Raw genomic sequence first — 115,343 nt, forward strand, 5'->3', positions numbered from 1 at the left:
GATTCGGTAATGGATCAATTCCTCTATTCTCACTGTTGTACCACTTAAAGAATGTTGTTGTTAACACAGCTCCATAAATTATTTCCTGTAAAACCTTCATTATAATCCCACCTGCTTGTTGATCATGCAGGACGCTAACTTTGGTGATTAACTCTGGTCCACCCAGTGACAAGCCTCCAAGAACATCTGCAGGCACGCATAAGCTTAATGCTGTGCTCCATGCTTGAACATCTGAATAGGTATCATAAATAGGAAAGCTTGAGAATATAATTAACGCACAAGCTGGCGTGATAAGTATTCCATTCCCAAAGATATATAAAACTTTATAAAGTGGTTTCATAATCTGTTGATCCTTGATTGGTGTCATCAGAGGCCACCACATGCAAAATGCACAGAATAACAGGATTAATGAAATACTAGAGTGAGCTAGTTGATGTGATTTGGAAAAGTCCAGAATCGCTGGAATATGATAAATCGAAAACAAGAAGTTAAATAAAAAGATAGCAATTAATGGCTTTGTTAATGTATTTAATACATGCTTGATACCACTAGTTTTAAATATTTTTTTCCAAATCCAAGTTGGAATTCCCTTAATAAATAAAATGGGGAATGCTAAATAATAGAAAGCCATTTGAATCATGTGTGCCATCAATGATATATGTGAAAGTAAATCCACAGGGGAGCCTTTCACTATATACAACAGTAATAGCGAACTAGAAAACATAACTTTTTGCTGAACAGAAGCTTCCTCTTCATTTTTGCCGCCAAACTTATGTTTTAGAGGGCCTGTTACTAAGTAATAAGCAATACCAATGGCAATGATAAACAAAAGAAAGTATGGGCTCCATAACGCTCGAAACCCGAAAATTTGTAATTTAGACCACATTTATTGTCACTCCGTTTTATTAAAATCTTCTTCCTATACTACATTATAACTGATTTGTGTTTCCGAATAGAAATAAATGGCCCTATCGTCAAACAAATGTCACAAATTCCAAGGATGTTCTAATTTAATTTAAAAAAGACCGAGGCTCATGCCTCGATCTTTTTTATTAAATCCAAGTGATGGTTGTCAAAGCTAATATTGTTAATACAGCCGCGAATATACCTGAGTATATCATGATAGCTGGCATCTCATGCCCTTTTTGATTCATGTGCATGAAATAATAAAGTTGAAAAAGTACTTGAACTCCAGCTAATACTAGGATGACAGGCACTACAAATAGTTTACTGAAAGGGCCTGCAACTAGACCAAATGCTATGATTGTAAAAGCAATCATCATAGCAAATGTAATCACTTGGTATTTCATTTCTTCTTTATGTTTTTGCTTATAGAATTGATCTTGATATTGATTGGAATTGGTGTCCTTTGCCATTTATTACCCCACCTTTCCCATTAGGTAAACAACTGTGAAAATAAATACCCAGACAACATCAATGAAGTGCCAATATAAACTTGCTATATAAAACTTAGGTGCATTATATAGATTCAAGCCTCTCTTAGCATTTCTAAACATAAGAGCTAAAATCCAACAGAGACCAAAGGCAACGTGGGCACCGTGGAATCCAACAAGCGCATAGAATGCTGAACCAAATGCATGAGAAGTAAATGTATGACCATACTCATGTACGTAATGATTAAACTCATATACTTCAAGACCAAGGAATGATGCACCAAGAATAACGGTAATGGCTAACCAAACCATCATTTTCTTAAAATCATGATTCTTCATATGGTACATAGCATAGACACTTGTCAATGAACTCGTTAAAAGAATTACTGTCATAATGAACACCAATTCTAAGCCAAATAACTCTTGAGTTGGTGTGCCTTCCGCATTACCAAAAGAATTTCGTAATGCTAAATAGGTTCCAAATAAACTTGCGAATAGTACCGTTTCACCACCGAGGAAGAACCAAAAACCTAAAAACTTATTTTTGCCTTCAAGGGTCGCTTTTTCGGGTTCGTGTGGCAAATTTTCTGAGCTTAATACATCTTCGTGTGTACTCATTCTACCCCAGCCCCCTCTTTTTCAAGATCTTCTTTATGAATGTGATGACCTGTGTCATCCTTTAGAGAACGAATTAACATGCTACCAAATGTAATGATAAGACCGATAGCAATTAATACATAGCCAAAGCTTGTATCTGGTCTGTAAATAAAACCAAAACCTGCAATGAACAATCCTAAAGAAATCATAAATGGTAAAAAGGAATTGTTCGGCATGTGAATATCATTCACAGGTTCGGCTGGGATAACTTTACCATTACCTTGTGTTTTCTCAATCCATACAGGGTCAAGTCCGCGAACCAATGGTAATTGTTTAAAGTTATAATGTGGCGTTGGGTTTGGAATACTCCACTCCAAAGTTCTACCATCCCAAGGGTCTTGTGAACACATTTCCCCTTTAACGGTAGTTTTAATAACATTGTATAGTAAAATAATAGTTCCAACGGCCATTAATAATGCTCCAATTGTACTGATAAAGTTACCTGTTTCAAGGTCTTGGCCAGGTAGAAACTTCCAGTAACGACGTGGCATACCAATTAATCCTAAGAAATGCTGGATAAAGAAAGTTAAATGGAAACCGATAAAGAATGTCCAAAATGTCCACTTACCTAGTTTTTCATCTAAAACTTTTCCAAACATAATTGGCCACCAGTAATGGGTAGCGGCAATTAAACCGAATACTACCCCACCAACAATAACATAGTGGAAATGGGCCACGACAAAGTAAGTATCATGGTATTGGAAGTCAGCTGCAGCTACAGCAACCATAACACCAGTCATACCACCGATTGTAAATGTAGGAATAAACCCAGCTGCCCATAGCATAGGAGTAGTCATCCTTATATTTCCGCCCCACATCGTTAATAACCAGTTAAAGATCTTAATACCAGTAGGGACAGCGATAGCCATGGTTGCAATGGCGAAAATGGAGTTTGCAATTGGTCCCATACCAACTGTAAACATATGGTGAGCCCAAACCATAAATCCTAAGAATGCAATTAGCACGGTCGCAAATACCATGGATGAATATCCAAATAGTCTTTTCTTAGAAAAGGTTGAGATAATTTCACTAAAGATACCAAACGCTGGTAATACCAGAATGTATACTTCCGGGTGTCCAAATATCCAGAATATGTGCTCCCAAATAATTTCATTTCCACCCATATCTGGAACAAAGAAATTGGCTCCAAATAAACGGTCAAATGTCATTAAGAATAAACCAATAGTTAATGCTGGGAATGCAAATAAAATTAAAATACTAGCCACAAATGCAGTCCATGTAAAAAGAGGCATACGCATATATGTCATTCCCGGAGCACGCATATTAACGATGGTTACGATAAAGTTAATACCACCCATTAACGTACCAAAACCTGATATCTGCAAACCTACAGCATAAAAGTCAACGCCATGAGTAGGCGACCAAATTGATAAAGGTGCATAACCAGTCCATCCAGCGTCAGGTGCACCACCTAAAAACCATGAACAGTTAAGTAAAACACCACCAAATAAAAACAACCAAAAACCCAATGAGTTTAAAAATGGAAACGCAACATCACGTGCACCAATTTGCAGCGGAACTACCGCATTCATAAACGCAAATATCAAAGGCATTGCAGCCAAGAAAATCATAGTTGTTCCGTGCATGGTCATAACTTCATTATAAAATTGTGCTCCAATAAGTTCATTATCAGGCACCATAAGTTGTAAACGAATAAGCATTGCTTCGAGACCGCCAAGAAGGAAAAAGAACGCCCCCCCAAGTAAATATAGGATCGCAATCTTCTTGTGGTCCACAGTGGTTAAATAATCCCAAAGGGTTGCACCGAAGCCACGCTTTTCTAATGTAGCTGTACTCACGCTTTAAACCTCCTTTGAAACTTACTCTTCATCTTTACTCTCTTCTTCGGCAGTTTCATCTTCTTTGTTTTCTGTTTCTTCATTATTAGATTCTTCTTTTTTCTTAGGTTGTAAATAATCGTCATCCTGAGCATCATCTGGCCCAATCTCACTTGGACTTAATGTCATTAAGTACTCAGCAATCTTATTTGCATCTTCTCTACTTGGTACTGTATAGTTACCTGACATTAAGTTGCCTGGCTTATGCTTATCAGGATTTAGAATCCAGCTAACAAGATTTTCTTTGTTGTAATCAAGGATACCGGCAATTTTTGAACGGTCACCGAAGTTTGTAACATTCGGCCCCATCATTGCTGGTGAAGAACCGATAGCGTGACAGTTAAGACAACTGTTTTCTGCAAATAATTCTTTACCTTCTTGAGCTACGTCAGATTCTGGTTGAGCATCAGGGTCTACGTTTTGCATTTCTTCTACCCACTGGTCAAATTCTCCAGGACTTACAGCTACAACTCTAAAGTCCATTAATGAGTGAGAAGGTCCACAGAACTCTGCACAATGCCCCCAGAAAACGCCTTCTTCAGTAGCGTTTAAGAACATTTCATTCTCATTTTTCCCAGGATTTACGTCCATCTTACCTGATACAGCCGGAACCCAGAATGAGTGAATGACATCTCCTGATGATAATGTAAGATAAACTCTACGATCTGTTGGAATATATAAATCTTGACTAGTTTGAATATCCATACCTCTGTAGTCAAAATTCCACCAGAATTGTTTACCTGTTACATCAATCCAAATGGCTTCTTCTGCATTTTCCCCATCTTCACCCTCCGTTGTTTCTGGAGTTGTATCAGATAGCGCAAATGTGTATTGCACTGTTGGAACTGCAAGAATTAAAAGTAAAATAATTGGAATAACAGTCCACAAGGTCTCCAACATATGGTTTCCCTCTACCTGTTTTGGAACATAGTCCTCATTACCTTTTTTCTGTCGAAAACGGACTAATACATAAGTATAAATAGCCATTACAATTAGGAACACAAAAATCATGATAACGATACTCAAAATCATGAGATCGAGAATCATGTCTGCCCCTTCACCCTTAGGTTGTAAGGCACTTAAGTATGGATTTCCACAGCCTGAAAGTATAAGTGCTATTCCACTTACTAAAAACAGAGCTTTAAACTTATCCATCCATCCTTTCATGAATTAATACCCCTCTTTCTCTTGTATGTGTATTTAATATTAATATAAAGCTAGATGAAGAAACTTTATTCACCTAACTGTATTAAAAAAATGACGGTAAAGTGGCAATCACCATTGCAAGTGATAAAACAGTTAAGTAATTTAATGAATAAATAAACATCCACCTTGCCCATTTCAAGTCATCTTTTACAAAGAATCCACTAATAGATAGTATTAACCAACCTACGTTTAATATAGTAGCTAATCCTATAAAGATAATGCCTAGTGAGCCCAAATAAAATGGCAAAGGCAAGAGACATGCTACATAAACGGCAATTTGTCGCTTTGTAATTGAAAATCCATGAACAACAGGTAACATTGGAATACCTGCTTCCTTATAATCAGTCGTTTTCATCATTGCCAAAGCTAAGAAATGTGGCATTTGCCAAATAAACAAGATTAAAAATAGCACAAAGGCAACAGGATGAAAACTTGGGTCAACAGCAAACCAACCAATGAGTGGTGGTGCTGCTCCTGAGAAGCTTCCAATCACTGTATTTAGCGTGTAACGACGCTTAGACCACATTGTATATAAAACGACATATGTAAACCAACCAAATAAGCCAGCTAACGCAGCCCATGCCGTACTAAAATATAATAAAATAAAACCTATCGCTGAAAATCCAACTCCCAACCATAATACCTGCGAATTCGTTATGGTCCCTGTTACAGTTGGTCTTTTTTTCGTCCTAGACATTTTCGTATCAATGTCTCTGTCATAATAATTGTTTAATATACAACCACCGGCAATGACAAACGCTGTTCCAAACATAACGAACAAAAAGCTCTGCCATAGTGAAAAAAAGGATGATTGTGTATAAAATAATGCCAGCCAAAATCCGGCGAATGTTGTCATCAAATTGGAATTAATAATTCCTATTTTTATTAAGGATAGAAAATCGCTCCAAAGGGATGTTGCTGTGTTGGATTGATCTTTCTCTGATTCCATCATCTGAGTTGTAGTAGTCCCAATAGACCTAGGGTTATTCATCTTACCCTTCCTCTCTGCCTGCTTATATATGAAGTGGTATAAGTTCAATAATATACTTTTTGTCGATTTGTAAAAAACATAAAATCATTATTATATTTTAACATGCATCCTATTAACATCTATTTAATCACACCTTCAGTGAGAATGTGTGACAAATTTATGACTTTTATTAAAATTTCTTCAATTATAACCCTAGAAAACAATTATGTATTCTTTTCTTCTTAAAAAGGCGTTCTTTGTTTAAACGACCCTATTTATTTCTAGCAAAGAAATAGTAATTATGCAAGCTTTTTAGTATTTTTAATTTATTAATAGTGAAAACTTCCTTAAATCATGATAGCATATCTTTTGTAATAATTTTGTTAGAAATACATTTTTGTTAAGCAATTTTTTATATTAAGATGGAAGTAATGGACTTTAATTGAGAATGGTAGGTAATGAATATGATAAAATTTTTAAAATGGCTTTCCGTTTTATCTACGATCGGAATGCTATTTGTTTTGGTGGGAGGCGCTTTAGTCACCAAAACGGAGTCAGGCTTAGGTTGTGGACGAAGCTGGCCTTTATGTAATGGTGAGTTGATCCCGAGTGATTTTAACATAGAGTTAATTATCGAATTAAGTCACCGACTTGTTTCAGGAACTGTTGGAATTCTCGTATTAGCTTTATCTACACTAGCGTGGAAATACTTTGGAAGCGTTAGGGAAACAAAATTTCTATCCTTTATCTCGATTTTCTTTTTGGTTCTTCAGGGATTAATAGGGGCAGCTGCTGTTGTATGGGGACAATCAGATTTCGTTCTAGCACTGCACTTCGGAATCTCTTTAATATCATTTGCAGCTGTGTTCCTACTAACCCTTATCATTTTTGAAATTGATAAGAAATTTGATGCGGAGTCTTTAATTATTGACAAGTCATTAAGACGACAAATTTATGGATTATTTTGGTACACCTTGGCTGTTGTTTATACTGGTGCCCTTGTGCGTCACGCCGAAGCAAGCTTAGTTTGTAAAGATTGGCCTCTATGTGAGAAAGGTGCAGATATAGGAACCTTTAGCATGGACCAGTGGATACAAATGGGTCATAGGTTCGCTGCGGGAATTCTATTTCTATGGGTGATCTATCTTTTTGTTCGTGTTTCTAAGCAATATTATCAACAAAAGGTTATGTATTATGGTTGGCTAGCTGCACTAATTCTTATAATTCTACAAGTGACATTTGGTGCGTTTATTATTTTCACCATTTTAAATCTATATATTGCTTTAGCACACGCCTTGTTTATTTCTTGTTTCTTCGGCCTATTATGTTATTTTGTTTTACTTTCTAGCAGAAGTGCAAATTTTGACAAGAGGTAGTTACTTCCCATTCTTCCCAAAAGCTTATTCCGTAGCCTAAAAAAAGCGCTCTGTTTCAGTGGAACAGAGCGCTTTTCTATCTAGAAGGTTATTCTAATTCAATTAATAGATCACCAGTTGAGATTGCATTATTGTTATCTACATAAATATCCTTGACTTTACCATCAAACGGAGCCTGTACGGTTGTCTCCATCTTCATGGCTTCAGTGATTATCATGTGATCTCCTTTTTTGACCTTCTCACCTTTCTCTACAAGGACCTTTATAACGGTTCCAGGCATAGATGCACCAATATGTTTTTCATTGGTCTTATCTGCCTTTGGTCGCTCTTGAATGGAACTCTTAATGCTATCATCCCTTACAATTACTTCTCTGGACTGTCCGTTTAATTCAAAGTAAATAACTCTTGTTCCATCCAGTTGAGGCTCACCTATAGAAACAAGTTTTACAATCAAGGTTTTTCCTTGTTCGATTTCCACCTCAATTTCTTCACCTAACCTCATTCCATAAAAGAATGTAGGTGTATCGAGTACGGACATATCACCATATTGGTCATAGAAATGGTTATAGTCTAAAAATACCTTTGGATACAAGGCATGTGAAATCATATCAAAGCTGGTCACTTGCCTGTTCAATTTATGATACAGGGTTTCCTGTAGTTCTTTAAAATCGACATTATCTAATAGCTCACCAGGACGAACTTGGATTGGCTCCTTGCCTTTCAGGATAATTCGTTGAAGCTCTTGTGGAAAACCTTGATATGGCTGTCCTAGGTATCCTTGGAAAAACTCCACTACACTATCAGGAAAATCTAAGGACTCTCCCCGCTCATAGATGTCATCTTCTGTTAACTCATTTTGGACCATGTATAGCGCCATATCTCCAACAACTTTAGACGAAGGCGTTACTTTGACAATATCGCCAAATAAATCATTTACTCGACGATACATTTTTTTGACCTCATCCCAACGCTCTTCCAGACCTACTGCTTTGGCTTGTTGCTGTAGATTACTATATTGCCCACCAGGCATTTCGTGCTCATAAATTTCCGCATGCGGTGCCATCATTCCACTTTCAAAATCATGATAATACTTCCTTACATCCTCCCAGTAATTCGCTAATTGATCATAAGCTTTTATATCAATTTGAGGCTTACGCTCATGCTGGTCTAAGGCATAATAAAGACTATTGGCACTTGGTTGAGAGGTTAATCCTGCCATTGAGCTTGCCGCAACATCTACAACATCAACGCCTGCATCTATCGCTTTTGCGTACGTAAAGATACCATTACCACTTGTATCGTGAGTATGAAGGTGGATTGGAATATCCACTGCCTCTTTTAAGGTTGAGACTAATTGATAGGCCGCTTCTGGTTTTAGCAATCCTGCCATATCCTTTATACCTAATATATGTGCTCCAGCATTCTCCAACTCTTTTGCCATGGAACGATAATATGCTAAATCATACTTTGGACGTGATGAATCTAAAATATCTCCAGTGTAACAAATAGCTGCTTCCGCTACCTTTTCGTTCTGACGAACAGAATCGATAGCCAAGGTCATACCTTTAACCCAATTTAAGCTATCAAAAATACGGAATACATCAATTCCCGCATTGGCACTCTTCTCAACAAATTCGCGAATGACATTGTCTGGATAGTTCTTATACCCTACAGCATTGCTGGCACGTAAAAGCATTTGGAAGAGAACATTTGGCATCCTTTCTCTTAACTTCAATAATCGATCCCAAGGGTCTTCCTTTAAGAAACGATAGGATACGTCAAATGTTGCACCCCCCCACATCTCTACCGAAAATAATTCAGGTAGTAACCGAGCTGTCGGTTCCGCAATTTGTAAAAGGTCTTTAGTTCGGAAGCGAGTAGCGTGAAGGGATTGATGAGCATCCCTAAATGTCGTGTCTGTATATAACACTTCCTTTTGTTCTTTAAGCCAGGTCGCCAATCCTTCAGGGCCTTTTTCATCAAGAATTTGTTTGGTTCCTGATGGGTGTGGTTCCGAGCGTTTTACATTTGGTATACGCGGGTCTAAAAAGTTTGGTTTCTTTTTTTGCGTTAGACCTTCAAAGCCATTAATGGTTGTATGACCAATATATGAGAGCATTTTAGTCCCTCTATCTTTTCTTTTCGGGAACACGAAAAGCTCTGGTGATTGGTCAATAAACGTCGTATCATATTCTCCATTTAAAAACTTTTCGTGCTGAATAACATTTTCAAGGAAAGGAATATTTGTTTTTATTCCCCTTATTCTAAATTCCTTTAAATTTCTGACCATTTTGCTTGCAGCTTTTTCAAAAGTGAGGGCCCAGGTGGAAACTTTCACGAGTAAAGAATCATAATAAGGTGAAATTACCGCACCTTGAAATCCGTTTCCGGCATCTAATCTTACTCCAAATCCCCCTCCAGTTCGATAGGCCATAATTTTACCTGTGTCTGGCATAAAATTATTTAGGGGATCTTCTGTGGTAACTCTTGATTGAATAGCATATCCATTCGTTGTAATGGCTTCTTGTTGAGGTAAATCAATTAACTTTCCAAATAAATTATGTCCTTCAGCTATTAAAAGCTGGGTATGAACAATATCTACTCCTGTTACCATTTCGGTAATTGTATGTTCTACTTGGACTCTCGGATTCACTTCGATAAAATAAAACTCATCTTCTGTAACCAAAAACTCAACCGTTCCTGCGTTTACATATTTCACTTCATTCATCAGCTGAACAGCTGCATCACAAATGTCCTCACGCATTTTATCAGGTAATGAAACACTTGGTGCAATTTCTACAACTTTTTGGTGCCGTCGTTGCACAGAACAATCACGTTCATATAAATGAACTATATTACCTGCTTTGTCACCTAAAATTTGCACTTCAATATGCTTCGGGTTTTCAATTAGTCTCTCCACATATACTTCATCACTGCCAAATGCTGCCTTTGCTTCCGATTTAGCTCGCTCAAATGCTTCTGTTAGCGACTCAGGACTACGTACAATCCGCATTCCTCTTCCGCCTCCACCTAAAGCAGCCTTAACAATGATCGGAAAACCATGTTGTTTACCAAATTGCTTGACTTCCTCGATATCTGAAACAGGACCATCACTACCAGGAATAACGGGTATATTGGCTTTTACAGCTTGATGTCTCGCTTTTACCTTGTCCCCAAAAATGTCCAAGTGATGACTAGTAGGACCTACAAAAATAATCCCTTCCTCTTCACATCGCCTTGCAAAATGAATATTTTCTGACAGAAAGCCATAACCAGGGTGAATGGCATCTACCCCCACTCTCTTGGCAATCTCAATAATGCCTTCTATATCTAAGTAAACATCAATTGGTTTTTTGCCTTGTCCGACAAGATAGGCCTCATCTGCTTTGTAGCGATGATATGAGCCCGTATCCTCTTGTGAATATATAGCCACAGTACGAATATTTAGCTCTGTACAAGCTCTAAATACCCGTATGGCAATTTCCCCCCTATTGGCAACTAAAACTTTCTTTATTTGTTTTACTTCGCCCATGTATTTCCTCTCCTCTCCTTCATTGACACGATCGATGGTTTTTGTTCGTATGTTTGTTTTGGAACTTCCGACCGCGTTTTCGTGAATGTTTGTTTAGATTTTACTTGCATCGCTATATTATTTAAAATTCCCATGGAGACCAATGAGATCAACAGAGAACTTCCCCCATAACTTACAAATGGCAATGTTACACCGGTAATAGGTAGCGCCCCACTCATAGCACCGATATTAATGATTGCCTGTATCCCAATCATGCATGATATACCTATAGCTAACAGTGAACCAAAGGCATCCTCACACTTGTTGGCAATGTATAAACCTCGTATTACAATAGTTGCCAATAATCCTATGGTTATGGCAACCCCTACCAAGCCAAGCTCCTCAGCAATTACAGCAAGAATAAAGTCAGTGTGTGGCTCTGATAGGTAGCCTAATTTTTGTACGGAGTCGCCTAATCCTACACCGGTAAGCCCTCCTGAACCAATTGCTAAATATGATTGAATTAAATGAAACCCTGTATCTGTAGGGTCAGAAAATGGCTCATAAGCACCGGTAAATCTAGATACCCTTTCCTCCGTCTCTAAAGCTGGTATGGCTAAGGCAACAAATAATACGCCGATTGTCGCTAAAAACATTAAATGTCGCATACGGATACCTGAACTAACAATAACACTTAATGCGATAAGTAAAATAATTGAGGCAGTACCAATATCAGGTTGAAATACAATTAAGGCCACCGTTATTGCAGTTAAAATTAATGGCGGAATAACCGCTTTACCGAAATCATGTATGTAAGATTGTTTTTTCGAATATACCGAAGCTAAATACAAAATTAATCCAAGCTTTGCGAGCTCCGCAGGCTGGAATCTAAACACTTTAAAGTCATACCAGGATTTAGCATTATTTACTGCATCTCCCCCAAAAGGGAACACGAAAATGAGTAAAAGCAACATCCCTATAACGATTAGTTTTATAATTCTTTGGTATTTTTGATAGGGTACGAATGCGAAAAAGAATAATACAAACGCGCCTAAGCTTATCCATTGTATTTGCTTAATTAAATAATAATTACTATCTAGTCCTTGATATACAGCTAATACCATACTTGCACTATAAATCATGACTAAACCGAACAAGGAAAGTGCTAGTGGTGTGAACATTAATGTGAAATCTAATTTTTTAAATCTTGTTTTCATATCTCAGCCATCCTCATGGTTTGTTTTTATTTTCGTTTTGTCGGATTAAAGTAAAAAGACATTAATCAACATAAAACATGCTTTATTATAATTAATTCGTAAAACCGTATTATATTTATGTACGACATATTCACCCAATTTTCCTGCATATCAGTAAAATCTGTTCTAAAGTTCTAATTAACAAAAAACTCAAATTACAACAATTTTGTTGTAATTTGAGTTTTTATTTCGGGGATTTTTGAGCCTGTGCTGCCTCGTGGAGTGCACTTAGTTGTTTTTCGAGATTTTCCAAAATTTCTTTTCCTGTATGTTCACTGATTAAATTCAGCTTCACAGCGAAAGCAATTTCCCTAGAAAGTCCAAACATTTGTGTATCTAAAACCTCTTCATATAGAGGGCATTGAGGCATCGTTAAATTGTCCATTTGTACTTTTATTAATTGAAGGATTTTATCAGCATCTTCTTTCAATACAGCCAATGCCTGATCACGATCCATCGCTACTTCTGACGACACGGGTATCCCCCCTCATTTAAAGAAAACTTGACCAATAAAATAATATAACTTGAAGACATTCATCATCCATAATAATAAAATAAATAGTATCTACTTCAATATATTAACGTCTTCATAGTAAAAATGCAAGATTTTCAGATATCTTAAGAGAAAAGGATACCGACGATAATTTTATTTAAAAAATAGACCACCCATAATAATCAGACATCATTTCCAACAGTTTCAACCCTACTACACTATTTCCTTTTTCATCTAGTGCAGGACCAAAAACCGCGACTCCACCTATGTCTCTCACAACACCTAAAATAACACCAGAAACCCCACTTTTTGCCGGAATTCCTACATTAATAGCAAAGGAACCTGATTCATTATACATCCCACAAGTAACCATAAATGTTTTACAAATTCTAGCATGATGCCTCGGAATTAATTGCTCGCCCGACTCTATGTCTACCCCATCATTAGCAAAAATAGCCCCTATTTTAGCTAACTGTTTCACATTCATACGAATGGCACATTGCTTTGTATACGTATCCAGTAGCTCTTCTACGCTACCTGTTATAATTCCGTTTTGTTTCATAAAGTAACATAAAGACCGGTTTAAGAATGCCGTTTCATATTCAGATTTCGCCACCTCAGGATCATAATCGATCGTTGAATCGCCCGTTAATTTATGAACAAAATGAAGGATTTGCTTAAACATTTCCTCAGAATTCTCTCCGTATAGCATATTGGTTACAGCCAATGCACCCGCATTAATCATTGGATTGATGGGCTTGGATGGTCTTTCCAATTCAATCTTTGAGATAGTATAAAAAGGCTCACTTGTTGGCTCCTTTCCAACTCGAGAAAATACCGCTGATTCACCATGCTTCATAAGGGCAACTGCAAGAGCTAAAACCTTCGAAACACTTTGAAGGGTAAAAGTATATTGTGTCTGACCAGCCCCAACGCATTCACCATTTGTACTATAAAAAGCTGCTGCATTTATTTCTGGATTTTGGCGTTTTAAAGCAGGAATATAATCTGCTACCTTGCCGTTATTTGCATAAATTCTCACATGTTCGACCCATTTCTCAAGTTTTTCCTCCGAAACAATTTCCATAAATTATATCCTCCTTAATGCATCATGCGAAAAAATTCGTTATACTAGATAAGTAAATGCAGAATGGATGAGGTGAAAAAATGATTGTACAGTTAACCGGCAATGTTAAATTCCCAATCACACTAGATCCTAGTGTTTGGATATTTGATGACCGTAAAGTTGAATTTGACCAAGCATTTCAGAGTTCCGATGTCGAACAAGATGTTGAAGATGAGAATGAAAAGGCATCCAAAAGATGGAATCGGGAAGTCTATCAGCAAAAAATTAATCCACCCGTGAATAAAAGCATCTCAAGATTTGAACGTAAAAAAATATTACAAAGTACATATGTAATGTCCTTAAAACCTTTTCTAGAGAATGCTGAGGTTTCAGATTCAGCAAGTTCCGCTATTCTTGTTACCAACAACGGAAATCAGGAAATTAGTTTAGATACTTTAAAAGAAGGTTTCGCCCTATTTGCTGTGGAAGGAAAACCACTTAAAGAAGATGGTCCCCTTCATTTTTATTTTGGCGATGAATCCAATAAAGATACACCAATTAAAGGGGTTTCTGAAATTAAAATTAAATAAAGTTAATATGCAATATCATGAAAGGGACTGACTCGCTTATGAGTCAGTCCCTTTTTCAAATACTCTTCCCCTAATCATTCTCTATAATAAATCAGCAGATAATTGGGCTAACGATGAACGCTCCCCTTTGTGTAATTTAACATGGCCACTTAATTTTGAGTTTTTAAATTTCTCCACTACATGAACAAGTCCATTATTATACTCATCTAAATAAGGATGGTCAATCTGATATGGATCACCCAATAAAATGACCTTACTTCCTTCTCCAACACGAGTTAAAATTGTCTTCACTTCATGTTTCGTTAAATTTTGTGCTTCATCAATTAAAATTAACTGCTCTGGAATGCTCCTACCTCTTATGTATGTTAATGCCTCTACTTGAATGGATCCAAGTCCCGAAAGAATTCGATCCAAATCCTCAGCTTTTTTAACATCAAACAAATATTCTAAGTTGTCATAAATCGGTTGCATCCAGGGCTTTAATTTTTCTTCCTTTTCTCCAGGTAAATAACCAATATCATTTCCTAATGGTACCACGGGCCTTGCCACAAGCATTTTCTTATATAATCCCATATCTTCTACCTGCATAAGTCCAGATGCTAGTGCAAGCAGTGTTTTGCCTGTTCCTGCCTTTCCAATCATCGTAACCAGCTGGATATCTCTACGGAATAAAAGCTCAATTGCCATGGTTTGTTGGGCATTTCTCGGGGTCACTCCCCAAGCATTATCAGCCTGAAAACGACACTTTTCAATGACATTTCGATTTGTGTTTAAAATTCCAATAGCTGACTGAGATGGGTTCCATTTATTTTTCATCACGATAAATTCATTCGAATAAAGACGATTTAATGTTTCATCTGGTATGCTTAATTTGCCTTCTTGATAAAATTTATTTAAATCTTCTGCAGAAACATCCCACTCTTGAAATCCTTCATAAATGCTGTCTTCCTTTACAGCTCTTTCATTCAAAAAATCCTCAGCAGCTAATCCTAAAGCATCTGCCTTCACCCGCATTAAAATATCCTTTGAGACAAGTACAACCTCTTGGTTACGATTCAATTTTTTGACCTCTAAATGTAAATTTAGGGCTACAGCAAGAATTCGATTATCATTTGTCCTTTCTAAAAAGATTTCTTCAAGCTTTGAAAAAGACCGGTGATTTAGCTCAATTCTAAATGTTCCTCCATTGGGTAATGATACTCCTTTATAGAGCTCACCTATTTGCCTGAATCGGTCAATGATACGTGATGTTTCTCTTGCATTATGACCGACTTCATCCATGTTTCGCTTTTTAGAATCCACCTCTTCTAGAACGACTGCTGGTATGACGACCTCATGCTCATCAAATGAGAAAATGGCTCGGGGATCCTGTAGCAAAACATTGGTATCCAAAACATATATCCTTTTCAAAATGCCGCCTCCTATTTATCATTTGTGTAAGATTTGGCAAGGCTTCCGTAATTTAAATATATGTGGGAAAACATAAAGTTAGACGAAAGAGAAACAATATATTTGTAAAAGGAGGTTTGAATTATGCGCAAACCATTTATTCCCTTTCTCTATCTGATCATAGCTGTATTTAGTCTTAGCGCCTGTAACAATAATAATGACGAACAAGCCCGTAATAATGACGTAGACCAGTACTTACAGGTTAAGGATTCAGATGTAAGACATGAAGAAAAGGAATATTCCAATACAGAAATGGCCCAACATCTTGCAAAGATTGCCTCAAAAGTTCCAGGTGTGAATGAGGCAACAGCAGTTGTATTAGGACCCTATTCTATAGTGGGCATTGATGTAGATGAAGAACTTGACCGGACTCGTGTTGGTACAATTAAATATTCGGTTTCAGAAGCCCTAAAACAAGATATACATGGAAATAATACCATGGTTTCAGCTGACGGTGATGTGAATGAACGTTTACGTAGATTGGCTTATAAAATTCGCCAGGGACACCCAGAAGATGCAATCATGGATGAATTAGCGGCATTGGTTGGTCGCTATATACCTGAAATCCCACAACAGGAAAATCAGCCTGTAGAACCAGATTCAAATAGTGAGATGTTAAAGGATAAAAACAAAGAAGAACAATTAGAGAAGCTACAGGATGACCAATCGAACAAGCGTATGAATAGGGACTAAATATATAGAAACAAAAAAGTCGTCTAACGAGTTGTATAACGTTAGATGACTTTTTTGTTGGGTTATTTTTGAAGTGTGGCTAGTGCACCTATTACATGTTATACTTATTTTATGCTGAAACTAGAGGTGAAATAATGAAAGCAAAATGCATCTTATGTGATCAAGTAAACGACATAAAAGGAACTAGCCTACTTGCCAAGCAGCTAAGAAAAAGACGTGTATTATCCTACATGTGTGACGAATGTCGTGACCGAATTGATAAAAAAACTGCAGAACGACTTGCTACAGGTAATTTTAAAGAGTATCGTCAAAAGAAAAATGACCCGTACATTTAATATATCGTAATCCAAAAACCACGAGTAAGGACTCGTGGTTTTTTCCTTCCCTAATTGGGATAAACTGAATACTTTTCAGGCTCATTTTCGATTTGATCAACTATGCACTCAATAAGCTCAATGGGAAAGCGGAATGTGCGTGTTTCCTCAGGCTTTGTAACAGTTACTAAATACATATCTTCTCTCTTGTCTACATGAATATCTTCTACGTTGTGGTCGTTCGTTAACATTTCTCTAAAAAATTGAGTTGTTTCTACTGCTGATAAATCCTCTGGCCTAACATCAGCTACAAGCTTAATCGACAACCAATTATACACAACATCCTGTAAGGAATTCACGTATTACTTTCAACTCCTTCTCTATTTCTTCGTTTACGTTCTTGGGCTAATCGATATCGATATATGCCTAAAACAAGGGCTGAGACAACCAATACCTCAAGCATCGGTAACCCTTCCGAAAAAAAGGTTAAAATGAAACATCCAAGAGCAAGGAATATATAAACAACAATAGACTTTAACAACGGAAGCTTCCGAGCAAAGCCTAATTTATATGTAATTGCGGCAAAAATAACAATAGTTAAATATAAATACCAAAAACCTTCAACTCCCCCAATATGCTCAATGAAAATATCTGTTAGAGGCCGGAATCCTTGATCTGGGATGGACTGTTCACTTGGCATAGATAATCCTCCTTAACGTTCTTATCTACACCATCATACTAAAACTTGCCCCATTACGCTACTAAAAAATGGACAAGAAAGAATCCTTTAACACCTAGGAATATGCTTTTTATAAATTACAATGAAATACTTGTTCACATCTTCCTTCTTCATGTAAACTGATTATATAAAGAGGTGGGGAATATGAAATATGAGACTAAAATGTTTTTACTAGCTGTCCTTGTCATTCTATGCTTTGCATCCATCGGAATTACCATTGGATTTCGACAATACCTACTCTCCTTTGGCTTATTCCTCCTAGGATTCATCCTTATGGGATTTGGATTAAAAATGAAACGTAAACAAGGGTTATAGAAATATTAAAGAAAAAAGACGAATAAAGGAAAAACCTCTGTTCGTCTTTTTTATTTTTTGCGAATATAATTATTCACAATTTCTTCCTGTATAGCTGAATTACAAGTAATAACCGAATTTTCCTTTAGCATATTTAAGGGAGAACCATCGACTCTGGATGTAACTCCTCCTACTTCATTTACTAAAATAATTCCGGCTGCTATATCCCATGGGGCCAAACGCATTGTCATATAGCCATCAATAATTCCTTCAGCCACAAAGGCAAATTCCAAAGCTGCTGAGCCAAAGGTCCTCGTACCTCTAACCTTACGAACCAATTCATGAATTCCTTTTTCGTCAAAGCGTCGATTAGGAATGGACCAATAGTGATTTAAAGCAAGAAGCGAATCCTCTAATTTTCTACTTTGGTCTAGCTTTGGTAAAAGAACCCCGTTTTTGTGGGCCCCTTCTCCTCTTTTCGCAACGTATAAATCATCAGTCATAACATTATAAATGAGACCGAATATGCCCTCACCATCTTTATAAAGGCCAACCGAAATGGCAAAATGCCTTTGCTGATGGACAAAATTCATCGTTCCATCTATAGGATCAATTATCCAAACAATCCCATCTAGTGAGGTTACATTGTCACCTAAGCCTTCCTCCCCTAAAACTTGATGATTTGGGTATGTACTTCGTATCCTTTCAGCAAAAAACCTTTCTGTATCTTCGTCTACCTCTGTCACAAGGTCTTTCCGATCTTTTTTCGTATTTACTTTAAATGGCTTATCTAATTGGGCTTTTATCCGTTCGCCTGCTTCCAACGTCCATTCCTTAGCGTGATCAAAAATCTGTTGTTTTTCTACCGAATCCATATTTTTATCTCCTTTGATAATCATTTAACAAGTATGTTATCAAAAAATACCATATAACGCATATTGAAACCTTCGACTAGTGCAAATTAATTTCATAACAATTTTAGCTATGCTAAAATAAATTGACAAATTCCGATAAATTATAACAAGGAATATTAAACGAAAGGAGTAATACATTTTGACTTCTTTTACTGGATTTACACAAAAAGATTTTGATGTGTTTACTATACCGGGTTTAGATGAACGCATGGAGCAGTTACGTGGACATGTATCACCTAAGCTAGAAGCTCTTGCTGAGGAATTATCACAAGGCCTTACTGCTTTAACAGGTGATGAAATGTTTGTACATGTGGCTAAGCATGCACGTAGAACGAAAAACCCTCCAAATGATACTTGGGCTGCCCTTGCCAACAGCAAAAGAGGGTACAAAAAGCTTCCACATTTCCAAATTGGTCTATGGGAGACTCACCTATTTATTTGGTTTGCCATCATTTACGAAAACCCAATCAAACAAGAATATGCAAAGGTTGTAAAGGCAAACCTTAACCAGGTAAAAAAACAGGTTCCATCTGACTTTGTTTGGTCAATTGATCATACGAAACCAGAAGCCATATCCCATCAAGAAGCGAACTTGGAGCAAATGTTAGACCGATTAGAAACAGTCAAAAAAGCTGAGATTCTGTGTGGAGTAAATGTAGACAGAAACGACCCTATCCTCACCAACCCAGAACAATTTATTCAAAAATGTGAAGATACCTTTCAACAGCTTGAGTATCTTTATCGTCTAACAAAAGAACTGTAATATCAAGGTGCCGGACTCTCCATGGGTAAGAGCCGGCCCCTTTTTAATTCATTTTAATTTTTTCACCTTCTTCAGCTTGTTTCGCTTTTTGTACGGTGCGGTACGTTGAATAACCAGAATCCTTCTCAAATTGTTTATCGATCTGTTTTTCCTCACTTTTCGATGGAACAATTTGCTTAAATCGAGTATAGGTCATTAGTACGTCCTCTCGTTTCACACCCTGTTCATATGCCCTTTCAACCATTTGAAAAAAATTGATGGCATCAATGACCTCATCTTTGTCCCAGCTCTCGTCTATTGGGTATGGATATTCCATATGTATGACTCCTTTCGCTTAGGATAACTGATCCCATCTTGAACTAATACTCTTAGCCTCTTCAATCATGCGATCAAATAGCTCTTGGACAGATGGAACATCCTGAATTCTAGCGGCAACCTGTCCTGCCCAGCCAAACCCTTCGTCTGTTTCACCATCATATATATATCTTTTGTTAGCTGTGCCACTGATATACGACTTGAGTTTTTCATAGCCTGGTTGGTCTTTTTCCAGCTCTAATATCTCGTCTGTCCAACTATTTTTTAATGCTCGTGCTGGAGCGCCTAAGGTTCTTTTGATAACTACAGTTGATTTTTCGTCTGCTTCAACTAATGCCTTTTTATATGTTTCATGAGCGTGAATACATTCCTTTGTTGCAATAAAACGTGTACCCATTTCAATTCCTTCTGCACCTAAGGCTAATGCAGCCATAAGTCCACGACCATCTGAGATACCACCAGACGCAACAACTGGTATAGATACAGCATCCACTACTTGTGGTGTCAATACAAAGGTACCAATATCATCTCTACCTAAATGCCCTCCACCTTCGTGACCAACGACCATAACTGCATCTGCTCCAAGCTCTTCTGCTTTTTCAGCTTGACGTTTAGCCGCCACAAGAACTAATTTTTTAATACCTGTCCCCTCTACCATGTCTAATACAGGTTTTGGGTTACCACCTGTAACTGTAATCGCAGGCACCTTTTCTTCTCGTGCGACTGCCACCATGTTTTCAAACGGTCTTCTTTGTTGACCAATCGCAAAGTTTACACCAAAAGGTTTGTCGGTCATTTGCCGAACCTTTTTAATTTCATCTCTAAGTTGGTCCTCATTTTCCAAACTCATAGCTGTGATTTGTCCGAGTCCCCCTGCGTTTGAAACGGCTGCAGCTAAATCTGCATAGGCAAGATGTGCTAACCCTCCCTGTATTACCGGATAATCAATGTTTAATAATTCAGTAATTCGCGTATTAAACCCCATTCATCTGCCTCCTATATAAAACAATTTACTACATTCATGTTATCACGAAAGAAAAATAATGTTGAGAAAAAATAGCACTTATGGAAAAATGTATTTGCTTTTAATTTTTTTATTTCTTAGACAGAACCGAACCTATTTTAATTTTTAACTTGATGAAGGATACTATATTAGGAGTAAAACCTTGTACGATTGAAAGGTGTGTAATGGAACATGAATCAAAATAAAACCCCTTTATTTACCGGCTTACAAAATCACTTAAAACAAAATCCCATCCAATTCCACATTCCTGGTCACAAAAAAGGCTCAGGAATGGATACAGAATTTCGGGACTTTATAGGAAGAAATGCTTTATCCTTGGATTTAATAAATATTGAACCTCTCGATGACCTGCATCATCCACAAGGAATAATTAAGGAAGCACAGGAGCTTGCCGCAGATGCTTTTGGTGCGGATAATACGCTTTTCTCTGTTCAGGGAACAAGTGGAGCGATTATGACAATGATCATGGCTGTCTGTCATCCTGGGGATAAAATTATTATTCCAAGAAACGTTCACAAGTCCGTTACATCGGCCATTATTTTTTCAGGAGCTACTCCCGTTTTTATTCATCCTGTATTAGATGCCGAGCTCGGTATTTCACACGGAATTACTCCTAATTCTGTTGAAAGAGCATTAAAGGCACACCCTGATGCGAAAGCCGTACTCGTAATCAATCCTACTTATTTTGGTATTGCAGCTGATTTAAAAAAGATTGTCGACATTGCACATGACTATAATGTACCTGTATTAGTCGATGAAGCTCATGGTGTCCATATCCATTTTCATAAGCGACTTCCTCTTTCTGCTATGCAAGCAGGTGCTGATATGGCTGCAACGAGTGTTCATAAGCTAGGAGGTTCCATGACTCAGAGCTCCGTCTTAAATATTAGAGGCAGTCTTGTTTCCTATGAGCGGGTTCAAGCGATTTTTTCCATGCTTACAACTACCTCCACCTCCTACCTGCTACTCTCCTCCTTAGATGTAGCTCGTAAAAATTTGGTTATGAATGGAGAGAAATTAAACGAACACGCCTTACGATTAGCTGACTATGCGCGGGACAAAATCAATGAAATAGAATTATTATATTGTGTTGGCGAGGAAATCCTTGGTTCTGAAGCGACTTACGATTATGATCCAAGTAAATTGATTATATCCGTTAAACGATTGGGTATTACGGGGCATGATGTGGAGATTTGGCTTCGGAAAAACTATAATATTGAGGTTGAATTATCTGATTTATATAATATCCTTTGTATTGTTACACACGGTGATACGAATCATGAAATTAATGTTCTAATAGAGGCTTTACAGGAGCTTTCCAAAACCTTTAGTCCTTCTGCCAAGAAAAAAGCAAAGGTTGAAGTTGAGGTGCCAGATATTCCACTTTTGGCATTATCCCCTAGAGAAGCCTTTTATTCACCGACAGAAGTCGTTCCCCTACAAGATTCGGCAGGTCGTATTAGTGCAGAATTTGTGATGATCTACCCACCTGGGATTCCTATATTTATGCCAGGAGAAATCATATCAAAGGAAAATATAGAATACATCCACCAGAACATGAAAGCAGGACTTCCAGTACAGGGGCCACACGATGAAACATTAGAGAACATAAGGGTTATTCGTGAATATGTGGCCATAAAATAATAAGGCTGTTTTCGTAAACTTAACTTTGTTGCTTTTTTATACTTCTCAGTAGATTGAAAATGAGACGTAGTGCGACTTTTTAGTATTGCTTGATTCGTTCTGAATAATATTGAGTGCATGCAAACCGTTCCGGCAGAATACTTCGCTTTCCATGGGCGCGGCCTCAGCCTCCTCGGAAGCCCAGACCGCTTCCTGCGGGGTCTTCACCACGCTTCCTCCCATAGGAGTTTCCGTATTCTGCCTCCACTGTTAAAGTGCTCTGATGTATGCATAGTTAAAAAGCTTTTGATTAACAATAGTTCACTACAAAATAAACGAATGAGCCATTGTTTATAGCGGAGGAAATACACGGAGACTCCTGGTCGGTTAAAAACGGCCACGTCCAGTGGCAGAGCACCGACACTTGAACGTCCTGTTCTTCGTGGGATCAAAGAGACAGGTGAGACCCCGCAAGCGCAGCGAGGAGGCTCACCGCTCGCCGGCGGCAAAGAAGACACTATGAAAACGACCAAAGGGAGTTTGAAAAGATGTCGCATTTGTGCCCTTGGAGTGAAAGCGAAGTGTATTTCCGTAGCGACGGTTTTGCACTCATCAATTTGATATTTGGAAACAAGTCATGCTAAAAGTTACGTCGCAGTTTTTATCTTTTTAGTCAAAACATCAAACTCTAAGAAAATAGCAAATAATAAAAATGCTGCCCCAAATGAGGCAGCATTTTTATTATTTTTTGTTTTGTTCACAGTCGCAGCCTTTTCCGTACAATGTGGTCACCTTTTCATCCTCAAAATGTTCAATTACACGTTGACAATCTTGACAAACAATTGTGCCCATCACAAGACCAGCTCCTTATTTTATTAAAACGTTTTCATTTCGTATCTACATTTTATTATGTCATAATTAATTTTTCAACCCTAAATAGTATAACACTTTTATTTTTTATCCGGTAATTTTTACCTACTAATCATTTTGCTGTAAAAAGTTTTTGTACTTACCTAAACTTTCTGTAATCTTTTAGTCTTTCATGATATGATATAGGAAAAGATGGCAAGGAGTGGTAACTTGAGTAGTAGTACTTATATTTATGTTAATCCAAAACAAACCATTACACTTGCGGATGTAAAAGAGTATTTACTTTACTACCAAGACATTACGGCCAAAACAGGAGATCAGCTGAATTGGGATTACTCGAGTCATGCATTTCCCTACACTATTCAGGAAAAAGAAACAGATGAAGGGAATTATTTATTGTTATACGGTCAGCTCGACCGTTATAATGCCCTTTTAATCGGAGTTCATGAAGAGGACGGTTACATACAAATTACTTTGCCAGATACCGCAAAACACGGGGATAAAAGTAAAGCTAACGAACTAGCCAAATTTCTAGCAAAAAAAACTAAGGGGAAAATAAAATTATTTAATGGGCGAATGATGTAAGTAATGGCCATCTAAGATATCTTAGATGGCCTTCCTTTATGGTGTTTGAATTAAATTTGGATCTACCATTTCGTATCCCTTATCACGTAGACCTGTTACAATGTCAGCTAAGGCAGCAGCTGTCCATTCTCTATCGTGCATTAGCAGATTGGCCCCGTCCGATAGTAATTCCGTATTAATCATAATATCTCTGATAGAATCCTCTGTCATATAATCAGCCTTAAAATCATACCCATATGACCAATTCATTAAAGTCATACCTTCTTCTTTTACTAAAGTTTTCACATAGTCCGTATTGACTCCATGTGGAGCGCGGAAAAATTTCGGCCTTTCCCCGATAACTTTTTCAATTAAATCGTTTAGTTCTACAACTTCTTTTCGTTGTTCTTCTTCTGATACCTCATCTAGTTTTGTGTGATTATAAGTATGATTTCCAATTGCAAACCCCATATCTGCGATTTCCTTCAATCGCGCTTGTTCTTCTTCCGTATCAATAAAATGACCATTTACAAAGAAAATAGCTGGGGCATTTAACTCCTTTAAGGTTTTTGCCATATCAACAGCATATTCCTCCGGAGCATCATCAATGGTTAACAATACAACTTTCTCATTTGCCTTTTCATCAATAGGCTTAATACTCCAAACGTCTGAAACCTCATACATAGGCTTTACGTTTTTATCCTCTGGTTCTTGCTCTTCTGGCTTAGCTTCCTCTTCAGTGGATTCTGATGGGGTCTCTTCATTACCCTCTTCTTGTTGCTCTTTACCTGACTCCTGATTTTCAGTTTCTTGTTGTTCTTCCTCTTCAACCTCGTTAGTTTCAGGATTTTCATTACCATCCTGCATACCCTCTTCCTCATTTTTTCCACATGCAGCGGTAAAGAATAGTAATAGTAGCATCATAAATATCAACGCTTTTTTCAATTTTGCTCCCCCCATTAGGTGTATTTTATCTTTATTATACTAGATATTATGAAAGCTGAACGATTTTTTATAAGAAGTATAAAGTTAAAATTGTTAACGAGTATGGTATATTGGTTAATATGTTGATGTACAGAAACAAAAGGACGTGTCATTGTGTTATCTAAAGTTAAAACGTATTTACCCTTAGGTGGCAGAACCTTTAAAACAGGAATTTCTGTTTTTATTACAACCTTAATATGTCAATATTTTCATTTCCCGGCTATATTTGCAGTCATGACAGCAATTGTGACTGTAGAACATACAGCTGCAGACTCTATTAAAAAGGCAATGGTCCGTTTTCCTGCATCCGCCATTGGAGCTTTCCTATCGGTTTCGTTTTATTCTGTGTTTGGAAAAAGCGCAATCACATATGCGCTAGCAGCCATGCTTACAATTGCCTTATGCCACAAGCTAAAGCTAGATGAGGGCATTGTAGTTGCTACACTAACAGCTATTGCTATGATACCTGACTTTCATGGTAATTCATTCGATTCTTTCATTGTGAGGTTAGCCACTACTACTATTGGAATTGTAGTATCGACTTTAGTCAATTTCTTTTTACTCCCTCCGAATTATACGAAATATATAGATAGCAATATGGAAAATTTATTTGAACGATCAGCGAAATTATGTACATATGTTAACGATTATCTAATAGAAGCCAAGTTCAATCAGCAACAAAAATTCAAGCTTTTGTATAGGGAAATCTTACGTGAAATCAATCAGACCTCCAATTTTATTCAATTTCAGCGTGAAGAGTGGAAGTATCATAAGTTCTCCAAAGAAAATCTTCGTAGGCTGCATTACTGTGAAAAAAAATTAACGTATTTGAAACAGGTCATAGACCATATGGGGAATTTGCAATTTATCCGCTTAAAGCGCAATGCGTTTTCCGAGGCTGAGAAACAATTGATAAGAAGTATTTTTTTGTCATTTGCGGGCATATTAAAAACGCCACATCATGAGATTCCAATAGAACATTATCAGTGGATTGAAAAGCTAGATGATGAGTTTTGGCATTGGAAAGAGGAACATGTTATGAATAAAGAACAACACTTACCACCACAAACCATTGTCTTGTATGAACTGCTATTTTTACACAGAGTTATTGAAGAGCTACACCACATTACACATATTGAGTTGTCAAATGAAGATACTATAACCAAACAGCTTTAGAAGGAGTTATTCATCATGCGTAAACAGGTATCAAAGGTTTTTTACATTAGCTTGGTTGTATCCATTTTATTTGTCATCTGGGGGGTTTTACCCGATGATGTGGCTCAAAACTGGAATTTAGAGAATGTTACATCTAAAATCCAAGGCTTTTTGGTACAAAAATTTGGCTGGTTCTATTTACTATCTGCTACAGCCTTTCTGATCTTTGCGATTTTCTTAGTTGCGTCAAAATACGGAAATATTGTGTTAGGTAAAGATACTGATAAGCCTGAATACTCGTATATGTCATGGTTTGCGATGTTATTTAGTGCAGGTATGGGAATTGGTTTAGTGTTTTGGGGAGCTGCGGAACCAATTTCTCATTTTCATAACCCACCGGAACCTGGACTACAAGATGGTGCAGCCGCAAGAATTGCTTTACGTTATAGTTTTTTCCATTGGGGCTTGCATCCATGGGCCGTTTATTCAGTACTGGCTCTTGCACTTGCTTACTTTCAATTTAGAAAGGACTCCCCTGGACTTGTAAGTAGCATACTAGAGCCTATATTCGGTGACAAAATGAATGGTGGATGGGGTACACTAGTTAACTTTATCGCCGTATTTGCCACTATTTTCGGTGTGGCAACTTCTCTCGGATTAGGTGCACAGCAAATTAGTGGAGGTATAGGGTTTTTATTTGAGGACATTACAAAAGGATTTTCACTGCAATTAATTATCATTATTGTCGTGACAGTACTCTTTTTAATATCCGCTATGTCAGGATTAGATCGAGGAATAAAGATGTTAAGTAACACTAACATTGTTCTTGCGATTTTGCTCATGTTTTTTGTCTTATTTGCAGGCCCATCTAATTTCATTATGGATTTGTTTACAACAACGCTCGGAAGTTATTTGCAAAACCTTCCTTCCATGAGCTTTCGAATGACACCATTTGATGAAAATAGTACCTGGGTGCAAGATTGGACTATTTTTTACTGGGCATGGTGGATTGCATGGGCTCCATTCGTTGGAACATTTATTGCACGTGTATCAAGAGGTAGAACAGTACGTGAATTTGTTTTAGGTGTTTTATTAGTCCCTACCATTTTTGGTGCACTTTGGTTTTCCGTTTTTGGTGGTTCCGCAATTTCTTTAGAGTTTCACCAAGGACTCGATATAATGTCTATCATTTCTGATCAAGGAAATGAGGTCGCTTTGTTTACAGTATTAAGCGAATATCCAATTAGCATAATTACATCTACATTGGCGATTTTGCTTATAAGTACCTTTTTTATTACATCAGCAGACTCAGCAACCTTTGTATTAGGAATGCAAACAACTAACGGTAATCTAGATCCTTCGAAAAAGGTGAAATTTACTTGGGGAATCGTCCAATCAGCTGCAGCTGCCGTCTTATTATGGCAGGGTGGACTAGGGGCTTTACAAACAGCTTCCATCATCGCAGCTTTCCCATTCACGTTTATACTATTGTTGATTATTTACTCACTCATCAAAGAGTTTAAAGAAGAGGCCAAAATTTATCCGTTACAAAGAAGGAAACGCGGCCCCCAACCACAGCAAACAAAATAATCTAAACCCCATGCGACATGATTTCGCATGGGGTTTATTTATGTCTTAAAAAATAATGTATTAAATAAATGTTGTCCCCCATATAACACAATAAAAGTAATACTAATAATCAAAATTCGGTTCATGTACTTTAGACTAAAAAACTTACCAATATAAAATGCTATGACAAAGAACCATAGAAAAAATATAATATTTACAATCGAATGGTCCTTTGATAAATGTGTGGTTAGTATGTAAAGGCTCCAAAGAACCACAATAATTTGTATATATGTCCAACCCTTCATATCTATCAGTCCCAATTTGGATCTTTTTATCATATATATGATAAAAACTTGAAATTATTGATAACTCAAAGCAAAAAAGGTGATCACAAAATGTGATCACCTTTAGTAATTAAACTTATTTTGCAACATGGATTGGCATACCAAGTGCAACCTCAGCAGCCTCCATTGAAATCTCACCTAATGTTGGGTGAGCGTGAATGGTTAATGCTAAGTCTTCAGCAGTCATTCCTGCTTCAATAGCAAGACCTAATTCTGCAATAACATCACTTGCATTAGCCCCTGCTACCTGAGCACCGATCACTAATCCGTCCTCCTTACGTGTAACAAGCTTAACAAATCCATCTGTGTCATTTAGAGATAAAGCACGTCCATTTGCTGCATAAGGGAATTTCGCCGCTTTCACGTCATAGCCAGCATCTTTAGCTGCTTTTTCATCATACCCAACACTTGCAAGTTCTGGATCTGTGAATGCAACAGCTGGAATTCCGATATAATCAACCTCAGCCTTTTCACCACTGATTGCTTCTGCAGCAACCTTTCCTTCATAGGAAGCTTTATGAGCAAGTGGTGGTCCCTCCACAATGTCCCCGATTGCATAAATGTTGGATACACTGGTACGGCATTGCTTATCAATGTTAATTAAGCCTTTATCAGAAACTTCAATTCCGACCTGTTCTAAGCCTAGCTCATCTGTGTTTGGACGGCGTCCTACTGTAACTAATACGTAGTCTGCTTCAACCTTTTCTTCTTTTCCTTTTACTTCATAAGTAACCGTTACTCCGTCTTTTGTCTCTTCAACACCTTGTGCCATTGCGTTCGTTACGACATTAACACCTTTTTTCTTAAGACGACGTTTTACGATTGATGTCATGGATTTTTCGAATCCACCAATAATGTCACCAGTACCTTCAAGAATAGTTACTTCAGTACCGAAGTTAGCATAAGCTGTTCCAAGTTCTGATCCAATGTAACCTCCGCCGATGACGACTAGTTTTTTCGGAATCTCAGGTAAATTTAGAGCACCTGTAGAATCTAATACCCGATCAGAATAAGGGAAAGGCTTTAGCTCAATTGGACGAGAACCAGTTGCAATAATTGCATTATTGAACTTATAAGTTTGAGAGTTCTTTTCATCCATAATTTTGACAGTGTTTTGATCTACAAAATATGCTTCACCTTTTACGATGTCAACTTTATTCGCCTTAAGTAAACCTTCTACACCGCCTGTAAGTTTGTTTACAACTCCTTCTTTCCACTTCTGAACTTTTGAGAAATCAACCTTTACATTCTCAGCTGTGATTCCCATATCATCAGAATGTTGAGCGTGATCATAGCGGTGAGCTGCAGATATTAATGCTTTAGATGGAATACAACCAACGTTCAAACAAACTCCGCCAAGATTACCTTTGTCTACAATCGTTACCTTTTGGCCCATTTGTGCTGCGCGAATCGCTGCCACATAACCCCCAGGGCCAGCTCCAACTACGAGTGTGTCTACTTCTACTGGAAAATCTCCTACTACCATAAATTACGCCTCCATCATGATTAATTGTGGATCATTCAACAAGCGTTTAATATGATTTAACGCTAGTTGAGCAGTTGCACCGTCAATCATACGGTGGTCAAAGCTTAGTGAAAGTGCAAGTACAGGTGCAACAACAACCTCACCATCACGAACAACTGGCTTTTCAGCTATACGACCAATACCTAAAATGGCTACCTCAGGGTGGTTAATTACAGGAGTAAACCACTGACCACCAGCAGAACCAATATTGGTAATGGTACAAGATGCACCTTTCATTTCATCTGCAGATAATTTACCATCACGAGCTTTAACCGCCAATTCATTAATTTCCTTGGAAGTTTCAAAGATGGATTTACGATCAGCATCTTTGACAACTGGTACAAGAAGTCCCTTATCTGTATCAGCTGCAATTCCAATGTTGTAATAATGCTTATGGATAATTTCCTCTGTTTCATCATCAAAAGATGTATTTAGAACAGGGAATTTCTTAAGTGCAGAAACTAGTGCTCTCACTACATATGGAAGATATGTTAGCTTAATATCTTGATCTAATGCAGCTTGCTTGAATTTCTTACGATGTGCAACTAGTTCTGTTACGTCAATCTCATCCATAAGTGTAACATGTGGTGCAGTCTGTTTCGATTTTACCATAGCTTTTGCAATTGCACGACGAATTCCACTTATTTTTTCTCTTGTTTCAGGATATTGTCCCTCAACTGCAACTTGTTGAGCAGCAGCTGGTGCTTCTGTAGTATCCGCTTCTTTAGTTGGTGCAGCTTCTGCTTGGTCACCTGATAGGTAACGGTCAACATCTTCTTTTAATACGCGATTATTTTTTCCTGACCCGCTTACTGCTTTAATGTTGACACCTTTATCACGAGCATATTTACGAACAGATGGCATCGCAATAACGCGTTTACCGTCATCTTCAACCTGTTCTGGCTCTTCTTGTGTTTTAGGAGATTCTTCCTTCGCCTCTTCTTTAGGCTCTTCTGCTTTTGTTTCTTCTTCTGTAGTTTCAGACTCATAACCTTCTGCATCAAAAGTAATCAATGTGTCTCCAACTGTAGCAACAGTTCCCTCACCTACCTTCACATCAATAACTGTACCTTCAACAGGGGATGGAATTTCAACTACAGATTTATCGTTTTGTACCTCACATAGTACATCATCTTCTTTAACTTCATCGCCAGCTTTGACGAACCACTTTACTATTTCACCTTCATGTATGCCTTCACCGATGTCTGGTAATTTAAATTCAAAGGCCACGAATGTTCCCTCCTATTCATTTTAGGAAAATTTAAATTCTCGTATAAACGAGAGCCTTCGTTGTAAACATATATTTCTATTAGAAGTTGATAACCTGCTTCGCTTTTTCTACAATATCTTCATGGTTTGGTAACCATACTTCTTCAGCTGCAGTAAACGGATAAACTGTATCAGGAGCTGTAACTCTTAAAACAGGAGCTTCAAGATGTAAAATACCACGCTCTTGAATTTCTGATACTACGTTTGCAGCAACTCCCGCTTGACGTTGGGCCTCTTGTACTACTACAACACGATTTGTTTTCTTAACAGATTCCATAATCGTATCATAATCAATAGGGCTAACTGTTCTTAAATCAATAACCTCAGCACTCACGCCTTCTTTTTCTAGCTCATCAGCAGCTTTTAATGCTGAGTGAACCATGGCGCCATAACTTACTAATGTAATATCAGAGCCTTCACGCTTCACATCGGCTGTGCCAAGATCAATCGTATATTCTTCCTCAGGCACCTCACCACGGAAAGAACGATAAAGTTTCATATGTTCTAAGTAAATAACTGGATCGTTATCACGAATTGCAGATATCAATAGTCCTTTCGCATCGTAAGGAGTTGATGGGATTACAACCTTTAAACCAGGTTGCTGTGCCACTAACCCTTCTAGGCTGTCCGCATGTAATTCTGGTGTATGAACACCGCCACCAAATGGAGAGCGAATTGTGATTGGCGCATTTTTCGTACCTCCACTACGATAACGCATACGAGCAGCTTGACCACTAATGGCATCCATTGCCTCATATACAAAGCCAAAGAATTGGATTTCAGGCACAGGACGGAAACCTTGAGTGGACAAACCAACAGCTAGACCAATAATACCAGATTCTGCTAGCGGAGTATCAAATACACGGTCTTCGCCATATTCTTTTTGTAAGCCTTCAGTTGCACGGAACACACCGCCGTTTTGGCCAACGTCTTCACCGAATACTAATACGTTCTCATCATTTTTCAGTTCTATACGCATAGCATCAGTTATCGCTTGAATCATCGTCATTTGTGCCATGATTTACTTCGACTCCTTCTCTTTATATTCTTCCATTTGTTCCTGTAAGTTAGATGGAAGTTCTTCGTACATGAGAGACATTAGGTCAGTAACCTTTTGCTTTTCAACGCCATCCGCTTTCTTGATAGCCGCCTTTACTTCCTCTTTTGCCTCATCAATGGTCTTGTTTTCTTCTTCCTCTGACCATAGACCTTTGTTCTCTAAGTATTTACGGAAACGAATCAATGGATCTTTCTTTTCCCATTCGTCATCTAACTCTTCTGTACGATAACGAGTTGGATCGTCCCCTGCCATTGTATGTGGACCATAACGGTACGTAACAGTTTCAATTAGGGAAGGACCTTCACCGTTAATCGCACGTTCTCTCGCCTCACGAACTGCTTTATAAACAGCTAAAACGTCCATTCCATCAACACGAACACCAGGAATTCCTGCTGCTACAGCCTTTTGAGCAACAGTGCTTGCTGCAGATTGCTTTTCTACCGGTACAGAAATCGCAAAATGGTTGTTTTGAACAACAAATACGGCGTTAGCTTTGTATGCACCGGCAAAGTTGATTCCTTCATAAAAGTCACCCTGTGATGCACCACCATCACCTGTATACGTTAAAGCAATTGCTTTCTCGCCACGCTTTTTGAAGCCTAGTGCTACACCAGCTGCTTGGACGTATTGTGCACCAATAATAATTTGTGGACTTAGTGCATTAACACCCTCAGGCATTTGATTTCCGTGATAATGTCCACGAGAGAATAAGAACGCTTGATATAGTGGAAGACCATGCCAGATAAGCTGAGGTACATCACGATATGCTGGTAATAGGAAATCTTCTTTTTCCATCGCAAAATGACTACCAAGCTGTGATGCCTCTTGACCAGCTGTAGGTGCATAGAAACCTAGACGTCCTTGGCGATTCAATGCAATTGAACGCTGATCTAAAACTCGCGTATAAACCATACGACGCATAAGCTCTTTCAAGTCGTCATCAGATAGTTCAGGCATTTCTTTTTCGTTAACAATTTCGCCTTCTTCATTTAAAATCTGAATCATTTCAAATTGATTCTCGATGTTCTCAAGTGTATTTTTCAACTTGATTCACCTATCCTTTCCTAATAAAATCATCTCCACCAATATGTTTCCCAAAAACAGCCAAGAAGTACACTGAATTTCGTTTTTTACTCCTTTTCTAATGAGAATTCATAACCGTGAATCTGTTACATTAAATTATGCTAATTTGATTAGTACAATTTATTTTACGTTTTGTAGTTTAGCCTAAAAAACCTACATCGTCAAACATTTAACATTTTCTATCCAAAACAATAATGTAAGCGCTTTTCCTGTTTTATAACACCGCAAAATTCGACAAAGCCTGTACTACCATAAATAGAGTTCTGTACTAGTTATCTATCCTTCCTGTTACATTTGAAAGGATTTAAAAAACCTTATCCCTAAATTTTGGGATAAGGTTTAAAATTATTCTTCTTCAAATTTAACATCCATCTCTGCTAATTCATAAAAATCTTGCTTCAATTGATTATACTTTTCTGTAGCCTGATTGAATTTTTCGTTTACACTAAATATTTCTTCATAGCTTTTATTAATCTTATCAATTTGTTTTTCTAAAGATTCCTTTTCAAGCTCTTCATCTTTTAGCATATTATATAACTCTTCGTCTAAATCCAGAGCTTTAGAATATGCACTATGTAATTGACCATAGGCTTCGTAGCGTTGATTCATCGCCTCTTCCATTTCTTCAGCTTTTGTTTTGAGTTCTTCTGTTTCTAGCTCTTCCTTTAGAGGGGCAATTTTATCAAACTCTTCTTTCGCCGAATCAATACTTTCTTTCTCGGCTTTTAAGATACTTCTTCTCTCATTTAAAAGTTCAATTGCCTGATCAGATAGTTCCTTAATTTTTTCCATTTCACTTTTGCCTAAATCAATGATTTGGTCATAAAGCTCTTTTTCTTGATTTTCTAAAGAAGTCATTGGCTCTTGCTGTTTCTCAAAATTTTGCTCTAGCTCGACTGCTTTCTCTAAATGATTGTACATTTTTTCAGAAGCAGAAGGATTTTCTTGACACGCGGTCATTAAGAACATTACGAAAATCAATGCTGTGATCCCGTATATCTTTCGCAATTTTCCTTCCTCCTTATCGCTTACTAACGTAATATAAAGTATAACACATTTATCTTTCTATCATATATGTTTTATATAAAGCAAAAATGATGGTTAATTCTGAATTCCTTCTTTCAGTTTATCCTTAAAATACCATCCGACTCGACTTATAAATACTGATGGTATAAAATAAATTTTATGAAATTTGATGTATAGAGGAGTGCTTAAGATGATTACAATGGATGATATCGTGCGCGAAGGCCATCCAGCTTTAAGAGAAGTTGCTGAAGAAGTTCCACTTCCTCCAACTGCTGAGGATAAAGAAACACTACAAGAGATGCTGCAATTTCTTAAAAATAGTCAAAATGAAGAAGTAGCAAATAAATATAAATTACGAGCTGGTGTAGGTTTGGCTGCACCCCAATTAGGACTAAATAAACGAATGATAGCCATTCACTTTTATGATTTTAATGAACGGTTATATAGTTATGGATTATTCAATCCTAAAATCGTCAGTCACTCAGTTGAAGGAACGTACCTATCAACTGGTGAGGGGTGCTTAAGTGTTGATCGTGAAGTCCCAGGTATTGTACCACGTCATGCTCGAATTACATTGAAGGCCGTAGATTTAGATGGGAATGAAATCAAATTACGCCTTAAAGGTTATGCAGCCATTGTGTTTCAGCATGAAATTGATCACTTAAACGGAATTATGTTTTACGACCATATTAATCAAGACGACCCATTCAAAGCTCCAGATAATGCAACACCAGCAGATCAAGCTTAATGAAAACGAAATTTTTTGGACCAGATGATTAGCTCTGGTCCTTTATTCTATATAAAAACAAATCCAAGTTTTTCTAATAAATTATCTTTGTAAATATTGGTTATGATAAGGATATGACTACTCGAAAAATAAAATTTATGAATAACTTTAAGGGTTATCTATTTCATTATTATGAAAACCATATTATACTAAAAGTACTTGGGAAGGGTCGGCGAACAAAATATATTACGTTTTTTCTTAGCTTTTTCAATATGAAGAAAGGAGATATGCCATAATGCTTAAGCGTTTACGGGAAAAGCTAAAAAAGCGTTGGAAAAATCTTTTGGGTCGTAAAAATTTAGCATAGTATTTCCTCCGTCAGAAATTAACCAGGACTATGTCGATACAAACATCAGGATATATTACCAATGGAACAAAGGATATGAATTTAATCTAGTAAGGAGAGATCTACATGATTTACAAAGTACTTTATCAAGAGAATCCGGAGGAAGTTCCTATAAGAGAACGGACCCAAGCTTTGTATGTTGAAGCTGAAAGCGAACAAATGATTCGCAGAAAATTATCCGATCGTAATATTAATATTGAGCATATCGTACTGCTTAACGAAAACCATCTAGAATACGAAAAACGCCAAGAAAATTTTGAAGTGGAGAAACTATAACGATGAAGTTTGTAAAAAATGATCAAGCAGCTGTTTTTGCACTAGGTGGTCTAGGGGAGATTGGAAAGAATACGTACGGCATTCAATTCCAAGACGAAATTGTCCTTATAGATGCTGGAATTAAGTTTCCAGAGGACGAACTTTTAGGAATTGATTACGTAATTCCAGACTACTCTTACCTAGTTCAAAACGTAGATAAAATCAAAGGATTATTCATCACTCATGGTCACGAAGACCATATTGGTGGAATCCCCTATTTATTACGAGAAATTAACATCCCTATTTATGGTGGAAAATTAGCGATCGGTTTAATCAAGAGTAAGTTAGAAGAACATGGGTTATTGCGTAATGCAGAACTCCATACCATTCAAGAAGACGATATTATTAAATTCCGAAAGACGGCAGTATCCTTTTTCCGAACAACTCACAGTATTCCTGATTCCTATGGTATCGTAGTAAAAACACCTCCTGGTAATATCGTTCACACAGGTGATTACAAGTTTGATTTTACACCTGTAGGAGAACCAGCCAATATAACTAAAATGGCTGAGATAGGTAGAGACGGAGTATTATGCTTGTTGTCTGATAGTACGAACAGTGAGGTTCCTGGTTTCACTTTATCTGAACGTGTTGTTGGCCAAAGTATCCACGACATCTTTAATAATGTAGATGGAAGAATTATTTTCGCTACTTTCGCTTCGAATATCCATCGTCTACAGCAGGCTGTAGAGGCAGCAGTTAAAAACAATCGTAAAATCGCTGTTTTTGGCCGTAGTATGGAGAAAAATATTGAAGTAGGTAAAAAACTCGGATACATTCAGGCACCAGAAGATACTTTTATTGAGGCGTCTCAAATCAACCGTCTCCCAAGCAATGAAGTGGCAATACTATGCACAGGATCACAAGGAGAACCAATGGCAGCCCTTTCCCGTATCGCCAATGGTTCACATCGTCAAATTCAAATTCAACCTGGAGATACGGTTGTATTTTCTTCATCACCTATTCCAGGTAACACCATTAGTGTAAGTCGAATTATTAACATGCTGTACCGTGCAGGTGCAGATGTCATTCACGGCTCTCTAAATGACATTCATACATCTGGTCACGGTAGCCAAGAAGAGCAAAAGCTCATGCTTAGGTTAATGCAGCCTAAATATTTCATGCCCATTCATGGTGAATATCGCATGTTAGTAGAGCATACAAAACTAGCTAGTGATTGTGGCATTGACTATAAGGATAGCTTTGTCTTAGATAACGGAGATGTTCTTGCGTTAGGAAAAGACACTGCCTCCTTTGCAGGAAAAATTCCTTCAGGGTCTATCTATGTTGATGGTAGCGGTATAGGAGACATCGGAAATATTGTTCTTCGAGACCGACGAATCCTATCTGAGGAAGGACTTGTCATAGTTGTTGTGAGTATCAACATGAAGGAATTCAAAATTTCAGCAGGTCCAGATATTATTTCTCGCGGTTTTGTCTATATGCGTGAGTCAGAGGATTTAATCAAAGAGGCACAAAAACTTGTTTCTAAGCATTTAGAAAAAGTAATGGAAAGACGCACAAGTCAATGGTCAGAAATAAAAAATGAAATTACCGATACCATTGCTCCATTCCTTTATGATAAGACAAAACGTAAGCCAATGATTCTTCCGATTATCATGGAAGTATAATGAAAAAGAGATGTTCACCCTTTAAAAAGGTGAACATCTCTTTTTTTCCTCTTAATCATCATCCACAACCAAATTTTTCTCAAATCTAGAAATATCTTTATCGGCTCCTATCACAATTAGAACATCATCATGGTGGATTTCTTCAGTTGCCATGGGAGAGACTATGACTTCCCTTCCTCTTTTAATCGCCACAATGTTACACCCATATCTTGCACGTATATCTAGGTCAATAAGGGTTTTGCCCCCCATTTTTACGCCTGCCTTCACTTCCACTACACTATGCTCATCTGAAAGCTCGAGGTAATCAAGTACATTACTAGAGATGATGTGATGGGCTATACGTTTCCCCATATCCCGTTCAGGGTGGACAACATAATCAGCCCCAATTTTTATTAACACTTTCTCATGGTAATCATTTTGTGCCTTAACTGTGATTTTCTTTATGCCTAGCTCTTTTAGAATGATTGTTGTCAGGATACTGGATTGAATGTTATCCCCAATTGCAACAATAACATGATCAATATTCCGAATACCTAATTCTTTTAATACTTTCTCGTCGGTCGTATCTGCAATAACAGCATGCGAGGCTATATCTTTAAAGTCATCAACCCTGTCCGGATCCATATCTATTGCGAGTACTTGCATTCCTTCCTTACTCAATTCCTGACAGATACTGCCTCCGAAACGCCCAAGTCCTATTACTGCATATTCTTTCTTTTTCATAACAAGCTCTCCTATCTAAACTCACTTGTACTGCTATCAGTCTAACATATGCACTTTATAGGAGAAAGGTATATTTTTGTTATTGTGATGCTTGAATGTTTTTGCTCACTCCTTTAAAATTAATTCACTGTTGCCCGTAAAAAACCTGATAAGTATAAATTCAAACCAATTAACAAACGATACAAAAAGGAAACGGGGGAAGGTATATGATTATTTCATATCCTATTTTTTCAGCATTAATGGCCACAATTTTAGCACAGGTCATAAAAATACCTTTAAATTACATAAAAACGAACAAATGGAACTTTAAATTAGTATTCAGCACTGGGGGGATGCCAAGCTCTCATACCGCTACTGTCGTCGCCCTCACAACTGCGATTGGCATATTGGAAGGTATCCACTCCAATGACTTTGCCATTAGCTTTATCCTGACTGTAGTGGTGATGCATGATGCTACTGGTGTGAGACGACAGGCCGGTGAGCATGCGGAGCTTTTAAATCAATTGGTTCAGGATTTTAATGGTCTTCTCGAAATTCTTAAGCACCCGAATACAAAAAACTATGAAACGAAAGAAAAACTAAAGGAGTTACTTGGACATAAGCCTTTGGAAGTGTTTTTTGGAGCATTATTTGGCATTATGGTTGCGGTGTTTTTATTCAGTTTATATCCATTTCCTGAGGATTTTTAAAAGCAAAACCTCTCCACTAGATAGTGGAGAGGTTTTTTTACGTTATTAGGAAGCACCAAGCATCTGAAATTGTGCTTTAACTAAATCATAGTACTCACCTTGATGCTTCATTAATACATCATGGCTACCTTGTTCAATTATGCGACCATTCTCTAATACAATGATGTGATCAGCCTCACGAATGGTTGATAAGCGGTGAGCGATAATGATCGAAGTTCGTCCTTTCAGAAGCCTGTTTAGGGCGCTTTGTATTTTTTGCTCTGTTTCCGTATCAATACTTGCCGTTGCTTCATCTAAAATAATAATTCTTGGGTTTGCCAATAAGGCACGCGCAAAGGATAGTAGCTGACGTTCTCCAACTGATAAAATGTTACCTCGCTCTTCTACCTCGGTTTCATAGCCATCAGCTAAGCGTAAAATAAAATCATGGGCTCCAACTACTTTAGACGCTTCAATGACTTCCTCATCTGTGGCGTCGGGACGACCAAAACGGATATTTTCCATTATGGTTCCGGAGAAAATAAACGTATCCTGAAGCACGACACTTATATTTTGACGTAGACTATCCAGTGTGACATCACGTAAATTGTGACCGTCTACCTTCACAGCCCCCTCTGTTGGGTCATAAAAGCGACTGATTAAGTTTGCGATGGTTGATTTACCTGAGCCAGTATGACCCACAAGCGCTACGGTTTGACCAGCCTTCATTTCAAGCGAAATTTGATGCAATGCAATACGGTCTTCATCATATGAAAACTTCACCTGATCAAACTCAATATGTCCTTTAATATCCTTTAGCTCTGTTGCATCCTCACGTTCTTTTACATTTGGTTGTTCATCTAAAAATTCAAAGATTCTCTCAGAGGAAGACATCGCCATCAACAGTTGGTTATAGGCCTGACCAAGTCTAGAAATTGGATCCCAAAACATACCTAAGTAGAAGGCAAAGGATACAAAAATACCAGTTGTCATGTTTGGATCAGTTAAGATTAAATGAGAACCGTACCAGATTAAGATAGCTGTTCCAATAGCATTACTCATTTCAACGAACGGGCGGAACATCGCACTTTTCTTTGTAGCAATTCGCCATCTTTCAAAGTTATCCCGATTAACACCACCGAAAAACTCTGTGTTTTCTTTTTCCTGTGAAAAGGATTGTGTAACCCTGATTCCTTGAATACTTTCATTTAAATGTGAATTCAAGCGAGACTGCTGAATTCTAACCTGTTGCCAAGAACGACGAATATTTTTTCTAAGCTTCGTCGATATGAAAAACATAATTGGCAATATAATCATAACAGCCAAGGCAAGCTTAGGACTTAGAATAAACATTATGACCAATATACCTGTTAAGGTGACAATGTCCATTAATAGGTTAATGATCCCGTTTGTGAATAGTTCCTGTAGTGAATTGACATCATTTAATATCCGAACCAATATGGAGCCTGCTGACTTGGAATCAAAAAAGCGATGGGATAATCGCTGTACATGAGAAAATAAACTGTCTCTCAAATCATAAATGACATTTTGGCCTAATTGATTCACCCAACGAATTCGCAGCATGTTAGCTATATAATTAAACAAATACAATAATCCAATAAAGATGACTAGCTGAACCAATAAACCAGTGTCTCGATTGGCTAAAGCGTGGTCTATGGTTAGCCGACCAATAATGATTGGAACAACAAGACGCACAGCCGTTGAAATCAGCATAGCGATCATAGCAGCTGGCAATAATGTTTTCGCATAAGGCTTCATAAACTTCATCAAACGGACCATCTGTTGCCAGTTAAACGGCTTATCAACAGCTGTATCTATTGTGTAATGAAATCTTTTTAAATGTTTACTTTCTGTTTGTTTATTCTTCTTACCCATTATATCCCCCCTATCCATGTTGATGCTCTAAAATCACATCTTTATCCTGATATTGAATATCATAAATTCGTTGATACGTTCCTTCATTCTTCAATAGGTCTTCATGAACGCCTCGTTCCACAACCTCCCCATCCTCAAGCACCAATATTTCATCTGCATGCTTTAAGGAGGAAATACGGTGTGCAATAATAAACGTAGTGCGGCCCTTCATGACTTCTTTTAATGCCTTTTGAATTTTAAATTCTGTTTCCATATCTACTGCTGATGTGGCATCATCAAGAATTAATATACTAGGATTTATTAGAATCGCCCGAGCTATGGCAATACGCTGTTTTTGTCCACCTGAGAGACCCATTCCTCGTTCCCCAAGCATGGTATCATATCCATTAGGCATCTCCATAATAAAGTCATGGGCTTGAGCGCGTTTGGCTGCATCAATGACCTCATCCATAGACGCATCTGGGTTTCCATATCGGATGTTTTCCTTAATCGTTGTGGAGAATAAAAAAGCCTCCTGTAGTACAAACCCGATATTTTTACGAATACTCTTTAAAGAATAATCTTGAACAGGCTTCCCATCAATTAACACTTCCCCTTGTTCTGGCTCATAGAATCGGGTAATCAGCTGTGTAATACTTGTTTTACCAGACCCCGTTGAACCGATTAACCCCAACACTTTTCCAGGAGGTGCATCGAAGGAAATATTTTTTAAGGCTTCATCATCGTCTTCAACATAGGTTAACGTAACGTCTTTAAATGTTACATGACCATTTATGCGTAGTTTTTCTTCCGCATTAGGTTGCTCCTTAATATCCTCTTCCTGTTCCAAAATCTCCAATAAACGCTCTCCAGAGGCTTTTGCCTGTGAGAATTGGTTAATGACAAACCCAAAATCGGTTAAAGGCCAGACGATATACCAAACCAAGCTAAAAAAGGCTACTAATTCACCTGGCTGCAGTTCCCCACCGATTACTAAATAACCACCAAAGGAAAGTAGTAGAACAACACTTACATTTCCAATGAATTCCATTAAAGGGAAAAACTTTGACCATACGTTTGCCGTATGTAAGTAATGCTCTCGGTAATTCCCATTCGAATCAGAAAAACGACCAATTTCAAAATCTTCACGAGATAAAGACTTTACCGTATGAATACCACTTACATTTTCCTGTACTCTTGTATTTAAGCGCCCTAATGATTTCCGAATCCCTCTAAATGCAGGGTGTACCTTTTTATCAAAACGATATGTGACAACAGCTAAGAATGGCATGGAGGCCATCGTAACGAGCGCTAAAGGTACAGAATAATAGAACATAACCACTAAGCTAATCAATATTAGTAAAGTTATGCGAATGACGGCAGCAAACCCGAACGAAAGAAAGAAACGAAACCCTTCGACATCGGAAGTCAAACGGGACATTAAGTCTCCTGTCTTCGCATTATCGTAATATTTAAAGGATAGCTTCTGCAATTTTTTATACAATGCATGTCGCAAAACGTATACAGATTGAATACCAAATAATTCCCCTAAGTATTGATGAAAATAAGTTGAAATCCCTTTCACAGCCATAATGGCTATAAAACCAAAGGCTAAAATGGGAATGAGATTGTATCTCCCCCCTAACACCACTTCATCAATTGTTATTTGAAGGACCATTGGATAAACAACAGTTATCCCTGTTACAAACAATAAAAAAAACAAGGATATAAATAAGAATTTCTTGTAAGGCCAATAAAACTGTTTAAGCTTTCGAAAAGTATCCAAAGCTCCCCCTCCTTTTTTCATAAATTTGTCACGTATATATTAATATAACGATTTTCGAAATAAATTTCTAGCCTTTTTATTTAATTTTCTTAAAAATTTTTAATCACAAAATTTTATTACATTTATTAATCTCTGTCATTTTATTCTAAGCCAAAAAGAAAATGCCCCCATTTATGGAGGCATCTTCTTTTTGGTAATTTTATTGCATTTGTGTTCCTTGTACTGGGGCAAAGCCATTTAAAATTTGTTGCATATCCTGTTGCTGTAACTGTGGTACCTGGTAATAACCATTTTTGTTTTGATATAAGAAAATCTCATAAGCCATTTCAATAAAGTTTGGTATGCTATCCGCTAATACTCTGCGCACAACTGGGTTTGTTGCTTCAAGAGATGCAGTGGTTAAGGCTGTTGAATTTGCTTTTAACAGCCCCATCATAAAGCTTGAATAGCATTGATCATTAATTTCATTAACGGATTGTTTCGGTTTTTTCGGCTGAGATGGAGTTAACCCATAAGTGACATTGTTATCTTGATTCATTTGATACGTGGAAGTTGGCTTTGATGGTTTTTGACCAGTCGAAAAAGCTTCAACCATCACGTTGTATTGATCACTTATGAACTGCTTTTGATGGTCAAGTATATTGAGTAACTCCTGATCTTGGATATTTTGGCGGTAAATCATATATTGCTCTTGCAGTCCAATGATTCCACCTAATACCTCATGAAGATCCATAACTTCATGTCCACCGTGGTTAAAACCTTGTCCCATTGCAGCAGGATTTTGATTCATGTTGTTTGGATTCATTTGTTGATTATCCATTCCCTTCACCCCTTTTTAAGGATTCAAACATAGTATATGGTTGAAAATCCTTTTCACACATTGAAATAAATACTAAAAGAGTTAACTAAAAAACCATAAATAAAAGCCAAGCATCCCACAAATGGCAGATGCTTGGCTTCTTCTTTAATCATTATTTTTTCTGGCCTAATACACGGTTCACTCGTTTTTCGAGCATCTTCATTCCGCCTCCACCAGCTTGGAAATGGCGAAGTTGGCCTGTTTCATCAAATACATAATAAGCTGGCACATATTGATTATCAAATGCGTCAGTAAGTTCATGCTGATTATCCACAAAAATTGGCTGTGTAATGCCGTGTTCATCAGCAACCTCTTTAATTTGATCAAGATCTAGGTCTTTTTCAGAGCGTGGCATATGAACAGCCATTACATTCAACTCATCCTGATATTGATCGCGAAAAGCATTAACCTTTGGCATTGCCTCTTTACATAAATGACAGCTTACTGACCAAAAATGAATTAATGTTGGTTTGTTGCCGATTAAATCATCTCTAGTGAACTTGCCATTAAACCACTCTGTTGCGCCATTAAGTTCTGGCATTTGCTCTCTTAATTTCATGTTTTTGTCCTCCCTCTAAACGTAAAATGAAAAGGTCTAACACTGATATGTTAGACCCCCTAAAAAATGAACCAATTAAACCTTTAAAGTATCTTGGCCTGGTTTCCAGTTAGCTGGGCATAAGCCACCAGTTTGTAGGGCTTGCAATACGCGAAGAGTTTCATCAACATCACGGCCAATATTGTTATGGAACACTGTTTGATATTGAAGCTCTCCTTCAGGATTAATGATGTATAATCCACGTAGTGCTACACCTTCTTCTTCAATTAATACACCATATTCACGAGAAACTTTATGGTTATGGTCTGCAGCTAATGGATATGTTAAGTCACCAAGACCATTGTCATCACGAGAAGTGTTAATCCAAGCTAAGTGAGTGTGAACTGTATCTGTAGACACTCCAATTACTTCAGCATCTAAGTCTTCAAACTCATCGTAGCGATCAGACATAGCTGTAATTTCAGTAGGACATACAAAAGTAAAGTCCATTGGATAGAAGAAAAGAACTGTCCACTTATCATTCTTCATGTTTTCCTCTAAAGATACTTTGCCAAATTCCTTGTTTGGTAATACAGCCTCCATTTCAAAACGAGGTGCTTGTTTACCTACCATGCGTTCTGTCATATGTAATCCCTCCAAATAAAATGTAGATAGTTATATTGATGTCATTCGACGAACATGACATATTATAACGGATTTCAATTTTAATGGTCAAATAACTAGTCCTATTATCGCCACGAAAGATCAAAAGTAAACAATTAGAATCAAAATCTTCTGTTATTTTGTTAATAATTGATTAAATATGACTTTTTGTGGTATGAAATAGTAAAGGCAATACAAATCAGAAGGGAGAATTTTTATGGATTTTTTGGATATGACTTATACCCTATATTGAAGGATGCCATGTATGTAGGGTTACGTATACTATTAGTCGTTATTGCTTATATGATTATTTCACCAATTGGAAAAAAACTTATCACATCAACGGTTATGAAAATGACCGAAAAGCAAAGGTTAAGTGAAAATAGAGCTAAGACATTAGAAAAACTGTTAATTAACGTTTATTCCTACGCTATCCTATTTGTTTTAATTATCACTCTTCTTAGTATTTTTCACATACCAATCGCCCCTTTATTAGCCGGTGCGGGAGTTGTTGGACTAGCCATTGGTTTTGGTGCTCAAGGACTTGTGAGTGATGTCGTGACGGGATTTTTTATTTTATTAGAACGACAAATTGAAGTTGAAGATTATGTAACAGCAGCCGGTTTATCAGGAATTGTTGAAGAACTAGGGCTACGAACGACCAAAATTAGAGATTTTGATGGCACCTTACATTTCATTCCTAATCGAAATATTTCAAATGTCAGCAACCATTCGAGAGGAAATATGAGAGCGTTAGTGGATATAAGTATTGCCTATGAAGAAAATGTGGCCGAAGCCATTCAATTACTTCAAAAAGTTTGTGATGATTTTGCAGCTAAAGATGACAGAATAAAAGAGGGCCCCGATGTTGTAGGTGTGCAAGGTTTTGGCTCATCCGATGTTGTGTTGCGTATTATTGCTCAAACCGAAAACCTGGAACAATGGGATGTGGAAAGACAATTACGTAAAGAATTAAAGGCCGCACTTGATCAAGCAGGTATTGAGATTCCTTACCCACATCAAGTTAATGTAACAAAAAAACATTAAATGAAATATGTGTGCATATATACACAAGAATTAAGACATTTTGTGTATAATGTTTATAGAGAATTTAAATGTCAGGAGAGAGACACCCTATGATCAGTAGAAAAAGCAAACGTGAAATTATGTTAATGCATGAAGCTGGAAAATTACTGGCGGAATGCCATAGACAAATTGCTAAGATGATTAAACCAGGGATTACTACCATGGAAATTGATCAATTTGTAGAAAAGTTCTTAGCCAAGCATGGAGCAACTCCCGAACAAAAAGGCTATCAAGGCTATGAATACGCTACTTGTGCTTCCATAAATGATGAGATTTGTCATGGTTTCCCTCGAACAACACCTCTGGAGGAAGGGGATATTGTTACCGTCGATATGGTAGTGAATTTAAACGGTGGGTTAGCTGATTCTGCTTGGACGTATCATGTTGGTGATAACATTGATGAAGAAAAACAGCGATTACTAGATGTAACGAAAACGTCTCTTTATAAAGGGATTGAGCAAGCGGTTGTTGGAAATCGTGTGGGTGACATTGGTCATGCAATTCAATCCTATGTAGAGGGTGAAAATTTCTCTGTTGTACGCGAATTCACAGGACATGGCATAGGAGATACTTTACATGAGGAACCAACCATTCTACATTATGGCTCTCCTGGAAAGGGTCTACGCTTAAAAGAAGGTATGGTCATTACAATTGAGCCTATGGTCAATGTCGGAGCATGGCAATCTAAAATGGATGACAATGGCTGGACAGCGAGAACAATAGACGGAAAGCTTTCCGCCCAATATGAGCATACACTTGCCATTACTAAAGATGGCCCATTAATTTTAACGGAGCAATAAAACGGTAACTAGAACACATACTTTATCATCACCATTAAGAAAATTAAGAAAGGATGTCCCAGTAATCTTGGGACATCCTTTTGATTTAACACCTTTTTTCAAAATAAGTAGTTTTCCATAAAGCCACAAAATATTAAGATGTATGGTTTAGGCGTTCTTCAACCTCATGTAGTACGTCATTAGCACTCATACCTTTAGCCTGTATTACAGAGCCTCCTGGTACGTCTGCAGTCATTCCCATCACATTTTGATCGACTCCAGTCACAACACAACAATCACAATTTGCAGCATCATCCATCGTGTGTAAATCTACTACATCATACCCCTTTTCCTGTAATGCACTTTTTACATCCCCTAAAGATTCTTCTACACCGACGCGTTTCATGCTTCATACCTCCTACGTATTTCAAATCGAAAATTTTAATTGGTAAAGTGAATCAGAACTATGTATTTAGTAAAACACAAATTCCGACCACTCATGTAACAAGTCTTTAGTAGTTTGTCCGAGAGATGTAATATTATGCAATGATTTACTTAAGGTTATGAAGAATGTGCAGGTTAGCTTTTACCGCGACTTCCATTGCCTCTTCTCTAGGATTCAATTTAGCATGATGTAAACCATAAGGGGAATCGACACCAAGCCAGTACATAAACCCGGGGATTTCCTTCAACATATAACCAAAGTCTTCCCCTGTCATTGCCTGATTTGCACGTTTGAAGGTTATCCCTGCCTCCTTCATTCCCACTTCGAACTGATGAACATACGCAGCATGGTTCCACACCTGATAATAGTTAGCCCCGTAATCAATCATCCCTTTACAGTCATAACGAATTTCAATAGCCCTAACTAATTTTTCTATTCTTGTTTTAACCTCATCCATCGTATCAGCTTTTAAGGTGCGAATTGTACCTTCCAATCTGGAATGCTCGGCTATGATATTTTGTACGGTACCACCTGTAATCTTACCTACTGTAACCACAGCTGAATCAATTGGGTCTACCATTCGAGCGACAATTTGTTGGAGCTCTGTGACAAATGCACTAGCGGCAACAACCATATCCTTTGTATGATGCGGATAAGCAGCATGACCCCCTTTCCCCTTAAAATCAATAAATAGCTCACTTGTATTAGCAAACAGTAAGCCATCCTTTGAGGAAACTGTTCCCACAGGTAATTCTGGCGCAATGTGTAATGCAAATATTACGTCAGGACGCCATTTTTTCATTTGCTCTGCCTGGAGCATAGGGAATGCCCCACCCGGCCCCTCCTCAGCTGGCTGAAAAATCATTAGTACGTTATGACTTGGTCTTTCCTTTGTAAGTTCTTTTAGCATACTTAAGGCGATGGTCATATGGAAGTCATGACCACAAGCATGCATTTGTCCTTCGTGCTGTGATTGAAAAGAAAAATCGGTTTCTTCTGTAATCGGCAGTCCATCAATGTCAGTCCGGTAGCCGATGGTTTTAGCCCCTTGTTTTCCTTGAACTCGAACAAAAATACCTGTCTTCCACGTTTCAATTTCAAGATAGTCCTGGGGTAAGGATTTTATGTAACGGAGTAAATATTGTTGAGTTTTAAACTCCTGAAAACCAAGCTCAGGAATTTGGTGCAGTTCTCTTCTGATTTGCTGCATCTCTTGTAGATTCATAGTTATCACACCTTTCTTTGAAAAACGCTCTTTTATATGTGTCTAAAAAGATATAAACTGCGATATACCACCGGGCGCGGCGGTTCATTAATACACGCGTAGAGATATCCATGACGTACAAGGTAAAAAGAGTGAAATACGGTTATAGGGTACTAATGACAAGCGAAATATCAGCGGAAACAGAAATACGGTCGTCATGAACCCCTCATGACACCCGTTTTTGACTCCTTGCTGTTTTTTCTGAAACGGTAAGCATGCACTCGTCATCTGAACGACTTGGGGAGTCTTACAGCTATTTAATTACGTCGCGATTTATATCTATAAAAACCAAATACCGCCTACGAAAATAGCCTAAAAAAAAGAAAAGCAGGAGTTCAAAACTCCTGCTCCATTCAAGGAACAAGTCGAGTTCTTGTTCCAAACTTAGTTATCGAGCTTACGAAGCTCAACTTTAATTTCTGTTTTGGATTTTGTTTGATCATCGATTTCCTTGATCACCTTGGCTGGAGTACCAGCTACTACAGTGTTTGGAGGTACGTCCTCAGTTACAATCGCACCTGCTGCTACAACTGAGCCTTTTCCTACCGTTACTCCTTCAAGTACAACGGCATTGGCACCAATGACAACCTCATCTTCAATCACGACTGGCTTTGCAGAAGGTGGCTCGATGACACCTGCAAGCACTGTTCCCGCACCAATGTGGCAGTTTTTACCAACTGTTGCACGGCCACCAAGTACAACATTCATATCAATCATGGTACCTTCACCTACAACAGAACCAATATTAATACTAGCTCCCATCATAATTACTGCACCATCACCAATTTCAACTTGATCACGAATAATAGCACCTGGCTCGATTCGGGCATTAATACCTTTTAGGTCTAGTAATGGAATAGCAGAATTGCGACGGTCATTTTCGACTACATAATCAGCAATTTCGTCACTATGTACATTTAAAAACTCTTGAATGACTTTCCATTCACCAAATAATACTCCTGAAGTATCTTCAACAAAGGCTTGAATTTCATCACCAAAGTCTAATTGGTTTAATCCCCCACCTTTTACATAAACCTTTACAGGTGTTGATTTTGTACTGTTTGAGATAAAATTAATAATTTCATTTGCATCCATCATTTTCACGACGTTTACACCTCTTCTGTATTGTTTTTCTTAACTTTATCAAAACCCGCTTTCCTTTGACAAGCTATATTCATTAGAAAATCTAGTTTTAATATAAAGAAAACTTGACCACGTTAAAGGAAATCTTTGAAAGCGTATTGTGCTTCCTTAGAATTCCTTATACACTAGAAAAAATTGTTGGCGGTAGCCAACAATTATTCCGTGTCCTTCTTATTATTTTCATGTAAGTAACGGTTCATCTGTTTTAAAATAACTCTTCTTGTTAAAATACCGTCAAAATAACCGCTTTCGTCGACTACACAAACAAAAGGGCGATTGATGACTAATTTTAATCCCTTCATAAACGTATCGTCTTTTCTTATCGTTGGAACATCCTTCTCCATAACAAACGAAACTGTTATTTTTGATAGTTTTTCCACTTCAATACGCTCAATACCAAGTATACTCTCAATAATCATGGTCTTACTAACAATTCCTTCAAAATGAAAGTTAGCGTCTAACACTGGTACAGCTGAATAACCGGTTTTTACAAGGACCAATAGAGCATGCTCAAGTGGATTTTGGTTTTGAACATGGGCTACTTTTTCTGAAGGTATCATTAAATCGCTAATTTTTGTTTCCAGTATTTCTGTGCTTTCTGTACTTAACATGTGGTCGTTCACTCCTTTTTGCACAGGAGATTTCGTTTTTGAATGGTTTGGTGATTCATCCAAAAAACCTTATAATCTAACACCTCTATATTTTAACATAGTTAAAGGGTTTAATCATCTTGCTTCTGTTCTTGTTGATATTGAACATTAATTTCGATTGGCTGAATGGTCATACTACCACATACAGGACAGAAATGTTCATCCTCTGTCATCACACAGCATTCTAAACAGTAGAAAAACATCAATATCACCTACTTTATTTCTGTTTAATATATATTATGTGGTAGATATAGGGAAAGTTCGAAAAACAAATTCCGATACAACCTTATACATTCACACACACTTTTTGGGCTCATACATAGAATAACGAAAGCAAAAGAGTAAAAAAATGATTATGTTACAAAATAGGAAACAGAAATAACAAGTGAGAAAAGACAAAAGGTGATGAATGTGTATACTTACTCAAGAAAGGAAGAAATCGCAAATGCTCTTACACATGGTGTAGGTGCACTCTTAAGTATTGTTGCTCTAGCTACCTTAATTACCTACGCCTCTGGGGGAAGTGTTTGGCAGATTATATCGGTGATCATTTACGGAATTACCATGTTTATGATGTATATCTCCTCTACTATTGTTCATGTACTTAATGAGGGAAAGCTCAAGGATTTCTTTCTCATATTGGATCACAGTTCCATCTTTTTGTTTATTGCAGGCACGTACACCCCTATTACATTGCTTTTACTTAAAGGCACACTTGGATGGACGCTATTTCTGACCGTTTGGAGTGTAGCTCTTTTTGGTGTTCTTTTTAAAATTATTTTTGTTCGTAAATTTATGTTTATGACAACGCTCCTATATATGTTACTTGGTTGGTTCATCGTAATTGCGTGGGAGCCATTAAGCTCTAAATTGGCTTTTAACGGTATCCTATTACTTGTATTGGGGGGATTATGCTACTCAGTTGGGACTATTTTTTATCTATGGCGGGGATTCCCTTATCACCATGCAATTTGGCATATCCTTGTCGTATTTGGCAGTGCTTTTCACTTTTTTACGATTCTGAAATATGTTCTCGCATAGGAAGCGAAGTTAGATCCTATGCGAGATTTTTTGTGCCACTAAACCTTCCCCAGCTGCAACCTGTTCATTTTGTCGCTGCTAGTAATATTGCTCCCAAAAAATCCCTATTAGAATATAAAGAAAATAATCCATTTACCACTATTAAATAGTCTATTGAAATGCTAAAATTACTATTGATTTGATAAACTCCAAGGATGATAAGTGATGAAAAAACAAATGACACGGCGCTCTTTCTTAAAGCGTTTTACATATGGTATTTTAGGTACGTTAGGATTAAGTGGGGGGACGTATTATTATTCTAAACATCTTGAGCCTACGATGTTATCCATAAAGGAAGATTCCATTTTCTCTCCGAAATTGCCACCTGCCTTTGAAAATTTTAAAATTCTTCAGTTTGGTGATACCCATTTAGGATTTCACTATGATTTAGGACAGTTTGAGGAATTAATCCAACTCATTAATGAACAAAAACCAGATCTTGTCCTTTTTAATGGTGATTTAGTAGACGAACCGAATATGTTTCCACAGATTGAATTTGAGGCCTGCATCCAAGTTCTATCGAAAATCAAGGCCCCATTCGGTAAATACTGGGTATATGGAAATCATGATCATGGTGGATATGGAACAGAAACGTTAAACCATGTGATGGAATTAAGTGGGTTTAAATTGTTAAAAAATGAATCCCTCCCAATTCAAAAGGATCAGTCGACCATTCAGTTGGCAGGTCTCGATGATGTGATGCTTGGTAGACCTGATCTAGAGGAGACGTTTAAAGAGGCAAACCCAGAACAGTTTACGATATTAATGTGCCACGAACCTGATTTTGCTGATCATACCGTCCATTACCCAGTTGATATTCAGTTTTCTGGCCACAGCCATGGGGGACAAATACAAATACCCTTTTTAGGTTATCTCGTTACTCCTCCTTTTGCTGAAAAATACGTAGAAGGAAAATATCAAATTGGCAGCCGACCTTTACAATTATTTGTAACAAGGGGTATAGGCACAACAAGACTCCCATTTCGTTTCCTATGTAAGCCAGAAATTAATATCTATAGTTTACAACAAAATAGAAGCGAAGAGTTATAATATTGTCACAATATTATTAACAGCTATTCCCTCCATTACATGTTACAATATAAGTGATTACTGGATTCAGGAGGACAGAACCTATGAAAATGATCAAACCTATTGGAGCTATACTTTTAGCTTTACTCGTCCTAAATGCATGTGGCGGCAATGAAGAAAACAATGAGAGCAACACAGCTGCTGATCAAAATCAAAACGCTCAGCCTAGTGCTTCCCAAGATATCAATTTTGAAATAGAGGATTTCACCTACACCAACCAAGACAAAGAAAAGGTTTCACTTGAGGATCTAAAGGGTACATATTGGGTAGCAGACTTTATTTTTACTAGCTGTGAGACGGCATGTTTAACAATGTCACCAAATATGGCTCGAATGCAGCAACAATTAAAAGATGAAGAAATGGAAGATGTACATCTCATCTCTTTTAGTGCAGACCCAAATGTTGATACACCTGAAGTCTTAAAGGAGTATGGAAAGAAATATGGGGCAGATTTCTCTAAATGGGATTTCCTCACTGGATATTCCCAAAAAGAAATCGAAAAATTTGCAGCCGATTCTTTTAAAACACTCGTTTCTAAAGTAGAGGGAGAGGACCAGGTTGCGCATGGTACATCTTTTTATTTGATCAATCCTGAAGGACAAGCTATTAAGAAATACCCAGGATTAAAAGCTTCCTCCTCTCAAAGCATTATAGAAGATATCAAGAAGTTAGAGAATCAGTGAGAAGGAGTTCCCTTCTTGCTGATTTACTTATACATTTACATTCAGTCAATATAAAAAGGAGATATTAAAATGAAAAAGGATGATTATCAACAATATTCAACAAAACAAATTGCAGAGGCGATTTCAGTAGTAAATCGACATGCCAAGGCTGCACCAGACCCACGCCACTTGTATTCCATTAAACAAAAAGCAATACAAAGGCTTTTCTCAGAAAAGAAAGCGAAAAAGATTGGACTCCACTATTCTAATCACCCCAAATTTAGTCAACAGCATTCTACTCTTTTAATAAAGGTTGACGACTATTATTTTCATCTCCCGCCGAAGCGAGAAGACTTCAAACAATTAAAACATCTGGGATCTCTTGATGATTCATATCGAAATCCAAAGCCTCAGTTAAATCTAAAAAATGCTAAGACTATTTTGTATAACTATATCGGCTGGAAACCAAAAGAAAATAAAAAATCTCGCTCCTATTCTTACAACCGTCCCATCTCCTCTTGGGTAGCCGGAGGTAAACGAAAAACATGGAGCTATTTTGATCGCTAAATTAAAAAAAGCATTCCTGCCAGTTTGGCCGGAATGCTTTTTCACCTACTTAAGGCGAACAGCAGTACCTGATGCCACTATCATGATCATTCCATCACGAAGTGTTTCATAATCTAAGTCCACTCCAATTATGGCGTGAGCTCCCATATTGGCTGCTTTTTCTTTCATTTCTCGAACTGCAATTTCACGCCCCTCTGAGAGCTTACTCTCATATGTTCCGCTTCTTCCCCCAACGATATCAGAAATACCAGCGAGAAAGTCTCTCACGACATTGGCGCCCATGATGGTTTCCCCAAAAACTACTCCTAAGTATTCCTCAACTTCCTTATTTTGTAATGTACTAGTTGTTGTCACAATCACAAAAAATCATCCTCTCAACAAAATATTTATTCAATGTCTACTAGTCATTTCGAATAACCAAATAGACAATTAAACCGACAATTGGAAAGAACAATGTACCTATTAAAACGACAATAGCATATTCTTTACTATTTCCGTTACGTATAGAATCACGATAAGCCCAAATACTTGTTACAATATTAAGAATGAAAAGGGCTAATATAAAAAATAAAATAATTGGAAAGATAATCATTGCCTCCATGATTCCACCCCCTGTATTACTTTCTACGATTCTAAAAGTACACAGGTTTCACTAAATAATGTCCTTTTTGTATATCCTGTTACTTTCCATCAAATATTATGATGGACGTATACATAAAAGGAGGTAGTATAAAAGTGGACCCAAAAAGAGCTCAGGAAATTGCATCTTCCACAAGCATGGTAAATGTCATGTATAATGGACAGGATGTTTATATTGAGCACGTGGATCAAGGGAATGGTCTTGCAACCATCCACCCTATTGATAATCCCAATCAAAAGCAAAGCGTGTCTGTCCAAAGCTTGGATGAGGCATAACGAAAACCCAGAAAGCCTAAACTTTAGGTTTTCTGGGTTTTCATTTGTCTCTGCTGTGTATTCTTTTTATTTTTTACCTTTATATGTTGAACGAGAGAAGAAATTGAATGAATTATAAATAGGAAAAATCCGAATACAACTATTCCGGATAGTGCATTCGCTAAGTCTGTAAAACTCATATTACCTGTCTCATAGACTCCTTGATACAATTCCACTAAGGCAAACACACATAGCAAAAACAAACTACCCACAACATAGGTGATGACCTTATTCCATTCTAGATACATAAGCCAACGAATCATAGGTCGTAAACAGTAATAGAAAATAATAATAGCCAAAAAACTGACAGCTAACTGAATATGACTTTCTGTTACCCCTAGAGGATACAGCTTACCCATGTCAATGATCATCATTGGAATATCACGCATCTTGATGCCTCCTTCCATCTATTAGCAGTTTTACTATAATTATGTTGGTTTATACATAAAGTAGAGTGAATATTTTGTATTCCTAGGACAGTCGGATTAAAGTATAATCAGGATATATATAAATGAAGGGGGCTTCATATGAAACGAGCACTTATTTTAATTTTTACGGGCGCTGCATTATGGGGAACCATTGGATGGTATGTAAATCACTTATATACATATGGGTTTACGCCTTTAGAGGTCGTAGCCTTAAGGGTAACGAGTACTGCCATATTGTTAGTTATTTATTTCCTGATCACAGAGAAAAAAGTATTTTTATTACAAAGTCCTGTCGATCTTAAATATTTTATAGGCACAGGGATATTTAGTATTATGTTTTTTAACTTTTGCTTGTTTACGGCAATGGACTATTCGACGTTGCCAATTGCCACAGCTCTATTATATACAGCACCTATTATTGTAACCATCTTGTCACGCATCCTATTTCAAGAAGCCTTTACCAAAACAAAGGGGATGGCGTTATTTGTATCAATGTTAGGAATTATTTTTATCGTCGAACTCATTCCATTCGATATCCAAACCTTTAATCTGATGGCTCTGCTATTTGGCTTGGGCTCAGGATTAGGCTATGCATTATATAGTGTGTTCAGTAAGTATGCGCTTGTAAAGTATCATAGTAAGACGATTACCCTGTATACTTTTATCGTTGCTATGATTGGTTCTCTTCCCTTTTTTCCTTATGAAAAAATAGCCATACTTACAGAACCCTTTGCCCTATATTATGCGATTGGATTAGGATTTTTCCCAACAGCTATTGCTTACATTGTATACACCATTGGACTAAAGGAGGTTGAAGCCTCTAAAGCTGCCATTTTCTCTACTATTGAACCGGTTGTTGCAACAGTGATTGGAATTACCTTATTTCAAGAAGCATTTTCCTTTATTCAAGCGCTTGGCATGCTTTGTATTATTGGCTCTGTAATTATGCTTCAAAGAGTTCCAAAGCAAAAGAAAACCAATATCACAGCCGGCTTGTGAGTTAACTCACAGAGCTGCCTCCAATGGAAGGCTCGTGGCCATCAACAGCCTGACTGGGATGCAGCTTCCTATTCCACTTTAATCGACTATATTGTTCAGGTTCACCATAATTTTTTACGTCAAGAATTACCAGCATTAAGTCCACTTATAACAAAAGTATTTAGAGTTCATGGAGGAAAACACCCTCATTTGAAAGATGTTTATCGATAATTCCATGCTACAAATGGAGCTAGAGGAACATAAAATCAAGGAGGAACAGGATGTCTTCCCTCTAATTCTTCAATACGAGGAAAGTAAGGATGAAAATGTCTTAGCAAGAGTACAAGAGCTTGAAGACGAACATGATCATGCAGGAAATCTTCTCAAGCAGCTTCGTGAAGTAACGAATGATTTTACCTTGCCTGAAGGAGCGTGCAATACGTATCGTATAACTTATAATCGTCTAAAGGATTTGGAAGAAGACACCTTCCAGCATATTCATTTAGAAAATCATGTTTTATTTGAAAGATTGGCTAATTAAATTTCCAATTCAACTGTACCCATAAAATCATGGAATCATGGTCCCCCAACCATTGATTTATAAAGGAGAAAACGAGGTAATCACCTTTTTAGATGAGTGCCTCGTTTTTATGTCATTTCATCCATTTAAATTCATGCATGACAATGATATGATTAATTTTGATTACTAATTCATTTTCGATTTTGAATCCTGGTTCTTTTTTACGCCATACTTCTTCTCAATCTTAAGGTCAATCTTTTTCATTAGTTTGTCGTCTTGCATAACTTTTTGCTTATTTTCATTTACTAATTCTTCGAAAGCTGGTAGTCTTGGTCTCATCGTTAAACCCCCTTTTCTGTAGTGTTTAACTTGTTATATCATATATTTTATCATAGAATTTTCTTAATATTTTTTAATTATTTGAACATTTTGTAACATTTTAGTAGGAGGCTAACAAATGGAAGATTTACTAAATCAACAAGTAACAAATATCCAAATATCAGGTATACGAAGATTCTTTAATCTAGTATCAGGGGAACGAGATGTCGTGTCATTAACGATTGGTCAACCTGACTTCCCCACGCCCACGCATGTGAAAGAAGCAGGTAAATCGGCCATCGATCAAAATTTCACAACCTATACACATAATGCTGGTATGCTTCCACTGAGAGAAGCCATTGCTAATTATGTGGATGAGAAATACGCTTTGCAGTATGACCCAAACGATGAAATTATTACAACTGTTGGAGCGTCTCAGGCTATCGACATTACGTTTAGGACAATCCTGAATGCTGGTGATGAAGTTATTTTGCCTGGACCTATATATCCAGCGTATGAGCCATTAATCAGGTTAGCAGGAGCAAAGCCTATCTTCGCTGATACAAGAGATCATGGCTTTAAAGCAACAGCAGAAGTTCTAGAGTCATACATAACAGAAAAAACCAAATGCATAGTCTTACCCTATCCCTCTAACCCAACAGGAGTTAGTTTGTCGAAAGAAGAATTAGAAGACATTGTAAATTTAGTCAAGAATAAGTCCATTTTTATCTTAGCTGATGAAATATACGCTGAATTAATCTATGAAAAGTCGCACGTTTCCATAGGAACATTCCCTGAGGTCAAAGAACAGACCATTATTGTTCAAGGTTTATCAAAATCACATTCTATGACTGGCTGGAGAATCGGATATGTTTTAGCACCAAGAACAATTGCACAACACTTATTAAAGGTACATCAGTATAATGTGTCTTGCCCTTCAAGTATTAGCCAGCACGCGGCCTTAGAAGCCCTTACAGAAGGAAAAGCAGATGCGGATGTGATGCGTCAAGATTATGTAAAAAGGCGTAACTTTGTATACAACAGTTTAGTTGATATGGGACTAGAAACGATGAAACCAGATGGGGCCTTTTATGTTTTCCCAAAGTTCCCCATAAAACAAACCACTTCCTTTGATCTCGGACTTGATTTAGTAAAACAAGCTAGATTGGCACTAGTACCTGGAGATGCCTTCTCTCCTTTAGGGCAAGGCTATATGAGGATTTCCTACGCCTATAACATGGAAACATTAGAACTTGGTATGGAACGACTCTCCGACTATTTAAAACAGAATAAGCTTAAATAATACAAAAAAATCAGCGGTTAAAACCGCTGATTTTTTTAATGAAGTTTGAAAGATTTATGAAGTTACCTTTACGTTTTTGTTCTATTTTCAAGAACCATTTGATACATATTAAGTAAGGTATCCAGCTTTCTACTAATTTGAATAGACTCCTTACTCGTAAAACCATTGACAGATGCAACTTCAATCATTTTGGATCGAACCAATTCGATCTCTCTCTTTAGTTTTAACATATCGTTAGTAGACGCCACCGATGGAGCCCCCCAAGTTACTAACCTTTTTTCAATCTTAACATGAACAAGTTCTATTTGCGTGGTGTCTATATCAATTTTTTGACAAATTATAGCTTTTCTCCTCTAGCTTGTCCCTTATGTATAAGTTGATCAGATTATCTAACTCTTGACTAACAGATAACGTTTTTGCACTTTCAATTCCAAAATCATCCGCCATGTCGTGCATTTCTTCTCTTTTCTCAACAATGGCTTCATACAAATATTCATTCCTCATATCTTCAGTTGTAAGCTTTCTCATACCCTATTACCCTTTCTATTTGTTTATTAAACGTTTATGATTATGTCAAAAGTAATATGAAAAGTAAATAGAATCGCAAAATTAGACAAATTATTTTGAAATTTATAGGAATATAGTGAATAATGATGCCATGCTTCGACATGAATTGAGGTTTTGTGGGGTGATTTATAGGGGATTTACTCTACTTTAAATATTTTAATATCATATAATCGCCTGCCTGGTTACTAGTACCTATAGATAACCTCTCTTAACGTTTAACATATAAAAAAGAGGATTAATAGGTATCCGAAATGAATACATATGGTAACATATATATATGCGATAATATAGAATGAGAAGGGAAGAACAATTTTGGCAAAAGAGATTTGGGAATGGGGAAAAGCTATTTTAATTGCAATTGGACTTGCATTTATTATCCGATCATTCGTATTTGCAACATCGGTTGTTGAAGGTGCAAGTATGTATCCAACCTTAGAAAATGGTGAGCGAGTCATATTTAATAAAGCTATTTATTACCTATCTGAGCCTGATCGTGGAGACATTGTAATCATCCAAAGGCCAACGAAAAACTATGTTAAGCGTGTAGTAGGATTACCAAATGATGTCATTGAAGTAAAGGATCACACGTTATACATTAATGATAAGAAAAAGGATCAAATTTATTTAGATGAGGAAGCAATCAACGGTACAGGTGATTTTGGACCTATAACAGTGCCCTCTGACAGCTACTTTGTGATGGGAGATAACCGCTCGATTAGCAAGGACAGTCGTAATGGTTTAGGGTTCATTGAAGAAGATGAAATCATTGGACGAAGTGAACTGATTATTTATCCATTCGGAGAGTTTTCTTTGACGCGATAATCATTTCATTTAATAAATCCTTGTTACCACATGGGTAACAAGGATTTTTACATGTTACGTATTTTTCCATCAAGCATGGTCAAACATGCAAAAGCCTATATTTACTAGAAGAATACCCACACAAACAATCCCCATAATAGTTTCGAGCATTACCCTACACCTCCATTCAACATCTATTATATGTAGAGGAATAAGTTCTACTAATCCCATATATATTTTACCAAAAAATCCACAGATTTAAGACTCTTTTTTTGAAATTGTATGTTAAAATTTATTGTGACTTCAATTATACTACACGGTTAGCAGGTGATTAAGATGCCCCATTGTCCTTACTGTGGGACAGAAGTAAAAAATGAAGAACAATTCTGTATCAATTGCGGAAAAGAATTACCAAACGACCTCTCAAGTCGTTTATCAAATAAAGGATTTAACAGATGGTGGTTCCTACCAATGGGTACACTATTAGTTTCGATTCTTCTTTTAATTGGATTTTATTTCTTACTATCCTATCAAGAAAATAAAGCTATAGATACTTATTATAACGGTGAAAATATGGCGCTAGAAGGCAAGTTTCAACAGGCTAAGGATTTATTTTCCGAAGCCCTTGATAAAAAAGAGAACTTTTCTGCAGCCAGACAAAATGTTCAGTTTATGGACATTGCGATTTCGATTCAAAATCAGCTTCATTCTGCTAATAATTTAATGCAGGAAGAAGCTTATGTACAAGCCTTAACCATCACGAAAAATGCTGAAGAAGAGCTACAAAATTACGATGGTAAAGTAGTCAACAAACTGCTTAACAAGTTAATCGACAAGCGAAACGAAATTAAAACTGAAGAGTTAAAGTTCAATCTTAATCAAGACCCAAGCATTGAAGATTTAAAGGTATTACTATGGCAAGCCGAAAGCATTCAAAATGAAGAAGCCAAATCAATCACCAAGGATATACGCACTCGTTTAGTTAATTTTACGTATACAAAAGCCAATGAAAGCTTGAAATTAAGACAATTTTCAGATGCCATGACCATTATTGAGGATGGTCTTCGCTATGCGCCAGAGAGCGAAAAATTAAACAGCCTTAAGACTACGATTGAAAAAGAAAAAGTTGCATTTGAAACTGAGCAACAAAAACGAATTTCGCAGGCTATGGATGCTGCTGAAAAAGAACATCAATTAAACAAAAACGATGCGATTGAAATTGTATCCATTTCATCAAGCATGGACGAATTTGGTGACCTTATTGTAAAGGGTAAGTTAAAAAGCGTAGCAACTGTACCTATTTATTCCGTGTCTGTATCCTATCAACTTGTCAATGAAGATGACGAAGTTGTGGAATCCAATGAAGTATACACCTATCCAGATACTCTTTATCCTGACGAAGAAGGTAATTTTGAGTTTACCCATTATGAAATTGATCAAGAGTATAAAGCGAAAATAGATAAGATACAGTGGTTCCTGGAGTCACCATGATAGGAGTTGAGACAATTGAAGAAAAAATATATTTTTTGGCCTGTGGTATTGTCACTTTTCACTGGGATTATCCTAATCGGTTTACTATTCCTTGTATACCAAAATTGGAATGAGGATAATATATCATTGGAAAATGATGTAGCAAAGCTTGTTCGGACCAATAAAGAAGAAAAAGAGACCAATTTGAAAACAATCATTCACGAGGCTCAAAAATCAGTTGTTCAAATTGAGGCAGAAAATGAGAGCGGACAAAACATTGGTTCTGGATTTATCTTTAATGAAAAAGGCGATATTATAACAAATGCTCATGTTGTACAGGATGCCGATTCTATCTTTGTGAAAACGTCTGATGCCCGCACCTACCCCGCCGCCTTAGTTGGAATTGGCGAAAATGAGGATGTGGCAGTACTACGTGTCCCACAATTGGTCGATCGAAGTACGTTACCGATTGATGGGGATTTCGAAGGTGAAATAGGTGATGATATTATTGCAGTTGGTAGTCCGCTTGGTTTTCAAAATACTGTTACAATAGGGATTATCTCTGGAAAAAATCGTAACTTTACCGTTGAAGAAGGATATGACTATCAAGGTCTCTATCAAATTTCAGCGCCTATCACAAACGGAAATAGTGGCGGCCCGCTCATTCATCGTCAAACCGGAAATATAATTGCAATCAATTCAGCCGGTTCTAAGGAAGGACAAATTGGATTCAGTCTTCCTCTTCATGAGGTTATTGACCTTGTGAACATGTGGTCAGATCAAGCAGACGATCAAGAATTAAATTATAACACTGAACTCACAACGTATGAGCAAGTGGATGAAGAACAGCTTAAGCAGGATGCTAACTATATCGTAAACTACTTCTTTGAGAATCTTGAAATGAGAGATTATTTAAATGCTTACACTCTACTAGGTAGTGATTTACAAAATCAAAAAACGTATCAGGACTTTCGAAAAGAATACGTACATGTGAATGATTTAAGCATAAATAATGTTGAAACAGAAATGACCTCCTCCCACCGTGTTCAAATCACCTTGAATGCGGATCATATCTCAAGGAAAGATAAACAAATACGATTAACCGAGCATTACAAATCCACATTTGTAATTGGGTATGAGAATGATCAATTAAAAATATTAGAGCAAGAAAGAGAATTATTATCAACAACAGAGCAAGAACTCACTGTCCCTGAAGAACAATAAGACATCTAATTACACAAATAGGCCTCCTTGCCAATAGCAAGTAGGCTTTTTACATGATGCTTTCTATGAAAAAGTTTTTTTGACTAAAAAGATATAAACTGCGACGTAAAAAAGTGTCTCCCAAGTCATTCTGATGAGTGCCTGCAAACCGTTCCGGCAGAATACTCCGCTTTCCATGGGCACTGCCTCAGCCTCCTCGTAAAGAAAACTTGGCTAGCGCCAAGCCGTAAGGCGCCGGCGATTGCCTAGTTGCACTTATACTATCTTCCAACTGAACTTAAAATTTTTGATAGTAGAAGCAAAGACCGCTTCCTGCGGGGTCTTCACCACGCTTCTTCCCATAGGAGTCTCCGTATTCTGCCTCCACTATTAGAGTGTTCTGATGAATGTATGGTTAAAAAGCTTTTAATAACCAATAGTTCAGCTCTAAATAAACTATTGAGGCACTGCATATAGCGGAGGAAATACACGGGGAGCAAAGAGACAGCTGAGACCCCGCAGCTTTAGCGAGGAAGCTCAGCGCTCGCCCGCGGAAAGCGAAGTGTATTTCCGTAGCGACGGTTTCGAACTCATCAAATTGATTTTTGGAAACTAGTAATGCTAAAATTACGTCGCAGTTTATATCCACTGCAAAGTATAAAAAGCAACAACATTTACGAAAACAGCCTTACATGAGGAACTAGTTTATCGAACACTCAAGTAAAAGTAAGGGATCACTCGAATGGTTGGTAATGATTTGCAGGTAATACCTATTTTGTTGAATCTCTAATGTTTGTAATGAACACCAGTTTTTACATTCTTGAAGGGAAAAATCAATGGCAAGGTCAAGTTGATGGTATAACGTTAAATAAGAGGAAAACTGCTGGTATGATAAAGGGGATAATTCATCTCCATATTTTGCTTTTATTCGTACAGGTTCGTTTTGGAGTCCAAGATTAACGATTTGGAAGATAGCATCGCCCTCATGAGGCTTTGCTGGAATATTGATGGGCATTACGGCTAGCCCTTTGTTTGTTTCATAGATAACCATTATCACTTTTACTCGATGGTCCAAATCTATTTTGACTTGTAAACAATCAACGCGATTAGGACTTTGTGATAATAGATCAACACTTGCCTCATCCGGATTTAGCTCCAAATGATTATGGATTCGAACTTTATCAGATGTAGAATTGACCCAGGCAATTCCCGGACTATGAAGTGAAAATCTTATATATCGCATACTACCCCTCCTTATGCTGCATCCTTAACATTTTATGCGAGCTTATGGAGATAGTATTCAATCTTTAAGAATCCATAAAAAACAGCCTCTCCCTATATAGGATTAGCTGTTTTCTTTAGCACAAAAACGATTCCACTTTGTCGGCTGCTACGGGTTTACTAATATAAAAGCCTTGGATTTCATCACATTTTTCATTTTTAAGAAACTCCAACTGCTCCTTAGTCTCGACTCCCTCAGCAATCACCTTCATATTTAATGCATGTGACAAATGAATAATTGACTTTACAATGGATTGGTTTTGTTCTCTTTGACCTCTAATAAATAGCTGATCAATCTTAAGCTTACTCAATGGAAATTGACTTAAATACTTCATGGACGAATACCCTGTGCCAAAATCATCAATAGAAACATTTACCCCTAGTCCCTTTAATCCATTCAAGGTTTCCATGATAAATTCTTCATTGGACATAGCCATACTTTCAGTAATTTCCAGCTCTAAGTATTTTGGGTTTAATCCGGTTTCCTGTAATACAGCTTCCACCTTCTCAACAAGACTTTTTTGTAAAAACTGCTTAACAGACAAATTCACACTAATCTTCATAGGAGAATACCCTTTATCTTGCCATTCCTTTGTCTGTCTACATGCCTCTTTCAGAACCCAATCCCCTATTTCAATGATCAAACCCGTTTTTTCTGCTAAAGGAATAAACACTCCTGGCGAAATTGACCCCTTCTCCGGATGATTCCATCGTAATAAAGCCTCAAAACCAATCACACAATTAGTTGAAATATCCACTTGTGGCTGATAATGAATCTCGAATTGTGATAATCTTATCGCTTTCCTCAGCTCGTTTTCAATGGTCAGCATTTCTTTAAAGTTTTCTGTAATCGATGATTCAAATAATTGATAATGATTCCGCTGTTTATCTTTAATCACATACATCGCAGAGTCCGCATGTTTCACTAATTCGTTTGAGCTTGTTCCATTTTCAGGATAAATACTGATCCCAATACTAACGGTTGTGTATATCTCATAATCATTTACATCAATTGGCGTTTGAAAAGCAGCGATTATCTTTTTTGCCAACTCCTCTGCCTCATGCTTAGATTGAATTCCTCTTTGCAAAAGTAAAAACTCATCCCCGCTCATTCGTGCAATAAAGTTCTGTTCATTAAGTAATTGCTTCAATCGCTCTGAGCATGCTTTTAACATTGCATCCCCAAACTGATATCCAAGCGTATCATTTATTTGTTTAAAGTTATCAACGTCAATAAAGTGGACAGCCATCCGACAATCCTCTTCTCTACATTCTTTAATAGCCTCTTCTAAAGTTTTATTGAAAAAATTCCGATTAGGCAACTCAGTTAACTCGTCATAATAGGCCATAAATTCTATTTGTTTTTCGCTACGAACTCTCTCTGAAACATCACGAATAATCGCAATACGTAATTGTCTATTCGTATCCGCATATACTTGAGGTAGCACTTCCACATAGATGGATTGTCCGTCTTTTTTATAGCCTTTTAAACGGTAGGGTCCTTCATGATATGTATTGATGTTCTTCTTTAAGACATCCAAATATTTTCGATCAACAATTGAAAACACAGATTGATCCAAAAGTTCCTCTTTTGAATAACCTAGAATTTGTGCAAAGGATTGATCACAATCCACAATCCTCCCCTCCTCATGAAGCACCATACCTTCTGAGGGCTGCTTCATCATTTTACTTAGGGAATACAACAAATTGTCTTTTTTCTCACTTAACCGAATGGGATTTAAATGTATGCAAAATTGATGTTCATCAACCTTCCAGCTTTTGACTTGTACAACATTCGAAACTGGTGTTTTCATATCTACTAGCATTTGATGCTCTTCTTTTTCTGTGATTAGGTTTGATTCAAAGTATGTGTCAGCTTTCTTTCCAGTCACATTGGCATCTCCGAGAACTTGAATGGCAGATTTATTCGCATATAGGATCTTTCCAGATTCGTTGATAAAAAGTAGTGCATCTCCTAAATATTCTGTAAGCTTTCCCGGAACCAAAAGCTTTTCGATCATCGAATTCTTTTCCAACTTAATTCCTCCTAGAAGGTTTGACTTAACCGATGATAATTCTCTCCTTTGGATAGTGGAATTCGCCTCCCTTTTTCTCCTTTTTAAACGAGAATAAGAAGGTTAGAAGCCCAATTCGACCGATAAACATCAAAAACATAAGAACGATTTGACTTCCTTCAGATAAACCGGCTGTAATTCCCATCGATAGTCCTGTCGTTCCGAATGCCGAGCTTACCTCAAAGATAATTGAACCAAGTGAATAATTTTCCAAACTAGAAACAATGACTACAGATGTCATAAACAGAAAAACTGCCATCAATGTGACCACAACTGCCTTAAATAGATCCTCCTCGTGAATTTCTCGACGAAAGATTGTTACATTTTTCTTTCCCCTTGCAAACGTTAAAATAAATATAATCACTAAAGCAAAAGTGGTTGTTCGAATTCCCCCTCCAACACTACTTGGAGAAGCTCCAATAAACATTAGCATCGACGTGACCAACTGAGTTTGTTCTGTCAACAGACTCACATCCATCGTTGATAAACCGGCGCTACGAGTCGTTGTGGAATGAAATATACTATAGAAGATGATTTCGTGCCATTTCTTATCGGCAAAAAAATGACTCCACTCTAATAGAATCGTAATGATAAAGCTAAATAATAATAATGCGCCATACGTTAATGTTGTTACTTTTGTAAACAAACTAAATCGCATAAATTTACGTTCTTCTGAAGTGGAAAACAAATAATCCTTGACCTCAATTAAGACAGGAAATCCTATTGCACCAATGATTATCAAAGATATATTTATTAATTGAACAAAGTAATCATCTTTAAACGGAACTAAGGATTGGCCAGTTATATCAAATCCTGCATTGGTAGTTGCACTTATAGATGCAAAAAAACCGTTAAAATAGGCCTCTTGCCAAGATGAAAAATAATTTAAGAAGTAGGTTCCTAAAATAAGGAATCCGACAAGTTCAACTAACAAAATGAGCCTTAAGATCCCTCTCATCAGTTTAACCATGCCTTGGAATGAAATTTGGTTATGATCGACCATTATAAGACGTCGTTCCTTCAAGCCAATCTTTTTACCAATAAGGATCCAAACAAAGGTTCCGATTGTCATGACTCCGATGCCACCAAATTGAAGAACAAAGGCCAAAAGAAAAATCCCTAGTGTATTAAATGTATCTACTATGGAAACAACCGATAAACCAGTAACACTAACTGCACTTACTGATGTAAAAAGCACCTCCATAAATGGTAGGGATATTCCCTCTTTTTGAGCAAAGGGTGCGCCTAGTAACAGGCAGGCTATAGTGACAGCAATTGCATAAAAGATAATAATGAGCTGTACAGGGGATCTATTGTTCAGCCACTCTGTGAATTTATTTTGTTTATACATAACTTCCTTCATAGTTACTTTCTCCCTTATTTCCCTAAAATCCTTCTTATCATGACAATAATTAACTTAGATATCAACCTTTTTGACAAATTTTTTTATAATTAATCACTATTTTAACCAAATATAAAAATACCCCGCTCCTAATTAAGCGGGATTATGTGGAGGCTAGTTAGAGGATATCTCTACTATCTTATTTTTCTTTTTAAACAATCGTAGTAGCTCTTCTCCTTGATAACCCTCTTGAATAAGCTCTTGAAGCATCTCTTCAACCTTGTCCTGTCTTCTATTCACAAGAGTACCAATGAATAAAACGTTGATTGCATTTCCAATATTATTTAATCCGACAATTTTAGCCATCATGGTAGCAGGTTCATTTGTTTCTTTTGAAATTTTCACTTGTAATACATGCTCACGATTTTCATTTTTCTTTTGTTGGAAGTATTCTTTTTGGTTATCGTCCATATATGCCTCAATGAGCCAATGGTTATCATCGTCTTCACGGTTGATAATTAAGCCATCATTTAATGGAATGGGGCGATTGATAAGCTCATCACCATTTTTTTCAAGAACATCTAAAGAAATAAGTTTAAATGTTTTCATAATGTCCTCCTTTATACTTCTATTATAATGCTTTTCAGGTATCAAATTCAAAATGTACTTGAATTTTCCTAAATTCAACCGTCAAGTTATGTTTTACCAACACGCAGAATGGCTATATTAATGATGAGTAGACTCTAATAGTTACATAAAGGATTTTTATAGTATAAGGTATTTCAGAAAAGGAGTAGATAATAATGATGTACGACATCGCCATCATTGGTGGGGGTCCTGCTGGAGCAAGTGCTGCCATTTTTGCATCAAAGGCAGGAAAAAAGACACTGCTAGTCGACCATGGGAAAAGTATTACGAAAAAGGCTTGGATTAAAAACCATTATGGAGTTAAAGATATTGAAGGGCCTGACTTAGTTGAGGTTGGTTTACAGCAGGCAAAAGCCTTAGGTGCAGAATTTAAAACGGATGAAATTAACAAAATTGAAGAGCATAAGGATCACTTTTTAGTTCAAATGGGAAAACATGAATATGAGGCAAAGCATATATTACTAGCTACAGGATTATCTGTTGATTTGGCAGAACAAATGGGACTAAAAATTGTAGATGGGAAAGAGCCCCGTATTGCTCGTAACATTAAAGTAGATGAGCACGGAAAGACAGGCAAGAAAAATGTCTGGGCAGCTGGAACAGTTGCCGGAGAAAGTGTTCATACAATTATTACGGCGGGGCATGGCGCAAAAGTCGCCGTTAACATTATTAGTGAAATCAACGGGGAACGGTATGTTGATCACGACATTTTACAAAGTAAAGACTAATAAAACAGGGTGGGATACACCACCCTGTTCATCTTAATATAAGGCATTAACTTGAAATAATTTGAGCATAATGACTTGCCTCATGATTGAAGTCAAATCCAATTTCCTTAAATTTTTGAATTATAAATCGGTCAACTGCATATGGTCCCTTGCTTTGATAATGTTTTATTTCATTCCAATTGGTTAAGAAAAAGTAGGCTTCCTCCCCTTCTTTCCATCTAATTTCAAGAAAATTGCTGTCATGGTCAACTTTTTCAATTATCACATCGCGTTTTTGATCTGCAAGTTCTCTCCTAAAGCATCTTAAAACATGCTCTAAAAATAAACTTGTCTCCATATTCTTAGCCATATATCCCCTTGCTGTACCAGAAGCTCTCAAAAGACTCATCCCCTTTTTTGATCTTTTTAATCACTTATCGTAAATAAAAAAGGTTCCTTTTGCTTTAAGCAAAAAGAACCTTGTCATTTAAGTTCACGTTCCTTATCACTCAAAGCTTTTTTGCTTTGCTGGTGGGAGCACCTTACTTTTGTTAAGTAGGTTGCTGTGGAATCAACGAGCCAGTTCTCTCATCCACTCTTGATAAGCGATTAAATTGTAAGTAAAGAATAACATAATTAAGTATAAAGTACAAAGATAAAACCCTATATTTGGAACATCTGATTAGGTATAGATAAATGCTGTTGATTTTCATGAAGCGTATCAAAGTATTGGTGTAAAGGTCCTTCATATATTTTGTCTAATTGGCTGGTTTTACGGTATTCATCGGGCGTGATCAATCCTAAAGGCTTTTCCCATACTTCAATACCTGCAATCTTTAATACTGTGGCGACAAACTGTGAACAAAAATAGGCATGTCTGCGGTCAAGTGATTTTCCGAATGGCACTGTCGCAATTCCTAATAGGTTATATCGGTAATTCCTATCATTTTTCTTAAAGTGCTGAATAACTCTTTGCATCTTATCCTTCTGTCGCTCACTAACTTGTAGGCTATAAATCTCACAGGTTGTATTTGGAAATCTTGCATAAACACCATTATGAACACATTCCTTCACAAAACCTGCTCGAACGGGGTTATACGGTTTTTTTCTACCAAAGCTGTACAACTCCGTCAATTCCTTATTCAAGGATATTGATACATGATTATAAGGTGCTCCCGTATATAGCCCAATAGTTTGTGAAAATACCGATCCGGTTTTAGTAAGCAAAATGTAAACATTGGCCATTTTAACTTTTACTCCTCTCTAAAAAACTATACCGCATTCTAGAGAAGGATTCTATCTTTTTTTTAATTATTAACCACTTTTTTCATTATTTTGAATAAATAAACTGGAAAATAAATCTATTGTTTGTACCGATTGATTTTTTTTATTTCCCATATCAGGCCAACTATAAAGCTAATTAACGTAAATAAGATAAAAAAGTCTGGCTGAAATTTTCCATCTATAAAATAACCGGATACATAACCGACTATAACACCTATTAGAATCGAAATAATTGCGATTTTCAAAACTGCACTCCTCCACTTATCTAAATTTAAAAGGAAGATATAATAAAATAAAAACAACAAAAGCTATACATTCAAGGTAAATAATGTACCATGGAAAATCAGGAAGGTAATCAAGTACACTCAGATTTGTGGGTTTATGTGCTAAAAACATATAATTAGCATCAATGACCTTATTGATGAAGTATATGATAACGGCAATCCCATTTAAAACCAACATCGCCCATAATACGGAACAAAATGTTACGCGTAGTCCTTCTACAACCACCATATACAAGGAGGCTAAGATTATGGAGAAATGTGCAACAAAAAAATGAAAATATCGATAATGCGGAAAACCGTCAAACAATTCGGGCGTTAGTATGGCTTGAATTGCCCCTCCTATACCTAAAAAATATACAACCTCAAACAATTTTCGAGATTTTGTAATCAACATTATGATACTCATGAGCAAGGAAATCGAACATAATTGTAACGGTAATGTTTCTTTAACATTCCATGCTCCTGTAGTAATATACCAAATATTTAAACTAACTTCACTGATAGCTAAAACACCAATGAGGATGTACCTTAACCAATCATGTAAATTGGCTGGTTTTAATTTTTTTCCATTCACAAAGAGTATAACACATAACAAAAGGCCTATAGCAATCACCACAATGTGTGATTGAGAGAAAAGTTGAAAGGATTGACCTGGATTTGTAGGTGAAAAATAGGATTCGAACATGATGAATTAAAGCCTCCACATCCTGTAGCTTTAGATACTTAATCATACATTCAAATAAACGACACTTCCATTATTTTAATACAATTTTCCTTATGATTCGAGCTGTTATTAGCTACAATGAAAAAGAACCCATAACCAAGGGTTCCTTCCATACTATTCTAGAGGCTGGATCTCCATTCCATCCATCTCCACATTATAGGAGATATCCTCTAAATAATTTAATAATCTTGTATGTTCCTGCCCTTCTAACGGGTGAATTTGGTTAGCGCGAATGTAATACGGGTTGAAACTCATCTTAATTACATTCCCATCCAAGGTTAACGTAAGTAGACCTGTTTCTGCTGTTCTCCCTTGGACGTAGTCAGGAAATAGAAAATTCCCTAAAGAGTATGCAATTGGTTTCTCCTTATAGTACTCAAATCCTTGTAACACATGTGGATGTGCTCCAATAATGGCATCTGCCCCTGCTTCAATCATCTCTCTTGCATATTGTCTTTGCCAATTTTCAGGACGATTATTCCCTTCTACACCCCAATGGATATAAACACATAAATAATCGGTATCTTGAGCCTCTCTTTTAATTGTTTCTAAAACACGGTCCTTTTGATATGCGCTAGCTATCACAGGTCCCTCTCCTTCATACCAACGAACGGCAGGAAGAAAGCGTGAAAATCCAAGCAGTTTAATGGTCCTTCCCTTCAATACTATCTGTTGTGCACTGTAGGCCTTATCTTTATTTTTACCCGCTCCAAAATATTTGAGATTATTTTGCTCCAAATGTTTTAACGTATCGAGAAAACCATCAATTTGATAATCCATTGCATGGTTATTGGCAAGACTCACCATATCAAAACCAGTATTTTTAACACCTTTTAATGCAATGGGATCTGATTTAAAATTGTACAATTGAACTGTATCCTTTTCCTTTTCTTTCGTGACCGCAGTTTCTAAATTAAGAATTGATAAATCTGCCTGACTTACTTCCTCCTTTACATATTGAAAGGGATAATCTGGCCCATACTGTTGAACAGCTGTTTTCACAGACCAATCAAATAAGGTGTCTCCAGCAAATAAAAGTGTGATAGGCTCTTGAGGTAAAAGTTGAAATGCTGCATGTGCGGGGAAATATTTTTTGTCGATAGCTGTTTCATAGGAGATGTGATACGCATAAATTCGTTTTTCCTTATCACCAATTAAGGCTTGAAGACCCGTAATGAAAAGCCAACTAATCAAAATAATCATCCCAAATATGATTCCTCTTTTCATAGCTCTTCCTTCCCGAGGCTAGATCCAAGTAACCAGTTATATACCAGGATCCTCCTCTACTTACTTTTTTTCTCACTACTTATATATGCGAGAAGGAAGATTAGTAGAATCATTAATAGGAATGAAAAAAGCTGTCCTCTTATAGGACAGCTAACAGTTGATATTATATTGTTTTATGTTTTTTATCTTCTCGATGTATGGAATATAGCTTATAGATATGTTGTACGATGACTTTGCCAACAGCATATGTTGGGATAATTAAGATCATACCTAGAACTCCTGCTAAATTCCCCCCTACTAAAACCAAAAGAATAATGGTTAGCGGGTGAACATTTAGCGTCTTTCCCATCACGAGTGGTGAAATTAAATTACTCTCAGCCTGTTGGGCCACAAGCATGACAATAATGACGTAAAGAATCATGATAGGTTCTTGGAATCCTGCTGCAATAATAGCAGGTATGGCCGCAATAAATGGACCTAAGAACGGAATGACATTGGTAACCATTCCAAATAAAGCAAGCAGTAACGAATAATCCAAATCGATGATGAGATAGCCAATAAAGAGAGCAAGTCCTACAAAGGAGCTCACAATTAATTGCCCTTGGATGTAGCTAGCTATCGCTCTGTCCATATCATGGAATACTGATCGAATTTGTTCGGTATTAGACTTTGAAAAGAAACGTGTAACATTTGGGACAAATTTTTCTTGGTCACTCAGTAAATAGAATAAAATAAATGGAACAATCACTAAGGAAATGACAAAGCTAACAACATTACCTAATATAGAACCAATGTATGTTCCAGTGGACATAATAATCGTTTCTAACCTATCTGTTACATATTGAGCCGCATCCTTCACATAGTCTGGCATGTATTCTTGATTTTCTTGCCAGTATTCAACACCTGACTCCACAACATCAACCATTTCAGGAACGTTATCCACTAAATTGTTAAACTGTTGCTGTACAACCGGTGCAATAACTGAAATGATAACAACAAAGACCCCAATAAACAAGATAAACAATAGTAGAATCCCTAGTTTACGTGGAATTTTAACCTTCTCTAGTTGGTTAATTATGGGTCGAAACAAATAAAACAAGATGCCCGCTAATAAAAACGGAACAAATAATGTTTGAAAGAATACAACCAGTGGAGTAAAAATAAACTGAACCTCATTAATTAGCCAAACAATGACTAAAAATAAAATAATACCAATAGCAACCCGAAACCATTTTGTATTTGTTAGTCTCATATATAACCTACCAATCTTATTCCTATTAAATTCATTTTAAAACCTATTATTATATTACCATTATTGCTATATTTTTCATTATGTATTCCTGAATTTTTTCAGAAAAAACAGCCTGTTATAAAAGGCTGCTAATCATTTTGGATATTCAAATCATCGAGGACATCCTGCATTTGTTCATTCATGGCTAATCGGAACTTCAATTCTACTCTTCTTGATTGGTCCATATCTTCTTTACCATCTACTAAAATCGGCATACTTTCTGAGCGACCTATTGCTGAAATCTTCTCACGTAATATGTCTTTATTAGGAAAATCACCAAATTCATCACTAAGTATATAGCTCACAATACTAAATGCTCTTGCCTGCGAAAGCTCTAAATTGTACATATATGTACCATCAGAGTCAGTATGGCCTTCGATTAAAATAGAATCAATCGCCGCACGATTTTCTTCATTTAATAATACGGAGGAGTAGATTGGGATAATTTGCTTTAATTGTTGCTTAAATTCTGGCTTAAGGGCTGTTTGATCATAATCAAATAGCAGATCACTATCAAACTTAATTGAACCGGATTCCTGGTCAATTTCTACCTTTACCCCTTCCTCCTGAAAGGCTTTAGATAGTTGTTCAATCATCCCCCGCTCATAGCCAACAAGCGAATCGATGATTTCCTCCTGTTCCTGTATATCCTTCTCCTTGCCCTCAAGCTCTTGCTGCTTGGTAAACATAAGGGTAATTAAAATCAGTAAAATCACAAGCAATATCGTCGCTAAAATATCCGTAAATGCTGGCCAAAAGTTCCCTTCTTTTGTACTGGATTTGAATAAGCGATCGTATTTCGAATTCATGGTCGACTATTCTCCCTGTATGGTAAAGTCCGAACTGAATTTCTCATTTGTTGATCCCATTGATCAATTCGATTTCGAATATCGCCAACTGCACTCACGACCTCGCGATTGGACATCTGATGAGACTGTAGATGGTTATTAACATAATCATTTACAGCTGAGAACTGTCTTTCCATCGCCTGATTTGTACTGGAGACATACTGCTCAAATTGCTGAATGCTATTTTGGAGGTTTTTCCCTAGGATATTATCTAAGTTACGAAACGCATCGTTAATTTGCTGGTTAAAATCATACATGACTTGTTTCATTTGATTGGCTTGGTCTTGCGTGTTTTGCTTTAAACCATCCTTAACATCACGAATTAAATCATAGGATTGTTGCACAAACTCGCGATTGGATTTATCAGCTTGCTCGAATACGAATTTAATTTCATCAAATTGTCTTCTCGTACCCTCATTATGCGATGCAAAGGAATTTATTTCATCCCGAAGTCTTTTGAGTTCCTCTCTTTGCCCTTGATAAAACTTCATAAATTCCTGTTTCTCCTGATCCATACTCGTATATTGTGCCTGGAGTCGCTCAAATTGGCTCTCTAACACCATCACATTTTCCGCAAAGTTTTTCGTCACATGTAGCAATTGATCAAAGGAACGGTCCTTAAGTACTTCCTGAATGGTATCTGTCGCTCTTCCGACGTTACTAATAAAGTCTTTATTTTTATTTTCAAGCTGATCCATCGTATAGACGATTTTCTCTAACTGATTTACATTCCGTTTGTAAAAGTCGTCCATCTTCTCAAATGAATTTGTCATTTTTTGTTCAACTTTTTCCATATATCCCTTACTATCATTGGTTAGCTGTTGTATGTGAGTACTGGTTTGATTCACAAAACTAGAAACATCCTTTGTCAATCCATTTACACTGTCATTAACACTTTGTAACGAACTCTCCTGTTTTTCAAGCTGCTGCAAAAATTGATGAAACTGTTCATGGATGTAATCCATGCGTGAATTAAAGTTTTCAGAAGCTGTTTCTAAATTATCAAAAATTCCATACAGCGTATCTGTACTTTCTGAAAATTTCTCGTTATAGGCGACCATATTGCTTGAAGCCTTTTCCATGGTGTCGGAAAAATGGTCAAGCTCTCTTAAGCTTTGGTGCATATCAGTTATGGCTGTTTTCACCTGATTCAAGGAATCCACCATTCGACTTTCCCACGTATGCTTAGCATAGGATTGCAATAAATTTTCCGCTCTTAATGTGAGCTGTAGCATTAAATGCTTTGCATCCCAATTGCGGTGAACATACGTAATAACGAGGGACGCTGCAATCCCAAATACACTAGTAAAAAACGCGGTGTAAATTCCATCTAAAACATTTTGAATAGAAGCCTGCATATCTCCCCCACCAATGTTCAGCCCGGATAATGCAGTAATAAGGCCTACAAACGTTCCCAAAACTCCTATGAGTATGACAGTAGATCCCGCGGAATGAATTCGATTAATGCTACTCAAAATACTGTTAGAATTATATGGCGGTGAGTACTTGGACATATAAGATTCCACAAATGCTTGCACATCAATATGATCCTTTTCACTATGATTTTCTATATCATATTGTTGCTTTATTCCTTTCCAAAACTCACTATTTTCAACATTTCGCTCAGATGAATCTAATTGGCTTTTTAAGAATTTAAATATATGAAGATTTTGCATGATCACTCGTACTGAAACAACGGTTAAAAAAACAAAGATAATGACGATAATATACCGTGCAAAATCATTACTAGCTGGTAAAAAGTCAAACAATTTTATGCCTCCTCTTCGCTTTCCATCGTGTAGTGAAGAACTCTTTGTAACACTCTATTTAAAGCTGTCCCAAAATAGAACAAGGACCTTCTATGAACTACCACCACTTACCATTTCAAAGTATGAATATGGACCCGTATATTCTTAAAAAATATAAATATGAAAAAACTATGGTTGTTTATCATTTCTTGCTTTTGTCTATGGCTCTTTCCAACTCAAGTTCAGGCTGATGAACAGATGGTATCAGTCAAGCTAGTGAATTATATTCAAAATACGTCTGAAATGAACATAAAGCTTAAAGGAGATTACTTAACGCTAAGCCCAACTCTCAAGTTAAAGGAAGGAGTGAAATATAAGTTAATTGTTAAGCAGGGGGAGTTATATATTAAAGACTCGTCTGGAAGAAAGAAAATACCTGGATCATTTACGCTAATCCCTGAATCCTATGATCAAAATTTAATCTATATTAATGACCGCCCCTATCAAGGTGCCATGGATTTCACCATAGAAAACGAAAAATACATCCGACCGATAAACCAGCTCCATCTAGAGGATTATTTAAAGGGTGTCGTTCCGTTTGAAGTATTTTCGGAATGGGATTTAGAAGCATTAAAGGCACAAAGCCTTGCCGCAAGAACCTACGCCCTTATGCACCTTAATGGTGAACAGCAAATGGATGATACAATTAAATTCCAGGTGTATGGAGGATTTTCTACCTTTGAAAGAACAAATCAAGCAGTTGAAGAAACGAAAGGAGAAATCATCACCCACAATGGGAAGCCCATTCACGCCTTTTACTCCGCTAGTAATGGTGGGCATACAGAGTCAAATGGAAATGCTTGGGGTGGAAGTGATATTAGCTACTATCCAATAAAACCGGACCCTTACGACCCAAAGGAGCCTTGGGAAATTACGTTACACAAACAACAGCTTCCAACTGAATATTTTCTGTTTGCTTGGGAATTCCCCGGTATTTGGAAACATTTTGAAGAAAAAAACAAAGAAATCACAGCCAACATCAAGTCTTGGTTACAAAGCCAGGGATATCAGAATACAAAAATCCTTTCGATCCCCCACTTTTCGATTTCGAATCAACAAACAGAATCAGGGCGCTCGATTAACGGATCCATTACAATTCGATTTATGTACCAGCTACCAGGTAATTTTGTGCTAATGGACCAAATCTCCTTAGATGATGTTCCATTAACAAAAATCCGTCCAATGATTGGTGGCAGCATATTTCGTAGCTACTTAATTACATCCTTTGATTCAAGTGGTTCTGCCTATCAAATGAAGGGAAATGGATATGGACATGGGGTAGGAATGAGTCAATGGGGAGCCCAACAAATGGCGAGAGCTGGAAAGTCTTACAAACAGATTATTCAGTTTTATTTTCCTGGAACGAAAATTTCTAGTGTAAATTAAACCCAAGATAAATGGGAGAATCCACAGTGGATTCTCCCATTTTTTCACTAAAAAAGTCTTGAAAATTACTCAAAATCGATTACAGTTAAAATAGACATCCATTTTCTGCAAAAGGGGGGGATAAAAAATCGAATATATCATAATAAGCGTACTTGTCGGTTATTTATTTGGATGCATCCAACCGTCGTATTTAATTGGTAAATGGAAAAAAGCAAACATTAAAAGCTTGGGGAGTAAAAATGCAGGTGCCTCCAATGTAACAGTCGTATTTGGATGGAAATATGGAATTTTTGTAGCACTTATTGATATTTTAAAGCCCGTTATTTCTGTTCTATTTATTGGTTTATTATTTAGTCAACAAATCCATGGTAATTTTGAACACTTTCTTTACTATGCGAACGGGGCTTCTGTTATTCTAGGACACAATTTTCCTTTCTACATGCAATTTAAAGGTGGAAAAGGGACAGCTTCGGTTATCGGTCTTTTCTTCGTGATTAATTGGAAATTTGCACTTATTGGATTATTACTATTCGTGTTACTTACGATTTTAACTAACTATATTGTGATTGGGGCTATGGCCTTATACTCCGTGTTTAGTCTTTCCACCTATTTACTCGATTATGGAATATATGCATTGATGACAGCTGGATTTTTAACCATATTAGCCGTTATAATCCACCGAGATAATTTTATTCGAATAAAAAATGGGGAAGAAACTGGATTAAGAGATGCTTTTCATAAAGAGCGAAAATTAGTTTGAAATTTCGCTAGCTGGATAAAAACTCACTACTTGCGGAGTATTTATCTAGCTAGTCGTTCTGTATTTGGACTAGGATCGGGCTTAATATAAAAGAAAGTAAGAATACCTGCTACTAAACTTATTCCACTTAATGTAAGGTAGATGTATCCCGATAAAGAGTCCATCATTAACGCAATAAGAGGCGGACCAAGAGCCACCCCAATAAATCTCATGCTGCTATAAATGGAGGTAATGGTTCCCCTCACATCCTTCTCTATTCCTTCTGTAATTAACGCATCTAAACAAGGCAGAGAAATTCCAATCCCTAAACCGGCTAGAGCTAACCATACAAGTGTCATCGTTAATGACATTCCAGTTTTAACAAAAAACAAAGCAAGAGCTGCTCCCGTATTGCCTATAAAAATAAACCACTTCATAAAGGTCTTATTTTCCCCAACCTTCTTACCTGTTAGAAAGGATGCTGTACACAACACAACCAAGGGTATGGCTAATAATACTCCTTTCCATATCCCATCCATTTGAAATTCCGATTCCAATATTTCCGATAAGTAAAACAAAAAGCCAAACAAAACGAACATATTAATACATCCAATAACAAAAATAGCCGTTAACCACTGCCCATTATAATGAAACACGTTTTTAATGGATTTCAAGAAGATTTTGAAATTCTTTTCGTCCTTATCCTGTTTTGGAGCATGGACAAGTATCAGTAATAAAACTATGGCAATCAAAGAAAGAACTGGTACAGCCGCAAATGGGATAAACCAAATAAAAGCGGCGAGAACCGCTCCTAAAATTGGACTTAACACTTTCCCAAACGTATTAGAGGTTTCAATCACTCCTAAACCTTTTGTGATTTCTTCATCCTTCTTAAACATATCCCCTACCGTGGGGATTACGACCGGAAAAGCACCTGAAGCACCAATTCCCTGTAAAAATCGACCGATTAAAATTACCATGTAAGGATTTTCCATTTTCCAGGCAGCAAATGCTGAGATCGCCCCACCAATTCCGGTTATGATTAAGCTGGGAATCATAATCTTCTTACGACCAAATTTATCTGATAAATACCCTGCAATTGGGATTAAAGGAATGGCAATTACTGAGTAAACCGTGATGACTAAACTTGACTGAAAGGGACTTATGTTAAGCTCATTTTCAATCGTTGGTAAGACCGGAATAAACATCGAGTTCCCTAAAGTCATCAATAGTGGGATCGATGCCAAGGCAAATAATGCCCATTTTTGCTTAGCCATGTTAATACCCCTCATATCATTTAGTGTTTTTCATTTCGTAAAAAATTGACTCCTTTTAAAGTTTTCTATTTTCATTTCAAAATTATTCAGCCACCCTATAACAAAAAAAGACCATAGCCTGTGGTCTAAGCAGACTATGGAAAAAAGTCAAAATGGTCATTTATCGGAAAGGTTTAGCTAAAGGTACATTTCATTTTATGAAGGTAATGATTATAAATGTTCCAACCAATTTCTATATATGTTCTATACCCTTTAACTATATAATTAATCATAAATTTAGAAAGAAATTTTAATAACCGTTTTAAGTAGGAATATATCTCCTCCTATAGTATGAAAAAAAGTATTTTTCTAATTTTTGAAAAAATTAGGAGGATATTCATATTTTTTGACGAATTATTTCCTATAATAACAGTCGGAATTTAACAGAGGGAATGGAGGAACGATATGGGGGTTGGATATACAGCTATATTTGCTAATCTGTTACTAATTTTTTTATGTCAATTAATCGTTTCTATTGTCTACAACCTAAAAATCAACGGAATTCATACGAAATATCAGTATAAATTATCAATTTTCATTGCATCCTCAATCGCAATTATTCTATGTATAACATTTCACACTGATATTCAAACCGGATATATTTATGATTTACGCCATATTCCTCTCCTTTTAGGCACTTTATATGGAGGACCAGTTGTTGGTGTAGGCTTGTTCTTAGTACAATCCATTTATCGGATGTTTTTTGGCGGCGTAGGTTTATACCTCTCTTTAATTGTGGCACTTCTTATTTTATTGGTCAGTATCGTTTTTTACAAAAGGTTCTTAGCTATAAACTTTTGGCGAAAAACGCTAATTGGCGTTACCATTATCCAAATTTTTCCTTCCTTCTCCTATATTCTTATGTCCATATACCAAGAGCCAATGTTTTCTTATACTGAGTGGATTATCAATTCTTTAATTTTGACATCAGCAGTGACATTATTGATCTACTTTACGGAAGTTGTATTGAACAACGTTTTGTTAAAAGAAGCAGTATACCATTATAAAAAAACAGAGCTTGTCTCCCATTTAGCAGCAAGTATTGCTCATGAGGTTCGTAACCCGGTAACAACGGTTAGGGGATTCTTACAGCTTCTGTCTATAGAAGAAAAGGATGAACGGAAAAGGTGGTATTTCAATACGATATTCGATGAATTGGATAAGGCAGAAAATATTATTGCGGATTATTTGTACTTTGCAAAACCACAGGAGAAACAAAAGAAAACCATACAAATCGATAGAGAATTTGAAAAAATGATTAATGTTGTGACTCCTCTCGCTAATCGAAATCAAGTTCAAGTGCTTTCTGAATTACCGCCCTATTTCACTAGCGGGGTTCCCCAGCTCTTCCAACAGGCATTCATTAACATCATGAAAAACGCAATAGAAGCCATGCCTAATGGGGGGAAGCTTAATATAGACACTTTCGAAAGGGAATACGAGTTTATCATTATCATTAAAGACACAGGCCATGGGATGTCAAAGGAGCAGATTAGCAAGTTATTCCAACCCTATTTTTCAACTAAAGGAGAAAAAGGCACTGGACTTGGGTTAGTGGTTGTCCAACATATTATTGAATCGATGAACGGCAAAATCGAGGTGAAAAGTGAGCTCGGAAAAGGAACAAGCTTTCTTATAACCTTACCTAAGGATTTAGTCAGTCAGATTACATATCATGAAGTTGCCAGTGGATAATACAAAGTATATTTTCCGATAAAAAGAAGGATTCATGGACATGATAAGAATTCTTTTTTTATATGTACTTATGTTTTTTCACTAGTAGATTGGATAAAAAAATAAAATGGCGGTTATCTTAATAAACACAGAAAACATATTTTTACATTTTAACCAATCTAAAACAAAGTAGTGATACATGTTGAAAAGAGAGAAAAAAATTTCATCTATTTTGTGGAACGTAGCTTTACCAGGTTTTGCACAGGTGTTACAAAAAAGGTATATCGTTGGTTTTACTTTTATTTTTATGGAGATTCTAATAAATGTGTTTAGTGGTTTTAACGCAGCCATTCGTTACAGCTTTCTTGGGGAGATTAATAAAGCTATTGAAGTTACGAACTACCAATTTCTCATGTTTTATCCGTGTTTATACATGTTTGCATTGTGGGATGCATATTATGAGGTCGACAAAGGTGAAACCCCCTATATTTTTTTACCATTTGTATTTGGGGCATACTTCATTACTGTAGGGCTTATTTACGCGGAACATATTAAGGTATTCGGGGTCGTATTAGGTCCTGTTTGGTTACCGATGCTATCATTACTTCCTGGCCTTTTAGTCGGTTTTTTAATTCGCAGCATCATTATAAAAATCACTTTAAATGAATGAGAAATCCCTATTCCTCTTTCAGATACATAACTTGAGCAATAGGGATTTTCATATAAAACACGTTTAACGTTTCTTCATATCTTTGTATTGTAGCTTATTCGCACGATGAGTTCCGAATTTTTCTTTTCGTTCTAGTCTGATAAGCTCTCTTTCTAACTTACGATAACTGTTAAGTCTATCCTCATCCAGCTTTCCATCTTCAATCGCTTGTTTTACAGCGCATTTTGGTTCTGTTTGGTGCTTACAATCTGTAAATTGACAATGATTAGCGAATTCTTCAATATCTTGAAAGGCATCAAACATGGTATCCCCGGTTCCCCATAACTGTAATTCACGCATTCCTGGTGTATCAATGATAATCCTACCTTCACCTAACACAAAGAGTTCACGATGTGTTGTCGTGTGCTTTCCTTTATCATCCTGATGACGGACTTCCTTAATTCTTTGTATATCCCGTTCAAATAAACGATTAATCATAGATGATTTCCCTACACCTGATGAGCCAAGTAGTGAAACGGTCTTTCCTGTTGAAAGTAATGGTAAAATTTGTTCATACCCGTTACCTGTTATGGAATCCACAGCCACAACTGCTACACCAGGGGCAATGGATTGTACACTCGATATTTTGTCGTTTACATTTTCACATAAGTCTTTTTTTGTAAGTACAAATACCGGTGTTGCCCCACTTTCATATACGAGAAACAAGTAGCGCTCCATTCTTCTCAAATTAAAGTCACTATTAAGGGCATTGACTAAAAAGACCGTATCAACATTGGATGCCATAATTTGTTCCTTTTGTTCATTACCTGGAACTTTTCTTGAAAGTAAACTTTTCCGCTCTAAAATTTGATGAATAATAGCATGATCATCATAACCCAATTGTTCATACAAGACCCAGTCTCCTACACATGGTAAATCTCGCACTCCTTCAGCTAGATAACGAATCTTCCCTAATATCGTAGCGTGAAATACACCATCAGGAGAAAAAATCTTATATTGCTCATTTGTAGCAGTCGCGACTCTCCCTACCTTAAGCAAAGACCCCTTGATTTGGTCCTCAAAGTACGGTGAAAAGCCTAAGTCCTGTAAAGTATAATTCATTTGTTTCCTCCTTAATTATTGGAGGACATGTTATTTGCGATAGTCCTCCTTTTGTAATAAATGGTTGTGTGTTTGATAAGTAATTAATATTTTCATAAAACATCACGCTCCTTTACTTATGTTGATAACAGTATACCAGATTTTTCATAAAATTATAGCTTTTATTGAAAAAGAAGAACCAGGGATTAATATTTTCCCTGGTTTACCCTACTTTTGCAGAGATATAGTAGATGTCGCCATTCAAGTGCCCCTTTTCGACCTCAAATCCTTCGTTCTCTACAAGTTTCTCCATTCGTTCTGAATGGATACGATGATCTAGGGGCGGCCCTTCGTCAGACTCAACCTCTTCCCAATCTAGGACAAGCAGTTGTCCATTAGTAGTCAAAATCCGTTTAATTTCTCTTAATGTTCGCTCAATACCATCCACCTCATGCAGTACGAAAGCAGCAACCGCACGCTGAAAGGAAGCATCAGGAAACTTGAGGATTTCAATTTGGCTTTTCATTCGGTCAATATTTCGGATGTTTTGTTCCTTCGCACGATCATCAAGCATACCAAGCATACCATCTTCAACATCCACCGCCATCACCCGTTCCGATGTGGCCTCGGCAAGTGGAAGGGTTAAAAACCCATTGCCAGCTCCTAAGTCGATTATTTTTTCATCTCCAGACAAGGACAACAGCTCCAAAATCTTTTGCGGAGGTACTATTTCCTCGCGAATAGGATCAACCAACTTATGAGCCTTTTTCGGGTCAAAACGTTTTTCAGACATGACTATCACCTCTTATGATTTTATTAAACTTTTTAGCTTCGAAAAGTCCTGTTTGCTACGTATCTCCTCATAATTGATCATTGGACACCCTTTTGACTGAATTCTATCCAATACCGTTTTGATTGTAAAATCAGTTGGATTTAAATCGTCTTGAACCTCTTCCCAATAAATTGGTGTGGCGACTGTACCTTCATCAGTAGCTCTAGGAGAGTAAGGTGCGATAATCGTCTTTCCCTCTGCATGCTGGACATAATCCACATATAATCGATTGCCACGATTTTTCTTCAGCCGTTCAATCGTAAATAATTCAGGATGATGCTCGACCAATAAATATGCAACTGCTTCTGTAAACTCCCGTGTTTGATCATAAGTTAATCCCTTTTCAGGCAATGGAATGTGAATTTGTAAGCCTTTATTTCCTGATGTTTTTACAAATGAATATAATTCCATATGATTACAAATATCCTTTAAAATACGAGCGGCCTTTATAGCTAATGAAAATTCCTTTCTTGATGGTGGGTCTAGATCAAACACGATTTCATCAGGGAATTTGGAATCAATCTGTTGAAAGGGAATATGAAATTCAATGCTGCCTTGATTACCAATCCAAATCAACGCTTCTAATGTATTACAAATCATAAACTCCTCTCCACTATTTACATAGGTGCCCACAAAATCTGGTGCATAATCAGGACGATGCTTCTGAAAGAAGGATTCATCCTCTACTCCGTGCGGATAACGGATGATGGTTAATCTTTTGTCATATAAGTGTGGCAGCATAAAAGGACTTATCCTACGCAAATAAGTTAAATGATCCTGTTTGGTGAAGACTGGTTTCGGCCATAAAGGTTTAGTAGGATTCGTTACTTCAACCTTATTAGGCAACATTGCTAAATCGACAGCAACTTTTTCTTTCGTACATTCTTCTGGCGATAAATCCAAGCGAAATTGATCAAAATTTGGTTCACGTAGCTGCCCCTCTTCTGCACCTAAGCAATTCACTTGCACACATATCCCCGGTGGAATCTTGTAAATGCCTTCATTTGTCTTTTCCCCCTTTTCGGCTATAAGTGTGGTTAACGTTTCAAATTCATCTTTGGATAAACCATGCTTAAACACACCTAGTGTTTCCACAATCTTGTGGTTATAAATAGCGACAGTAAAGTATTCATTTTCTGGGTCATATTCAGTAATAAAACCGGTCAGCTTACGCCAGTTTTTAATTTTCAACCAGTGATCTACCCTTTTACCAGTTTCATATTTATTATTTTTCCTTTTCGCAACTACACCCTCACCATATTCAACCTTAAGTCCATTCCATAGGGACTCGAACTGTTTAGTAGCTGTGATCAATCCAATTGGATGACGAGGAATAACCTTTTCTGGCCACTGTAATGCAGCGAATAATTCTTTAAGTTTACTTTTTCGTTTATTTAAAGCAAGCGAACTTAAATCTTTTTCCTTATACTCCAATAAATCAAAGCAAAGAAAAGTAGCCGGATGTTCTTCCGCATGCTTTCTAATTTTTTCATTTTGTTTTAATCTCCCCCTCTGTTGTAACAAAGAAAAATTCGCTCTTATGGATGTATGTAAAATAGTTAATTCTCCATCTAGGCGTATGGGTAAATATGGCCTTACAGCTTCTTCATGGTCTTTTAGAAAAGAAATAATTTCCGGAACATTTTGGGTTAAGTTCTTTCCATTCCTTGAGAACAATTGAATTTCCTCTTTATTCCATACCAATTGAGTGCGAAAACCATCATATTTCACTTCATAAACCCATGAATCATCCTTAGGTACATCGTTCGATAGCTTGGGTAGCATCGGCTTCCACATATAATCCCCTCTTCTTCCATGGAAAATATCTTTCATTCATTTATAGTGTTTGGAAAAATGAAGCAGACTATGAATAGAAAGAAGGTACACCAACGAAAAGGAGTGAAGAATATTGCATACAATGTGGAAGGGAACCATTAGCTTCGGTCTAGTTAACATCCCTGTAAAGCTACATGCAGCCACAGAAAATAAGGATATTAAACTAAGGAATCTTCATAAAGAATGCGAAACACCGGTTCAATATGAAAAAATATGTCCCGTATGTGAGAAAGAAATCGAAAATGATGATATCGTGAAGGCCTATGAATACGCCAAAAATAAGTTTGTCGTGTTAGACGACGAGGAACTTGAAAAAATAAAAAAAGAACAACAGGATAAAGCCGTTGAGATCGTGGACTTTGTGAAATTGGAAGAAATCGACCCAGTATATTTTGACCGCAGCTATTATCTTTCACCTAATGAGGGTGGCAGTAAGGCTTATGCTTTATTAAGAAAGTCATTAAAAGATACGGGAAAGATTGGGATAGCTAAAATTGTCATACGCTCCAAGGAACAGCTAGCCATTGTTCGTGTCTATAACAACACAATAGTTATGGAAACTATTCACTATCCTGATGAGGTACGAGACACCCAACACGTTCCAAACGTGCCAGCAGAGGATAATCTTGAGGAAAAGGAATTGGACACAGCTAAAATGTTGATTGATCAGCTCACAACTGAATTTGATCCGGAAAAGTATACAGATGAGTATCGTACTGCCTTAATGGAATTAATTGAAGAAAAGAAAGAAAATGAAGAAGTAACGACTGCTACCGATAAGCCAAAGCCTGATAATGTAACTGATCTAATGGAAGCCCTACAAGCCTCTTTAGACCGTTCCAAAAAAGGAACCAAAACAACCAAAAGTGGCAAAAAGAAAACAACAGCTAAAAAGAAAACAGCTCCCAAAACCAAAAAAGCTGCTTCGCAATAGAAGCAGCTTTTTTGGTTACGGATCACCGGAGGAGCCGTTATTAATCCACTGATAAAGAATGACCAAATAGATAAAAATAGGGATGACAATGACAGCAGCTAGCGCATCGCCTATGACACGAAAAAAATGAAGGAAAATCACGAAAATCAAACATAGATGTAGTAACGCATGAAATATGAACAATTTTTTCACATCCATCACCTACCTATGATTACAGTATGGAATTACATATGGGCAGGTGAATGAAAAATGACCTTAGGTAAATTCTCTTATTTCCTCTACCAACAATTTTTCAGTATACTAAAGGTGGTACATCATTGGTCGAATGTGGAGGTAAGAAAAATGAAACGAATATTTATGCTACTGATATTATTGATTTTGATTGGGTGCTCAGAGGAAAAAGCAACTGAGGTTGTCGATGTCCCTGTCATCGGAGAGGAAGAAGAGGAAGAGCAAGTAGAGCTTCCGCAGACCATTTCCATACCTATTGTTAGTACAAACGATTCCTTAACCATTTCGTTAAGTAACATTCCCTTGTTAGCTTATTATTTGGGAAATGCTGATTCAAATGTTGAGGAACTCACCAAAAATTTTAAAGCTACACATCTCATTGACTTAGAAAATAGCTCACTATATGTGATGGGCTATGCTTGTCAAAATAATGATTGCTCGTACCTCTTTATTCAAAAAGGAGAGGAAGAAAGAATCATACCCGTTGCTGACATTGCTAGCTTTGTATCTTTTCAAATGTCACCGGACCAAGAAAAAATCCTACTTCATTTCGCACGAACAAAAACTGATGAAACGAAAAAAAATCATATTAGTGTGATTGATTTAGAAAATATGGAGATTTTACCTTTAAAAAACGAGGAGTTGACAGTAGATATCCTAAATTATCATTACGTCATTGAAAGTATGGAATGGGTTGATGAGGATAAAGTTCAGGTACAGCTAGCTACCAATCCAAAAGAAACAGAAATACAACTTGAAGAAAGTGAAAACCAATCACAACAAAACACCTTCGTTTTTGAGCTTTAATTTTCCAGTAACCGACATGATTAGGAGGTATAAACCATGGAACATATGCTAGACGTCTTATTTAATCACCGTTCTATTCGTAAATACAAAGAAAAACCTTTGACCGAGGAACAGATTCACACCATAGTGGAAGCCGCTCAGCATGCCTCCACCTCTAGCTATTATCAAGCTTATAGTATCATTGGCGTAACTGACCAACAACTGAAAAAAGAATTGGCTGGCATATCCGGACAATCCTATGTAGAACATAATAGCCATCTCTTTGTCTTTTGTGCTGATTTAAGGCGATTATTTTTAAAGGCAAATGAAAAGACAAGAGAAAAAATGATGGAAAACCTCCAAAATACAGAGCACTTTATCGTTGCGACCGTTGATGCTGCATTGGCTGCACAAAATGCCGCTATAGCAGCTGAAAGTATGGAGCTTGGTATTTGTTATATCGGTAGCCTACGTAACAATATAGCAAAAGTAGATGAATTACTTGAACTTCCTGAATTTGTTATCCCGCTGTTTGGAATGACGGTAGGGTACCCAGATCACAATCCAGAACAAAAACCAAGACTACCTATGAAGGCCATCTATTTTGAAAATAAATATGAGGATAATGATGCTATTTTAGAGGCAGAATTAAACGAGTTTAACAAACGTTTAGAGGCTTACTATCAAAGCCGAAGTGAAAACAACCGCTCCGATACATTTACCGACCAAGTCCAGCGTAAATTGTCCAACCCCATTCGCATGGATGTAACGAATTTTGTGAAAAAAAAGGGTTACAATCAAAAGTAGATAAAAAATACCTATTCCTTTTCTTCTAGGAGTAGGTATTTTTAAACGCTCTTTTATAACAGAATGGCGTTTTTGTCTAAAAAGATATAAAATGCGACGTAGTTAAATTTCGATTCGTTCTGTACTGAATAATATGAGTGCATGCATACCGTTTCGGCAGAATACTCCGCTATTGGAATGTTCTGATGAATGCATGGTTAAAAAGCTTTTGATAACCAATAGTTCAGCTCTAAATAAACGAATGAGGAACTGCTTTTAGCAGAGGAAATACACGGAGACTCCTGGTCGGTTAAAAACGGCCACGTCCAGTGGCAGAGCACCGACACTTGAACGTCCTGTTCTTCGTGGGAGCAAAGAGACAGGTGAGACCCCGCAGCGTTAGCGAGGAGGCTCACCGCTCGCCCGCGGCAAAGAAGACACTACGAAAACGACCATAGGGAGTTTGAGTAGATGTCGCACTTGTGCCCCTGGGTGATAGCGAAGTGTATTTCCGGAGCGATGGTCTTTACACTCATCTTAAAGAGCTAGAACACGCCTGAGTTATGTCGCAGTGTCTATCTACTCCAAAGTATAAATAGCCCCAACATAACGAAAACTGCCTTTGAAAATCACAAATATTGCTCTTTTAACTCCGTAATTTCCTCTTGGTGCATTTCCCTAAACTCGTTTACAATCGATTGAACCTCTTGATCTAATTCTCGATAATTCCTGGGCGCCTCAAGCTTCTTTTCCATTTCTTGATATAGCTTGTCTATTAATACCCTCTCTTCCATCTGTCCCCGTATATAGTTTTGAAAATATTCTTCAATGGTTAAGCCCTTTTCCTTTAAAAAGCTTGTTAACCCTAATTCATCCGAGCTAAATTCTTTCATCCTTTCAATGGTACTGTTGATTTTTTTATTGACCATTTCTTCAGATACCTCGATTCCCCTATCTTTAGCTTCGGCAACTAATGCCTTCTGTTGAATTAAACTATCAATTATATTTTCCTTTACATCTTGGTTTACTTCCGCTTCATCAAGTTGTTCCATTTGATGTGTAGTAATGGCAATTGCTCTATCAATTTCTTCTTTTTCAATTAGGTCCGGGGGAACAAATACATAACCCTTCGTACTCCATTGAAACCCGATGAAAAAGATGATGACTATTACAATTAATACGAGTAACTTAGTTTTCTGCATCTATGAAATCCCCTTACGTAAAGTGTAACTCTATAATTACTCTACTATGAATTGACACTTTTAAAAAGGAGAATTTTGAAAATATAGAAATAAAAGGCTTACTAAATCATTTATTACCCGCCATACCTAGCATCTTAATAATTGGTTTTAGCGAAATGCCTTGAACGATAAGTGAAAACAAAACAACAGAAAAGGTTAGTAACAGAATGGTTTCTCTTCCATTAAAGTCAGGAGAGATACTTAAGGCCAAGGCTATCGACAGACTCCCCCTTAACCCTCCCCAATTCATTAAAATCCTTTCCTTTCGACTGATGGTTTTGATCCAACCGGTACTGATGAATAGCGCAAGTATTCTTCCTACCAAAACAAGTAAAATTGCTCCAATGATAAGCCACCATTTTCCAGTAAAATCGATGTTACGTATTTCTAGTCCAACCATTAAAAAAATGAGTGAGTTGGCAATTAAAGTAACTACATCCCAGAATGTATTGATATTTGTTTTCGTTTGGTCGGACATACCAATCTTTGCTCCGTAATCTCCAAATACAAAACCACCAATAACGACAGCGATTACCCCAGAGAAATGAAATTCTTCTGCAATAAAATAACTCCCGAAAAATAATAATGCCGAAAAAGCAATTTCAAGCGGGTAATCATCGTAGAGACGAATAATCTGCGAGAAAAAATATCCGAGGATTAACCCAACTATGGCTCCCCCTAAGCTAAACTTTACAAACATCCATATCCCCTGGCCCAATCCTTCCCAACCGAGCTCTATATAAGTAAGAAGATAAAGGGTAGCAATTTTAAACAATACTACCGCAATCCCATCATTAAATAAGGATTCCCCTTCCATAATGGTAGACATTTTTTTCTTAACTCCAAGGGATTTAAAAATGGAGATAACACTAATGGGGTCTGTAGCGCTCATAAGTGCCGCAAATGAAAAGGCTGCTGCTAACGGAAGGTTTAATAAATAGTGAGCACCTAAACCAATGATCAGAAAGGAAAGAAAGGTTCCACCAAAGGCTAAAGATAATACAACTTGTTTTTCTTTCCATAAATCTCCGAATGGCATTTTTAATGTAGCATCTCCAAGTAATATCGGCAGAAAAAGAGAGATAATAATCGCCTGAAATACTTCTGATTGTGTTATAAATTGTTCTGCACCTTCAAGTAGAGGAAGTTCATCAATACTCCCTAAAACCAATCCGACTAAAACCAATGCAATGGAAGCTGGCTCTTCTAGTTTTTTTGCTATGGCAATAACCGTAATTGCAATCACCAAAAGCACTAATAGCTGTATAAATACGTGATGAAATTCTTCCACAAATGTCACTCCACTTCATTGCTGTTACTAATTTTAAGGGAAAATTCCCCTGATAACACAGGGGAATTGAACCCAAATACCTGCAGCTACTTGTTCTCATTTTTCCTTTTTCGTCTAAGTCTTTCTCGTATTCTTTTCGGGTCAAGATTTATGGTCTTTGGTTTATAGTTTTCCGATGCTCGTATATCCCCATTCGACGCTCTCATAAAAGACCAACCGAGCATAGTCAAAATAATTAAGAGCGGGAAACCACCAACAATACTTGCTGTTTGTAATGTAGATAATCCCCCAATATACATTAATATAAGTGGAAGAAAGGATAGGCCAAATGCCCAAAACATCCGGTTCCAACGAATGGGTTCATCGTCAACCTCTTTTTGCACGACAGATGCTAAAATATAAGAACTTGAATCAAAGGTTGTCGCTAAGAATATAATCGCCAGTACAGTAAAGACAAATAGCATTAGCCCTGACCAAGGCAATTGCTCTACAATACTAATAATCGCTCTTGGCGCCCCTTGTTCATTCAATACATTGATGACGTCAAACTCACCTGTTAACTGTAAGTGGAGACCATAATTCCCCATAATACCAAAGAACAAAATACAGCCTAATGTTCCATAAATCATCGTACCGAGAACCATTTGTCGAATGGTCCGACCACGTGAGATTTTAGCCACAAACAATCCCACAAACGGAGCATAAACGAGCCACCAAGCCCAGTAAAACACAGTCCATGTTTCAGGAAATCCTGTTTGCTCAAACGGGCCGATATTTTGAAATGGTTCAGTCCATGTACTCATATGAAAGAAGTTGTCCAAAAGAAGACCAATACTATTGGTAGTGGTTTCTAAAATAAAAAGAGTTGGACCAAATATTAATACAAATGCGAGCAGGAAAATGGCTAGCCACAAGTTTAAATCACTTAAATATTTAATCCCTTTGCGTAGGCCTGTGTAGGAGCTTATCGCAAAAATAACAGTACACAATAACAAAATAACCGTCTTTAACACCATATTAACCGGTAAGCCAGTTAAAGAGTGGATTCCTTGAGCAATCATCGGAGTACCTAATGCTAAGGTTGTTCCAGCCCCACCCAGTAAACCAAACATAAACAAGACATCAATTAATTTACCAAATATGCCGTCCGCTGCACGACCAATTAGCGGTCGACAAGCTTCACTCACCTTCAAGACTGGTTTTTTCCGCACATAATAAAAGTAGGCCATAGGCAATGCTGGTAACGTATATATAGCCCAGGCTATAGGACCCCAGTGAAAAATCCCGTAGGTTGCTGCCCACTGAATAGCTTCCTGTGTCCCAGCTTCAATACCAAACGGGGGACCTTGATAATAAAAGGCCCATTCAATAGTTCCCCAATATAAAATACTCGAGCCGATCCCTGCACAAAAAAGCATTGCAGCCCAAGAAAAGTTACCAAACTCAGGTTTTTCATCTTTGTCACCAAGTTTTACCCAACCATTCTTACTAAAGGCAACAACAAGTAAAAAGAAAAATACCCCAAGTCCAACTAATAAATAAATAACACCAAAATTTGTTGTAATATAATCATTAGCCGCTAAAACAAATTCTTCCCCTTTTTCCGGAAAAATCATGAGCGGTACAGTGACTAATAAGAGTAAAAGTAGAGCCCCAATAAACGTAGGCCAATCAATCAAGCGGTTTTTATTCACAGTATCACTCCTCCTTTTAAAACGTTCATACATTCCATTTTTATGTTTTTTAGTATGTCCGATAATGGCTATAACATGTCTAGGCAATGACATTTTCAACAGAAGAGAATATTAGCTAACGCCAATCCAAAAGAGAAAGCCTTTACTGAATTTAATCAGTAAAGGCTTTAAAAGAGTCATATGGAATTCCTTCTAATACTCGACCTTTTCTTCCGGAAGTCGTTTCCGCTTTGGTTAATGAATTTAAAATGGCTTCCTCTGTTGCTTCTGCTACTCCTTGAAACAGTTCATTCATAATTTTGGAATCATCTCTGATATGGACTTGTTTTGCTTGATATTCCCCTTTAACGTTATGAGGAATTGTGTAACCATTTGTAAAGGCAATGACAATATCTCCACTCCCATGGTGTACACGGCTTCCCGTTCGCGCTAAGCCAACTGGTGCGCGCTTGGCAATTCGCTTTAGCTGACGATCCGTTACGGGAGCATCGGTTGCCACAACCATCATAATCGAACCATCCGGAACCTCTTCATCATTCATTTTTGTGGGTTGGTAATGACCCCATTCGAACTCTTCACGTCTACCGAAATTACTAACTACGAGTACTCCAATGGTATAGTTGTCTCTTACAAGACGAGAAGCAGTTCCCACACCTCCTTTATACTGATAGCACATCATTCCCGTTCCTGCACCAACTGCTCCCTCTTCAACTTCACTACTTGCATTGGTAATTGCCTTTCGCGCGTGTTCCTCACGAATCGGAACTTTTTTAACACTATTTAAATACATATCATTGCATTCACCGACCACGACATTTAAGGAGCCTGTTTGGTCTCCAATATCAGAATTATTTTCTAATATGTAATTATGTGTTCCTTGTAGTACAGTACCAACATTAAATGTGTTTGTAAGCATGATCGGGGATTCAATTACTCCTAACTCCTCCACCTGTATAAGACCTGTAGTTTTACCAAATCCATTGAGAACAAATGATGCAGCTGGTACCTTATCCTGAAATACATTGCCAGTGTGAGGTAGAATCGCAGTTACGCCCGTCCTAATACACTCCTCATTTGGCAAATCTTCCTTTAACGTGACATTGCCTACTTGAACTCCTGGTACGTCTGTAATCATATTGCGCTTGCCAGTTGGGAATGATCCAACTGTAATGCCTAGTTCACGAATCCTATTTCTCATTCTACTTCCTCCGTATTTTCGTTTTCACCTATTGTACCAAACTATTGCTTTTGATAATCCAAGAACCCTGAATCTAAACTAGGCTATTACTTTTTCATCCTAGAGTAGAACAGAGCAATTCATGATTTGGTGATTAATGAAGGGTACGAATGTCTCCTAAAATTTTCTCTGTATCCATAGGACTGTCGGTGGTTGCCATATCATAAATTAAATATCAGGACAACTTGTGTAGTAAACGTAACGAGCTTAATTTTATCGTTATCTAGCTGATATTGATTGCCTTGAACGGTCTCCATTGTAAAGGGCTCTATATTACCAAGCTGTGGAAGGTTATTGTCACTCGGCCAGAGCCAGAAGATGAAAAGAAAACCTGACAAAACAATGAAAAACATCCAATTGTATGCATTATTCCACATTGTTATCTTCCCTTCTTCCTATTCATTTTCAATAAAAACGCCCCTTGAAGAGCCGTTTTACAAAGGGGAATCATAATTAAATGTTCATTATTAATATATACAACAAAACCCTAGATTGACTGTGTCATTATCCTAGTTTGATTTTAAGAATTTAAATTTAATTCCGACACAAATACCTAATTTATGTGTTTTTCTTATGTTTGTGATAAATAACCATACCAATCCTTTTCAATTACATACTTTGTTATTGTAAATCTTAAATTCTACAAAAAGGAGTGTTTCAATCTATGGGTTGCGGTAAAAAAAGAGATAATCGTGTAGCAGGGGAAGACATTTTCAACTCAAGAGATTGTGTATGTGATGTTGTTCGTGCAATCGCCGATGCTCAAGATGATGTAAGAGATGATTTATGTGATGTTAGCTGCGGAAGATCCATCAACAACTTGCTAGCACCTGTTTCCAGAAACAATTTAGATACCGTACCATTTATTCTATACGGAAAAGACCTTAAGCCATTTAGAGCATTTGGTGCCGATATAGAAGGAATGGGTAACGATGCTGAATTTGATTGTACAGAAAGCTTTATCTTCCGTGTTAACGAGGTTGATGATGATGAGTGCTGTGCAGTACTAGAATTGTTAACATTTGATCGTCGTCAACCAGATGGACCAGGAAATCAACAAGGTGCACGTCGTGACGATGACCCTTGTGAACAAATTGATGGTGAAGAAGTGAACGACTTAAGACGTACTGGAATCTGCATTACAGTTGATCTTGAGTGCTTCTGTGCTATTACTTGCTTGCCAGCTGTTTCCGTACTTTAATCCAATGCTGATAAGAGGCTGTCGTAAAGACAGTCTCTTTTTTATGTCAAAATTCATTAGGCAAACCTGATAGGAGAATGTACATTTTGAAGCGGCAGGGTACGGTTGTACCTTTCATCAGCTAGCAAAATACATAATATAGTAGTGAATCTAGTATTAAGGGGGGGTGGAATGATGTCCTGTAGATGTCGAAAATGTAGAAAACACAGAAGACGTAAAAGACGTAGAAGACAAAATAAGAGTCGTTCTTTGTGCCATCATAGGGTTCGCCACTTAGACGACTTTTTTCGTTGTCGAGATTTTTCTGTTCATGACCCTTGCTCTCAAAATGTTAACTTTTTTTAATTAATATAGTGTTATACCTAGAATTATTCGCTCATCAAAAAGCCATTGATTTTCATAATTTCGTGAGTCTTGTTCAGGAAATGCAAGGCGGTGTAGATCAAGCATCCCCACCTATGTATTCTAACATCTGTCAACATAGATCAAAGTCACCCTTTAACGCTTTAGCGAAAGTGGGGACAGTCCCCCCTTTCGCTAAAGCGTTAAAGGGGAACTGTCCCATGATTAAAATAGCAGTATAGCAAATATGGTTGAGGCGATTAAGCCTAATATGACAGGGACGAAATTTTTTCGAACTAGCTCCATAACAGATATGCCACAGAATCCGGCAATGGCAATTAATGATGACCAGGCAATGATGGTTCCTCCCCCAGTCCAAATAGATCCCATTTGCCCAATGGCGGCAAGCGTGGCTGGATCCATTCCTGTTGTGGAGAGAGATCCAGATAAGGACCCCGTTAATGGTAGCCCTGAGAATCCTGACCCATCTAAACCGGTGATGATCCCGATGATTAAAATACTAAATGCGGCCAGAATGGTGCTCTGTGGTAGTACTCCTTGGGTAGCTTCTACGATATCGAATAGGAAAGCAGGTGTTTGCCCATCTTCGCCTATTGAGAGAATACTTCCAGCAAAATCAGAGCTACCCAAAAAGAAAAATCCAGCAATTGGTATAACAGGTCCCATCGCCTTAAAGGCAAAAACAAAACCATCTGTAATGTGTTGACTAATATTATCTAAAGCTTTGTGTTTACCAAAAGCAACAGAGGCAAGCAATAAGAGTATAACTGCTACGCCACCGATAAAAGCAGCACCATCTCCCCCTTCAAAACTACCCATACGACCAGAATTTAATTTTGAATAAATCATTACACACATAACCGCTAGCATGGATAAAGGAACAAGTATTGCAAAAATTTTACTCCATGTTGAAATGTTAGACGTTTTGGCAGTATTTTTGCTCTCTGTAAACCCCTGCATCGATTGAATTTCCTGTTCACTTAACGGATCATTTTTAGGCCGAAAATATTTTTTGTTAAATAAATAAGCTAGACCAATTGCAACAAAGCCTGTAACCACTGATAAAATTAGAGCTCGATCTGATAATACGCCCGCATCAATCCCAGCAGCAGATGCTGACAGCTCCGGAGCAACTTGAATAATGTAGTCAGATGACAGTGCCATCCCCTGCCCAGCTAAAGCAACCGCAACTGCAGCCACCATGACAGGAAGACCTGATCGAATTGCAGCTGGCACTAGCAATGCACAAATAAGTGGTACGGCAGGCGTAGGCCAGAAAAATAAAGAAATAACATACGTTACACCAACTAGCACAAAGAACGATACATGACCATTGACCATAAATTTTTGTATAGGTTTAATCATTCGCTGGTCTGCACCTAAATCCTTTAATGCATGTAACAACGCTACCATAAAGGTAATAATTAAGAAGATGTTAAACAACTCTTGAGCAGCGACGAGGTTTGCATTAAAAATGGCTGTAAATCCACTAATCACACTACCTTTAAATGCCCATGCAACTAAAAAGGTTCCTAGTAAAGTAGGTAGCACAACACCTTTTCGGAATACCATGGTAATGATGATGAGTATTGTGAAAAGACCGTATAGTAAATGGCTAAATTCTAACCCCATTTTTGTAACACCATCCTTTTTCAGTCCACCTTTTACAGTGATGTGCTATACAATATGCACAGACGCCTAGGTTGGTGAGATGAAAGTGAAGTGTTTTTGGAAGTTTATGGTGGGTTTGTGTGGGGTGGTGAATATGACAGTGCGGGTCGGATGCAGAAGAATGTTCTGGGGATGCTGAAGTTTACAGTGTGGGCGCTGAAGATTCTTCAAAAACGCTAAAGAAACGCTACAAATGCTGAACAACTTTATAAATGCTAAAGTAGATGAATTTTTGTCTAAAGTTTGAGCTCTCTAAGCTATAGTCCACTACATAAAAGCTAGAGACCAATCCTCAAATGCTGAACACCCAGCCCTCACTCTCCTCAAGTAAAAAAGCAGAAACCCAAAAAGGTTCCTGCTTGAACTCATCTTTAGAAATATGATGCCGGATTTTGTAAAGCTCCATTTTTGTACAATTCAAAGTGTAAATGAACTCCTGTTGAATTTCCGGTTGAGCCCATAACTCCGATAGTTTGTCCTTTTTTAACCGTTTGACCAGGACTTACATTAATGGATGATAAATGGCTGTAAGAAGTTCTATAACCATTGCGATGGTTAATGACAACTTGTTTACCATAGCCACTATTCCATCCAGCGGATTCTACAACCCCATTGTCAGCTGCATAAATGGAGCGGTTGCTAACGCCGGATATATCAATACCCTTATGGAAGCTTCCCCATCTTTGCCCAAGACCGCTCGTAATAAAGCCGCCAGCAGCTGGCCATCTAAAGCTGCCTGTTCCACGTGAAGGGATAACTTTTGTTCCCTCAAGTATAATCTTATTTACTGGTTCTTTAATCGTTTCACTCTCAAGGACTTCACGTTTTTCTACTTGGCCATTTTTCTTTGTTAAACGATAGTGAACACGTTTCATTCCTTCTTGTCCATATTGCTTAACCTGAGTTTGGCCCTTATATAATTCATCAGTTTCTTTGTATTCTGTTTTATAATCAATGGTTTCGTCTACTATCTTTTCCTCAGTTGCCACTACATCAAGAAATGGTTCAAGTCCTGTTACATTGACTTCTTGTCCAATTTGAATAACGGAATCCTCACTCATCTCTGGATTTAGCGACAATAATTCTGGTACTGACAAATCATATTTTCCAGCAATTGTACTTAATGCTTCACCTGCTTGAACCTTATGAATTTTATCTGCAACTGTACCTCTTTCCAATAATTGCAGTGCTTGATCATGGGTCAACAATTCATTCGGATTAATTTTTTCCTCTTCAAGTGAAACTTTCTCGTCAAATGAAACGTCTAAATAAGTAGATTGGCCAACTGATAGCTTTATGTCCTTTTTTGGCTCATAATCAGGATCATTAAATTTTTCAACGACATCTTCTGGTAAGTATTTTTCCATGTATGTGTTTAATACTTCTTTTGCAGATTCTTTATCGTTAAAATAACCAACAAGTTCTCCATCAATTTCCATTTTAATAGCTTGTACACTATAAGAGATTTGTTCTTTCAACTGGTTAATCACTTGATGATTGTTATATGAAGGATTGAACGTCACTTCAGGAACATATTTAATATCCTGACTTACTGTTAATTGAAGATCATCCTCACGAGTTTTTTCTTCCTCAGAGACTTTTTCTTCAATAAACGATTTGACAACATCCTTGCTCCCTACCGAACCGATAAGTTCACCATCTATATAGACATGAAATACTTTTGGTAATTCATTGTCATTGTTTTCTGCTTGTACAGTACTTGAGCCTAATGTAATCCCTATACTTAGGCATGTAGTTAATACAACCTTAGGGATAAGTGCCTTTTGCGTATTCTTATGTGATGTTAGGTTGTTCTTATTATAAAGCACTTTCTCGTTCCTCCCATTTTTCTGGTTCTTTTTATCTACCCATCTTTTTTCACTTTACCAATCTACCATAGAATACGAACATAAATAAATAGTTTTTTAGAAAATGTAACAAACCTGTATAATACCTGACAAATATTTCAAAAAATGTGTCGAAAAATTCATTTAAAACCAATATCTTCATAGCAAGATACAACAAAAACACCCGTTCCTCGAGTATAACTCGATCGGATACGGGTGTTTATACCTTATTTAGGGTATGAGAATTTTAGATTATACAGGCTGTTTAACTGCTTTCTTAATGGCTTGATCCAAATCAGCTATAAGATCTTTTGGTGATTCAAGACCTACAGATAGTCGAATAAATTCCTCCGTTACACCTGCCTGCTTTAATTCCTCTGCACTTAACTGCTGATGTGTTGTAGATGCTGGGTGGATAATCAATGACTTAGCATCACCTACGTTCGCCAAATGAGACCATAGTTCAATGTTGTCAACAACCTTGCGTCCTGCTTCTCGATCTCCTTTAATACCAAATACAATTATAGATCCTGGACCTTGCTCAAAATATTTTTCGGACAAGGAATAGGAAGGATGATTAGATAGTCCTGGATAGGATACCCATTCTACATCTTCATGATTTTGTAAAAAGTTCGCGACTTCAAGTGCATTTTCATTATGCTTAGGTACACGTAAATGAAGCGTCTCTAATCCTTGAATAAGCTGGAATGCATTTTGTGGACTTAAACAAGGACCTAAATCACGCAATAATTGAACACGAAGCTTAGTACCAAAAGCGGCTCCTTCGAGATCAATTCCATAACGAATCCCATGATAGCTGCGGTCAGGCTCAACAAAATCTGGGAATTTTTCATTGTTCCAATTAAATTTGCCGGCATCGACAACGACACCACCTACAACCGTTCCATGTCCACCAATCCATTTAGTTGCCGAATGGATGACGACATCTGCTCCCCATTCAATTGGACGACAGGAATAAGGTGTCGCAAATGTGTTATCAATAAGTAATGGAATTTCATTTTCATGAGCAATATTCGCAACTGCTTCAATATCAAGTACGTGTAAACTAGGATTCCCAATTGTTTCAGCAAATATGGCTTTCGTTTTTGAATTAATTGCTTTTCTGAAATTTTCTGGGTCTTTTGGATCTACAAATTTTACATTAATACCATATTTCGGCAATGTAACAGAAAATAAATTAAAGGTTCCTCCATATAAATCCGTTGCGGCAACAATCTCATCACCAGCACTGGCAATGTTGAGAATTGATAAGGAAATGGCGGCCATTCCTGATGCCAGACCAACAGCATTGGTGCCTCCTTCTAATAATGCAACTCTTTTTTCAAAAACATCGACAGTCGGGTTCATGATTCGAGAATAAATGTTTCCTTCTTCCTGTAATCCAAATAAATTTTGGGCATGCTCTGTATCGCGGAACACATAAGATGTTGTTTGATAAATCGGAACAGCACGTGAGCCTGTAGTTGGATCTGGCTCCTGTCCCCCATGTAATAGTAAAGTTTCACGTCCTAAATTTTCTTCTTGACTCATTCTTACCACTCCTTCAGTTTAGTTTAAATCGGTAAGAGGGTGAACACTACAAAACCCTCTTCAATAAGAAGAGGGTTAATATGCGTATTCCTCCCCTTATCTTTCAGACCATTCGATCTGCAGGACTTGGCACCTTTTCAAGTCGTCACTTGAAGGTTGCCGGGCTTCACAGGGCCTTTCCCTCCGCCACTCTGGATAAGAGATTTTATGAAATTTTTGTAATTAGATTCATTTTTATGTAATGAACCTTAAAAGTAGTATAAAAAATAATAAATCTTCTGTCAATTACTTTTTTGAATTTTTTTTACGATAAGGAAAAAAACTCCTCTACTCGATGGATTTACCTTTATGAATTTCTCAAGTACAACAAACAATAGGCATATATGATGAAGATAAGGAAGGAGCTTGATTATGCTTACGAATGAACAATTATCTACCTTCCGTTCTCAATTGCAGAAGGCGAAGAAAGACATTGAGGATCGTTTTAAGGGAAATGATCATTTCGATTTAAATAAAGGCCATTATCATGAGTCAGTAGGTGAATTATCAAGCTACGACAACCACCCCGGCGACGAGGGGTCTGAATTATATGAGCGAGAGAAGGATATTGCGTTAAATGAGCACGTGGAGGATGAGTTAAAAGAAATTAATCACGCGTTAAAAGCGATTGAAGAAGGGACCTATGGGAAATGTCAGGTATGTGGGAAAGAGATCCCAGTAGAACGCTTGGAGGCTTTGCCAACCACTACTTATTGTATTGATCATACCCCTGAGCAACACACATCTACCCAACGTCCGATTGAGGAAGGGGTATTATTACCACCATTTGGAAAATTTGAATATGACGACACTGATGCTGTCATGTATGATGCAGAGGACTCCTGGCAGGAGGTTGCCAAATGGGGCACTTCCAATACTCCATCGGACTTTGCTGTTGCACCTGATGACTATAACGAAACGTACATCGAATCCGAGGACAGAGTCGGTTATGTTGAAGATTATGAGAATTTTGCTGGGAATGATATCGAAGGCAAAAATGTTCAGGTCTACCCTTCTCCTAGACACGAAGACTATGAAGAAGATCTGGATGAAGAAGGAACCATGAGCGTATTTGGTGACTTAAAGCCCTATGAAATAGATCCTTATACTGAGGAAGCACTTGAGGAAGAAAGAAATGATGAAAAATAGCCCTTATTAGGGTTATTTTTCATGCCTTCATTACGGTATAATGGAGATAAACATTACGTAATGAGGGATAACAATGGGCATTTCAATAAAAGGTGTAGATATGGATTCGCAGACAAGATGCAAGCATTACCACTCTAATGAAGATGTGATCGCTATTCGTATGGGGTGCTGTGAAACCTTTTATGCCTGTTATAAGTGTCATGAAGAACTATCGAACCACCAAGCCATGTCTGTTAAAAAGACTGATTTTCATCAACCACATGTGTTGTGTGGTAATTGTAATTATATTTTAACGGTAAATGAATACATTACAAGCAAGTATCAATGTCCACATTGTCGTATAGCTTTTAATCCAAACTGCAGTCTTCATAATCATCTTTATTTTGAGCAAACCTGTTAAAAACTCCTTTACACATAAAGCGTGAAGGAGTTTTTATTTTATAACTCAGGTTCTTCATATTCATAATTAACAGGCACTGGAGCAACATTTGACCTCTCTAACGCAGGTGTATCCTTGCGTGCAATTTGATGCACCGCAGCCCCCACAATATTTCCAACGTCCTTTAATTTTTCCTTACTAATATAATCAATGATGTCATCCTCTGAGTGATACCACGGCTCAAGTGGTGTATGAATAAATAGGGCAGCTGGAATACCTAGGTTATGGAATGGAACATGGTCACTGCGGCCAAGCTCACTATATGGTACAGCATCCTCACTAACCCGCGAACCGGCTGCTGCACCTAAGTCTGTCACAGTGTTTTGTTTACCGTCTGCAGTAAACATCACTAAGTCACCCGCATCAGCACTCCCCACCATATCTAATTGGAACATAGCAACCGTCTTTTCGGCTTCCTCTTCCGTTATGGCTTCGGCGTATTTACGAGATCCCCACAGGCCATTTTCTTCTGCACCAAATGCAACAAACTTAATCGTTGTATCTGTAGGTGTGTTAGCGAATACTCTAGCTAACTCTAGAAGTGCACCTGTACCTGAAGCATCGTCATTTGCTCCTGGTCCCCAAGCAACACTATCATGATGGGAGCCCACAATAATTTGTTGACCTGTGTCATGATTTTTCTTTGGTTCTTTGACAGCTTCCACGTTGTAAGAGGTAATCTCTTCTCCACCCCATGAGGTAAATGTGAACTCCTGAACATCGACTTGCTCATACCCATAACTTTCAAACTGTTCAACCAAATAATCTACTGTCTGTAATTCACCTTCTGTCCCTGCAGCTCGAGAACCGATTTCTTCAGATAAATAAGAAATATGCTGATAAATATTATCTACATCCACCCTCTTTACAATCTTATTATCAAAAGCTTGGTTGGACTCTCCATTTGAAGATGCATCCGCAGCCACAAATGACGGTGTCACCATTAACATAAGAATCGTCATGAGAAGACTGGAAACTTTCAAGCGCTTCATAACCCCACATCCTTTCTAATTTTTCATGTTATAAATTCGAGGGTTATGTACGATTACCTTCTTTATTTCCTAAAAATGGCAAAAAGGATGTGGTGGGTTGGATGGGAGATACGACTTATGTCCTGATGGGTCTATAGAGGATTATGACGTACGAAAAATCAACACAAACAAAAAAAATGAGCGTCATAAACTACTCATGACGCCCATTACCCGTATTTGTTCAAGCAATTAAATCAAACCCATCAAACCCTATTTAGGATAAGCATAAATAATATACCGTTCTGGAGCATTTCCTATAAAACCAAATGGATAACATGTGGAAAGAGTCAACACTTCTTCAGGATAGTCCCTGATGACAGTTGTATCATCCGCGTCTACAATTTCTGTTTCCGCGATTTCATATGTATAGCTTCCATAGGGTAAATCGACAATAAGCTCATCACCTAATTGGAGCTCCCCTACTTTTTGAAAAACCGTATCACGATGACCTGATAATAAAATCTGATTTCCTTGACCAGGTAAAACTGTTGAACTGTAGTGTCCTACCCCTTGTTCTAAATCATCTTCACTTGTTCCCTCCACAATGGGCAATTCACCATCTATTGCAGGCAGGTGCAGCATACCGATCACATCGCCATCATTAGCCGTGAAATTTTCCGCCGACATTTTTTCCTGTTGGTTATTATTTTTATTCGATTCAGGATTTACTAGCTCCTTAGCCTCAGCCAGGGATTCCTTTTGGTTTTGATTTGCACTCCAAATATTCCAGCCTGAGTAGATTAACAAGCCCAATCCAAAAGCCATAAGTATGAACGATAGTTTCTTCACGGTATAGACAACTCCATTTCTTCCTTATTAACTCCATTTTAACATGGCTCCTATCACTAAGACAGCTGGAACGAAATCAACTATGCTGCTGAATCGTCCTCCTTAATGTATCCGCAACACTTGAAGTATCCGACTTCAATTCATTAGCAGGGAAGGTAAGTCTTACAAAGCTTTCATCCATATCCAAAGCTTCATCAAATAAGCTACCAATTCCCTTTGCACGGCGATCGACCTGTAAGAGGACATCCACTCCGTTTTCTTTCATAAAAAACATAGCCTCAAGTTCATCTAAGTCTCTACGAAATTCGTTTCCTGGTAAAAATTCAAATTCTTGAACATAACGATATCGTCTGGAATATTCCATCTCCACTTTTCTCAGCTGAAAGCCAAGATGATTCGTTAACGCATCTAAAAGGATGTTCATATATGAGTGTGGTTTGACTTGGATAAAATCTCGATCATTTGGGTCAATGGCATTCGGAACATCTAACCCAGTCTGTATCCATACCTTTGTTTTTTTGAAAGTAGGTGGCGTATGAACTGGTAGAGTAAACTGAAAATCAATCTCCTTTCTCTCCCCTTCTTGAATCACAAAGGATTGACCAATTGAAAAGGAGTCAAGAACAACATTATCATATACTTTACGGTCATCCTTTTCACGCACCACTTCTGTCATAACAAAAAGCTGAATGCGGTCGATTTGTTGTTCTGTGTTTCCACCTTGAATGACAACCTTACCTTGAACCTCCTGCCCTGGTTCAAGCTGGGTATTGTCTAATTGTGTATCTACCTTAGCACTTCCAATTCCAACACTGGCTAACCATTTCTTTAACATCATCATCTCTCCCTTAAAGCCAATAGTTTCAATCCCGTTCGTTTTCTTCACTTTCAACACAGGAAAAACACTGGAGCTTTCCATTCTCATGAACCCCATCTAAAAAACCATCCATGCAGAAGACATCCTGACCACAGGTTTGACATTGACCAACCTTTTCCTTCAAGCAACTCCCACCTTTTATATTTTCATTATAATATTCGTCATTAAAAACTCTTAGTCCTGCCTATGACTTTTCATTAAAAAATCCGTGAACCTATCCTAGCTCACGGATTTTCCAAAATTACTTAGCTCTTGGCTGACTCTCAAATCCTATCTTTTTATGGGTTCCATCACAAAATGGTTTATTTGATGAATGCCCACAGCGACACAGGGAAAAGCTTGCTTTTGTTTCGAATGCATTCCCCTCTTTATCCACTAACTCTACGTCTCCTGTAACTCGCAAGGAACCATTGTCGTTCACTTTAATTTGTACCTTTTCACTCATATTTGTTCTCCTCCCCTTTGTTTATAATCTCTTCTACTATGATAATACAAAGTACAAAAAATTAAAAATACTTAACTTATGAGGCCTGTGCTATTATTTTCGACCTAGCCCAATCACTTTTCATTTTCAGAAGTATTTAAGCGAAAATCAAATTAAATTAGCGAAACAAACGCTTTCATTTGTTTTTTTCGAACTATGAATTTGTGACAAACCTGTGTATAATCAATTCTTGTGTGCAACGGAACGATTTTCGTGAGAGTCGAAAATCATTACAAAAAAAACGAGGTGAAGACAACTTGAAGGATTGGTTTGGAAATATTAAAGGAGACACCCTCGCAGGCATTACGGTCGCATTTGCACTCATTCCTGAGGCTATTGCTTTTGCGATTATAGCAGGTGTTGATCCAATGGTTGGATTATACGCATCCTTTTGTATCGCGGTAACCATTGCCATCGTCGGTGGACGACCTGGAATGATTTCAGCTGCAACTGGAGCTATGGCCCTTTTGATGGTAACCTTGGTTGCCGATTACGGTGTGGAATATTTATTTGCCGCTACAATTTTAACCGGAATTATTCAGATTTTATTTGGTATATTTAAGCTTGGTCGTTTTATTACCTTTATTCCCCACTCGGTTATGATTGGGTTTGTCAATGCGTTAGCTATTTTAATCTTTTTAGCACAGCTTCAACACTTTGTAGGTGCATCTTGGGTGATGTATGCATTTGTTTTGGGAACACTCGCCATTATTTATTTGTTACCTAAATTAACGACAGCTGTTCCTTCAGCACTAGTTGCCATTATCGTTATGACTGTTGTCGCAATCGCTGGAGGATTTAACCTTTCAACAGTTGGGGATATGGGGCAAATTACAAGTAAGCTTCCTATCTTCCAAGTTCCTGAGGTTTTATTTAGCCTTGAAACGTTAATGATTATTTTTCCATATTCATTAACACTTGCGATTGTTGGTTTACTTGAATCGTTATTAACCGCTACGATTGTGGATGAAATGACGGATACCAAAAGTAATAAAAACAAGGAAGCAAGTGGTCAAGGGATTGCCAATGTGGTAGCCGGCTTTTTCGGTGGAATGGCTGGTTGTGCCATGATTGGACAATCTGTAATCAACGTGAAGTCAGGTGGTAGAGGCCGTCTTTCCGCACTTGTAGCAGGATCCTTTTTACTTTTCCTTATTTTAGTAATGGGTGAGATTGTGGCCATGATTCCAATGGCAGCCTTAGTTGGGGTCATGATTATGGTGTCCATTGGCACCTTTGATTGGCAGTCCTTACGTGAATTGCCGAAAATTCCACGCAGTGATGCCTTTGTGATGGTCACAACTGTTGGAATTGTCGTTTATACCCACGACTTAGCTAAAGGGGTTATTGCAGGTGTTATTATTAGTGCACTTGTATTTGGCTGGAAAATGGCTCAAATCAAAGTATCCTCTAAACAAGACAATGAAACCAAAACGTATACTGTATCAGGGCAATTATTTTTTGCCTCCACATCAAACTTTATCGATAGCTTTCAATATGACACAGACCCAGAGCAGGTTATTATCGATTTTTCTCATGCCCATATCTGGGACCATTCTGCTGTTAATGCGATTGCAAAGGTAAAGAAAAAATATAATAATATGAATATTTCCGTAACAATCATTGGTTTAAATCAGGAAAGTAACCAGTTGGTTGAGAAAATTGGGCTATCTCCATCAGGTCACTAAAAGTAGAAAACCCTTGAACTTAGTGTTTTTCAAACACAAGTTCAAGGGTTTTTTATCAATTAATGCTGGGTAAACCATGCAACAATAGAGGTCAATACATACATGATGGGATCCTTCGTTTGCTTTTTTTCATGTTGAATACGTTCATTAAGCTCTTTTTTTAATTCTGGTTTATCTTCCTCCCATTTTTTCAGAGCCTGTCTTCTATAACTAGATTCAAACATCATAAGCGAACCCTCCATCCAAGAAGTATGTAAACGCTTTCTGTATTGGTATTATAACACCTTATTGGCTGTAATGTCATGATATAAATCACAGGTTAATCACATTTATTTACCCTCAACTATCCAATTAGCCACGGATAGAAGGTCAGGAAAAAACATATCAGCATCTGCCTTTTCATCTTTTCTATCGCCTACTAAAATTGTTTTCGTTCCTGCTTCTTTTCCGGCCACTATATCTGGTTCACGATCCCCCACCATGTAGCTATTTTCCAAATCAATTTCGTGCTTGTCAGCCAAATCTAAAATCATCTGCGGTTTTGGTTTACGACAGGCACAGTTTGCATGGGGCTTATGTGGACAATAAGTGACATCATCTATTTTTGCGCCATACTTAGTTAAATCATCCACCATTTTTTGGTGAATATCATGTAAGGCCGTTTCCTTCATATACCCAAGTCCTATCCCACCTTGATTAGTAACCACAAAGACCTTAAAGCCCTCATCATTAAAAAGTTTAATTGCCTCTCCCACTCCGTCTAGTAAATGAAAGTCTTTAGGTTTGTTGACGAACTTCACACGAGAGCTGAGTACTTCATTGATGACTCCATCCCGGTCTAAAAACATACCGACATTCATCCCGTCACTCCTTTAACGTTTTATTGATGATTGTGTATAAATAAGAATAAATTGGTAAAAAGCAAACAAAGGAAGTGATTCTATGTATAACCCCAACGCTTTTCCATCCTACCAGTTAATGCGCTCCCCGCAGCAAAATTCATTTTCACTAAAAGTATTAGGAGAAGGTACAGTATCCATTCAGCCCAATCGAGCGATTATCTCATTAGGAGTTGTCACAGAAGATCAAAATTTACAACAAGCTCAACAAACAAATGCTCAAACATCATCTAATGTCATTTCAGCTGTACGACAATATGTATCGAATGATCAGATTCAAACCCGTACCTACCGAATCGATATCCAATATGATTATAAAGACGGTGAACAAATCTTTCGCGGATATCGAGTGACCAACATTATCGATGTAACCATTGACCAAATCGATCAAGTTGCTCCATTAATTGACTCGGCTGTTTCAAGTGGCGCAAATACTGTCAAAAATATCCAAATGACCGTTTCTAATCCCTCTACCTATAAGCAACAAGCCCTCCAAAAAGCCATTCAAAATGCTCAGGAAAAAGCAAAGCTTGTTGGAGAGACTTTAAACATCTCGATTCAAACTATCCCATATCAGATTAAAGAAAGGATTCAACCAGAGGACGATAGACCAAGAAATCTAGTATTAGGAATATCAACCGAAAGCCCAACCACCCCGATTGAACCCGGTTTATTAGAAGTAACGTCGGTAGTAGAAGCAAAATTTACTACATCTTAAGTATGTAAGCGCCGTTTGATGAGAACGGCGCTCTTAGATAAACGTAAGAATAAGCGATAGAATTAAACCAACAGAAGTGATTAAACCTACAATTCTTCCTCCATCACTGTAGGCTTCAGGCATCATAGTGGAGCTGACCATGGCAATAATACCCCCGGCAGCAAACGTATTTATAGAAGCTATCCAATGACCTGAAGCACTGTCTAACCATACATACCCCCCCAACGAACTTAAAGCTGTTAGGATAAACACTACAATCCAAAGGGTAAGAATTTTCATTTTTGAATATTGATCCTGCTTTAACCCAATGGTACTGGATAACCCCTCGGGTAAATTACTAATAAAAATAGCAATTACAAGAACTAGGCTAACAGACATATCAATCATACTTATTCCGATAACCACAGCTTCTGGCAAAGAATCAATAATCGTCCCTACGAATATAGCAAGTCCCGAATGTCCCTCTGGATTTTTACTCGATCGTTTCCGTTGACTTGCTCCCTTCTTAGCCAGTAAGGAATTAATAATAGTAAATAAGGCTGCCCCAGCAAGGAAACCAATTGTCGTAGGTACAAGCCCTTCCTCTTTTGCAGCTACATATAGCATTTCAAAGGCTGCAGCCCCAATCAGAACTCCAGACCCAAACGCCATCACATAAGCGATAATCTTCTTCGGAATATCGAAGTAAAGTCCAATCAACGCCCCAATAAAAAGGGCAGAACCTGCAAGTCCTCCCCATAATAATGCTTGTAGCATCGACCTTCTCCTCTATCTTATATGTTTATTACTAATTATTTTATTACGTCTGTAACAAAACATACACTTAAGGATATTTTCAAACTAATTAAATTTATTGAATACTTTTCCTTTATAATGATATACTTTTTACACTTATAAAAAGAAAGAATGGTGTCATATGAGCAATCAGTTCGAAAAAGCAACATTTGCTGGGGGATGTTTTTGGTGCATGGTCAAACCCTTCGACCAATGGGAAGGTATTGAAGGAATAATTTCTGGTTATACAGGCGGGCATGTAGATAATCCAACATATGAAGAAGTCAAAACAGGAGAAACAGGTCATTACGAAGCGGTACAAATCACCTTTGATCCAAGTTTGTTTCCATATGAAAAATTACTTGAGCTTTATTGGCAGCAAATTGATCCTACAGATGCAGGAGGACAGTTCCATGACCGCGGGGATCAATATCGAACGGCTATTTTTTATCACAACGAGAATCAAAAACAATTAGCCGAGAAAACAAAAGCAGAGCTAGCAGAAAGCGGCAAGTTTAAAGCACCAATCGTAACGGAAATTTTGCCTGCGAAAACCTTCTATCCGGCAGAGGATTACCATCAAGATTTTTACAAAAAAAATCCTGATGAGTATCAAGAGGACCGCGCCAAATCCGGTCGGGATGAGTTTTTGGAGGAACATTGGGATAAATAATATTTTAAAGGGATACCCAATCCAATGGTTATCCCTTTTTTCATAAGGGCGAACTAATGAAGCAGCTTCCCTTCATAATGGTGAATTTCACTAATAAAGTTGTCTAATAAACCCACAAATTTATGAATTCCGTTCACATAATAAAATGTACTAGTATTTTGGATGTCAAATATATCATGATCAGGAGAATAAAGATAAACGCGCTTCCTCATGGCCAGAGCCATTCCTAATTCTGTGTGGCTACCAACTCCTGCTGGCATTATCATCACTAAAAAATCCGCTTGACGTACGCCCTCTTTCTCCATTTCCCCAATTTCTTTTAGTTCGCTATAGGTTTCTGCAGGAGCATTCCTCGTCCAATCATATGTAAGTGAAAACCCATATTCCTTTAACCTACTTGCAACGTAACGTGCTTTTTCTTTGTTTTTTAGACTAGATGCAATGTAAAAATTCAATCGATCCTCTCCTTGATTTGCTGCTCGGATTTTAATGGTATTATATCATATTTTCTAGCATTCACTTTGGTGGAGATGGTTTGGCTAGTGGGCCTCTTTAGCAAGATGGTGAGGGTGTTTAGCATTTGAGGCGTGGAGTTTAGCGTGGGTATCCTCGGCTTTAGCATTAAAACTGTAAACTTTAGCATTTAACCTGTGCTTCAGCATTTCGCAAGTGGGCTTTAGCTATTGACTGGGCAACTCTAGCATAACCAGCTCACTCTTCAGCATTTGGTCGGGTTCAGCAAATATGATCGGACCTTTAGCATCTGAAACGCAGTCATCAGCATCCACACCCTCGCCTTTAGCAAAATCCCAGTCTACTTCAGCATATAACCCTCCCTTCAGCATTTCACGAGTGAAGTTCAGCAAAATACGAATTAACTTCAGCATACCCGCACTAAACTTCAGCATACCCACCACAAGCACTCACCTCCATCAACAAAACCAAAACCCAGCAGTAATCCTGCTGGGTTCTCATTAGTTAAGCGGACCTTGATCCATATTTCCTTGTTCATACTCAGCACCCTCTGTTCCAGGCGGCATTTGCCCCGGTGTTGGAGTTCCATGCACATAGTTAGGTGGTTGAGTGAGGTCTGGGATTTGTCCCATCGCCTCTGGATTTTCAATATATTCAAATTCACCTTGTCCATCCATTGCAGGCCCATGCGCCCAGCTACCTTTTTCACTTTCTGTCCCTTTAGAGAAGTTCATAAAGGAATAGGCAACCTCTTGTTTTTCTAGATTTTTAGGGAAAGTGCTCGGAACAACTGCAGATTGTTGTTGCTCCAACTCCTCTATGGCTGCCATCCACTGGTTTTGATGCATCTTATCTCTTGCAATAAGGAATGATAGCATATCTCGTACGCCAGGGTCACTTGTGGACTCATACAATCTTACAACCTGCAAACGCCCCTGTGATTCTGCATTCAGATTGGCCCGAAAATCCGCCAGTAAGTTTCCACTTGAGATCATATAGCGAGAATTCCAAGGGTAACCTGCACTATCTGTCGGCGTTGCCCCTAAGCCTGACACAATCATATGCTGTGGATTCATTCCACCTAACACTGCCTCCACTACAGGATCCTTTGCTGCCTCCTCCTGTTCTTTTGCAGGTGCACCGTCCAACAAATGAGCAATCATGGTAGCTATCATCTCGACATGAGCAATTTCCTCAGTTCCAATGTCTAAGATCATATCTCGATATTTTTTCTCACCGCGACAGTTAAATCCTTGAAAAAGGTATTGCATCATGACTGTCATCTCACCAAATTGTCCACCGAGTATTTCCTGAAGCTTTTTTGCATAAACCGGATCTGGTCGTTCTGGCTTAGCATTATACTGCAATTCCTTGACGTGATAGAACATTAAAAGTGCCTCCTTGTCCATAGGTTATCCATAGACTTTGCATCAAGCACCTTCAATATTCTTCCTTCATTATCGTCGCACTGTATTCGTCCGTTTCATTAACCATAAAAAGTAAGGAGCACCGATTAATGCCACTAAAACTCCAGAAGGAATTTCCTTGGGTACAAGCAAGGTACGGCTTAAAATATCCGCTATAGTTAAAAAGATGGCACCGGTAATTGCAGTTAAAGGAAGTAACTGTTTGTTATTTGGACCGATTAAAATTCGAGCTAGATGCGGGGCAATTAATCCGATAAAACCAATAGTCCCGACTGTAGCTACACATGCCGCCGCTAATATCGTCGCTAACATCGCCATAACAAAGCGAGTTGATTTTACTTGTAATCCCAATCCTGATGCTGTGTCATCTCCTAATGAAAGGACATCCAATTTCTTCATTTGTATATATAGTAGTGGGACTAAAATTACAATCGGTACGAGTAAGTATTGCAGTAATTCTGGCCATCCTCTGGCATAGGTACTTCCAGATAACCAGGTTAAAGCAGATGCTACTCCTAGGTCTGCTTCGACTACCAGGATTTGAATTATAGATGACCCGAAAGCTGAGATACCAATACCTAATAACGCAACTACAGATGGTTGAAAATTAGACTTAAAGGAGAAAAGCATAATCAATAAGAAAGCTACAATGGCACCAACGAACGCTCCAACTGGTATAAAGAAAGCAGGCAAACTTAGGACATATAAAACTAATAAAGCTCCTACACCCGCACCAGATGTTATTCCAATAACAGATGGGTCTGCTAACGGATTTCTCAAAATTCCCTGTAAAACGAGCCCAGCAATCGCTAACCCTGCCCCACTAACAGCAGCTACTAGAATTCTCGGCAAGCGCAAATCTAATATTAGATTACGCATGAAATCATTGGTGTTTCCCATTAAAGTATCCAGCGTATACCCTATTTCCATCCCGTAATTCCCTGTTGAGATTCCAAGGAAAATTGCGATTCCTAGTAACAAAAATAATGAAGGAAAAAGGAATTTCATCGGTATTGGGATGTTGGCTCTACCAGCTGAAATAGCTCCCTTCTCATCAGCATTCGATTTGTGTTTCCATATGACGAGTAGGATTAACCAAGGTGCACCTATTAAAGCCGTAATGGCACCAACTGGTAATTCAGAAAAGGAGTCATCAATCACACGCGCCAACACATCAGCTCCTACTAGTACATTGGCTCCCCAAATAAATGTAGCAGGAATTAAAAGAGCATGAGTTCTATAACCAATTAATTTGACGAGATGTGGAGCAATAAGACCCACAAATCCAATTGGCCCGACAACACTCACTGTAACTGCTGTTAAAAATACAGCGTTTAATAGTGAGAGGAGCTTGACTCGGTTCACATTTTGACCTAAGGATGTGGAAACCTCTTCACTAAGCCGTAAAATATCAAGCTTATTAGACATGATAAATAAGGCGATTGTGCTAATAACGACAAGGGGTAGAGCAAATTGAACCCCACTCCAGTTATTCTGGACTAAAGAGCCTGCACCCCATAAAAACAAACCACTCGTTTCATATTCATAAAAGATTTGGAGTACAGAAGTGAACGAGGAAAACATGATGCTCACTACCATACCAGCTAACACCATTTTGACAGGTGTTGATGTGGCTCCACCACCTGAGAGAGTATAAACTAAGAAGGCCGTCAGAAGCCCCCCTGCCATCGCTACAAACAACCCATTTGCCCCTAAGGCTGCAGGAAAGAATACGGTTGCAAACACAACAGCGAAAAAGGTTCCAGAGTGAATTCCTAGTGTACTTGCTGAGGCTAACGGGTTTTTAGTAACGGTTTGAAGAACGGCACCGGAAACGGCTAAAGCACCACCGGCCAGAATGCCCATTGCCACTCTTGGAAGACGTAAATAACGGACTGTGTGGTGTTCCAAGGTATCTTCAGGCGAAAGTATTGCATCTAGCACGGTCCCAAAAGGAATTTGTGCATTTCCTTGATTGATATGTATAAAGGCTAAGACAAACAAAAGCGCGGCTCCCCCTCCAAAGGTGAGAACCGCCTTTATCCATTTATTTACACCTGACATCTACATCACTTCTTTTCTAACATGACTTCAGCAATCTGATTGGCAAAGGTTTCAGCTGATAGTGGACCTCCAAATGTCCAAGTGTCTCCAGGTAATTGATACATCCGATCATTCTTAACGAAATCAAGGTTTTCCCATGCAGGGTTGCCCTTTAATTGATTTTCGAAGACATTATCGTCCTCTTGAACGATATAGAAGAAATGGGCATCTTGGAAGTTTTGTAGTGCTTCAACATCAGTTTGATTGTATCCATAAACTTCCCAGTTGGTTTCATCGTAAGCATTTTGTAATCCCAGTTTCTCCATAATCATGGTAGCCATTCCGTTTTCAGTAAACAAGCGGATGGTTGGAGTATTTTGTCCACTGTATGCTTGTGTTAACACAAAAGGCGTTTCTTCAAATCCACCCTCTGTTAATTTTGTTTTAACATCTTCAAAGGTTCCTTCCATATTCGAAAGCACTACTTCAGCTTGATCTTCTTTCCCCATTACTTTAGCAATTTTCTTGAAGGTTTCTGTCATTTCCTGATACTGATCGCTATCTTCATCCTCAGGATATGGGTTAAATGCTAGGGTTGGGGCGATTGATTTTAAATCTTCCATAATGGCATCATGGCGGTAGCTTGCTGTAATAATTAAGTCGGGATTTAATCTTGAGATCGCTTCTAGGTTTGGTTCTTGTCGAGTTCCTACATCTTCAACCTCACCAGATAGTTCCGCATCAATGTTCACCCAATTATGATACCCTTCAATATCTGCCATCCCAACAGGTTGAACACCAAGAGCTAATAAATCTTCAGCATAAACCCATTCTAAAACAACAACCCTTTTTGGAGTTCCATCAATCGTTTGCTCCCCGTAAACATCCTTTATTGTAACAGATGTGCTTTCTTCTGTTGAGTTACCATTTTCCGTTTCTTGATTATCAGCATTGTCTCCTTCTTGATCATTCGTACCCCCACATGCTGCTAATACGAATAATATACTAGTTAAAAGTAAGATAAGGCTTTTTTTCATTTCGTTTCCTCCTAATTATGTATTATTTCATGATTATAATTGAAAAACATTATCAATTGAGACTCACTGATAATGATAATTATAATCAACTAGGTTGTCAATCCTATTCTGAAAATTATTATCCATTTCGTATATTTAGCATACTCCGTAAAAATTTATAAAATCTCTAATAAAAGCTTATGCTTGTTGAATTTTTTGGGACATTAACTTGTGCAAAAAAAGAGAGATGAACAAAATCCGTTCATCTCCTGTGTTCATCTATTTCATTAATGATGTTAGAATATCCTTTATGTGCTCTTTAGTATATTGGTATCCAACTTCAATACAATCAGAAATTTTATCATAATCAAACAGTCCGACGTCCCCTAAGTTTGGCTTTAAACAAATATCTGCTGAATCCTGCTCTTCCTTCATTTGCTCTTCTAATAAAATTGTCATTGATTGGTTTAAAATCGTGGACATATCTTCAAATGGTTCTCTCTCTTCAAACGTTGATAAGGGATCGATGGCTAGAATATGTTTCGCACCTAGATTTTTCACCACATCAACTGGACAATTTCTCATCAATCCCCCATCAACAAGGATGTGATCACCCCATCTTACTGGCTTATATAAAACCGGAATTGAACTACTTGCCCGTACTGCTTGATCCATAGGCATATTGGTGATTGTGGTGTACCCAGCTACCTCTTCACTAGCAATCACTACGGGTTCTTTTTTTCTTATATCTGTTGCCGCAACAGCACATGGAATTTGACAAGCTGAGAAAAGGTCATCATGAGTCATTCGATTTAATAAGGATTGAAGCTTATCTCCTTTAACCCCCCCATCAAGCTTTCGTCGAAAAAAACAAAACCTACGAATAATTCCGCTCCAATTGACATCCATATGATGCTTCCCCATTGTGGAGACAGCATCTTCAATTTGTTGAGATGTGTAACCATAGGCATACAAAGCTGCCACTATTGAACCTGCACTTGTGCCGCCTATATGAGTGATGGTAATCCCTTCTTCATCCAAGGCTCTTAGCACCCCTATGGCTGCAAACTTCGGAACACAGCCTCCTGCAATTGCAATTCCTGTTTCCATTTTCTTCACCACTTATCTCTTTAAATTGAAAACATGAATTTCTATTTCAATTGTAGTCTAACCCTGATAAATATAGCCATTCTTATGCACAGGTAGATCTAACTCCTTAGCTGCTTCATCTAATAAATCCTGACAGAAATAGAAGTCCCGTTTTTGGGTAATTTTATCATCAACAATTTGAAGCTCAATGAGGTCATAAACATGCTCCACTCCATCTACTTTAGTTTTCACTACCACAATTGGCTTGCCCCAAAGCTCTATATAGGAGGCAACCATCGGCATCGGATCCCTGGCCCAGCCTTCGAGAGAGTGCTTTCGAATGGTCTCCTTACCATATTCAAACGATGTATTTACAATGTCATTTTCTGCCTCGTT

Annotated in this window: 120 protein-coding genes, 1 pseudogene and 2 riboswitches (2 of these 123 only partly in view); of the genes and pseudogenes, 42 read left to right on the plus strand and 79 right to left on the minus strand. The window is 37.5% G+C overall.

The annotated features are described in order from the left end of the window. The 6 genes from ctaG to cyoE all read right to left on the minus strand — a co-directional run. Positions 1–886 carry the 5' portion of a cytochrome c oxidase assembly factor CtaG gene (gene ctaG, locus GH754_RS04145; protein ID WP_153727468.1) on the minus strand. It extends 8 nt beyond the left edge of the window, so 886 of the gene's 894 nt are visible here — the first part of the coding sequence; the start codon lies at positions 884–886; its stop codon lies off the left edge, out of view. 166 nt (positions 887–1,052) lie between these two features. Next, positions 1,053–1,376 (minus strand): cytochrome c oxidase subunit IVB, encoded by a 324-nt coding sequence (ctaF, locus tag GH754_RS04150; RefSeq protein ID WP_153727469.1) that lies wholly within the window; start codon positions 1,374–1,376, stop codon positions 1,053–1,055. A gap of 3 nt (positions 1,377–1,379) precedes the next feature. Then, the gene (locus tag GH754_RS04155; RefSeq protein WP_153727470.1) at positions 1,380–2,012 is read right to left on the minus strand and encodes a cytochrome (ubi)quinol oxidase subunit III; all 633 of its coding nucleotides are present in this window, start codon (positions 2,010–2,012) and stop codon (positions 1,380–1,382) included. Next, complete coding sequence (ctaD, locus tag GH754_RS04160) at positions 2,009–3,871, minus strand: cytochrome c oxidase subunit I (RefSeq protein ID WP_323741845.1); 1,863 nt, start codon at positions 3,869–3,871, stop codon at positions 2,009–2,011. Before ctaD ends, GH754_RS04155 begins: the two co-directional genes overlap by 4 nt. 21 nt (positions 3,872–3,892) lie before the next feature. Continuing rightward, positions 3,893–5,077, minus strand: coding sequence for a cytochrome c oxidase subunit II (gene coxB, locus GH754_RS04165; protein WP_153727471.1), 1,185 nt, complete (start codon positions 5,075–5,077; stop codon positions 3,893–3,895). Positions 5,078–5,159: 82 nt separating this feature from the next. Next, complete coding sequence (cyoE, locus tag GH754_RS04170) at positions 5,160–6,068, minus strand: heme o synthase (protein WP_228550142.1); 909 nt, start codon at positions 6,066–6,068, stop codon at positions 5,160–5,162. A gap of 482 nt (positions 6,069–6,550) precedes the next feature. On the opposite strand from cyoE, the gene GH754_RS04175 reads away from it, so the two are divergent. After that, entirely contained in the window at positions 6,551–7,462 is a 912-nt protein-coding gene (locus GH754_RS04175) for a COX15/CtaA family protein (RefSeq protein WP_153727473.1), read from the plus strand. Between the two features lie 88 nt (positions 7,463–7,550). Here the strand turns inward: GH754_RS04175 and pyc are convergent, their stop codons facing one another. The 4 genes from pyc to glsA form a co-directional block, all read right to left on the minus strand. Further along, positions 7,551–10,994, minus strand: coding sequence for a pyruvate carboxylase (gene pyc / locus GH754_RS04180; RefSeq protein WP_153727474.1), 3,444 nt, complete (start codon positions 10,992–10,994; stop codon positions 7,551–7,553). Continuing rightward, complete coding sequence (ftsW, locus tag GH754_RS04185) at positions 10,982–12,190, minus strand: putative lipid II flippase FtsW (RefSeq protein WP_153727475.1); 1,209 nt, start codon at positions 12,188–12,190, stop codon at positions 10,982–10,984. Before ftsW ends, pyc begins: the two co-directional genes overlap by 13 nt. 223 nt (positions 12,191–12,413) lie before the next feature. Next, positions 12,414–12,704 carry a YlaN family protein gene (locus GH754_RS04190; RefSeq protein ID WP_323741846.1) on the minus strand — a complete coding sequence of 97 codons (291 nt, stop codon included), beginning with the start codon at positions 12,702–12,704 and terminating at the stop codon, positions 12,414–12,416. A 175-nt stretch (positions 12,705–12,879) separates the two neighbouring features. Next, positions 12,880–13,809 (minus strand): glutaminase A, encoded by a 930-nt coding sequence (glsA, locus tag GH754_RS04195; RefSeq protein ID WP_153727476.1) that lies wholly within the window; start codon positions 13,807–13,809, stop codon positions 12,880–12,882. Positions 13,810–13,889: 80 nt separating this feature from the next. On the opposite strand from glsA, the gene GH754_RS04200 reads away from it, so the two are divergent. Next, entirely contained in the window at positions 13,890–14,378 is a 489-nt protein-coding gene (locus GH754_RS04200) for a hypothetical protein (protein WP_153727477.1), read from the plus strand. Between the two features lie 81 nt (positions 14,379–14,459). Here the strand turns inward: GH754_RS04200 and GH754_RS04205 are convergent, their stop codons facing one another. Then, positions 14,460–15,788 carry a PhoH family protein gene (locus tag GH754_RS04205; RefSeq protein ID WP_153727478.1) on the minus strand — a complete coding sequence of 443 codons (1,329 nt, stop codon included), beginning with the start codon at positions 15,786–15,788 and terminating at the stop codon, positions 14,460–14,462. Between the two features lie 123 nt (positions 15,789–15,911). Between GH754_RS04205 and GH754_RS04210 the strand changes: the two genes are divergently transcribed. Both GH754_RS04210 and GH754_RS04215 read left to right on the plus strand, forming a co-directional pair. Further along, the gene (locus tag GH754_RS04210; protein ID WP_153727479.1) at positions 15,912–16,520 is read left to right on the plus strand and encodes a YhcN/YlaJ family sporulation lipoprotein; all 609 of its coding nucleotides are present in this window, start codon (positions 15,912–15,914) and stop codon (positions 16,518–16,520) included. 134 nt (positions 16,521–16,654) lie between these two features. Next, positions 16,655–16,855: a YlaI family protein gene (locus GH754_RS04215; RefSeq protein WP_153727480.1), complete on the plus strand. Its 201-nt coding sequence runs from the start codon at positions 16,655–16,657 to the stop codon at positions 16,853–16,855. 50 nt (positions 16,856–16,905) lie between these two features. Here the strand turns inward: GH754_RS04215 and GH754_RS04220 are convergent, their stop codons facing one another. Together GH754_RS04220 and GH754_RS04225 are read right to left on the minus strand one after the other, a co-directional pair. Continuing rightward, positions 16,906–17,193, minus strand: coding sequence for a hypothetical protein (locus GH754_RS04220; protein WP_323741847.1), 288 nt, complete (start codon positions 17,191–17,193; stop codon positions 16,906–16,908). Further along, the gene (locus tag GH754_RS04225) at positions 17,190–17,534 is read right to left on the minus strand and encodes a YlaH-like family protein (protein WP_153727481.1); all 345 of its coding nucleotides are present in this window, start codon (positions 17,532–17,534) and stop codon (positions 17,190–17,192) included. The genes GH754_RS04220 and GH754_RS04225 overlap by 4 nt, the downstream gene beginning before the upstream one ends. Before the next feature lie 183 nt (positions 17,535–17,717). Between GH754_RS04225 and GH754_RS04230 the strand changes: the two genes are divergently transcribed. Beyond that, entirely contained in the window at positions 17,718–17,888 is a 171-nt protein-coding gene (locus GH754_RS04230) for a DUF5325 family protein (RefSeq protein ID WP_153727482.1), read from the plus strand. A 50-nt stretch (positions 17,889–17,938) separates the two neighbouring features. On the opposite strand, the gene GH754_RS04235 is transcribed toward GH754_RS04230, so the two are convergent. After that, positions 17,939–18,742: an inositol monophosphatase family protein gene (locus tag GH754_RS04235; RefSeq protein ID WP_153727483.1), complete on the minus strand. Its 804-nt coding sequence runs from the start codon at positions 18,740–18,742 to the stop codon at positions 17,939–17,941. A 178-nt stretch (positions 18,743–18,920) separates the two neighbouring features. On the opposite strand from GH754_RS04235, the gene GH754_RS04240 reads away from it, so the two are divergent. Beyond that, positions 18,921–19,544 (plus strand): YktB family protein, encoded by a 624-nt coding sequence (locus GH754_RS04240; RefSeq protein WP_153727484.1) that lies wholly within the window; start codon positions 18,921–18,923, stop codon positions 19,542–19,544. A 43-nt stretch (positions 19,545–19,587) separates the two neighbouring features. Here GH754_RS04240 and GH754_RS04245 read toward each other — a convergent pair whose 3' ends face one another. Next, on the minus strand, positions 19,588–19,860 hold the full coding sequence (locus tag GH754_RS04245) for a UPF0223 family protein (protein WP_153727485.1): 273 nt from the start codon (positions 19,858–19,860) through the stop codon (positions 19,588–19,590). An 18-nt stretch (positions 19,861–19,878) separates the two neighbouring features. Further along, positions 19,879–20,844, minus strand: a complete 966-nt coding sequence (locus tag GH754_RS04250; protein ID WP_153727486.1) for an NAD(P)H-dependent flavin oxidoreductase — start codon at positions 20,842–20,844, stop codon at positions 19,879–19,881. Positions 20,845–21,054: 210 nt separating this feature from the next. Between GH754_RS04250 and GH754_RS04255 the strand changes: the two genes are divergently transcribed. Next, positions 21,055–22,527, plus strand: coding sequence for an aminotransferase class I/II-fold pyridoxal phosphate-dependent enzyme (locus GH754_RS04255; protein ID WP_153727487.1), 1,473 nt, complete (start codon positions 21,055–21,057; stop codon positions 22,525–22,527). Between the two features lie 45 nt (positions 22,528–22,572). On the opposite strand, the gene GH754_RS04260 is transcribed toward GH754_RS04255, so the two are convergent. After that, positions 22,573–22,734, minus strand: coding sequence for a hypothetical protein (locus GH754_RS04260; protein ID WP_153727488.1), 162 nt, complete (start codon positions 22,732–22,734; stop codon positions 22,573–22,575). Between the two features lie 513 nt (positions 22,735–23,247). After that, entirely contained in the window at positions 23,248–23,358 is a 111-nt protein-coding gene (locus GH754_RS04265) for a GapA-binding peptide SR1P (RefSeq protein ID WP_153727489.1), read from the minus strand. 228 nt (positions 23,359–23,586) lie between these two features. Between GH754_RS04265 and GH754_RS04270 the strand changes: the two genes are divergently transcribed. Then, positions 23,587–23,961: a DUF1885 family protein gene (locus GH754_RS04270; protein WP_194841276.1), complete on the plus strand. Its 375-nt coding sequence runs from the start codon at positions 23,587–23,589 to the stop codon at positions 23,959–23,961. A 36-nt stretch (positions 23,962–23,997) separates the two neighbouring features. Here the strand turns inward: GH754_RS04270 and GH754_RS04275 are convergent, their stop codons facing one another. Further along, on the minus strand, positions 23,998–24,885 hold the full coding sequence (locus GH754_RS04275) for a polysaccharide deacetylase family protein (protein ID WP_228550118.1): 888 nt from the start codon (positions 24,883–24,885) through the stop codon (positions 23,998–24,000). 153 nt (positions 24,886–25,038) lie between these two features. On the opposite strand from GH754_RS04275, the gene GH754_RS04280 reads away from it, so the two are divergent. Both GH754_RS04280 and GH754_RS04285 read left to right on the plus strand, forming a co-directional pair. Further along, the gene (locus tag GH754_RS04280) at positions 25,039–26,100 is read left to right on the plus strand and encodes an FUSC family protein (RefSeq protein ID WP_323741848.1); all 1,062 of its coding nucleotides are present in this window, start codon (positions 25,039–25,041) and stop codon (positions 26,098–26,100) included. A gap of 15 nt (positions 26,101–26,115) precedes the next feature. Beyond that, the gene (locus tag GH754_RS04285) at positions 26,116–27,669 is read left to right on the plus strand and encodes a glycine betaine uptake BCCT transporter (protein WP_153727491.1); all 1,554 of its coding nucleotides are present in this window, start codon (positions 26,116–26,118) and stop codon (positions 27,667–27,669) included. A 399-nt stretch (positions 27,670–28,068) separates the two neighbouring features. Here GH754_RS04285 and lpdA read toward each other — a convergent pair whose 3' ends face one another. The 5 genes from lpdA to GH754_RS04310 all read right to left on the minus strand — a co-directional run bounded on the left by lpdA (position 28,069) and on the right by GH754_RS04310 (position 33,937). Beyond that, a complete protein-coding gene (lpdA, locus tag GH754_RS04290) occupies positions 28,069–29,478 on the minus strand; it encodes a dihydrolipoyl dehydrogenase (protein ID WP_153727492.1) in 1,410 nt (469 codons plus the stop codon). Positions 29,479–29,481: 3 nt separating this feature from the next. Then, entirely contained in the window at positions 29,482–30,747 is a 1,266-nt protein-coding gene (locus tag GH754_RS04295) for a dihydrolipoamide acetyltransferase family protein (protein WP_323741849.1), read from the minus strand. 79 nt (positions 30,748–30,826) lie between these two features. Continuing rightward, positions 30,827–31,804 carry an alpha-ketoacid dehydrogenase subunit beta gene (locus tag GH754_RS04300; RefSeq protein ID WP_153727493.1) on the minus strand — a complete coding sequence of 326 codons (978 nt, stop codon included), beginning with the start codon at positions 31,802–31,804 and terminating at the stop codon, positions 30,827–30,829. Between the two features lie 3 nt (positions 31,805–31,807). Next, positions 31,808–32,890: a pyruvate dehydrogenase (acetyl-transferring) E1 component subunit alpha gene (pdhA, locus tag GH754_RS04305; protein WP_153727494.1), complete on the minus strand. Its 1,083-nt coding sequence runs from the start codon at positions 32,888–32,890 to the stop codon at positions 31,808–31,810. Positions 32,891–33,274: 384 nt separating this feature from the next. After that, positions 33,275–33,937, minus strand: coding sequence for a YkyA family protein (locus tag GH754_RS04310; RefSeq protein ID WP_228550119.1), 663 nt, complete (start codon positions 33,935–33,937; stop codon positions 33,275–33,277). Between the two features lie 208 nt (positions 33,938–34,145). Between GH754_RS04310 and def the strand changes: the two genes are divergently transcribed. The 3 genes from def to rnjA all read left to right on the plus strand — a co-directional run bounded on the left by def (position 34,146) and on the right by rnjA (position 37,034). After that, on the plus strand, positions 34,146–34,703 hold the full coding sequence (def, locus tag GH754_RS04315) for a peptide deformylase (protein ID WP_153727495.1): 558 nt from the start codon (positions 34,146–34,148) through the stop codon (positions 34,701–34,703). Positions 34,704–35,154: 451 nt separating this feature from the next. Next, positions 35,155–35,364 (plus strand): DNA-dependent RNA polymerase subunit epsilon, encoded by a 210-nt coding sequence (locus tag GH754_RS04320; RefSeq protein ID WP_153727496.1) that lies wholly within the window; start codon positions 35,155–35,157, stop codon positions 35,362–35,364. A gap of 2 nt (positions 35,365–35,366) precedes the next feature. Then, complete coding sequence (rnjA, locus tag GH754_RS04325) at positions 35,367–37,034, plus strand: ribonuclease J1 (RefSeq protein ID WP_153727497.1); 1,668 nt, start codon at positions 35,367–35,369, stop codon at positions 37,032–37,034. Between the two features lie 51 nt (positions 37,035–37,085). On the opposite strand, the gene GH754_RS04330 is transcribed toward rnjA, so the two are convergent. After that, a complete protein-coding gene (locus GH754_RS04330; RefSeq protein WP_153727498.1) occupies positions 37,086–37,757 on the minus strand; it encodes a potassium channel family protein in 672 nt (223 codons plus the stop codon). A 206-nt stretch (positions 37,758–37,963) separates the two neighbouring features. Here GH754_RS04330 and GH754_RS04335 point away from each other — a divergent pair, with 206 nt between their 5' ends. Then, the gene (locus GH754_RS04335; protein ID WP_153727499.1) at positions 37,964–38,446 is read left to right on the plus strand and encodes a divergent PAP2 family protein; all 483 of its coding nucleotides are present in this window, start codon (positions 37,964–37,966) and stop codon (positions 38,444–38,446) included. Between the two features lie 45 nt (positions 38,447–38,491). On the opposite strand, the gene GH754_RS04340 is transcribed toward GH754_RS04335, so the two are convergent. The 5 genes from GH754_RS04340 to GH754_RS04360 all read right to left on the minus strand — a co-directional run bounded on the left by GH754_RS04340 (position 38,492) and on the right by GH754_RS04360 (position 44,128). Continuing rightward, positions 38,492–40,321 carry an ABC transporter ATP-binding protein gene (locus GH754_RS04340; RefSeq protein ID WP_153727500.1) on the minus strand — a complete coding sequence of 610 codons (1,830 nt, stop codon included), beginning with the start codon at positions 40,319–40,321 and terminating at the stop codon, positions 38,492–38,494. A gap of 10 nt (positions 40,322–40,331) precedes the next feature. Beyond that, entirely contained in the window at positions 40,332–42,086 is a 1,755-nt protein-coding gene (locus tag GH754_RS04345; protein WP_153727501.1) for an ABC transporter ATP-binding protein, read from the minus strand. Positions 42,087–42,285: 199 nt separating this feature from the next. Next, positions 42,286–42,906, minus strand: a complete 621-nt coding sequence (locus tag GH754_RS04350; RefSeq protein WP_153727502.1) for a spore coat protein — start codon at positions 42,904–42,906, stop codon at positions 42,286–42,288. Between the two features lie 151 nt (positions 42,907–43,057). Continuing rightward, entirely contained in the window at positions 43,058–43,504 is a 447-nt protein-coding gene (locus GH754_RS04355) for a TlpA family protein disulfide reductase (RefSeq protein ID WP_153727503.1), read from the minus strand. 75 nt (positions 43,505–43,579) lie between these two features. Then, positions 43,580–44,128 carry a peroxiredoxin gene (locus tag GH754_RS04360; RefSeq protein WP_153727504.1) on the minus strand — a complete coding sequence of 183 codons (549 nt, stop codon included), beginning with the start codon at positions 44,126–44,128 and terminating at the stop codon, positions 43,580–43,582. 279 nt (positions 44,129–44,407) lie between these two features. Here GH754_RS04360 and GH754_RS04365 point away from each other — a divergent pair, with 279 nt between their 5' ends. Beyond that, complete coding sequence (locus GH754_RS04365) at positions 44,408–45,193, plus strand: mechanosensitive ion channel family protein (RefSeq protein ID WP_153727505.1); 786 nt, start codon at positions 44,408–44,410, stop codon at positions 45,191–45,193. Positions 45,194–45,282: 89 nt separating this feature from the next. Further along, on the plus strand, positions 45,283–46,032 hold the full coding sequence (gene map / locus GH754_RS04370; protein WP_153727506.1) for a type I methionyl aminopeptidase: 750 nt from the start codon (positions 45,283–45,285) through the stop codon (positions 46,030–46,032). A 133-nt stretch (positions 46,033–46,165) separates the two neighbouring features. Here the strand turns inward: map and GH754_RS04375 are convergent, their stop codons facing one another. The 5 genes from GH754_RS04375 to GH754_RS19780 form a co-directional block, all read right to left on the minus strand. Further along, positions 46,166–46,417 carry a YkuS family protein gene (locus GH754_RS04375; protein WP_153727507.1) on the minus strand — a complete coding sequence of 84 codons (252 nt, stop codon included), beginning with the start codon at positions 46,415–46,417 and terminating at the stop codon, positions 46,166–46,168. Positions 46,418–46,562: 145 nt separating this feature from the next. Continuing rightward, positions 46,563–47,681: an N-acetyldiaminopimelate deacetylase gene (locus tag GH754_RS04380; RefSeq protein WP_153727508.1), complete on the minus strand. Its 1,119-nt coding sequence runs from the start codon at positions 47,679–47,681 to the stop codon at positions 46,563–46,565. A 423-nt stretch (positions 47,682–48,104) separates the two neighbouring features. Then, on the minus strand, positions 48,105–48,824 hold the full coding sequence (gene dapD, locus GH754_RS04385) for a 2,3,4,5-tetrahydropyridine-2,6-dicarboxylate N-acetyltransferase (RefSeq protein WP_323741850.1): 720 nt from the start codon (positions 48,822–48,824) through the stop codon (positions 48,105–48,107). Positions 48,825–49,018: 194 nt separating this feature from the next. After that, on the minus strand, positions 49,019–49,474 hold the full coding sequence (gene cbpB, locus GH754_RS04390; RefSeq protein ID WP_153727509.1) for a cyclic-di-AMP-binding protein CbpB: 456 nt from the start codon (positions 49,472–49,474) through the stop codon (positions 49,019–49,021). Positions 49,475–49,584: 110 nt separating this feature from the next. Then, positions 49,585–49,716: a hypothetical protein gene (locus tag GH754_RS19780; RefSeq protein ID WP_267206650.1), complete on the minus strand. Its 132-nt coding sequence runs from the start codon at positions 49,714–49,716 to the stop codon at positions 49,585–49,587. A gap of 199 nt (positions 49,717–49,915) precedes the next feature. On the opposite strand from GH754_RS19780, the gene trhA reads away from it, so the two are divergent. The 4 genes from trhA (at position 49,916) to GH754_RS04410 (ending at position 52,911) form a co-directional block, all read left to right on the plus strand. Continuing rightward, a complete protein-coding gene (trhA, locus tag GH754_RS04395; RefSeq protein WP_323741851.1) occupies positions 49,916–50,554 on the plus strand; it encodes a PAQR family membrane homeostasis protein TrhA in 639 nt (212 codons plus the stop codon). A gap of 204 nt (positions 50,555–50,758) precedes the next feature. Next, on the plus strand, positions 50,759–51,643 hold the full coding sequence (locus tag GH754_RS04400) for a metallophosphoesterase (protein WP_228550120.1): 885 nt from the start codon (positions 50,759–50,761) through the stop codon (positions 51,641–51,643). A gap of 83 nt (positions 51,644–51,726) precedes the next feature. Continuing rightward, complete coding sequence (locus tag GH754_RS04405) at positions 51,727–52,365, plus strand: SCO family protein (protein ID WP_228550121.1); 639 nt, start codon at positions 51,727–51,729, stop codon at positions 52,363–52,365. A gap of 69 nt (positions 52,366–52,434) precedes the next feature. Continuing rightward, entirely contained in the window at positions 52,435–52,911 is a 477-nt protein-coding gene (locus GH754_RS04410) for a YkyB family protein (RefSeq protein ID WP_153727510.1), read from the plus strand. A gap of 45 nt (positions 52,912–52,956) precedes the next feature. Here GH754_RS04410 and GH754_RS04415 read toward each other — a convergent pair whose 3' ends face one another. Next, positions 52,957–53,271 carry a YbjQ family protein gene (locus GH754_RS04415; RefSeq protein WP_323741852.1) on the minus strand — a complete coding sequence of 105 codons (315 nt, stop codon included), beginning with the start codon at positions 53,269–53,271 and terminating at the stop codon, positions 52,957–52,959. Positions 53,272–53,311: 40 nt separating this feature from the next. Next, on the minus strand, positions 53,312–53,512 hold the full coding sequence (locus tag GH754_RS04420) for a PLDc N-terminal domain-containing protein (protein ID WP_153727511.1): 201 nt from the start codon (positions 53,510–53,512) through the stop codon (positions 53,312–53,314). 134 nt (positions 53,513–53,646) lie between these two features. On the opposite strand from GH754_RS04420, the gene GH754_RS04425 reads away from it, so the two are divergent. Next, a complete protein-coding gene (locus GH754_RS04425; RefSeq protein ID WP_323741853.1) occupies positions 53,647–53,826 on the plus strand; it encodes a small acid-soluble spore protein H in 180 nt (59 codons plus the stop codon). A 23-nt stretch (positions 53,827–53,849) separates the two neighbouring features. Here GH754_RS04425 and GH754_RS04430 read toward each other — a convergent pair whose 3' ends face one another. Continuing rightward, the gene (locus GH754_RS04430) at positions 53,850–54,254 is read right to left on the minus strand and encodes a hypothetical protein (protein ID WP_153727513.1); all 405 of its coding nucleotides are present in this window, start codon (positions 54,252–54,254) and stop codon (positions 53,850–53,852) included. A gap of 138 nt (positions 54,255–54,392) precedes the next feature. On the opposite strand from GH754_RS04430, the gene GH754_RS04435 reads away from it, so the two are divergent. Continuing rightward, positions 54,393–55,292, plus strand: coding sequence for a DMT family transporter (locus GH754_RS04435; RefSeq protein WP_153727514.1), 900 nt, complete (start codon positions 54,393–54,395; stop codon positions 55,290–55,292). A gap of 1 nt (position 55,293) precedes the next feature. Here GH754_RS04435 and GH754_RS19785 read toward each other — a convergent pair whose 3' ends face one another. Next, positions 55,294–55,428 carry a hypothetical protein gene (locus GH754_RS19785; protein ID WP_267206651.1) on the minus strand — a complete coding sequence of 45 codons (135 nt, stop codon included), beginning with the start codon at positions 55,426–55,428 and terminating at the stop codon, positions 55,294–55,296. Between the two features lie 60 nt (positions 55,429–55,488). On the opposite strand from GH754_RS19785, the gene GH754_RS04440 reads away from it, so the two are divergent. Next, positions 55,489–55,812 (plus strand): hemerythrin domain-containing protein, encoded by a 324-nt coding sequence (locus tag GH754_RS04440; RefSeq protein ID WP_153727515.1) that lies wholly within the window; start codon positions 55,489–55,491, stop codon positions 55,810–55,812. 165 nt (positions 55,813–55,977) lie between these two features. On the opposite strand, the gene GH754_RS04445 is transcribed toward GH754_RS04440, so the two are convergent. Continuing rightward, positions 55,978–56,130 carry an FbpB family small basic protein gene (locus tag GH754_RS04445; protein WP_153727516.1) on the minus strand — a complete coding sequence of 51 codons (153 nt, stop codon included), beginning with the start codon at positions 56,128–56,130 and terminating at the stop codon, positions 55,978–55,980. A 118-nt stretch (positions 56,131–56,248) separates the two neighbouring features. Between GH754_RS04445 and GH754_RS04450 the strand changes: the two genes are divergently transcribed. Beyond that, the gene (locus GH754_RS04450) at positions 56,249–57,412 is read left to right on the plus strand and encodes an aminotransferase A (RefSeq protein WP_153727517.1); all 1,164 of its coding nucleotides are present in this window, start codon (positions 56,249–56,251) and stop codon (positions 57,410–57,412) included. Positions 57,413–57,480: 68 nt separating this feature from the next. Here GH754_RS04450 and GH754_RS04455 read toward each other — a convergent pair whose 3' ends face one another. Both GH754_RS04455 and GH754_RS04460 read right to left on the minus strand, forming a co-directional pair. Beyond that, positions 57,481–57,660 carry an aspartyl-phosphate phosphatase Spo0E family protein gene (locus GH754_RS04455; RefSeq protein ID WP_323741854.1) on the minus strand — a complete coding sequence of 60 codons (180 nt, stop codon included), beginning with the start codon at positions 57,658–57,660 and terminating at the stop codon, positions 57,481–57,483. 73 nt (positions 57,661–57,733) lie between these two features. Continuing rightward, the gene (locus GH754_RS04460; RefSeq protein ID WP_153727518.1) at positions 57,734–57,940 is read right to left on the minus strand and encodes an aspartyl-phosphate phosphatase Spo0E family protein; all 207 of its coding nucleotides are present in this window, start codon (positions 57,938–57,940) and stop codon (positions 57,734–57,736) included. A 351-nt stretch (positions 57,941–58,291) separates the two neighbouring features. Between GH754_RS04460 and lepB the strand changes: the two genes are divergently transcribed. From lepB to GH754_RS04475, 4 genes and pseudogenes are all read left to right on the plus strand, one after another. Further along, entirely contained in the window at positions 58,292–58,801 is a 510-nt protein-coding gene (gene lepB, locus GH754_RS04465; RefSeq protein WP_153727519.1) for a signal peptidase I, read from the plus strand. 315 nt (positions 58,802–59,116) lie between these two features. Beyond that, positions 59,117–59,161: pseudogene (locus tag GH754_RS20070) on the plus strand (hypothetical protein); the annotation flags it as partial. A gap of 90 nt (positions 59,162–59,251) precedes the next feature. Beyond that, positions 59,252–60,271, plus strand: coding sequence for a zinc ribbon domain-containing protein (locus GH754_RS04470; RefSeq protein ID WP_228550122.1), 1,020 nt, complete (start codon positions 59,252–59,254; stop codon positions 60,269–60,271). A 15-nt stretch (positions 60,272–60,286) separates the two neighbouring features. Then, on the plus strand, positions 60,287–61,474 hold the full coding sequence (locus GH754_RS04475; protein WP_194841278.1) for a S1C family serine protease: 1,188 nt from the start codon (positions 60,287–60,289) through the stop codon (positions 61,472–61,474). Between the two features lie 679 nt (positions 61,475–62,153). Here GH754_RS04475 and GH754_RS04480 read toward each other — a convergent pair. The 4 genes from GH754_RS04480 to GH754_RS04495 all read right to left on the minus strand — a co-directional run bounded on the left by GH754_RS04480 (position 62,154) and on the right by GH754_RS04495 (position 66,760). Beyond that, the gene (locus GH754_RS04480; protein WP_153727522.1) at positions 62,154–62,696 is read right to left on the minus strand and encodes a hypothetical protein; all 543 of its coding nucleotides are present in this window, start codon (positions 62,694–62,696) and stop codon (positions 62,154–62,156) included. A 115-nt stretch (positions 62,697–62,811) separates the two neighbouring features. Beyond that, a complete protein-coding gene (locus GH754_RS04485; protein WP_153727523.1) occupies positions 62,812–64,770 on the minus strand; it encodes an EAL domain-containing protein in 1,959 nt (652 codons plus the stop codon). 25 nt (positions 64,771–64,795) lie between these two features. After that, positions 64,796–66,172, minus strand: coding sequence for a TrkH family potassium uptake protein (locus GH754_RS04490; protein WP_228550123.1), 1,377 nt, complete (start codon positions 66,170–66,172; stop codon positions 64,796–64,798). A gap of 153 nt (positions 66,173–66,325) precedes the next feature. Beyond that, the gene (locus tag GH754_RS04495) at positions 66,326–66,760 is read right to left on the minus strand and encodes a YwpF family protein (protein WP_153727524.1); all 435 of its coding nucleotides are present in this window, start codon (positions 66,758–66,760) and stop codon (positions 66,326–66,328) included. Positions 66,761–66,957: 197 nt separating this feature from the next. On the opposite strand from GH754_RS04495, the gene GH754_RS04500 reads away from it, so the two are divergent. Next, positions 66,958–67,527 carry an FAD-dependent oxidoreductase gene (locus GH754_RS04500; protein ID WP_153727718.1) on the plus strand — a complete coding sequence of 190 codons (570 nt, stop codon included), beginning with the start codon at positions 66,958–66,960 and terminating at the stop codon, positions 67,525–67,527. Between the two features lie 46 nt (positions 67,528–67,573). Here the strand turns inward: GH754_RS04500 and GH754_RS04505 are convergent, their stop codons facing one another. The 7 genes from GH754_RS04505 to GH754_RS04535 all read right to left on the minus strand — a co-directional run bounded on the left by GH754_RS04505 (position 67,574) and on the right by GH754_RS04535 (position 74,933). Further along, entirely contained in the window at positions 67,574–67,906 is a 333-nt protein-coding gene (locus GH754_RS04505; RefSeq protein ID WP_153727525.1) for a hypothetical protein, read from the minus strand. A gap of 99 nt (positions 67,907–68,005) precedes the next feature. Then, positions 68,006–68,114, minus strand: a riboswitch (SAM riboswitch). A gap of 55 nt (positions 68,115–68,169) precedes the next feature. Then, positions 68,170–68,751, minus strand: coding sequence for a hypothetical protein (locus tag GH754_RS04510; protein ID WP_153727526.1), 582 nt, complete (start codon positions 68,749–68,751; stop codon positions 68,170–68,172). Positions 68,752–69,051: 300 nt separating this feature from the next. After that, complete coding sequence (locus GH754_RS04515; RefSeq protein ID WP_153727527.1) at positions 69,052–69,759, minus strand: YwaF family protein; 708 nt, start codon at positions 69,757–69,759, stop codon at positions 69,052–69,054. A gap of 153 nt (positions 69,760–69,912) precedes the next feature. Next, the gene (locus GH754_RS04520; RefSeq protein ID WP_153727528.1) at positions 69,913–71,025 is read right to left on the minus strand and encodes a CapA family protein; all 1,113 of its coding nucleotides are present in this window, start codon (positions 71,023–71,025) and stop codon (positions 69,913–69,915) included. 163 nt (positions 71,026–71,188) lie between these two features. Continuing rightward, a complete protein-coding gene (locus GH754_RS04525) occupies positions 71,189–72,277 on the minus strand; it encodes an AI-2E family transporter (protein ID WP_153727529.1) in 1,089 nt (362 codons plus the stop codon). Positions 72,278–72,405: 128 nt separating this feature from the next. Then, positions 72,406–73,125: an OmpA family protein gene (locus tag GH754_RS04530; protein WP_153727530.1), complete on the minus strand. Its 720-nt coding sequence runs from the start codon at positions 73,123–73,125 to the stop codon at positions 72,406–72,408. After that, complete coding sequence (locus tag GH754_RS04535) at positions 73,122–74,933, minus strand: MotA/TolQ/ExbB proton channel family protein (RefSeq protein ID WP_153727531.1); 1,812 nt, start codon at positions 74,931–74,933, stop codon at positions 73,122–73,124. Before GH754_RS04535 ends, GH754_RS04530 begins: the two co-directional genes overlap by 4 nt. 159 nt (positions 74,934–75,092) lie before the next feature. On the opposite strand from GH754_RS04535, the gene GH754_RS04540 reads away from it, so the two are divergent. Then, the gene (locus GH754_RS04540) at positions 75,093–76,358 is read left to right on the plus strand and encodes a SpoIID/LytB domain-containing protein (protein WP_228550124.1); all 1,266 of its coding nucleotides are present in this window, start codon (positions 75,093–75,095) and stop codon (positions 76,356–76,358) included. A gap of 142 nt (positions 76,359–76,500) precedes the next feature. Continuing rightward, positions 76,501–77,118 carry a glycerol-3-phosphate acyltransferase gene (locus tag GH754_RS04545; RefSeq protein WP_323741864.1) on the plus strand — a complete coding sequence of 206 codons (618 nt, stop codon included), beginning with the start codon at positions 76,501–76,503 and terminating at the stop codon, positions 77,116–77,118. A gap of 41 nt (positions 77,119–77,159) precedes the next feature. On the opposite strand, the gene GH754_RS04550 is transcribed toward GH754_RS04545, so the two are convergent. Continuing rightward, complete coding sequence (locus tag GH754_RS04550) at positions 77,160–78,374, minus strand: MFS transporter (RefSeq protein ID WP_153727533.1); 1,215 nt, start codon at positions 78,372–78,374, stop codon at positions 77,160–77,162. 444 nt (positions 78,375–78,818) lie between these two features. On the opposite strand from GH754_RS04550, the gene GH754_RS04555 reads away from it, so the two are divergent. Both GH754_RS04555 and GH754_RS04560 read left to right on the plus strand, forming a co-directional pair. After that, complete coding sequence (locus GH754_RS04555; protein ID WP_153727534.1) at positions 78,819–80,108, plus strand: ATP-binding protein; 1,290 nt, start codon at positions 78,819–78,821, stop codon at positions 80,106–80,108. A 181-nt stretch (positions 80,109–80,289) separates the two neighbouring features. Next, positions 80,290–80,757: a hypothetical protein gene (locus GH754_RS04560; RefSeq protein ID WP_407690650.1), complete on the plus strand. Its 468-nt coding sequence runs from the start codon at positions 80,290–80,292 to the stop codon at positions 80,755–80,757. A 63-nt stretch (positions 80,758–80,820) separates the two neighbouring features. Here the strand turns inward: GH754_RS04560 and rsgA are convergent, their stop codons facing one another. The 3 genes from rsgA to GH754_RS04575 all read right to left on the minus strand — a co-directional run bounded on the left by rsgA (position 80,821) and on the right by GH754_RS04575 (position 84,466). Next, positions 80,821–81,858 carry a ribosome small subunit-dependent GTPase A gene (gene rsgA / locus GH754_RS04565; protein WP_153727536.1) on the minus strand — a complete coding sequence of 346 codons (1,038 nt, stop codon included), beginning with the start codon at positions 81,856–81,858 and terminating at the stop codon, positions 80,821–80,823. A 202-nt stretch (positions 81,859–82,060) separates the two neighbouring features. Beyond that, on the minus strand, positions 82,061–82,630 hold the full coding sequence (locus GH754_RS04570) for a class I SAM-dependent methyltransferase (protein ID WP_153727537.1): 570 nt from the start codon (positions 82,628–82,630) through the stop codon (positions 82,061–82,063). A gap of 12 nt (positions 82,631–82,642) precedes the next feature. Then, positions 82,643–84,466 (minus strand): DNA ligase D, encoded by a 1,824-nt coding sequence (locus tag GH754_RS04575; protein ID WP_194841279.1) that lies wholly within the window; start codon positions 84,464–84,466, stop codon positions 82,643–82,645. 112 nt (positions 84,467–84,578) lie between these two features. On the opposite strand from GH754_RS04575, the gene ku reads away from it, so the two are divergent. The 3 genes from ku to nfsA all read left to right on the plus strand — a co-directional run bounded on the left by ku (position 84,579) and on the right by nfsA (position 87,263). Beyond that, complete coding sequence (gene ku, locus GH754_RS04580) at positions 84,579–85,439, plus strand: non-homologous end joining protein Ku (RefSeq protein ID WP_153727539.1); 861 nt, start codon at positions 84,579–84,581, stop codon at positions 85,437–85,439. Between the two features lie 342 nt (positions 85,440–85,781). Next, on the plus strand, positions 85,782–86,477 hold the full coding sequence (locus GH754_RS04585) for a hypothetical protein (RefSeq protein ID WP_153727540.1): 696 nt from the start codon (positions 85,782–85,784) through the stop codon (positions 86,475–86,477). Between the two features lie 36 nt (positions 86,478–86,513). Beyond that, complete coding sequence (gene nfsA / locus GH754_RS04590; protein WP_153727541.1) at positions 86,514–87,263, plus strand: oxygen-insensitive NADPH nitroreductase; 750 nt, start codon at positions 86,514–86,516, stop codon at positions 87,261–87,263. A gap of 608 nt (positions 87,264–87,871) precedes the next feature. On the opposite strand, the gene GH754_RS04595 is transcribed toward nfsA, so the two are convergent. The 5 genes from GH754_RS04595 to GH754_RS04615 all read right to left on the minus strand — a co-directional run bounded on the left by GH754_RS04595 (position 87,872) and on the right by GH754_RS04615 (position 93,082). Then, the gene (locus GH754_RS04595) at positions 87,872–88,444 is read right to left on the minus strand and encodes a SurA N-terminal domain-containing protein (RefSeq protein WP_153727542.1); all 573 of its coding nucleotides are present in this window, start codon (positions 88,442–88,444) and stop codon (positions 87,872–87,874) included. A gap of 106 nt (positions 88,445–88,550) precedes the next feature. Next, positions 88,551–89,774, minus strand: a complete 1,224-nt coding sequence (locus GH754_RS04600) for a cation:proton antiporter (protein WP_323741855.1) — start codon at positions 89,772–89,774, stop codon at positions 88,551–88,553. Positions 89,775–89,860: 86 nt separating this feature from the next. After that, positions 89,861–91,468, minus strand: coding sequence for a BCCT family transporter (locus GH754_RS04605; protein ID WP_407690651.1), 1,608 nt, complete (start codon positions 91,466–91,468; stop codon positions 89,861–89,863). Positions 91,469–91,619: 151 nt separating this feature from the next. Continuing rightward, positions 91,620–92,666, minus strand: a complete 1,047-nt coding sequence (locus GH754_RS04610; RefSeq protein ID WP_153727543.1) for a DmpA family aminopeptidase — start codon at positions 92,664–92,666, stop codon at positions 91,620–91,622. A 200-nt stretch (positions 92,667–92,866) separates the two neighbouring features. Next, the gene (locus GH754_RS04615; RefSeq protein WP_153727544.1) at positions 92,867–93,082 is read right to left on the minus strand and encodes a hypothetical protein; all 216 of its coding nucleotides are present in this window, start codon (positions 93,080–93,082) and stop codon (positions 92,867–92,869) included. A 287-nt stretch (positions 93,083–93,369) separates the two neighbouring features. Between GH754_RS04615 and GH754_RS04620 the strand changes: the two genes are divergently transcribed. Then, positions 93,370–93,906 carry a CotY/CotZ family spore coat protein gene (locus GH754_RS04620; protein WP_153727545.1) on the plus strand — a complete coding sequence of 179 codons (537 nt, stop codon included), beginning with the start codon at positions 93,370–93,372 and terminating at the stop codon, positions 93,904–93,906. Positions 93,907–94,473: 567 nt separating this feature from the next. On the opposite strand, the gene GH754_RS04625 is transcribed toward GH754_RS04620, so the two are convergent. The 3 genes from GH754_RS04625 to GH754_RS04635 form a co-directional block, all read right to left on the minus strand. Next, positions 94,474–95,901 (minus strand): hypothetical protein, encoded by a 1,428-nt coding sequence (locus GH754_RS04625; protein ID WP_153727546.1) that lies wholly within the window; start codon positions 95,899–95,901, stop codon positions 94,474–94,476. A gap of 410 nt (positions 95,902–96,311) precedes the next feature. Continuing rightward, positions 96,312–97,769 carry a M23 family metallopeptidase gene (locus tag GH754_RS04630; protein WP_323741856.1) on the minus strand — a complete coding sequence of 486 codons (1,458 nt, stop codon included), beginning with the start codon at positions 97,767–97,769 and terminating at the stop codon, positions 96,312–96,314. Positions 97,770–98,039: 270 nt separating this feature from the next. After that, complete coding sequence (locus tag GH754_RS04635; protein WP_153727547.1) at positions 98,040–99,338, minus strand: O-acetylhomoserine aminocarboxypropyltransferase/cysteine synthase family protein; 1,299 nt, start codon at positions 99,336–99,338, stop codon at positions 98,040–98,042. Positions 99,339–99,431: 93 nt separating this feature from the next. Next, a riboswitch (SAM riboswitch) is annotated at positions 99,432–99,540 on the minus strand. Positions 99,541–99,749: 209 nt separating this feature from the next. On the opposite strand from GH754_RS04635, the gene GH754_RS04640 reads away from it, so the two are divergent. Then, positions 99,750–100,526, plus strand: a complete 777-nt coding sequence (locus GH754_RS04640; protein ID WP_153727548.1) for a yteA family sporulation protein — start codon at positions 99,750–99,752, stop codon at positions 100,524–100,526. A gap of 100 nt (positions 100,527–100,626) precedes the next feature. Next, positions 100,627–100,926, plus strand: a complete 300-nt coding sequence (locus GH754_RS04645; protein ID WP_228550145.1) for a CHY zinc finger protein — start codon at positions 100,627–100,629, stop codon at positions 100,924–100,926. A gap of 38 nt (positions 100,927–100,964) precedes the next feature. Here the strand turns inward: GH754_RS04645 and GH754_RS04650 are convergent, their stop codons facing one another. The 4 genes from GH754_RS04650 to GH754_RS04665 all read right to left on the minus strand — a co-directional run bounded on the left by GH754_RS04650 (position 100,965) and on the right by GH754_RS04665 (position 104,107). Beyond that, positions 100,965–101,957, minus strand: a complete 993-nt coding sequence (locus GH754_RS04650) for a M20/M25/M40 family metallo-hydrolase (RefSeq protein ID WP_153727550.1) — start codon at positions 101,955–101,957, stop codon at positions 100,965–100,967. 249 nt (positions 101,958–102,206) lie between these two features. Beyond that, positions 102,207–102,785 carry a class D sortase gene (locus GH754_RS04655; protein WP_323741857.1) on the minus strand — a complete coding sequence of 193 codons (579 nt, stop codon included), beginning with the start codon at positions 102,783–102,785 and terminating at the stop codon, positions 102,207–102,209. A gap of 76 nt (positions 102,786–102,861) precedes the next feature. After that, positions 102,862–103,719: a sporulation protein gene (locus GH754_RS04660; protein WP_323741858.1), complete on the minus strand. Its 858-nt coding sequence runs from the start codon at positions 103,717–103,719 to the stop codon at positions 102,862–102,864. 184 nt (positions 103,720–103,903) lie between these two features. Then, on the minus strand, positions 103,904–104,107 hold the full coding sequence (locus tag GH754_RS04665) for a CDGSH iron-sulfur domain-containing protein (protein ID WP_153727551.1): 204 nt from the start codon (positions 104,105–104,107) through the stop codon (positions 103,904–103,906). A 296-nt stretch (positions 104,108–104,403) separates the two neighbouring features. Here GH754_RS04665 and GH754_RS04670 point away from each other — a divergent pair, with 296 nt between their 5' ends. Next, complete coding sequence (locus GH754_RS04670; RefSeq protein ID WP_153727552.1) at positions 104,404–105,834, plus strand: SulP family inorganic anion transporter; 1,431 nt, start codon at positions 104,404–104,406, stop codon at positions 105,832–105,834. A 59-nt stretch (positions 105,835–105,893) separates the two neighbouring features. Here GH754_RS04670 and GH754_RS04675 read toward each other — a convergent pair whose 3' ends face one another. After that, complete coding sequence (locus GH754_RS04675) at positions 105,894–106,061, minus strand: hypothetical protein (RefSeq protein WP_153727553.1); 168 nt, start codon at positions 106,059–106,061, stop codon at positions 105,894–105,896. Between the two features lie 102 nt (positions 106,062–106,163). Next, the gene (locus GH754_RS04680; RefSeq protein WP_153727554.1) at positions 106,164–106,694 is read right to left on the minus strand and encodes a D-glycero-alpha-D-manno-heptose-1,7-bisphosphate 7-phosphatase; all 531 of its coding nucleotides are present in this window, start codon (positions 106,692–106,694) and stop codon (positions 106,164–106,166) included. Between the two features lie 82 nt (positions 106,695–106,776). On the opposite strand from GH754_RS04680, the gene GH754_RS04685 reads away from it, so the two are divergent. Next, positions 106,777–107,451 (plus strand): SIMPL domain-containing protein, encoded by a 675-nt coding sequence (locus tag GH754_RS04685; protein ID WP_228550125.1) that lies wholly within the window; start codon positions 106,777–106,779, stop codon positions 107,449–107,451. Positions 107,452–107,484: 33 nt separating this feature from the next. On the opposite strand, the gene GH754_RS04690 is transcribed toward GH754_RS04685, so the two are convergent. Next, entirely contained in the window at positions 107,485–108,207 is a 723-nt protein-coding gene (locus GH754_RS04690; RefSeq protein ID WP_153727555.1) for a ZIP family metal transporter, read from the minus strand. A 160-nt stretch (positions 108,208–108,367) separates the two neighbouring features. On the opposite strand from GH754_RS04690, the gene msrA reads away from it, so the two are divergent. Continuing rightward, a complete protein-coding gene (gene msrA / locus GH754_RS04695; protein WP_153727556.1) occupies positions 108,368–108,898 on the plus strand; it encodes a peptide-methionine (S)-S-oxide reductase MsrA in 531 nt (176 codons plus the stop codon). Between the two features lie 53 nt (positions 108,899–108,951). Here msrA and GH754_RS04700 read toward each other — a convergent pair whose 3' ends face one another. From GH754_RS04700 to GH754_RS04730, 7 genes are all read right to left on the minus strand, one after another. Further along, positions 108,952–109,353 (minus strand): nucleoside 2-deoxyribosyltransferase, encoded by a 402-nt coding sequence (locus tag GH754_RS04700; RefSeq protein ID WP_153727557.1) that lies wholly within the window; start codon positions 109,351–109,353, stop codon positions 108,952–108,954. 225 nt (positions 109,354–109,578) lie between these two features. After that, a complete protein-coding gene (locus GH754_RS04705) occupies positions 109,579–109,815 on the minus strand; it encodes a hypothetical protein (protein ID WP_153727558.1) in 237 nt (78 codons plus the stop codon). 57 nt (positions 109,816–109,872) lie between these two features. Then, on the minus strand, positions 109,873–110,760 hold the full coding sequence (locus tag GH754_RS04710) for a manganese catalase family protein (RefSeq protein WP_153727559.1): 888 nt from the start codon (positions 110,758–110,760) through the stop codon (positions 109,873–109,875). Positions 110,761–110,829: 69 nt separating this feature from the next. Further along, a complete protein-coding gene (locus GH754_RS04715; RefSeq protein WP_153727560.1) occupies positions 110,830–112,863 on the minus strand; it encodes an iron ABC transporter permease in 2,034 nt (677 codons plus the stop codon). Between the two features lie 5 nt (positions 112,864–112,868). Then, the gene (locus GH754_RS04720; RefSeq protein WP_153727561.1) at positions 112,869–113,879 is read right to left on the minus strand and encodes an ABC transporter substrate-binding protein; all 1,011 of its coding nucleotides are present in this window, start codon (positions 113,877–113,879) and stop codon (positions 112,869–112,871) included. 258 nt (positions 113,880–114,137) lie between these two features. Then, a complete protein-coding gene (locus tag GH754_RS04725) occupies positions 114,138–114,968 on the minus strand; it encodes a patatin-like phospholipase family protein (RefSeq protein WP_153727562.1) in 831 nt (276 codons plus the stop codon). Between the two features lie 57 nt (positions 114,969–115,025). Then, positions 115,026–115,343 carry the final stretch of a sigma-70 family RNA polymerase sigma factor gene (locus GH754_RS04730; RefSeq protein WP_153727563.1) on the minus strand. The gene runs 630 nt beyond the window's last position, so 318 of the gene's 948 nt are visible here — the last part of the coding sequence; its start codon lies beyond the right edge, outside the window; its stop codon occupies positions 115,026–115,028.

Origin of the sequence: Salinibacillus xinjiangensis (assembly GCF_009649735.1) — a bacterium.
Taxonomy (GTDB): domain Bacteria; phylum Bacillota; class Bacilli; order Bacillales; family Alkalibacillaceae; genus Salinibacillus; species Salinibacillus xinjiangensis.

Coding starts and splice junctions, on each gene's coding strand:
- ctaF (WP_153727469.1), bottom strand. CDS start 1,376: ATGGCAAAGGACACCAATTCCAATCAATATCAAGATCAATTCTATAAG.
- GH754_RS04155 (WP_153727470.1), bottom strand. CDS start 2,012: ATGAGTACACACGAAGATGTATTAAGCTCAGAAAATTTGCCACACGAA.
- coxB (WP_153727471.1), bottom strand. CDS start 5,077: ATGAAAGGATGGATGGATAAGTTTAAAGCTCTGTTTTTAGTAAGTGGA.
- cyoE (WP_228550142.1), bottom strand. CDS start 6,068: ATGATGGAATCAGAGAAAGATCAATCCAACACAGCAACATCCCTTTGG.
- GH754_RS04175 (WP_153727473.1), top strand. CDS start 6,551: ATGATAAAATTTTTAAAATGGCTTTCCGTTTTATCTACGATCGGAATG.
- pyc (WP_153727474.1), bottom strand. CDS start 10,994: ATGGGCGAAGTAAAACAAATAAAGAAAGTTTTAGTTGCCAATAGGGGG.
- ftsW (WP_153727475.1), bottom strand. CDS start 12,190: ATGAAAACAAGATTTAAAAAATTAGATTTCACATTAATGTTCACACCA.
- glsA (WP_153727476.1), bottom strand. CDS start 13,809: ATGGAAATTGTTTCGGAGGAAAAACTTGAGAAATGGGTCGAACATGTG.
- GH754_RS04200 (WP_153727477.1), top strand. CDS start 13,890: ATGATTGTACAGTTAACCGGCAATGTTAAATTCCCAATCACACTAGAT.
- GH754_RS04210 (WP_153727479.1), top strand. CDS start 15,912: ATGCGCAAACCATTTATTCCCTTTCTCTATCTGATCATAGCTGTATTT.
- GH754_RS04215 (WP_153727480.1), top strand. CDS start 16,655: ATGAAAGCAAAATGCATCTTATGTGATCAAGTAAACGACATAAAAGGA.
- GH754_RS04225 (WP_153727481.1), bottom strand. CDS start 17,534: ATGCCAAGTGAACAGTCCATCCCAGATCAAGGATTCCGGCCTCTAACA.
- GH754_RS04230 (WP_153727482.1), top strand. CDS start 17,718: ATGAAATATGAGACTAAAATGTTTTTACTAGCTGTCCTTGTCATTCTA.
- GH754_RS04235 (WP_153727483.1), bottom strand. CDS start 18,742: ATGGATTCGGTAGAAAAACAACAGATTTTTGATCACGCTAAGGAATGG.
- GH754_RS04245 (WP_153727485.1), bottom strand. CDS start 19,860: ATGGAATATCCATACCCAATAGACGAGAGCTGGGACAAAGATGAGGTC.
- GH754_RS04250 (WP_153727486.1), bottom strand. CDS start 20,844: ATGGGGTTTAATACGCGAATTACTGAATTATTAAACATTGATTATCCG.
- GH754_RS04255 (WP_153727487.1), top strand. CDS start 21,055: ATGAATCAAAATAAAACCCCTTTATTTACCGGCTTACAAAATCACTTA.
- GH754_RS04265 (WP_153727489.1), bottom strand. CDS start 23,358: ATGGGCACAATTGTTTGTCAAGATTGTCAACGTGTAATTGAACATTTT.
- GH754_RS04285 (WP_153727491.1), top strand. CDS start 26,116: ATGCGTAAACAGGTATCAAAGGTTTTTTACATTAGCTTGGTTGTATCC.
- lpdA (WP_153727492.1), bottom strand. CDS start 29,478: ATGGTAGTAGGAGATTTTCCAGTAGAAGTAGACACACTCGTAGTTGGA.
- GH754_RS04300 (WP_153727493.1), bottom strand. CDS start 31,804: ATGGCACAAATGACGATGATTCAAGCGATAACTGATGCTATGCGTATA.
- def (WP_153727495.1), top strand. CDS start 34,146: ATGATTACAATGGATGATATCGTGCGCGAAGGCCATCCAGCTTTAAGA.
- GH754_RS04320 (WP_153727496.1), top strand. CDS start 35,155: ATGATTTACAAAGTACTTTATCAAGAGAATCCGGAGGAAGTTCCTATA.
- rnjA (WP_153727497.1), top strand. CDS start 35,367: ATGAAGTTTGTAAAAAATGATCAAGCAGCTGTTTTTGCACTAGGTGGT.
- GH754_RS04330 (WP_153727498.1), bottom strand. CDS start 37,757: ATGAAAAAGAAAGAATATGCAGTAATAGGACTTGGGCGTTTCGGAGGC.
- GH754_RS04335 (WP_153727499.1), top strand. CDS start 37,964: ATGATTATTTCATATCCTATTTTTTCAGCATTAATGGCCACAATTTTA.
- GH754_RS04340 (WP_153727500.1), bottom strand. CDS start 40,321: ATGGGTAAGAAGAATAAACAAACAGAAAGTAAACATTTAAAAAGATTT.
- GH754_RS04350 (WP_153727502.1), bottom strand. CDS start 42,906: ATGGATAATCAACAAATGAATCCAAACAACATGAATCAAAATCCTGCT.
- GH754_RS04355 (WP_153727503.1), bottom strand. CDS start 43,504: ATGAAATTAAGAGAGCAAATGCCAGAACTTAATGGCGCAACAGAGTGG.
- GH754_RS04360 (WP_153727504.1), bottom strand. CDS start 44,128: ATGACAGAACGCATGGTAGGTAAACAAGCACCTCGTTTTGAAATGGAG.
- GH754_RS04365 (WP_153727505.1), top strand. CDS start 44,408: ATGTATGTAGGGTTACGTATACTATTAGTCGTTATTGCTTATATGATT.
- map (WP_153727506.1), top strand. CDS start 45,283: ATGATCAGTAGAAAAAGCAAACGTGAAATTATGTTAATGCATGAAGCT.
- GH754_RS04375 (WP_153727507.1), bottom strand. CDS start 46,417: ATGAAACGCGTCGGTGTAGAAGAATCTTTAGGGGATGTAAAAAGTGCA.
- GH754_RS04380 (WP_153727508.1), bottom strand. CDS start 47,681: ATGAATCTACAAGAGATGCAGCAAATCAGAAGAGAACTGCACCAAATT.
- cbpB (WP_153727509.1), bottom strand. CDS start 49,474: ATGTTAAGTACAGAAAGCACAGAAATACTGGAAACAAAAATTAGCGAT.
- GH754_RS19780 (WP_267206650.1), bottom strand. CDS start 49,716: ATGTTTTTCTACTGTTTAGAATGCTGTGTGATGACAGAGGATGAACAT.
- GH754_RS04400 (WP_228550120.1), top strand. CDS start 50,759: ATGAAAAAACAAATGACACGGCGCTCTTTCTTAAAGCGTTTTACATAT.
- GH754_RS04405 (WP_228550121.1), top strand. CDS start 51,727: ATGAAAATGATCAAACCTATTGGAGCTATACTTTTAGCTTTACTCGTC.
- GH754_RS04410 (WP_153727510.1), top strand. CDS start 52,435: ATGAAAAAGGATGATTATCAACAATATTCAACAAAACAAATTGCAGAG.
- GH754_RS04420 (WP_153727511.1), bottom strand. CDS start 53,512: ATGGAGGCAATGATTATCTTTCCAATTATTTTATTTTTTATATTAGCC.
- GH754_RS04430 (WP_153727513.1), bottom strand. CDS start 54,254: ATGCGTGATATTCCAATGATGATCATTGACATGGGTAAGCTGTATCCT.
- GH754_RS04435 (WP_153727514.1), top strand. CDS start 54,393: ATGAAACGAGCACTTATTTTAATTTTTACGGGCGCTGCATTATGGGGA.
- GH754_RS19785 (WP_267206651.1), bottom strand. CDS start 55,428: ATGCTGGTAATTCTTGACGTAAAAAATTATGGTGAACCTGAACAATAT.
- GH754_RS04440 (WP_153727515.1), top strand. CDS start 55,489: ATGTTTATCGATAATTCCATGCTACAAATGGAGCTAGAGGAACATAAA.
- GH754_RS04445 (WP_153727516.1), bottom strand. CDS start 56,130: ATGAGACCAAGACTACCAGCTTTCGAAGAATTAGTAAATGAAAATAAG.
- GH754_RS04450 (WP_153727517.1), top strand. CDS start 56,249: ATGGAAGATTTACTAAATCAACAAGTAACAAATATCCAAATATCAGGT.
- GH754_RS04460 (WP_153727518.1), bottom strand. CDS start 57,940: ATGAGAAAGCTTACAACTGAAGATATGAGGAATGAATATTTGTATGAA.
- GH754_RS04470 (WP_228550122.1), top strand. CDS start 59,252: ATGGGTACACTATTAGTTTCGATTCTTCTTTTAATTGGATTTTATTTC.
- GH754_RS04480 (WP_153727522.1), bottom strand. CDS start 62,696: ATGCGATATATAAGATTTTCACTTCATAGTCCGGGAATTGCCTGGGTC.
- GH754_RS04490 (WP_228550123.1), bottom strand. CDS start 66,172: ATGAAGGAAGTTATGTATAAACAAAATAAATTCACAGAGTGGCTGAAC.
- GH754_RS04495 (WP_153727524.1), bottom strand. CDS start 66,760: ATGAAAACATTTAAACTTATTTCTTTAGATGTTCTTGAAAAAAATGGT.
- GH754_RS04500 (WP_153727718.1), top strand. CDS start 66,958: ATGTACGACATCGCCATCATTGGTGGGGGTCCTGCTGGAGCAAGTGCT.
- GH754_RS04510 (WP_153727526.1), bottom strand. CDS start 68,751: ATGGCCAATGTTTACATTTTGCTTACTAAAACCGGATCGGTATTTTCA.
- GH754_RS04515 (WP_153727527.1), bottom strand. CDS start 69,759: ATGTTCGAATCCTATTTTTCACCTACAAATCCAGGTCAATCCTTTCAA.
- GH754_RS04520 (WP_153727528.1), bottom strand. CDS start 71,025: ATGAAAAGAGGAATCATATTTGGGATGATTATTTTGATTAGTTGGCTT.
- GH754_RS04525 (WP_153727529.1), bottom strand. CDS start 72,277: ATGAGACTAACAAATACAAAATGGTTTCGGGTTGCTATTGGTATTATT.
- GH754_RS04530 (WP_153727530.1), bottom strand. CDS start 73,125: ATGAATTCGAAATACGATCGCTTATTCAAATCCAGTACAAAAGAAGGG.
- GH754_RS04540 (WP_228550124.1), top strand. CDS start 75,093: ATGAAAAAACTATGGTTGTTTATCATTTCTTGCTTTTGTCTATGGCTC.
- GH754_RS04550 (WP_153727533.1), bottom strand. CDS start 78,374: ATGGCTAAGCAAAAATGGGCATTATTTGCCTTGGCATCGATCCCACTA.
- GH754_RS04555 (WP_153727534.1), top strand. CDS start 78,819: ATGGGGGTTGGATATACAGCTATATTTGCTAATCTGTTACTAATTTTT.
- rsgA (WP_153727536.1), bottom strand. CDS start 81,858: ATGAATTATACTTTACAGGACTTAGGCTTTTCACCGTACTTTGAGGAC.
- GH754_RS04570 (WP_153727537.1), bottom strand. CDS start 82,630: ATGTCTGAAAAACGTTTTGACCCGAAAAAGGCTCATAAGTTGGTTGAT.
- GH754_RS04575 (WP_194841279.1), bottom strand. CDS start 84,466: ATGTGGAAGCCGATGCTACCCAAGCTATCGAACGATGTACCTAAGGAT.
- GH754_RS04585 (WP_153727540.1), top strand. CDS start 85,782: ATGAAACGAATATTTATGCTACTGATATTATTGATTTTGATTGGGTGC.
- nfsA (WP_153727541.1), top strand. CDS start 86,514: ATGGAACATATGCTAGACGTCTTATTTAATCACCGTTCTATTCGTAAA.
- GH754_RS04595 (WP_153727542.1), bottom strand. CDS start 88,444: ATGCAGAAAACTAAGTTACTCGTATTAATTGTAATAGTCATCATCTTT.
- GH754_RS04610 (WP_153727543.1), bottom strand. CDS start 92,666: ATGAGAAATAGGATTCGTGAACTAGGCATTACAGTTGGATCATTCCCA.
- GH754_RS04615 (WP_153727544.1), bottom strand. CDS start 93,082: ATGTGGAATAATGCATACAATTGGATGTTTTTCATTGTTTTGTCAGGT.
- GH754_RS04620 (WP_153727545.1), top strand. CDS start 93,370: ATGGGTTGCGGTAAAAAAAGAGATAATCGTGTAGCAGGGGAAGACATT.
- GH754_RS04625 (WP_153727546.1), bottom strand. CDS start 95,901: ATGGGGTTAGAATTTAGCCATTTACTATACGGTCTTTTCACAATACTC.
- GH754_RS04635 (WP_153727547.1), bottom strand. CDS start 99,338: ATGAGTCAAGAAGAAAATTTAGGACGTGAAACTTTACTATTACATGGG.
- GH754_RS04640 (WP_153727548.1), top strand. CDS start 99,750: ATGCTTACGAATGAACAATTATCTACCTTCCGTTCTCAATTGCAGAAG.
- GH754_RS04645 (WP_228550145.1), top strand. CDS start 100,627: ATGGATTCGCAGACAAGATGCAAGCATTACCACTCTAATGAAGATGTG.
- GH754_RS04650 (WP_153727550.1), bottom strand. CDS start 101,957: ATGAAGCGCTTGAAAGTTTCCAGTCTTCTCATGACGATTCTTATGTTA.
- GH754_RS04660 (WP_323741858.1), bottom strand. CDS start 103,719: ATGGGGTTCATGAGAATGGAAAGCTCCAGTGTTTTTCCTGTGTTGAAA.
- GH754_RS04665 (WP_153727551.1), bottom strand. CDS start 104,107: ATGAGTGAAAAGGTACAAATTAAAGTGAACGACAATGGTTCCTTGCGA.
- GH754_RS04675 (WP_153727553.1), bottom strand. CDS start 106,061: ATGATGTTTGAATCTAGTTATAGAAGACAGGCTCTGAAAAAATGGGAG.
- GH754_RS04680 (WP_153727554.1), bottom strand. CDS start 106,694: ATGAATGTCGGTATGTTTTTAGACCGGGATGGAGTCATCAATGAAGTA.
- GH754_RS04685 (WP_228550125.1), top strand. CDS start 106,777: ATGTATAACCCCAACGCTTTTCCATCCTACCAGTTAATGCGCTCCCCG.
- GH754_RS04690 (WP_153727555.1), bottom strand. CDS start 108,207: ATGCTACAAGCATTATTATGGGGAGGACTTGCAGGTTCTGCCCTTTTT.
- msrA (WP_153727556.1), top strand. CDS start 108,368: ATGAGCAATCAGTTCGAAAAAGCAACATTTGCTGGGGGATGTTTTTGG.
- GH754_RS04710 (WP_153727559.1), bottom strand. CDS start 110,760: ATGTTCTATCACGTCAAGGAATTGCAGTATAATGCTAAGCCAGAACGA.
- GH754_RS04715 (WP_153727560.1), bottom strand. CDS start 112,863: ATGTCAGGTGTAAATAAATGGATAAAGGCGGTTCTCACCTTTGGAGGG.
- GH754_RS04720 (WP_153727561.1), bottom strand. CDS start 113,879: ATGAAAAAAAGCCTTATCTTACTTTTAACTAGTATATTATTCGTATTA.
- GH754_RS04725 (WP_153727562.1), bottom strand. CDS start 114,968: ATGGAAACAGGAATTGCAATTGCAGGAGGCTGTGTTCCGAAGTTTGCA.